Annotated in this window: 96 protein-coding genes, 1 riboswitch and 2 other annotated features; of the genes, 85 read left to right on the top strand and 11 right to left on the bottom strand. The window is 38.7% G+C overall.

Annotation, left to right across the window (positions count from 1 at the left end):
- The 8 genes from HMPREF9703_RS06955 to HMPREF9703_RS06920 all read left to right on the top strand — a co-directional run.
- A partial coding sequence (locus tag HMPREF9703_RS06955) for a GA module-containing protein (RefSeq protein ID WP_004636650.1) occupies nucleotides 1-1,136 on the top strand: 1,136 nt, incomplete at its 5' end.
- A gap of 223 nt (nucleotides 1,137-1,359) precedes the next feature.
- Nucleotides 1,360-1,797 (top strand): PTS sugar transporter subunit IIA, encoded by a 438-nt coding sequence (locus tag HMPREF9703_RS06950; RefSeq protein ID WP_004636649.1) that lies wholly within the window; start codon nucleotides 1,360-1,362, stop codon nucleotides 1,795-1,797.
- Complete coding sequence (gene yajC / locus HMPREF9703_RS06945; protein ID WP_004636648.1) at nucleotides 1,797-2,078, top strand: preprotein translocase subunit YajC; 282 nt, start codon at nucleotides 1,797-1,799, stop codon at nucleotides 2,076-2,078. Before HMPREF9703_RS06950 ends, yajC (HMPREF9703_RS06945) begins: the two co-directional genes overlap by 1 nt.
- A 17-nt stretch (nucleotides 2,079-2,095) precedes the next feature.
- Entirely contained in the window at nucleotides 2,096-2,575 is a 480-nt protein-coding gene (gene agaB / locus HMPREF9703_RS06940) for a PTS galactosamine transporter subunit IIB (RefSeq protein WP_004636647.1), read from the top strand.
- A gap of 22 nt (nucleotides 2,576-2,597) precedes the next feature.
- Complete coding sequence (locus HMPREF9703_RS06935; RefSeq protein ID WP_004636646.1) at nucleotides 2,598-3,416, top strand: PTS mannose/fructose/sorbose/N-acetylgalactosamine transporter subunit IIC; 819 nt, start codon at nucleotides 2,598-2,600, stop codon at nucleotides 3,414-3,416.
- The gene (locus HMPREF9703_RS06930; protein ID WP_004636645.1) at nucleotides 3,406-4,419 is read left to right on the top strand and encodes a PTS system mannose/fructose/sorbose family transporter subunit IID; all 1,014 of its coding nucleotides are present in this window, start codon (nucleotides 3,406-3,408) and stop codon (nucleotides 4,417-4,419) included. Before HMPREF9703_RS06935 ends, HMPREF9703_RS06930 begins: the two co-directional genes overlap by 11 nt.
- A gap of 268 nt (nucleotides 4,420-4,687) precedes the next feature.
- The gene (gene nagE / locus HMPREF9703_RS06925) at nucleotides 4,688-6,151 is read left to right on the top strand and encodes an N-acetylglucosamine-specific PTS transporter subunit IIBC (RefSeq protein WP_004636644.1); all 1,464 of its coding nucleotides are present in this window, start codon (nucleotides 4,688-4,690) and stop codon (nucleotides 6,149-6,151) included.
- A 164-nt stretch (nucleotides 6,152-6,315) separates the two neighbouring features.
- A complete protein-coding gene (locus HMPREF9703_RS06920; RefSeq protein WP_256998283.1) occupies nucleotides 6,316-6,870 on the top strand; it encodes a folate family ECF transporter S component in 555 nt (184 codons plus the stop codon).
- Between the two features lie 47 nt (nucleotides 6,871-6,917).
- Here the strand turns inward: HMPREF9703_RS06920 and HMPREF9703_RS06915 are convergent, their stop codons facing one another.
- Together HMPREF9703_RS06915 and HMPREF9703_RS06910 are read right to left on the bottom strand one after the other, a co-directional pair.
- Nucleotides 6,918-7,424, bottom strand: coding sequence for a hypothetical protein (locus HMPREF9703_RS06915; protein ID WP_004636642.1), 507 nt, complete (start codon nucleotides 7,422-7,424; stop codon nucleotides 6,918-6,920).
- A 77-nt stretch (nucleotides 7,425-7,501) separates the two neighbouring features.
- Nucleotides 7,502-8,218 (bottom strand): hypothetical protein, encoded by a 717-nt coding sequence (locus HMPREF9703_RS06910; RefSeq protein WP_004636641.1) that lies wholly within the window; start codon nucleotides 8,216-8,218, stop codon nucleotides 7,502-7,504.
- 129 nt (nucleotides 8,219-8,347) lie between these two features.
- Nucleotides 8,348-8,432: riboswitch (SMK box riboswitch) on the top strand.
- On the opposite strand from HMPREF9703_RS06910, the gene metK reads away from it, so the two are divergent.
- From metK to rny, 8 genes are all read left to right on the top strand, one after another.
- Nucleotides 8,430-9,626, top strand: a complete 1,197-nt coding sequence (gene metK / locus HMPREF9703_RS06905; protein ID WP_004636640.1) for a methionine adenosyltransferase — start codon at nucleotides 8,430-8,432, stop codon at nucleotides 9,624-9,626. It overlaps the preceding riboswitch by 3 nt.
- Before the next feature lie 103 nt (nucleotides 9,627-9,729).
- Nucleotides 9,730-10,974, top strand: a complete 1,245-nt coding sequence (yfmF, locus tag HMPREF9703_RS06900; RefSeq protein ID WP_004636639.1) for an EF-P 5-aminopentanol modification-associated protein YfmF — start codon at nucleotides 9,730-9,732, stop codon at nucleotides 10,972-10,974.
- A gap of 3 nt (nucleotides 10,975-10,977) precedes the next feature.
- Complete coding sequence (gene yfmH / locus HMPREF9703_RS06895) at nucleotides 10,978-12,270, top strand: EF-P 5-aminopentanol modification-associated protein YfmH (protein ID WP_004636638.1); 1,293 nt, start codon at nucleotides 10,978-10,980, stop codon at nucleotides 12,268-12,270.
- A gap of 37 nt (nucleotides 12,271-12,307) precedes the next feature.
- The gene (locus HMPREF9703_RS08630; RefSeq protein WP_004636637.1) at nucleotides 12,308-13,150 is read left to right on the top strand and encodes a helix-turn-helix domain-containing protein; all 843 of its coding nucleotides are present in this window, start codon (nucleotides 12,308-12,310) and stop codon (nucleotides 13,148-13,150) included.
- Between the two features lie 9 nt (nucleotides 13,151-13,159).
- The gene (gene pgsA, locus HMPREF9703_RS06885) at nucleotides 13,160-13,738 is read left to right on the top strand and encodes a CDP-diacylglycerol--glycerol-3-phosphate 3-phosphatidyltransferase (protein WP_040377011.1); all 579 of its coding nucleotides are present in this window, start codon (nucleotides 13,160-13,162) and stop codon (nucleotides 13,736-13,738) included.
- 93 nt (nucleotides 13,739-13,831) lie between these two features.
- Nucleotides 13,832-15,013 (top strand): CinA family nicotinamide mononucleotide deamidase-related protein, encoded by a 1,182-nt coding sequence (locus tag HMPREF9703_RS06880; protein WP_004636635.1) that lies wholly within the window; start codon nucleotides 13,832-13,834, stop codon nucleotides 15,011-15,013.
- A gap of 80 nt (nucleotides 15,014-15,093) precedes the next feature.
- Complete coding sequence (gene recA / locus HMPREF9703_RS06875; protein ID WP_004636634.1) at nucleotides 15,094-16,203, top strand: recombinase RecA; 1,110 nt, start codon at nucleotides 15,094-15,096, stop codon at nucleotides 16,201-16,203.
- Nucleotides 16,204-16,517: 314 nt separating this feature from the next.
- A complete protein-coding gene (gene rny / locus HMPREF9703_RS06870; RefSeq protein WP_004636633.1) occupies nucleotides 16,518-18,080 on the top strand; it encodes a ribonuclease Y in 1,563 nt (520 codons plus the stop codon).
- Between the two features lie 66 nt (nucleotides 18,081-18,146).
- Here rny and HMPREF9703_RS06865 read toward each other — a convergent pair whose 3' ends face one another.
- Entirely contained in the window at nucleotides 18,147-18,695 is a 549-nt protein-coding gene (locus tag HMPREF9703_RS06865) for a hypothetical protein (protein ID WP_004636632.1), read from the bottom strand.
- Between the two features lie 111 nt (nucleotides 18,696-18,806).
- Nucleotides 18,807-19,334, bottom strand: coding sequence for a transcription repressor NadR (locus HMPREF9703_RS06860; RefSeq protein ID WP_004636631.1), 528 nt, complete (start codon nucleotides 19,332-19,334; stop codon nucleotides 18,807-18,809).
- A 145-nt stretch (nucleotides 19,335-19,479) separates the two neighbouring features.
- On the opposite strand from HMPREF9703_RS06860, the gene HMPREF9703_RS06855 reads away from it, so the two are divergent.
- The 6 genes from HMPREF9703_RS06855 to smpB all read left to right on the top strand — a co-directional run bounded on the left by HMPREF9703_RS06855 (nucleotide 19,480) and on the right by smpB (nucleotide 24,878).
- Nucleotides 19,480-20,130, top strand: coding sequence for a hypothetical protein (locus HMPREF9703_RS06855; RefSeq protein ID WP_004636630.1), 651 nt, complete (start codon nucleotides 19,480-19,482; stop codon nucleotides 20,128-20,130).
- 66 nt (nucleotides 20,131-20,196) lie between these two features.
- A complete protein-coding gene (gene secG, locus HMPREF9703_RS06850; protein ID WP_004636629.1) occupies nucleotides 20,197-20,427 on the top strand; it encodes a preprotein translocase subunit SecG in 231 nt (76 codons plus the stop codon).
- Nucleotides 20,428-20,531: 104 nt separating this feature from the next.
- Nucleotides 20,532-21,263, top strand: coding sequence for an alpha/beta hydrolase (locus tag HMPREF9703_RS06845; protein ID WP_004636628.1), 732 nt, complete (start codon nucleotides 20,532-20,534; stop codon nucleotides 21,261-21,263).
- 14 nt (nucleotides 21,264-21,277) lie between these two features.
- Nucleotides 21,278-23,647, top strand: coding sequence for a ribonuclease R (gene rnr / locus HMPREF9703_RS06840; RefSeq protein WP_004636627.1), 2,370 nt, complete (start codon nucleotides 21,278-21,280; stop codon nucleotides 23,645-23,647).
- A gap of 18 nt (nucleotides 23,648-23,665) precedes the next feature.
- Nucleotides 23,666-24,376, top strand: a complete 711-nt coding sequence (locus HMPREF9703_RS06835) for a CPBP family intramembrane glutamic endopeptidase (RefSeq protein ID WP_004636626.1) — start codon at nucleotides 23,666-23,668, stop codon at nucleotides 24,374-24,376.
- Nucleotides 24,377-24,416: 40 nt separating this feature from the next.
- Nucleotides 24,417-24,878: an SsrA-binding protein SmpB gene (gene smpB, locus HMPREF9703_RS06830; protein WP_004636624.1), complete on the top strand. Its 462-nt coding sequence runs from the start codon at nucleotides 24,417-24,419 to the stop codon at nucleotides 24,876-24,878.
- Between the two features lie 82 nt (nucleotides 24,879-24,960).
- Here the strand turns inward: smpB and HMPREF9703_RS06825 are convergent, their stop codons facing one another.
- Entirely contained in the window at nucleotides 24,961-25,167 is a 207-nt protein-coding gene (locus HMPREF9703_RS06825; RefSeq protein WP_004636622.1) for a hypothetical protein, read from the bottom strand.
- A 628-nt stretch (nucleotides 25,168-25,795) separates the two neighbouring features.
- Here HMPREF9703_RS06825 and HMPREF9703_RS06820 point away from each other — a divergent pair.
- The 13 genes from HMPREF9703_RS06820 (at nucleotide 25,796) to HMPREF9703_RS06760 (ending at nucleotide 40,403) form a co-directional block, all read left to right on the top strand.
- The gene (locus HMPREF9703_RS06820; protein ID WP_004636620.1) at nucleotides 25,796-26,824 is read left to right on the top strand and encodes a PTS sugar transporter subunit IIC; all 1,029 of its coding nucleotides are present in this window, start codon (nucleotides 25,796-25,798) and stop codon (nucleotides 26,822-26,824) included.
- A 45-nt stretch (nucleotides 26,825-26,869) separates the two neighbouring features.
- On the top strand, nucleotides 26,870-28,207 hold the full coding sequence (gene dsdA, locus HMPREF9703_RS06815) for a D-serine ammonia-lyase (RefSeq protein ID WP_004636619.1): 1,338 nt from the start codon (nucleotides 26,870-26,872) through the stop codon (nucleotides 28,205-28,207).
- A gap of 367 nt (nucleotides 28,208-28,574) precedes the next feature.
- The gene (locus tag HMPREF9703_RS06810) at nucleotides 28,575-29,375 is read left to right on the top strand and encodes a TIGR00282 family metallophosphoesterase (protein WP_040376842.1); all 801 of its coding nucleotides are present in this window, start codon (nucleotides 28,575-28,577) and stop codon (nucleotides 29,373-29,375) included.
- Between the two features lie 34 nt (nucleotides 29,376-29,409).
- Nucleotides 29,410-32,016, top strand: a complete 2,607-nt coding sequence (gene mutS, locus HMPREF9703_RS06805; RefSeq protein ID WP_004636614.1) for a DNA mismatch repair protein MutS — start codon at nucleotides 29,410-29,412, stop codon at nucleotides 32,014-32,016.
- Entirely contained in the window at nucleotides 32,017-33,954 is a 1,938-nt protein-coding gene (gene mutL, locus HMPREF9703_RS06800; protein WP_004636612.1) for a DNA mismatch repair endonuclease MutL, read from the top strand.
- A 14-nt stretch (nucleotides 33,955-33,968) separates the two neighbouring features.
- On the top strand, nucleotides 33,969-34,409 hold the full coding sequence (gene msrB / locus HMPREF9703_RS06795) for a peptide-methionine (R)-S-oxide reductase MsrB (RefSeq protein WP_004636610.1): 441 nt from the start codon (nucleotides 33,969-33,971) through the stop codon (nucleotides 34,407-34,409).
- A gap of 106 nt (nucleotides 34,410-34,515) precedes the next feature.
- A complete protein-coding gene (gene ruvA / locus HMPREF9703_RS06790; protein WP_004636608.1) occupies nucleotides 34,516-35,124 on the top strand; it encodes a Holliday junction branch migration protein RuvA in 609 nt (202 codons plus the stop codon).
- Nucleotides 35,125-35,159: 35 nt separating this feature from the next.
- Nucleotides 35,160-36,173 carry a Holliday junction branch migration DNA helicase RuvB gene (gene ruvB / locus HMPREF9703_RS06785; RefSeq protein ID WP_004636607.1) on the top strand — a complete coding sequence of 338 codons (1,014 nt, stop codon included), beginning with the start codon at nucleotides 35,160-35,162 and terminating at the stop codon, nucleotides 36,171-36,173.
- A gap of 107 nt (nucleotides 36,174-36,280) precedes the next feature.
- Nucleotides 36,281-36,616, top strand: coding sequence for a preprotein translocase subunit YajC (yajC, locus tag HMPREF9703_RS06780; protein WP_004636605.1), 336 nt, complete (start codon nucleotides 36,281-36,283; stop codon nucleotides 36,614-36,616).
- A gap of 271 nt (nucleotides 36,617-36,887) precedes the next feature.
- Nucleotides 36,888-38,069, top strand: a complete 1,182-nt coding sequence (locus HMPREF9703_RS06775; protein ID WP_004636602.1) for an ABC transporter ATP-binding protein — start codon at nucleotides 36,888-36,890, stop codon at nucleotides 38,067-38,069.
- Nucleotides 38,070-38,083: 14 nt separating this feature from the next.
- Entirely contained in the window at nucleotides 38,084-38,734 is a 651-nt protein-coding gene (locus HMPREF9703_RS06770; RefSeq protein ID WP_004636601.1) for an ABC transporter permease, read from the top strand.
- A gap of 14 nt (nucleotides 38,735-38,748) precedes the next feature.
- Complete coding sequence (locus HMPREF9703_RS06765) at nucleotides 38,749-39,705, top strand: osmoprotectant ABC transporter substrate-binding protein (RefSeq protein WP_004636599.1); 957 nt, start codon at nucleotides 38,749-38,751, stop codon at nucleotides 39,703-39,705.
- The gene (locus HMPREF9703_RS06760; protein WP_004636596.1) at nucleotides 39,705-40,403 is read left to right on the top strand and encodes an ABC transporter permease; all 699 of its coding nucleotides are present in this window, start codon (nucleotides 39,705-39,707) and stop codon (nucleotides 40,401-40,403) included. Before HMPREF9703_RS06765 ends, HMPREF9703_RS06760 begins: the two co-directional genes overlap by 1 nt.
- 58 nt (nucleotides 40,404-40,461) lie before the next feature.
- On the opposite strand, the gene HMPREF9703_RS06755 is transcribed toward HMPREF9703_RS06760, so the two are convergent.
- On the bottom strand, nucleotides 40,462-40,848 hold the full coding sequence (locus HMPREF9703_RS06755) for a hypothetical protein (protein WP_004636594.1): 387 nt from the start codon (nucleotides 40,846-40,848) through the stop codon (nucleotides 40,462-40,464).
- A 176-nt stretch (nucleotides 40,849-41,024) separates the two neighbouring features.
- Nucleotides 41,025-41,071: a sequence feature (sodium ion sensor (DUF1646 type); this cis-regulatory element may regulate processes involved in with the transportation of sodium ions), on the top strand.
- Between the two features lie 42 nt (nucleotides 41,072-41,113).
- On the opposite strand from HMPREF9703_RS06755, the gene HMPREF9703_RS06750 reads away from it, so the two are divergent.
- The 20 genes from HMPREF9703_RS06750 (at nucleotide 41,114) to HMPREF9703_RS06655 (ending at nucleotide 61,636) form a co-directional block, all read left to right on the top strand.
- Nucleotides 41,114-41,440, top strand: a complete 327-nt coding sequence (locus HMPREF9703_RS06750) for a hypothetical protein (protein ID WP_040376841.1) — start codon at nucleotides 41,114-41,116, stop codon at nucleotides 41,438-41,440.
- Nucleotides 41,427-43,373, top strand: coding sequence for a V-type ATP synthase subunit I (locus tag HMPREF9703_RS06745; RefSeq protein WP_004636591.1), 1,947 nt, complete (start codon nucleotides 41,427-41,429; stop codon nucleotides 43,371-43,373). The genes HMPREF9703_RS06750 and HMPREF9703_RS06745 overlap by 14 nt, the downstream gene beginning before the upstream one ends.
- A 28-nt stretch (nucleotides 43,374-43,401) precedes the next feature.
- A complete protein-coding gene (locus HMPREF9703_RS06740; protein ID WP_004636589.1) occupies nucleotides 43,402-43,881 on the top strand; it encodes a V-type ATP synthase subunit K in 480 nt (159 codons plus the stop codon).
- A gap of 36 nt (nucleotides 43,882-43,917) precedes the next feature.
- Nucleotides 43,918-44,496 (top strand): V-type ATP synthase subunit E family protein, encoded by a 579-nt coding sequence (locus HMPREF9703_RS06735; protein ID WP_004636587.1) that lies wholly within the window; start codon nucleotides 43,918-43,920, stop codon nucleotides 44,494-44,496.
- 18 nt (nucleotides 44,497-44,514) lie between these two features.
- Nucleotides 44,515-45,513, top strand: coding sequence for a V-type ATPase subunit (locus HMPREF9703_RS06730; RefSeq protein WP_004636585.1), 999 nt, complete (start codon nucleotides 44,515-44,517; stop codon nucleotides 45,511-45,513).
- Nucleotides 45,503-45,814 (top strand): V-type ATP synthase subunit F, encoded by a 312-nt coding sequence (locus HMPREF9703_RS06725; RefSeq protein ID WP_004636584.1) that lies wholly within the window; start codon nucleotides 45,503-45,505, stop codon nucleotides 45,812-45,814. Before HMPREF9703_RS06730 ends, HMPREF9703_RS06725 begins: the two co-directional genes overlap by 11 nt.
- 20 nt (nucleotides 45,815-45,834) lie before the next feature.
- Complete coding sequence (locus HMPREF9703_RS06720; RefSeq protein ID WP_111974523.1) at nucleotides 45,835-47,619, top strand: V-type ATP synthase subunit A; 1,785 nt, start codon at nucleotides 45,835-45,837, stop codon at nucleotides 47,617-47,619.
- Nucleotides 47,612-48,988, top strand: a complete 1,377-nt coding sequence (locus HMPREF9703_RS06715) for a V-type ATP synthase subunit B (RefSeq protein ID WP_004636580.1) — start codon at nucleotides 47,612-47,614, stop codon at nucleotides 48,986-48,988. Before HMPREF9703_RS06720 ends, HMPREF9703_RS06715 begins: the two co-directional genes overlap by 8 nt.
- Nucleotides 48,989-48,993: 5 nt before the next feature.
- Complete coding sequence (locus HMPREF9703_RS06710; protein ID WP_004636579.1) at nucleotides 48,994-49,638, top strand: V-type ATP synthase subunit D; 645 nt, start codon at nucleotides 48,994-48,996, stop codon at nucleotides 49,636-49,638.
- Nucleotides 49,639-49,815: 177 nt separating this feature from the next.
- The gene (gene gmk / locus HMPREF9703_RS06705) at nucleotides 49,816-50,433 is read left to right on the top strand and encodes a guanylate kinase (protein WP_040376840.1); all 618 of its coding nucleotides are present in this window, start codon (nucleotides 49,816-49,818) and stop codon (nucleotides 50,431-50,433) included.
- Nucleotides 50,434-50,658 (top strand): DNA-directed RNA polymerase subunit omega, encoded by a 225-nt coding sequence (rpoZ, locus tag HMPREF9703_RS06700; RefSeq protein ID WP_004636574.1) that lies wholly within the window; start codon nucleotides 50,434-50,436, stop codon nucleotides 50,656-50,658. It begins immediately after the preceding gene.
- A gap of 104 nt (nucleotides 50,659-50,762) precedes the next feature.
- Nucleotides 50,763-51,965, top strand: coding sequence for a bifunctional phosphopantothenoylcysteine decarboxylase/phosphopantothenate--cysteine ligase CoaBC (gene coaBC / locus HMPREF9703_RS06695; protein ID WP_004636572.1), 1,203 nt, complete (start codon nucleotides 50,763-50,765; stop codon nucleotides 51,963-51,965).
- A complete protein-coding gene (gene priA, locus HMPREF9703_RS06690) occupies nucleotides 51,965-54,379 on the top strand; it encodes a primosomal protein N' (protein ID WP_004636571.1) in 2,415 nt (804 codons plus the stop codon). The genes coaBC and priA overlap by 1 nt, the downstream gene beginning before the upstream one ends.
- Nucleotides 54,380-54,393: 14 nt before the next feature.
- The gene (gene fmt / locus HMPREF9703_RS06685) at nucleotides 54,394-55,344 is read left to right on the top strand and encodes a methionyl-tRNA formyltransferase (RefSeq protein WP_004636570.1); all 951 of its coding nucleotides are present in this window, start codon (nucleotides 54,394-54,396) and stop codon (nucleotides 55,342-55,344) included.
- Complete coding sequence (gene rsmB / locus HMPREF9703_RS06680; protein WP_004636569.1) at nucleotides 55,325-56,665, top strand: 16S rRNA (cytosine(967)-C(5))-methyltransferase RsmB; 1,341 nt, start codon at nucleotides 55,325-55,327, stop codon at nucleotides 56,663-56,665. Before fmt ends, rsmB begins: the two co-directional genes overlap by 20 nt.
- 21 nt (nucleotides 56,666-56,686) lie before the next feature.
- Entirely contained in the window at nucleotides 56,687-57,439 is a 753-nt protein-coding gene (locus tag HMPREF9703_RS06675) for a Stp1/IreP family PP2C-type Ser/Thr phosphatase (RefSeq protein ID WP_004636568.1), read from the top strand.
- Entirely contained in the window at nucleotides 57,440-59,419 is a 1,980-nt protein-coding gene (pknB, locus tag HMPREF9703_RS06670; protein ID WP_004636567.1) for a Stk1 family PASTA domain-containing Ser/Thr kinase, read from the top strand.
- 13 nt (nucleotides 59,420-59,432) lie between these two features.
- Nucleotides 59,433-60,320, top strand: coding sequence for a ribosome small subunit-dependent GTPase A (rsgA, locus tag HMPREF9703_RS06665; RefSeq protein WP_004636566.1), 888 nt, complete (start codon nucleotides 59,433-59,435; stop codon nucleotides 60,318-60,320).
- Between the two features lie 15 nt (nucleotides 60,321-60,335).
- The gene (gene rpe / locus HMPREF9703_RS06660) at nucleotides 60,336-60,995 is read left to right on the top strand and encodes a ribulose-phosphate 3-epimerase (RefSeq protein WP_004636565.1); all 660 of its coding nucleotides are present in this window, start codon (nucleotides 60,336-60,338) and stop codon (nucleotides 60,993-60,995) included.
- Nucleotides 60,992-61,636, top strand: coding sequence for a thiamine diphosphokinase (locus HMPREF9703_RS06655; RefSeq protein WP_004636564.1), 645 nt, complete (start codon nucleotides 60,992-60,994; stop codon nucleotides 61,634-61,636). Before rpe ends, HMPREF9703_RS06655 begins: the two co-directional genes overlap by 4 nt.
- Before the next feature lie 67 nt (nucleotides 61,637-61,703).
- Here HMPREF9703_RS06655 and rpmB read toward each other — a convergent pair whose 3' ends face one another.
- Nucleotides 61,704-61,892, bottom strand: coding sequence for a 50S ribosomal protein L28 (gene rpmB, locus HMPREF9703_RS06650; protein WP_004636563.1), 189 nt, complete (start codon nucleotides 61,890-61,892; stop codon nucleotides 61,704-61,706).
- A gap of 293 nt (nucleotides 61,893-62,185) precedes the next feature.
- Between rpmB and HMPREF9703_RS06645 the strand changes: the two genes are divergently transcribed.
- From HMPREF9703_RS06645 to HMPREF9703_RS06605, 9 genes are all read left to right on the top strand, one after another.
- Nucleotides 62,186-62,539: an Asp23/Gls24 family envelope stress response protein gene (locus tag HMPREF9703_RS06645; protein WP_004636562.1), complete on the top strand. Its 354-nt coding sequence runs from the start codon at nucleotides 62,186-62,188 to the stop codon at nucleotides 62,537-62,539.
- 36 nt (nucleotides 62,540-62,575) lie between these two features.
- Nucleotides 62,576-64,264 (top strand): DAK2 domain-containing protein, encoded by a 1,689-nt coding sequence (locus HMPREF9703_RS06640; protein ID WP_004636561.1) that lies wholly within the window; start codon nucleotides 62,576-62,578, stop codon nucleotides 64,262-64,264.
- Nucleotides 64,265-64,335: 71 nt separating this feature from the next.
- Entirely contained in the window at nucleotides 64,336-66,363 is a 2,028-nt protein-coding gene (recG, locus tag HMPREF9703_RS06635) for an ATP-dependent DNA helicase RecG (RefSeq protein ID WP_004636560.1), read from the top strand.
- Nucleotides 66,364-66,380: 17 nt separating this feature from the next.
- Entirely contained in the window at nucleotides 66,381-67,388 is a 1,008-nt protein-coding gene (gene plsX / locus HMPREF9703_RS06630; RefSeq protein ID WP_004636559.1) for a phosphate acyltransferase PlsX, read from the top strand.
- A 146-nt stretch (nucleotides 67,389-67,534) separates the two neighbouring features.
- Nucleotides 67,535-67,774, top strand: coding sequence for an acyl carrier protein (acpP, locus tag HMPREF9703_RS06625; RefSeq protein ID WP_004636558.1), 240 nt, complete (start codon nucleotides 67,535-67,537; stop codon nucleotides 67,772-67,774).
- Between the two features lie 147 nt (nucleotides 67,775-67,921).
- Nucleotides 67,922-68,929, top strand: a complete 1,008-nt coding sequence (locus tag HMPREF9703_RS06620; RefSeq protein WP_004636557.1) for an ABC transporter ATP-binding protein — start codon at nucleotides 67,922-67,924, stop codon at nucleotides 68,927-68,929.
- Nucleotides 68,926-69,912 (top strand): ATP-binding cassette domain-containing protein, encoded by a 987-nt coding sequence (locus HMPREF9703_RS06615; RefSeq protein WP_004636556.1) that lies wholly within the window; start codon nucleotides 68,926-68,928, stop codon nucleotides 69,910-69,912. Before HMPREF9703_RS06620 ends, HMPREF9703_RS06615 begins: the two co-directional genes overlap by 4 nt.
- A 2-nt stretch (nucleotides 69,913-69,914) precedes the next feature.
- The gene (gene opp4B, locus HMPREF9703_RS06610) at nucleotides 69,915-70,877 is read left to right on the top strand and encodes an oligopeptide ABC transporter permease (protein ID WP_004636555.1); all 963 of its coding nucleotides are present in this window, start codon (nucleotides 69,915-69,917) and stop codon (nucleotides 70,875-70,877) included.
- A gap of 26 nt (nucleotides 70,878-70,903) precedes the next feature.
- The gene (locus HMPREF9703_RS06605; protein WP_004636554.1) at nucleotides 70,904-71,863 is read left to right on the top strand and encodes an ABC transporter permease; all 960 of its coding nucleotides are present in this window, start codon (nucleotides 70,904-70,906) and stop codon (nucleotides 71,861-71,863) included.
- Nucleotides 71,864-71,976: 113 nt separating this feature from the next.
- On the opposite strand, the gene glmS is transcribed toward HMPREF9703_RS06605, so the two are convergent.
- Entirely contained in the window at nucleotides 71,977-73,791 is a 1,815-nt protein-coding gene (gene glmS, locus HMPREF9703_RS06600; protein ID WP_004636553.1) for a glutamine--fructose-6-phosphate transaminase (isomerizing), read from the bottom strand.
- Between the two features lie 152 nt (nucleotides 73,792-73,943).
- Nucleotides 73,944-74,777 carry a DUF72 domain-containing protein gene (locus tag HMPREF9703_RS06595; protein WP_004636552.1) on the bottom strand — a complete coding sequence of 278 codons (834 nt, stop codon included), beginning with the start codon at nucleotides 74,775-74,777 and terminating at the stop codon, nucleotides 73,944-73,946.
- A 228-nt stretch (nucleotides 74,778-75,005) separates the two neighbouring features.
- Between HMPREF9703_RS06595 and HMPREF9703_RS06590 the strand changes: the two genes are divergently transcribed.
- The 13 genes from HMPREF9703_RS06590 (at nucleotide 75,006) to HMPREF9703_RS06530 (ending at nucleotide 89,238) form a co-directional block, all read left to right on the top strand.
- Nucleotides 75,006-76,595, top strand: a complete 1,590-nt coding sequence (locus tag HMPREF9703_RS06590; protein WP_004636551.1) for an AbgT family transporter — start codon at nucleotides 75,006-75,008, stop codon at nucleotides 76,593-76,595.
- A 228-nt stretch (nucleotides 76,596-76,823) separates the two neighbouring features.
- Nucleotides 76,824-77,558 (top strand): glucosamine-6-phosphate deaminase, encoded by a 735-nt coding sequence (locus HMPREF9703_RS06585; RefSeq protein WP_004636550.1) that lies wholly within the window; start codon nucleotides 76,824-76,826, stop codon nucleotides 77,556-77,558.
- A 174-nt stretch (nucleotides 77,559-77,732) separates the two neighbouring features.
- Nucleotides 77,733-79,178, top strand: a complete 1,446-nt coding sequence (locus HMPREF9703_RS06580; protein WP_004636549.1) for a PTS mannitol transporter subunit IIBC — start codon at nucleotides 77,733-77,735, stop codon at nucleotides 79,176-79,178.
- A 59-nt stretch (nucleotides 79,179-79,237) separates the two neighbouring features.
- Nucleotides 79,238-81,322, top strand: a complete 2,085-nt coding sequence (locus tag HMPREF9703_RS06575) for a BglG family transcription antiterminator (RefSeq protein ID WP_004636548.1) — start codon at nucleotides 79,238-79,240, stop codon at nucleotides 81,320-81,322.
- Between the two features lie 14 nt (nucleotides 81,323-81,336).
- Nucleotides 81,337-81,768 carry a PTS mannitol transporter subunit IIA gene (locus HMPREF9703_RS06570; protein ID WP_004636547.1) on the top strand — a complete coding sequence of 144 codons (432 nt, stop codon included), beginning with the start codon at nucleotides 81,337-81,339 and terminating at the stop codon, nucleotides 81,766-81,768.
- Complete coding sequence (locus HMPREF9703_RS06565) at nucleotides 81,768-82,922, top strand: mannitol-1-phosphate 5-dehydrogenase (protein ID WP_004636546.1); 1,155 nt, start codon at nucleotides 81,768-81,770, stop codon at nucleotides 82,920-82,922. Before HMPREF9703_RS06570 ends, HMPREF9703_RS06565 begins: the two co-directional genes overlap by 1 nt.
- Nucleotides 82,923-83,499: 577 nt before the next feature.
- Nucleotides 83,500-84,297, top strand: a complete 798-nt coding sequence (locus tag HMPREF9703_RS06560) for a sorbitol-6-phosphate dehydrogenase subunit (protein ID WP_004636545.1) — start codon at nucleotides 83,500-83,502, stop codon at nucleotides 84,295-84,297.
- A 15-nt stretch (nucleotides 84,298-84,312) separates the two neighbouring features.
- Nucleotides 84,313-86,127 carry a BglG family transcription antiterminator gene (locus HMPREF9703_RS06555; RefSeq protein ID WP_004636544.1) on the top strand — a complete coding sequence of 605 codons (1,815 nt, stop codon included), beginning with the start codon at nucleotides 84,313-84,315 and terminating at the stop codon, nucleotides 86,125-86,127.
- Nucleotides 86,127-86,561 (top strand): transcriptional regulator GutM, encoded by a 435-nt coding sequence (locus tag HMPREF9703_RS06550; protein WP_004636543.1) that lies wholly within the window; start codon nucleotides 86,127-86,129, stop codon nucleotides 86,559-86,561. The genes HMPREF9703_RS06555 and HMPREF9703_RS06550 overlap by 1 nt, the downstream gene beginning before the upstream one ends.
- Before the next feature lie 37 nt (nucleotides 86,562-86,598).
- Complete coding sequence (gene srlA / locus HMPREF9703_RS06545) at nucleotides 86,599-87,147, top strand: PTS glucitol/sorbitol transporter subunit IIC (protein ID WP_004636542.1); 549 nt, start codon at nucleotides 86,599-86,601, stop codon at nucleotides 87,145-87,147.
- Between the two features lie 14 nt (nucleotides 87,148-87,161).
- The gene (srlE, locus tag HMPREF9703_RS06540) at nucleotides 87,162-88,178 is read left to right on the top strand and encodes a PTS glucitol/sorbitol transporter subunit IIB (RefSeq protein ID WP_004636541.1); all 1,017 of its coding nucleotides are present in this window, start codon (nucleotides 87,162-87,164) and stop codon (nucleotides 88,176-88,178) included.
- Nucleotides 88,179-88,193: 15 nt separating this feature from the next.
- Entirely contained in the window at nucleotides 88,194-88,553 is a 360-nt protein-coding gene (locus HMPREF9703_RS06535; protein ID WP_004636540.1) for a PTS glucitol/sorbitol transporter subunit IIA, read from the top strand.
- 19 nt (nucleotides 88,554-88,572) lie between these two features.
- Nucleotides 88,573-89,238 carry a fructose-6-phosphate aldolase gene (locus HMPREF9703_RS06530; protein WP_004636539.1) on the top strand — a complete coding sequence of 222 codons (666 nt, stop codon included), beginning with the start codon at nucleotides 88,573-88,575 and terminating at the stop codon, nucleotides 89,236-89,238.
- A 105-nt stretch (nucleotides 89,239-89,343) separates the two neighbouring features.
- Here the strand turns inward: HMPREF9703_RS06530 and HMPREF9703_RS06525 are convergent, their stop codons facing one another.
- A complete protein-coding gene (locus HMPREF9703_RS06525) occupies nucleotides 89,344-90,501 on the bottom strand; it encodes a uroporphyrinogen decarboxylase/cobalamine-independent methonine synthase family protein (protein ID WP_004636538.1) in 1,158 nt (385 codons plus the stop codon).
- Nucleotides 90,502-90,544: 43 nt separating this feature from the next.
- Nucleotides 90,545-91,285 carry a cyclase family protein gene (locus tag HMPREF9703_RS06520; protein WP_004636537.1) on the bottom strand — a complete coding sequence of 247 codons (741 nt, stop codon included), beginning with the start codon at nucleotides 91,283-91,285 and terminating at the stop codon, nucleotides 90,545-90,547.
- A gap of 68 nt (nucleotides 91,286-91,353) precedes the next feature.
- Nucleotides 91,354-91,601 (bottom strand) — a binding site (T-box leader).
- A 146-nt stretch (nucleotides 91,602-91,747) separates the two neighbouring features.
- Here HMPREF9703_RS06520 and HMPREF9703_RS06515 point away from each other — a divergent pair.
- The 8 genes from HMPREF9703_RS06515 (at nucleotide 91,748) to csn2 (ending at nucleotide 102,571) form a co-directional block, all read left to right on the top strand.
- A complete protein-coding gene (locus HMPREF9703_RS06515) occupies nucleotides 91,748-92,431 on the top strand; it encodes a response regulator transcription factor (RefSeq protein ID WP_004636536.1) in 684 nt (227 codons plus the stop codon).
- A 34-nt stretch (nucleotides 92,432-92,465) separates the two neighbouring features.
- A complete protein-coding gene (locus tag HMPREF9703_RS06510) occupies nucleotides 92,466-93,449 on the top strand; it encodes a sensor histidine kinase (protein ID WP_004636535.1) in 984 nt (327 codons plus the stop codon).
- A gap of 83 nt (nucleotides 93,450-93,532) precedes the next feature.
- Nucleotides 93,533-94,276: an ABC transporter ATP-binding protein gene (locus HMPREF9703_RS06505; RefSeq protein WP_256998282.1), complete on the top strand. Its 744-nt coding sequence runs from the start codon at nucleotides 93,533-93,535 to the stop codon at nucleotides 94,274-94,276.
- A gap of 1 nt (nucleotide 94,277) precedes the next feature.
- Nucleotides 94,278-96,173 (top strand): ABC transporter permease, encoded by a 1,896-nt coding sequence (locus HMPREF9703_RS06500; RefSeq protein WP_004636533.1) that lies wholly within the window; start codon nucleotides 94,278-94,280, stop codon nucleotides 96,171-96,173.
- Between the two features lie 528 nt (nucleotides 96,174-96,701).
- Nucleotides 96,702-100,700, top strand: a complete 3,999-nt coding sequence (cas9, locus tag HMPREF9703_RS06495; RefSeq protein ID WP_004636532.1) for a type II CRISPR RNA-guided endonuclease Cas9 — start codon at nucleotides 96,702-96,704, stop codon at nucleotides 100,698-100,700.
- Nucleotides 100,700-101,569 carry a type II CRISPR-associated endonuclease Cas1 gene (gene cas1 / locus HMPREF9703_RS06490; protein ID WP_004636531.1) on the top strand — a complete coding sequence of 290 codons (870 nt, stop codon included), beginning with the start codon at nucleotides 100,700-100,702 and terminating at the stop codon, nucleotides 101,567-101,569. Before cas9 ends, cas1 begins: the two co-directional genes overlap by 1 nt.
- Entirely contained in the window at nucleotides 101,566-101,913 is a 348-nt protein-coding gene (gene cas2 / locus HMPREF9703_RS06485; RefSeq protein ID WP_040376839.1) for a CRISPR-associated endonuclease Cas2, read from the top strand. The genes cas1 and cas2 overlap by 4 nt, the downstream gene beginning before the upstream one ends.
- Complete coding sequence (csn2, locus tag HMPREF9703_RS06480; protein WP_004636529.1) at nucleotides 101,894-102,571, top strand: type II-A CRISPR-associated protein Csn2; 678 nt, start codon at nucleotides 101,894-101,896, stop codon at nucleotides 102,569-102,571. The genes cas2 and csn2 overlap by 20 nt, the downstream gene beginning before the upstream one ends.
- The last annotated feature ends 230 nt before the right edge of the window (nucleotides 102,572-102,801 follow it).

Here is a 102,801-nt window from a genome sequence, read left to right as displayed (position 1 = left end):
CAAGTGAAGTCGCAGAATTGAACGCCTTGAATGACGCAGTAACTAAGGCGAAAAATGAAGCGAACACAGCGGTCAACGCATTGCCAGACGGTGCAGCAAATGGTGAAGATACAAAAGCAAGCTTACAAGATGAGCTTGGAGGTATCAACCTAGTTGACGTACCAGCAGTAACCGATGAAAACAGCAATGGTATTGCGGATGACGCCGAGTGGGAAAATGGACAAGGACTGATCAACGAGAAACCAGAATTCCCAGCTGAAGAGTTAGAACGATTACTTCAAGTAGAACGGGATAAAGCGGCTGATTACATCGCAGGCTTGCAGAACTTAGACGCTTCAAAAGTGAAAGAGTTCCAAGTAGCGATCCAGAAAGCTCAAACCGTTCCAGCAATTGAAGAGATTGTTCAAGCAGCTGAAAAATTAAATGCGAAATCAGCTCAATCTACACCTGACTCAGGTAATGGTGCAGGTACAACTCAGCCAGAAAAACCAGAATTCGAAGGTGGCGTGAATGGGCAAGGACTAATTAATGAAAAATCTACATTCCCAGCTGAAGAGTTAGAACGATTACTTCAAGTAGAACGCGATAAAGCGACTGATTACATCGCAAGCTTACCGAACTTAGACATTTCGAAAGTGAATGAGTTCAAAGCAGCGATTCAAAACGCTCAAACAGTTCCAGTGATTGAAGCGATTATTCAAGCAGCTGAAGCATTGAATACTGAGTTAGGACGAGGAAAAGTTGGTGGTGAGCAAGAACAACCAGCTGAATCAGAAGCTCCAACTCAGTCAGGTCAGGCCGAATCAGAACGTCCGGCAGATACTGATCACTTGCAAAATGCAAAAACACAAGCTGAAGCTACAATAAATAGCTTGTTGCACTTAACACGAGGTCAGAAAGATCAATTCATTACTAGCGTTTATGCTGCAACGACGGTGGGTCAAATTCACCAAATTGTAGAAGAAGCTCGCTATATGAACGGTCAACAAGCCATTCAAGAATCAATCAAACAAGCAAAATCTGGTGAACGTCTGCCAGAAACAGCAACGGGTTCTTGGTTACTTGGTTTATCAGGTATTTCAAGTTTACTTGTAGGCCTTGGATTAAAGAAAAAATGCGAAGATGATGACAAATAAATTAGTTCATCTCTTTGAACCCAGATGACAACATCTGGCGGCACGCTTTGGCGTGCCGGTACATATAAACTGATAAAGAACACTCTCTTGGTAGCAGTTACCGAGAGAGTATTTTTTTTATCGGAAAATAAATGATTAATCTTGACATCATTTAGAAAACGTTTTATAATTAAAGTGGTTATAACATCTTAAAATACTATTAGTATTATGAAGGAGGGATAATATGTTAGGAATTTTAGTAACTGGTCATGGAAAATTTTCTGAAGGATTACTTCATTCACTTGAAATGATTGCAGGAAAGAAAGACAATGTAAAAAATGTTGTATTTGAGGAAAATATGAACTTGGAAGTCTATACAAAAACGATCAATCAATCCATAAAATATTTTCAAGAGACTTATGATGGGGTAGTTGTGTTAACTGATTTAAAGGGTGGAACACCATTTAATGTTAGTCTTATGGAGAGTCAATCTTTAAGTCATGTTGAAGTTTTAGCGGGAGCAAATTTACCTATGCTTATTGAAGGGACGATGAAATCTGAATTTTATGATTCAGCAGAAAAATTAGCAAAAGAGTTAGTCATTACAGGAAAAACAGGTGTAGAAAGAGGAGTAATTGACTCTAAAGATGATGAAACTGTAATAGAAGAGGATGGAATTTAGTGAATATATTGTCACAAATATTTATAACATCAATAGTTGTAATTGTTTTTGTTATTGTAAGTTTATTTATCTATTACCTTTTTACACGAAAGCAATACAAGAACCAAAAGGAACATTTCCAACAGTTACACCAAAACTTGGCTACAGGGCAGAAAGTAGAATTTTCAAATGGGTTAGTTGGAGTAATTGATAAAGTGGATACAGAATATTGTGATATTAAGATAAAATCTGGAGCAGTTATAACAGTATCACGATATGCCATATCTAAAATTGTTAAATAGAAATCGGAGGAAGTATTATGCCAAATATTGTATTAACTAGAATTGATAATCGTTTAATTCACGGTCAAGTTGCTACTCAATGGACAAGTTCAATTAATGCTAACTTACTATTAGTAGCTAATGATGAGGTTGCTCAAAATAAAACCCGTCAACGTTTAATGGACATGGCTGCACCTACATCAGCTGAAACACGTTATTTTTCATTGCAAAAAACAATTGACATTATTCATAAAGCAGCTGATCGTCAAAAAATATTTATTATTTGTGAAACCCCCCAAGATGTTCTAACTTTGATAGAAGGAGGAGTGCCTATTGATAAAGTAAATATTGGTAATATGCATATGTCGGATGGAAAACGTCAAGCAGTTGGTTCAGTTGCAGTTGATGATAATGATGTCGAAACATTTAGAAAAATACAAGAACATGATGTGCTATTAGAAATTCAGCGAGTGCCGTCAGAGAAAAAAGAATCATTAGATAAATTATTTAACTCATAATCCTTAGAAGGGAGAAAATAAAATGGCTGATATTAGTTTTATTCAAATATTATTAGTGTTCATAGTGACATTTATTGCTGCAATTGATCAATTCAACTTTTTAGAATCACTTTACCAACCTATTGTGACAGGTCCTGTTATTGGATGGATTTTGGGAGATGTACAGACGGGGCTTATTGTTGGAGGAACTTATCAATTAATTACAATCGGAAATATGCCAGTTGGAGGGGCTCAACCACCAAATGCTGTTATGGGTGGTATTATGGCTACTGTGCTTGCTATTTCTCTTGGACTGGGGCCTAATGAGGCAGTAGGAGCGGCTATTCCATTTGCTTTATTAGGACAATATGGAATTACGTTACTATTTACAGGAATGTCTCCAATGATGACTAAAGCAGATAGTTATGCACAAGAGGCAAATACAAAAGGTATTGATCGTTTGAACTATACAGCAATGGGTATTTTAGGCTTAATTTTTGGTCTGATTGTAACTGTATTCTTTGTTGGAGGAGCATCATTTGGTCAACAATTACTTGATCTTATTCCTGCGTGGATAATGACTGGTCTGGAAGCATCCGGTGGAATGATGCGATTTGTCGGTTTTGCCATCCTACTTAAGGTAATGATTTCTCGTCCACTATGGGGATTCTACTTTATGGGATTTGCCTTAGCAATTATCGTTAATACGGTCGGTGATCTAGGAAGTTCAGCACTATTAATTCTATCATTTATCGGATTTGCTTTAGCATTCTGGGATTACCAATTACAGACTAAAATTAGAACTAGTGCAACATCAGTTAGTGATCTAGGCGACGGAGAGGATGAGCAAGATGGTATTTAATATTCCGAATAATTATAAAGATCAACAACCAGCTGATACTTTAGATAAGAAAACACTTAATAAAATGGTATGGCGTTCATTAAACTTACAAGGTTCATTTAACTATGAGCGTATGCAAGCTGCTGGATGGTTATACGGTATTATTCCTGGGTTGAAGAAGATCCACAAAAATGATGATGACTTAGCGGCATCAATGTCGCATAATATGGAATTCTTTAATACGCACCCATTCTTAGTTACATTTGTAATGGGGATTATTTTATCACTTGAACAAAATAAAGTGGATATTCCAACAATTCGTGCTGTACGAGTAGCAGCGATGGGACCATTAGGTGGTATTGGAGATGCCCTATTCTGGTTTACGCTAGTTCCAATTACTGCTGGGATAACTTCTCAAATGGCTTTAGAAGGTAATATATTTGCTCCAATACTCTTCCTGTTAATTTTTAATATTTTCCAATTTGGAATAAGATTTTGGTTGATGCATTGGTCTTATAACTTGGGAACATCGGCAATTGATATGTTAACAGAAAATGCAAAAGAGTTTACACGAGCTGCATCAATATTAGGGGTTTTTATTGTCGGGGCACTCACTGTTATTTACGGTTCAACCAACGTAAGTAACTTCGAAATTCATAATGGACATACACAAGAACCTGTTGAAATAGTTGAAATGGTTTCAGAAAGTGACTTAGAAATGTATGAAAATATCATATATGAAAATGGGGAGCCAGCAACTGGTCAGGAAGATGCAACTGTTGAAGAGCTACCAAGTGGAGAATATCGTGTAACTTACTTCGATTATGTTGAACAAGAAGTAACTATTAATATCCAAGAAATATTAGATGGTATTTTGCCAGCAATGATTCCTTTGGCAATAACACTCCTCTTGTATTATCTCATGGCCTTCAAGGGTTGGACACCACTTAAGTGTATCTTATTAATTCTGGTTATTGGTTTAATTGGATCTGGGTTTGGCCTATTCCCACCAATTTGGGGATAATTAGTATAAATTTAGAATAAAAAAGCGCTGAATTCAGCGCTTTTTTGTATTGAAATGTTTAACTAGATTAGAATAGAAAGATATTCAAACATATTTTTTCAAATATGAAATAATATCGAACAAAACACTTGATATTTCTTCGTCAAACGATTACAATGGGCATAATGAATATTTTATGTAAGTGGGTTCTGGGTTGCCAGAATAGGAGAGGAGCGTTAGCCACTGGAGTTGTTAATTGGATATAATATTAAAAGGAGGATATCAGAATATGATGAAATATTTACAAAGATTGGGACGTTCGTTGATGCTTCCAATCGCCGTATTGCCAGCAGCAGCTTTGCTGATTGGATTAGGACGTATTTTAGAAAACATATGGGAAAACTCTGCATCAATTGCATCGATTTCTGGATTTTTAGTCTCGTCTGGTGATGCCATTCTGGGAAGTATGGGACTGCTGTTTGCTGTTGGTGTTGCTATTGGCTTGTCTATTGATAAAAGTGGAGCGGCTGGATTGGCTGGTTTAGTTGGTTGGTTAGTTCCAACAACTATTTTGAAGCCTGATGGAGTTGCTAATTTGCTACAAATTGAGGTTGATTCTGTTAATGTAGCTTTTAATAATGTAGGGACACAATTTTTAGGAATTATAGTTGGTATTTTAGCAGCAACTATTTATAATAGATTTAATAATAAAAAACTACCGGAAGCATTATCGTTTTTTAGTGGACGACGCTTGCCACCTATTTTAACTTCATTTGCAGCATCACTACTGTCTGTTGTGTGGTTATATGTCTGGCCACCACTATATGATATCTTAACCAGTTTTGGTGAATGGATGGTTGGTCTCGGAGCACTCGGGGCTGGATTATACGGGTTTTTTAACCGCTTACTTATACCTACCGGATTACATCATGCATTAAACTCAGTTTTCTGGTTTGATTTAGCAGGAATTGATGACATTAACAAGTTCTGGAGTGGAACAGGTGAATTGGGTGTCACTGGTATGTACCAAGCTGGATTCTTTCCAATTATGATGGTTGGATTACCAGCAGCAGCGCTTGCAATCTACACCATGGCTGATAAAAACAAAAAAGCTAAAGTTGGTTCATTAATGTTAGCTGCCGGGGTAGCTTCATTTGTTACTGGGGTAACTGAACCACTTGAATTTGCCTTCATGTTTATTGCACCAGCACTTTATGTTATTCATGCGTTACTTACGGGACTTTCATTATTTATTGCAGCAACATTTAGCTGGACGGCTGGATTTACATTTAGTGCAGGATTAATTGATTACGTTCTATCGTACACACTAGAGTTAGCTAATAAACCTTATATGTTACTGGTTCAAGGAATAGTCTTTGGTGTATTATACTACGTGTTATTCGTTGGTGCTATTAAAACTTTCAATTTAAAGACACCTGGACGTGGAGTTGAGGTAGATATGGATGCTGGAGATATTCAAAGTGCCATTAATAAAGATTCAACAGATGATGATAAATATCCAGAAATGGCAAAAATCATCTTAGACGGTCTTGGTGGAGCTGAAAACGTCGATACATTAAACTACTGTACATCTCGTTTGCGTATGGAATTGAAAGATACGGACAAAGTTGATGAAAATCGTATCCTTCAAGCAAATGTACCTGCTGTTCGTAAACAAGGTGGACCAAACGTTCACGTTATTGTAGGAACAGATGTTGAATTCGTTGCGAGAGAAATGGAAAAATTAATTTAAAAATAGTACGAACAAAAAAGCGTTGGACCTCCAACGCTTTTTGTGATTAACTGGAGCAATCCTTTTGTTAAGAAGATGTCTATAGTATAATGATTGAGAAGGATTGCGGTCGGGTGGGAGTTTTACCGTTAGTAACAATAAAAAATATTGAAGGAAGTGAGACTGTGTTAAATAATGGAGCAAATAGATTTGGGCAATTAGATCGGTTTTCGGCCAGGCACTTGTCAATAATGGCCATGCTGATGGCGATGCGGATTGCGATGTCTTTTATTCCCGCAGTGAAGATTGGCAATATCATTCAAATGGGTTTTGGCTTTATCGGAACTGGCATTGTGGCATCGATATTAGGTCCTTTTTATATGATAATATTTGCAATAGCATATGATTTGATTGATGTTTTTATTGTTAATCCTGGCTTTCCTTTTTTTCCAGGGTTCTTATTAAGTGCAATATTGGCTGGATTTATTTATGCACGTTTCTTTTGGCGTAAGGAACCAACATGGAAACGAGTGATTCTGGCAACGCTGATTGTGACCGTCTTTATCAATATTGGACTGAATACGATTTGGTTAAAGATTATGTATAAAGAAGCGTGGCGAGCACTTATTATTCCACGTCTAATTAAGAATGTGATTAGCTTCCCACTGAACTCAGTCGTTTTATATTTCGTCTTAAATACAGGGTCAATTAAGCGTGTCATTAACCAATATCAGTTCTAATGCAAATAAAAAGTGCTGGTGATCCAGCACTTTTTATTTGTTTAGTTTTAGATAGTTTCTTCCCACCGATAAATAATTACGCCATTTTCATCAATAACTTTGATGTGATAAGAGTCTGCGTATTGTTCAATCTTCTCTTCAGCTGACTTGCCCTTAAATAAATTAAAGAAGCTCATCCACAATCCAGCACTTGCTCTGAACGTATATTCGAGGTAGGTTCGTTCGCCTTCTGTAGTGAAGTGTTTTAAGAAGTCTTCTTTTTGGCGAGCATAGTCGACAGTTAAGTGAATATAGTTGGCTTTTTGCTTGAAGGAAGCTAGTAATTCATCATCATTTTGGACACTGATAGTGGCATGATCAGTCTGTTCTAGTTCAAGCAAGTCCAAGAAAAGCTGAGATTTTGGCGCATGTGTTTCACTAGCAAGCAGTGCCAAGACCTGATTGGGAATCTCAGCTGGTGGGAGCTGGTTAAGGTCAGCAGGATCATAATCCGTCCATTCAGCGATAAACGATGGGTTGATATCATACTTGTGACATAGTGCAGTTAATTGCATGATAATTCTTCCTTTTCTATTCTAACCTTATTATACCTTGAATCTGCTTTCAGTGCATCGGTCGAAAGTTGTAACTATTAATAAAACTGAATCATCAAGACTAACTGAATCATTGAAAAGAAGACGGTATATATACGAGCAGATTGGACTGTTTGCTTATTCAAGAGCCAGAGAGCAGTTGGCAAGCTGAGGAGCTGGATTAAACTTGTCCACCCTGCAAAGGACCAGCTTAGACTGATTGATAAAATATAAGAAGCAATAATGGATAAAAATAAAGGGGTTAAGTAGTCATCTTTCCAATGAATTAAGTGGGCAACAAGATGAGGCAAGAGATATGGGATCATGAGCCAGATTAAGTTGGTTGAGATGAAGTTTGTGGATAGATAAAACACAATAATATTCATCACAACAATTTTAAACCAGATAAGTAGTGTAATGCCAATAAATTTTAGTTGTAAGTTAGCAAATAACCGTTGACTCATACTGAGCAGCATAAATAAAATAAGGTTAAATACAATAGGCAGTGAGAAGTGGCGAGCGAAATATACTAACTCAGCAATTACGATAAGAAGTAAAAGAATGAGCGACAGGGGGATTTTTTTGGCGGTAAGATGTCGCAGGCGGTTTTCTAATAAGGCATTTGTCATGATAAATAAGAATAGTATGCTAGCAGGTTGCCAAGCGATAGGTGAAAAAGAATGGCTGTATATGATGCCTGGTAAAATATAGAATAATAAGGTCAGCAAAAAGAGGCCAATTCCTTTAGTTAATTTTAATGCGAGTTGTTTATTCAATCGAGTCACCTTCTTAAGTCAATTATTCGTGTTTATTCCATCATATCATATATGAGTGATGGGATATATTTCAATTATATGTCAGTTGCTTTAGGGATTGATTCAGCGGGGTTATTCACGGTATAATAAGGATGTTACATTGAATTCCCGATAGGACGATCTTGGTAGGTCGGATTCCTTGTAACCGAAAAAAACGTAGGGGGAATATAGGATGAAAGAGAGACGATTATTTACATCAGAATCGGTGTCAGAGGGGCACCCAGATAAGTTGGCGGATCAGATTAGTGATAGTATCTTAGATGCGATCTTAATGGATGATCCTGATGCGCGAGTAGCTTGTGAAGTTATGGTCAACACGGGGCTAGTCTTAGTTGGTGGTGAAATTCGAACGAGTACATATGTTGATGTCCAGCAAATTGTACGTGAGACGATTCGAGAAGTCGGTTATACACGAGCTAAATATGGTTTCGATGCGGATAATGTGGCCGTGCTAGTGACGATTGATGAACAGTCGCCGGATATTGCCGGTGGGGTGGATGCTTCGCTGGAATATAAGCATGCTGATATTGATCCATTCGATAAGATTGGGGCAGGAGATCAAGGCTTGATGTTTGGTTATGCAACCAATGATACGCCAGAATATATGCCACTTCCGATTGCACTCAGCCATAAGTTGACGCGTAAATTAGCTGAAGTGCGTAAGTCAGGTCAATTAGACTATTTACGTCCAGATGCGAAGGCGCAGGTGACAGTTGAATATGATGAGCAAGGGAAGGCGTCACGAATCGATACCGTTGTAGTGAGCACACAACATGCTCCGAATATTACAATGCAACAACTGGCTGCAGATGTTCAGGCGCAGGTGATTGATCAGGTACTTCCGAAAGAGTTGTTAGATGATCAGACCCGCTATTTAATTAATCCAACTGGTCGTTTCGTTATTGGTGGACCTAAAGGGGACGCAGGGTTAACTGGCCGGAAGATTATTGTCGACACATATGGTGGTTGGGCGCGTCATGGTGGCGGTGCTTTCAGTGGAAAAGATGCGACTAAAGTGGATCGTTCAGCAAGTTATGCTGCTCGCTATATTGCTAAGAATATTGTTGCGGCTGGTTTTGCTGATGAGGTAGAAGTACAATTGGCGTATGCCATTGGAGTAGCACAGCCTGTCTCTGTTAGCTTAGACACTTTTGGCACTGGGAAGGTAAGTACGCAAAAATTAGTTGAAGCTGTGCGTGAGATATTCGACTTACGCCCAGCTGGTATTATTGACATGCTAGGATTGAAGCAACCGATTTACAAACAAACCGCTGCATACGGGCACTTTGGTCGTGATGATTTGGATTTACCGTGGGAGCGATTAGATAAAGTTCAAGAACTGAAAGACTGGTTGCATGATGTGGAGTAATACAGTTGGGGCTACAAGCTATCGAGTAATTGGGAGTGAATGGCTTTATTTATCTCGCTATATATCATAAAATGGGACTAACAGCTTTTTAAGGAGTGAAAGAATGGTTGAATTAGCAAAAGGCGTCAACTTACATGTGTTTCCATCAACAAAGTTTAAAACAATTTCGATAAAAATGTATTTTAAAACAAAATTAACAGCTGATAATATAACAAAGCGTTCAATGATTGCTCGTTTATTGGAGACCAACAGTGAAGAGTTTCCCACACAGACGGCTTTCCAGAAGGCATTGTCAGCATTATACGGAGCGAGTTTTTCAGCGGATGTATCACGCGCTGGCCAATTGCATCAAGTGGTGTTAACGTTGAATATTGTTAATGATAAGTATCTATCTGTGGATAATGTGACGACGAATGCAATGATGTTCTTGAAGTCAATCTTGCGCCGGCCCAATGCACAACATGGACAGTTCCACCCTGAAACATTCCAACGTGAAGTGACCAATTTGCGGGAAGATTTGGAGTCGCTGTCGGATGATAAGCAGTCTTATGCGTATCAGCAATTGAAGGAGTTATATTTCGACGATTCAGCTCAAGGGATGTCCATTGAAGGGTCACTTGAGGCTTTGGATAATTTAAGCAATGAAGACGTGTTGCGTAGTTTTGCATCGATGTTAAGCTCAGATGAGATTGATATTTTTGTACTAGGTGATATTACGGAGCGCAAGGTGATTAACTTGTGTAATGACTTTGATTTCCAGGATCGTGAGCCGATTGTTGGAGAGGTCTTCTACCATAATGAAAATGATGAGTTGCGACGCGAAGAGGAAGTACAAGCGATTAGTCAGGCGAAGTTGAACATGGCCTATGATACGGGTGTGTATTACCAGACAGATGATTATATTGCTGGGCAAGTCTTCAATGGTTTATTTGGAGGATTTCCGCACTCGAAGTTGTTCATGAATGTACGTGAAAAGGAAAGTTTAGCTTATTATGCGTCGAGTCAGATGGATAACTTCCGTGGCGTGATGTATGTGCGAGCGGGGATTGATCAGGCACAGACGGATCATGTGATTGATCTTATTAATGAGCAGCTTGAAGCAATTGCAGCTGGGAATTTCAATGAAGAAGCCGTTGTTCAGACTAAAGAGATGATTAAAAATGGACTGCGCCAATCAGATGATAATCCAAGTACGATTATTAAGCGTGAGCATGCATTGAACTTAGTGGGCCAAGATTTAACCTTGGCAGATTGGCTAGCAAAGGTGGATGCAGTTGAAGCAAAAGATATCCAGCGTATTGCTCGTCAAGTGCAATTGCGTAGTATTTACGTCTTGAAGGGAGAATAAGCGATGCAGACGAAAGAATATCCACAGTTGAATGAGACACTTTATACAGAAACATTAGAAAATGGCTTGCAAGTTGTATTACTGCCGAAACCGGACTTCAACAAGACGTATGCATTGTTCGGCACCGACTTCGGGTCAATTGATCAGCACTTTACACCGATTGGAAAGAGTGAGCCGGTTAATTTTCCAGATGGGATTGCGCACTTCTTAGAACATAAAATGTTTGAGAAAGAAGACGGTGATGTTTTTCATGAATTTTCAAAATATGGGGCGGCCGCCAATGCATTTACGTCTTTTACGCGTACGGCTTATCTCTTCTCAACTACTCATTTTGTTGAAGAAAATCTAAAGACGTTACTGGATTTCGTGCAGGCACCTTACTTCACGGAGGAGACGGTGGAGAAGGAAAAAGGGATTATTGCCCAAGAGATTGGGATGTATGAAGATGAGGCGAGTTTCCAATTGATGATGGGAATCTTGAAGAATCTTTATCCAGATCATCCGGTGCATATCGATATATTAGGGACGGTTGAGAGTATTAATCAAATTACGGCAGATATGCTGTATGACAATTATAATACCTTCTATCATCCAAGCAATATGACCTTATTAGTGGTTGGGCAGATTGAACCAGAAGAGACAATGGCGTTAATCCGAGCCAACCAAGAAGCGAAGGATTTCCCAGAGGCACCGACACCGAACCGAATTTTTCCGGAAGAGAATCTAGATGAAATAACGGCAGAAGAGACCATTCATATGCCAATTCAAAAACCTAAAGTATCATTAGGTATTCGTGGGTTGCGAACTAACTTGACTGGTGAGGATGCCTTGCGTTATGAGATCGCTATGAGTCTTTATATGGAGATGTTGCTAGGTCCAACATCAGAAGCGTATTTATCATTGTATGATGAGGGAATTATTGATGATAGTTATTCGACTGAATTTTTATTCGAGCGGACTTTCAATACGGTAAATGTTGCAACAGATACGAAGCAACCGGAAGAGTTTAAGAAACGAATGAAAGCTATTCTGCTAGAGCACCAAGCGTCGGCTGATATTAACCCAGAACATTTTGAGTTAATTAAGCGCAAGACCATTGGAAAGGTCTTACAAGCATTAAACTCGCTAGAATACATTGCCTATCAGTTTATGAGTAAATCTTATGGTGAAGCAACGGTATTTGATTTTGTACCGTTCTTAGAAGAGATGACGTTAGAAGAAACAATTGAAGTGGCGAATGATTATATTCGAGAAGAGTTATTGTCTGTCTTTACTATTCTACCGGAAGAGTCGTAAATGAGAGTGAAATATATAAGAGTAGAGGAGGAGTCAGATGTTTGATATTGGTCAGAAATTGAAGGATGCCCGCATTCGTAAAGGGTACTCTATTACCGATATTTCCAAACAGACAAAAATTCAAGAGCGCTATTTGATTGCAATTGAAGAAGGAAATTTGGATATATTACCGGATGCGTTCTATGCGCGAACATTTATTAAGCAATATGCGGAGATGGTCGATTTCGATAGTGCTCAAATTGTGCAGGAATTCGATGAAAAGACTGACGAGCAAGAGCCAAAACCGAAACAAAAGAGAACAATAACGCATAAAAGTATTAAGGATAGTAGCAGTGGAACATGGGCGACGATTAAGGAGAGTTTACCACTTATTTTGCTCAGTTGCTTTATTCTGGCAATTGTTGTAGTTGTCTACGTGGCGGGACGAAACTTGTCGCGTGAAGCAGAAGAGGCCTATATTCAAAATAAACAAGAAGAGACGCGTTATATTGAAGATGCAGTCATAGAGGATGTAGCCGAAGAAGAGGCAACCAATTATCCACAAACCATTGAATTAGCTGATGAAGAGGGAACTGCGATCGTTTATACTGTGGCAGGTGAGCATCCAGAACCACAAAGATTAGTTATTAATGTCGTGGGAGAAGAGGCTTACGCGGTGATTTATGTCGATGGTCAACCGCAAGAATTGGATCCTGGTGAATCATTGGAGGCAGAATTCTCAAATGATGTGTCTGAAGTGACAGTAGAGGTTGGTGGTAGTGAGAAGACTACTGTAAGATTGAATGAGCAAACAGTGACATTACCCGATGAATTGGTCGCTTATGAAGGGTTTGTTCTAACGTTACAATTCGAACACGAAGCAGATAGAGGAGTGGAGTAAATAATGGAGATGAATTTACCGAACAAATTAACACTCTTTCGTATCGGATTGATTCCTGTCTTCATGGTAGTTGCGTTAATGCCTTATCAGTTAGGTATGTGGCACGTGTTAGAGTCTGCAATTAATCTGAATTTACTCATGGCGATGGTTATTTTTGCAGTGGCTAGTGTGACGGATTTTCTGGATGGACATATTGCACGGAAATATGACTTGTCGACAAATTTCGGGAAGTTTGCGGATCCATTAGCAGACAAAATGTTAGTGATGACAGCTCTTATTGTCTTAGTAGAGTTAGGGTTAGCTCCTTCATGGGTAGTGGCTATTATTGTTTGCCGTGAGCTAGCGGTAACGGGTTTACGCCTGATTTTAATTGAACAAGGCGGGGAAGTCTTAGCGGCAGCTTGGCCAGGAAAAATCAAAACAGTTACGCAGATGTTTGCGATTATCTTTTTACTCGTAGACAATGTGCCATTTAATTTGATTGGTATTCCTGTAGCCAGTTTATTGCTCTATACGTGTTTGTTTTTTACTATTTATTCTGGCGTGAATTACTTCTGGAATGCTCGTCATATATTTACAAAACAATAAAGAAAATGAAGAGTAGTATGATGCTACTCTTTTCATATGGGAAAAAACGAATTTAGAAAAGTATGGCGTATTTATATAATAGGAGGTTAGCTAGTGAAGGCAGAAATTATTGCAATTGGAACCGAATTACTACTAGGTCAAGTGACGAATTCGAATGCAGCCTATATCGCCAGAGAATTAGCTGCGAGTGGGATAGATTGTTATTTTCATACGGTAGTAGGTGATAATCCTGAACGATTACGCCAAGCGATAGCTATTGCGACATCACGAGCGGATTTATTAATTTTTTCGGGTGGATTAGGACCGACCAAGGATGATATTACAAAAGAAATTATTGCGGATTACCTCGATGTCCCATTAGTGGATGATGCCGAGAGCCAAGCACATATTCGGACTTATTATGAGCGAAAAGGCCAACCGATGCCAGAGAGTAATAAAAGACAATCTCAAATACTGCAGGGGGCGACGCTTCTGCCGAATGAGAATGGTATGGCACCGGGAAGTTTGTTAGAACACGACGGAACGTATTATGCCATGGTTCCAGGAGTTCCGCGCGAGATGGAAGCAATGGTTACTAATCAACTCATACCATCATTGCTTCAAGTAACGACAGATCACGAGTGCTTAGAATCAAAAATTTTGCGTTTCTTTCATATCACGGAATCACAGATGGCTAAAGAAATTGACGATATTATCGAAAAACAAACCAATCCAACTGTAGCGATTTATGTCGATGGTTATGAAGTGACTGTTCGCTTGTCAGCAAAAGCATCATCAACAGATAAAGCCCGTGACTTAATTCATGAGACGGAAGTAGCCATTATGGAGCAAGTAGGCGACTATTTTTATGCCAGTGGTTCGCAAGGAATGGTGGCAACTGCGGTAAGATTATTGGAAAAAGTAGATCAATCCATAAGTATTGCTGAATATGGCTTAGGTGGGGTGGTGACGTCTAGTTTCTTCAATCATCTCATTGATAAATCGCAATTGACCACTGCTATTATCGAACCGGTTATTGATAGTGAAGTTGACAAAGCAAGAGCCTGTTCGATTGCGCAACAACTCAAAATAAATAGTCAATCTGATATGAGTCTGGCGTGTGTAGCGACTTCACCAGACGCATCAAAAGGTGGCTTTCCTCCGAAAATATATGTAGGCCTGGTTGATGAGAATCAGCATTTTTCTTGGGAAATTGATCTTAGTTATCGGCGTGAGGTTACGGCTGAAATTATTCAACTGCATGTTGCTAACTGTTTAAGAGAAGCATTAATTTGAACAAATGTTCGGTTTAGGGTTGTAAAAAGAAGCCAAACATATTATAATGATAGAGAAGAGGATTACGAGGAGGAATAGGAATGGTATCAGAGGAACGTCAGAAAGCGCTAGATAAAGCATTGAAAAATATTGAGAAGAATTTCGGTAAAGGATCCATTATGAAAATGGGTGAGAAAGTCGATACGGAGGTGCGTTCAGTTCCAAGTGGGTCATTGGCACTAGATGTTGCACTGGGTATTGGTGGCTATCCACGGGGGCGTATTATTGAAGTATATGGACCAGAAAGTTCTGGTAAGACCACTGTAGCGCTACATGCAATTGCAGCTGTACAAGAAGAAGGTGGGGTAGCGGCCTTTATCGATGCTGAGCACGCCTTGGATCCGAAATATGCTCGAGCACTTGGTGTCGATGTGGATGAATTATTACTTTCACAGCCAGATACTGGAGAGCAAGCATTAGAAATTACAGATGCATTAGTAGCTAGTGGGGCGATTGATATTATTGTTGTTGACTCAGTTGCGGCACTTGTTCCACGTGCTGAGATTGATGGTGAGATGGGGGATGCCCATGTAGGATTGCAAGCGCGTCTGATGTCACAAGCATTGCGTAAGCTATCTGGTTCAATTAATAAAACAAAGACAATTTGTATGTTCATCAACCAGATTCGCGAAAAAATTGGTGTTATGTTCGGAAATCCTGAGACAACACCAGGTGGGCGCGCTTTGAAATTTTACTCATCAGTTCGTTTAGAAGTTCGTCGAGCTGAAAAAATTAAATCAGGTTCTGATCTAACCGGTAACCGAACTAAAATTAAAATTGTCAAAAATAAGGTAGCCCCACCATTTAAAACAGCAATGGTTGATATTATGTATGGACAAGGTATCTCGCAAGTTGGTGAGCTCGTCGATATGGGAGCTGATGCTGATGTGATTACTAAAGCAGGTGCATGGTATTCTTATGGGGAAGAACGTCTTGGTCAAGGACGTGAGAATGCAAAAGAGTTCTTAGAAGAAAACCTTGAAATCAGAAAAGAGATTGATCGTAAGGTACGGTTAGCTTATGGCGTAATTGATGAAGAAGAGTTTGAGCGACTGCAACAATTGGCAGCAGAGAGAGCAGAACAAGCTTCAGAACTCGAAGTAGATGAAGAAATTGAAGAGACGGAAGACAATACGTCAGCTGATGAATAACTTTATTTAAATAGACCGCTTTAAGATGGCTGAGATTGACGAGTTAAGTTAATTATTACAACAGTGGCAAGTAGCTCCTATTTGTTAAGGAGTTATTTGTCACTTATTCTGTTTAGAAAAAAGATTACTTTATATTTTATCAGTGGGTGAACAGCTTATGTTTGACATTTAGTACGTAGAGCTTTAAAATTAGAATGTCTGTTGACTCTGTGATATGTAAGATTTGACAGATAATATGATAATTCCCTGCAAATGATTTGCAGCCGAATACAGACAAAGTTACAAAAAATAAATAATGATACGGAGGTGATTAAGTGGGTTTACTAACTGCAATCTTCTTCGCTATCGTTACTTTAATCATTGGGCTAGTTGCCGGGATATATTTTGGTAATTCGTCCCAAGTGAAAAAACAAGAAGACGCTAGACAAACAGCAACTTTGATTGTGGAAGATGCTAATAAAGAAGCAGAAACCTTGAAGAAAGAAGCGTTGTTGGAGGCAAAAGAAGAGATTCATGCCTACCGATCTGAAGTTGAAGAAGATATAAAAGAAAGACGCTCGGAACTGTCAAGACAAGAGAACCGATTAGATCAAAAAGAAGACAACTTAGATACTAAATCACTCAATCTTGATAAGAAAGAAAATGCCCTTCATGAGCGTGAAAACAAATTAACTGAAGAAAAAGCAGAAATTGATTCACTTAAGGAAGAAGTTGAAGAATTAGTATCGAAACAGGAAGAAACTCTGCATGAAATTGCAGCGTTATCTCCCGAACAAGCAAGAAAAGAAGTTCTCGATCAGACAGAACAAGAGTTGACTCGAGAATTGGCTATAATGGTCAAGCAATACGAGGATAAGATGAAGAATGAAGCGGACCGCCGTGCGAAATCTATTCTAACAGAAGCCATTCAGCGGTGTGCAGCCGATCAAGTATCAGAGACAACTGTTAGTGTGATTGACTTACCGAACGATGATATGAAAGGTCGTATTATCGGACGGGATGGACGTAATATTCGCACAATCGAAAGTCTTACGGGGATGGATCTTATTATTGATGATACCCCAGAAGCAGTTGTTTTAAGTGGTTATGATCCAATTCGTCGCGAAATTGCAAAAATGGCCTTGGAGAAATTAATCTCAGATGGTCGTATTCATCCAGGACGTATTGAAGAAGCGGTTGAAAAATCGCGCAAAGAAATGGATGAACGTATTCGTGAAATTGGAGAAGAAGCGATGTTCGAGTTAGGTATTCATTCCATCCACCCAGATTTAATTAAGATTATTGGCCGATTGAATTTCCGTACAAGTTATGGACAGAATGTTTTAAATCATTCAATTGAAGTCGCTAAATTAGCTGGGTTGATGGCAGCTGAGTTAGGTGAAGATGTGACCTTAGCGAAGCGTGCGGGCTTACTTCACGATCTAGGGAAAGCGCTAGATGCTGATGTAGAAGGCTCTCATGTTGAAATTGGAGCGCAAGTCGCGATGAAATACCAAGAGCCAGATGTTGTGGTAAACACAATAGCTTCACACCATGGGGATATAGAAGCTAGTTCCGTGATTGCGGGTCTAGTAGAAGCAGCTGACTCAATCTCAGCGGCTCGACCAGGTGCTAGAAGTGAGTCGCTCGATAGTTACTTGAAGCGCCTTGAAAACTTAGAGAGTATTTCGAATCAGTTCGATGGAGTTAAAGAAAGTTATGCGATTCAAGCAGGTCGTGAGTTACGAATCTTAGTGAAGCCTGATGAAGTTGGCGACAGCGAAGCAGCTAGCTTAGCTCGCAATGTACGTAAGAGAATAGAAAGTACAATGGATTATCCAGGACATATTAAAGTAACGGTTATACGCGAAACAAGATCAATTGATTACGCAAAATAAATAATAGACAAATAAAACCCGACAAGCTCTTGTAATAGAGGACTTGTCGGGTTTTACTATGCCGCACTACGGGAGTAATTGATGGCGCGTTCGTTGTGAGATGGTATGGGCAAAGAAATAAGCGAGTTCCAGGTCTACCATCCCATGAATTAAGGTGCCGACGCCGATCAAGATCCCCAGCATATAGAAGTAATTGACTTCGACACCGGCTTGGTTTGTCATTAGAGCGACGACAACGACTTCAGCTAAAGCATGAATGATATTGAGCCAAAAGCTGAAAAAGTACCGCTTTTTGGGGATGTTTAAAGTGGTTGGATGAGCTTGCAAGTAATAAGCGCCAATTGCAGCAAAAATTAAGTGTGAAGCTGCACGAAGGACAATCACAATGGGTAAGCCAGCAATTAAAAATCCTATTGTAGCCCCAATTGCGGCAATGATACCAACACGTGGTTTAATAAACATGGCTAAGAAAATAGGCAAGTGGCTAGCTAGTGTGTAAGAGGCCGGGCCAATAATCAGGCGAATAGGCATCACCATAGGAATAAAGATGGCCAATGCAGTTAACATAGCCGCCAAGGTGAGTTCTCTAGTGGATGGGGCAGTTCGAGTAGTCATAGCATCTTCCTCATTTCATCTGAATAATATTTATCGATTAAAATGAGTATAGCACATAGTCGACTTTAGTGTCAAATTGTGTGTAAAGTTCAGAGTTATTAATCAGCTATTTTATTGTTCATCCACTAAGATGCCGAGTTTATCCAAAGCAGCTTTAATAGTTGCGAAGTGATCAGGTGATTTAGCGCCGATCGTATGAATGTGAACGCCATTGGTCAATGAGCTAAGGAGTTCGCCCTTCTGATGGGACATTTCTTCCATAAAGTGGTTAATATCAGAGGGGTGTTCGATGTGTAAAGGAGCGGTAATAAGTCCATAGACGGGATGATCAATCTGAATGTCATACAAGATACCGCCCGCATTAATGATAGCATGCAATTCAGAAAATGTTTGTTCAGCTGTATGTTGGACGGCTACTTTTCCTTTATAAAGATTAGTGGCTTGCTCTATATTTTTTGTGAGGCGGTACCCGCGATTGGTGGATGTGATGTCGTAATTCTTTGCGCGAAGGACGGCAATATCAGAGACGATAATTTGACGGCTAACGCCAAATTCATCTGCTAATTGCGAGGCGGTGATTGTGCTGACAGCATGAGTGAGGAGGGCTATGATTTTTTCGCGACGTTGCTTAGCATTCATAAAATATATCCTTTCTATTTTTGTTTGCAATTAGAGTATACCATGATTTGTTTTTAAGACCAACTGTGGCTAGATAATGTAGAATTTTTGAGTTTACAGGGGTATTTATGGTATAGTTGAGCAAAATGGACGAAGGATGATAGATGTGAAACTGAAGCTATTAGTGTTGAGTTCTCTGTTGGTGCTAGGGGCATGTGCAAAAGAAGCAGAAGCACCAACCGAAGTAGATAACGCAGAGACTGAACAAGTGCAAGAAGACGAAACTCGTGTGGTAGAATTGAATGAAGAAGCGTCTGAACCTGAGAAGAAAGTGCACTATGATCTAGAGACTGATCAAGATTTGAACGAAGCTAATCTGACATTAACCGGTGCTGAGATTCGCGAGACTTACCGAAATAGTGTGGAGAATGTCATTGTTAATATGGATCGTCTAGCGATTGAGCAAGTTGACGGTAAGTTTATTCTGAAGCTCTATATTTGGGATGGGGCTGAGCATTATTATATGGACATGGATGCTGAGACCGGTGAAATACTTAACATTGCGCGCGAAGATTCACCTGAAATTCTCGATATTGTTGAGCTGTGGGAAGTGATTTCGCCTTTTGATATGGTTCGTCAAGCGGCTGAAGATGCTGGTGATGATAAGATTGTCAGCTTTAATTTGTATCATGATGATGAGTTGAATGTTGATGTGTACGAGATTATTAAAGGAGGCGATTTCTTATACTATAATGCAGCGACGGGTGAGAATATTACAGATCAAGTAACACCGCCTGAATTTGAAGCCGAGTTTTAGTTGCTAATAATGCATGAGATGTGATAGAATAGGAAAAGAGTCTAGATAAAGGAGGCCACTCTTCAGATGTATGAAATATTGTTAACGGCTATGTTAGTCTTATCTATTATAACGATTATTGCGATTGCTCTACAGCCAACAAAAACTCAGAATGCATCCAATGCATTTATGGGAGGCAGTGATGAGCTTTTTGGACAACAAAAGGCTAGAGGATTTGAAGCATTCCTAATTAAAGTAACAATTGTATGCTTAATTTTGTTTTTCGGGATTGCCTTTGTTCTATCGAAATTATCTTAATGTGAACATATATTTGTGAAGAGTAGACCGTTACAGAGTTGTTAGTGGATTGACAATTCTTACGGGATGCTCTTTTTTAAAGTAATGCGAAGGAGAATTAGAACGTGACAAAAACAGTGTATCAACAACACGGTCAACATGCAGTTATTTTATTACATGCGTATACGAGTACGCCAGATGATTTTACGGGCTTAGCACGTGAGTTAACGAAGCAAGGCTATACCATCTATGCACCAACTTTATCAGGGCATGGGACAGATGATCCGGCTGATATCTTTAAATATGATATAGAAGATTGGTTGGAAGATGGGCGTGAGGCGTTGAACTTTATACGAAGTGAAGGCTATGAGCATATTTCTATTTTTGGCCTATCACTTGGCGGTATTGTTACAACAGCTTTAGCAATGGAAAATGATGATCTTGCTTCATTCGGTATTTTTAGTTCACCGGTGATGATTAATGACCATGATGATATTAGTGGGCAGTTTAAGCAGTGGTTTAAAGCGGGGAAAGTTGAATTAGGTTATTCTCAACAAGAAGTTGAACAGGAAGCTGCTCAGGCAATGGACAAACTGAAGCAAGTAATGCAGCATCTCAATGAGTTTAAGGCGGACTTAATCCCGGCCTATAAAAATTATGTCGGTAATGTTTTTGTAGGGCAAGGGGCACAAGATCAGTTAATTGATCCTAAGCATGCACGGCAATTTGTAGATGAACTACAGCAAGCTACTGTGACTTTCAAGTGGTATGAAGATGGCGGTCACGTTATTACGATTGGATCAGTGGGTCGTAAGTTGAGAGATGATGTGAAGGAATTCCTAAATAATTTAGGATAAAAAGGACGGATAATATGTCAAAAGATTTTGAACGATTTAAACAAGCGATTATTGATTATATTGAACAAGATAATCGTGAGAGTATAGAAGTAAATGATGTGACGAATAAATTCAATAATCATGATTCTGCGCAGTTTAAGCGACAAGTGAAGGCGCTGGCTACTTTAGAGCGGGAAGAGAAGATTGAGATGCTCGGAGATGGGCGCCTGCGCTTGAAGCGATTGCCTGATTCAATAGTCGGCACCTTCAGTGGCACGGATCGCGGTTTTGGTTTTGTTATGGTTGAAGATGAGGGGATTGACGATATCTTCGTACCCGCGAAAGCAACTAAGCTGGCGTTCGACGGGGATACGGTGGAAGTTGAAATTACTGAAGCACCGGATCCGAGTGGTAAACGCTCGGCAGAAGGTAAAATTACGAGAATTATTGAACGCAAGACAGAACAAGTGATTGGGGAATTTATTCCCTATACGGATGACGAAATAGCTGATTATAATTTATATGGTTATGTGAAAGCTAAGCTGAAAAAAGGGCCAGAGCATATTATCCAAATTGAGATGAATGGATTGAACCCGACGCGTGGGGAAATTGTTAGTGTTGATATTACGCATTATCCAGCATATAAAGGTGAGGATATGCGAGGTGTCGTCACCGAAACGATTGGTCATAAAGATGAGCCGGGTATTGAAATCTTATCCATTGTGCACAAACACAATATTCGCTCGAAGTTCCCAGATGAAGTACTTGCAGAAGCGGAGCAAGTGCCGGATCAGATTTCAGCAGCGGATCTTAAGGGACGGCGTGATCTTCGTGGCCAACAAATTATTACGATCGATGGTGCTGATGCCAAAGACTTGGATGATGCAGTGACAGTTGAGCGCTTGGATAATGGACATTTCCAGCTGGGCGTTCATATTGCTGATGTGTCACATTATGTGAGAGAAGATTCAGCCCTTGATAAGGAAGCTTTCGAACGAGGAACAAGTTCGTACTTAACGGACCGTGTGATTCCTATGTTACCACAGCGCTTATCGAATGGAATCTGTTCGCTTCATCCTAAGGTAGATCGGCTGACACTGAGTTGTGAGATGGAAATTAATCAACAAGGGAATGTTGTGGCGTATGATATCTTCCCAAGTGTGATTCGTTCAGTAGAACGAATGACATATGAAGCTGTTAACCATATTTTGGAAGAAAAACATCCACAAACAAGAAAACAGTATCAATCATTGGTGCCCATGTTAGAAGAGATGGCAGAATTACACCATATTTTAGAACAAAAACGTCGCCATCGTGGAGCAATTGATTTTGATTCGGATGAGGCAAAAATTATTGTCGATAAAGACGGAAAAGCGATTGATATTGAGTTGCGCGAACGTCGAGTAGGTGAGCGTCTAATTGAGTCCTTCATGCTAGCAGCCAATGAAACCGTGTCTGAGCACTATAGTAAGGCTGACTTACCCATCTTATACCGTGTCCATGAACAACCGGATGAGAGCAAGATGAAGCGGTTCTTGGAATTTATTACCACCTTTGGCTTAACGGTGCAAGCTTCTAAAGACTCGATTACGCCAAAAGATTTACAAGGAGTAATGGACCGCATTAAAGATGAACCGTATGAAGCGGTTATTAGTATGCTGTTGCTTCGATCAATGCAACAAGCGCGCTATGATGTCGATCCAATCGGCCACTATGGTCTGGGGGCAGATTATTATTCTCACTTCACCTCACCTATTCGTCGTTATCCTGACTTGATTCTACACCGCTTGATTCATTATTATGATGAAGTCGGTCGTAGTCAGCAAGATAAGAAACGCTGGGCGTCACGTCTATCTGATATGGCTAAACATAGCTCTGAGGCGGAACGTCGCGCGATTGATGCAGAACGTGAAACCGATGAATTGAAGAAGACGGAATTTATGGCGGATAAAGTAGGCCAAGAATTCATGGGGACAATTATTTCGATTACGGGCTTTGGTATGTTTATTCAATTGCCCAATACCGTTGAAGGGCTGGTCCACGTCTCGATGATGGACGATGATTATTATAAGTTCAATGAAGATCATTTAGTAATGATCGGTGAACGAACTGGAAAAGTCTTCCGCATTGGTCAACCGATTAAAGTGAAACTGATGCGCGCAGATGTGGAAGAGGTTCAAATTGACTTCTCCATCGTAGAAGACTTCGCAAAGGGTGATAAGCCGACAGACAAACACCATAAAAAAATTCATCGACAAAAACAACACCATAAATCAAAATCAAGTCAGTCAAAACATCACCAGAATAAACCAGCAAGTAAGCAACATAAAAAATCTAAAAAGAAGAAAAAGAAATCACAAAAGAACCGACGACATGATTTCAAAATTGTTCAAAAAGATAAATAATAGGGAGGGGAAATGTCAATGAATGAATCATATAAACACCATAATCTGTCAGTGATAAAAGGATTTAAACCGTGGCAATTTATTGTATCGGCCTATTTCTGGCTAGCCGTTTTGTTGGTTATCTTACAACAACTGTTGACTGTGTTGCCCATGATAACCCCGTTGTTGCGAAGGGATTTTGGAGAAGAGTTAACTGTTTTTCCTTATATTGTGACAGTAATGACGGTTGCGGGAGCCTTTGGGTTATCCTATTTTGCTTACTTCATTGCTAATCGCTATTCACCTTATAATTTGTGGGAACGGATTGAGGAGCTTGATTATTTACCATTGGGATTAGGTTACTTAGTTGTTATTGGTCTTAATGTTAGTGTGCAATATTTGTTCGAAGGACAAGAGCAGATGAATCAGCTTTTGATTGAAGAGTCAGTTGCTCAGCAGCCGGTTGCCATGTTTTTCTTAGTTGTATTAGTTGCACCAGTCGTAGAAGAAGTAATTTTTCGTGAACTGGTGCCGAGATCGCTGGGGCGTTCGTGGATAGCTTATATTATTGGAAGTATTTTGTTTGCTTTAATTCACGTACCGACTGGCATCGAAGGCTGGCTTATGTATGGCGGTATGAGTGCAGTGATGTTGTACATGCGTTTACGCCGAGACAACTTGAATGAATCTATCGCTTTCCATATGTTGAATAATATTGTTTCATTTATCGCCATGATGAATTTAATGTAGTTATAGCTTGAATCAAGAGAATAGTAGAGGAGGAGATTTTATGCCAAAAGGGAATGGTAATTTAATTACAGAAAATCGCAAGGCGCGTCATGAGTATACGGTATTGGATACGGTAGAAGCAGGTATTGTGCTACAAGGAACCGAGATTAAGTCCATTCGCAATCACCAAATTAACTTAAAAGATGGTTATGCCAGTGTGAGCCGGAACGAAATGTGGTTGTACAATGTGCATATTGCCCCGTTTAAAGAAGGGAATCAGTTCAACCATGATCCACTCCGGAAGCGTAAGTTACTCTTACATCGTCGTGAAATCGATAGCTTATTGGGTCAAGTGCAACAAGACGGTATTACGCTCGTGCCACTAAAAGTCTATATCAAAAATGGTGTGGCGAAAGTCTTGATTGGACTGGCTAAAGGGAAAAAACAATATGACAAACGTGAGACGATTAAGCGCCGTGAACAAGAACGCCGTATTCGTCGTGAATATAAAGACCGCTATTAATAAAATCACTCAATCCAGCCAACTTGATTGCAATAATGCAGCTATGTTGGGGGGATTGAGTGCTTTTTAGTTTTATTAAGTTTTATAGTTTACGGGCAGGGGGACGGTCTTCATCTTCTAAGGTTTGTAATGTGTCATAAATATGACGGATAATATTGCTCGCACTTGAAATATCGAGAGACGGCAAGGCGATTTCTTTGCCATCATCATTGATAATCTTATCGCGAGGATTGGCTTTGATTAAAGCAATCGCTACTTCTACGGCAAGTTCTTTATCTGTCTTGGTCATGTGAATGTCGCTCCTTTGGTGTTACAGTTTTCCTTTAATTGGCTATGATATTATTGTATCATACATCCTAACTAGATGAGAAGGCAAGTGGTCAAGCAGCAGACAAGTACGGGAATTGCGACATTTGATTGTTAAATATTTGAGTGTGTTATCAATCCAACTAAATAAGCATAAAGAAAGAGATATCTATTCAAAAAATTTAAAATTTTTGGTTGATCAGATTATCAAATCTTAAAATAAAAGAGAAGAGTTGCTAGTTAACTTAACGAAATATGCGCTCCATTAATCCAATAGGGGTTATATACAACATTTATGTAAAGATCTGTACTAACTTTAAAATTTGACATTATAAAATAATGTGATATAATAAATTTGTGATGAAATGAAAGGGATTTCTTTTCATAATGAAAATTCTATGTAGAACTTACGTATGTTTATATAACAGGATTTAAAAGGAATAATTGAATAAACATTAGATTATGTGTTTTGTTTTACATAAAGGATATTATCTGGATAGGAATTTTTTGATTATCACAATGTTTATGATAAAAATCTTTTATTAAGTTATATGTATACAATAGCGATAGATTTTATAAATAATTAACAAACAAAAATGGAGGGTTTCACGATGGATATACTTATTGGGACTGCATTGCTTCTAGCGGTGTTGGCATTTTTTACCTTTTTTAATTACAAAGCGCCTTATGGTTCAAAAGCAATGGGTGCATTAGCTTCTGCTGCATGTGCAAGTTTTTTGGTTGAAGCATTTCATGGCTCTTTTCTTGGTCAAGTCCTTGGTTTAGGATTTTTAGAAGAGGTCGGTATGATAAATGGTGAGTTGAGTGGAGTTGCTGCTGCTATTCTTGTTGCAATGGCTGTTGGTGTTTCGCCGGCTTATTCCGTATTAATTGGATTAGCCGCATATGGTACAGGGATTATTCCAGGATTTATTGCGGGATATTTAGTGGCGTTTATTGTTAAGTGGATGGGAAAGAAAATACCTGGTGGGCTAGATTTAATCATCATTATACTGGTTGGTCCTGTATTAGTTAGATTAATTGCCCAAGGTATGGAGCCAGTAGTTGATAATACATTATTAACAATAGGAGATATTTTGATTTCTACAGCAGACAAAAATCCTATTATTATGGGAGTGATCCTTGGAGGTGTATTAACTGTTGTCGCAACAGCGCCACTTAGTTCTATGGCACTGACAGCAATGTTGGGACTAACAGGTATTCCAATGGCTATTGGGGCATTAGCTGTTTTTGGGTCATCTTTTATGAACTTTTTACTATTCAGTAAACTAAACTTGGGAGAAAAAAAGGATGCTATTGCATTTGCCATTGAACCACTTACTCAGGCTGATGTAACGAGTGCCAATCCAATTCCAATATATGTAACAAACTTTTTTGGAGGAGCTGGTTGTGGAATTTTGATAGCGCTTGTAGGATTGGTGAATAATACGCCAGGAACAGCTACTCCTATTGCAGGTTTTGCCGTTATGTTTGCTTATAACCCTATTGTTCAAGTTCTATTAACTTCAATAGGATGTATCATTATTAGTGCAATAATGGGATTTGTAGGAGCGGAGGTGTTTAAGAATTTCCAGGTTATATCAAAACAAGAATTACAAGCATCAGATATGAATAACTAAGTATATTCTTAACTTTAATAATATTACTTTAGGAGGAGATTAATTATGAATATCACTACACTAACAAAAGAAAATCCAAAACTAGAAACCGTATTAAACTATCAGCCAATTTTTTGGGTCAATGACAAGTATGAGGGAATCGATAAAGCTAATGAATGTTCCAAATATTCAGCTGCAGATGTGAAAGATGCAGAAGATAGATTGAAAAGATTTGCGCCATATTTTAACGAATATTTCCCTGAAACGAGAGATAGAAATGGTATTATAGAATCTGATCTTTCTGAAATTCCTGAGTTTAAGCATTTTTTAGAAGCGCATTATGATACCTCCATTAAGGGAGATCTTCTTTTAAAACGGGATGATACGTTGCCGATTGCGGGAACCATTAAAGCACGTGGAGCTATTTATGAAGTGCTAAAACATGCTGAGGATGTTGCTTTGGAAGCTGGTATTTTAGACGGCTATGATGATGATTACACAAAATTTGGCTCTCAAGCATTCAAGGATGTATTTAGTCAGTATAAGATCATGGTTGGAACAACTGGTAACTTAGGAATTAGTGTTGGTGTAATGTCCGCTGCATTTGGTTTTGATGTAACTGTCCATATGTCTTATGATGCTAAAGATTGGAAGAAAGAACATCTAAGAAGCAAAGGTGTTAATGTAGTTGAACATAAAACTAACTTTACAGAAGCCGTTAAGCGTGGGCGTGCTGAATCGAATGCGGATCCAAAATCTTATTTTGTAGATGATGAACATTCTGTTGATCTATTCTTGGGATACACAGTTGCTGGGAGTCGATTGAAAAAACAGCTTGAAGAACGTAATATTACCGTCGATGAAGATCATCCATTATTTACTTATTCGCCATGTGGAATCGGCGGAAGTCCAGGTGGAACAGCATTTGGACTAAAACAAATCTATGGCAATAATGTACACTGCTTCTTCGCACAACCAACTCACATGCCATCTATGTTAGTTGGTCTAATGACGAAGAAATATGATGGTATTTCTGTATTAGATGTGGGAATTGATGCAGTGACTAATATGGATGGTTTAGCTGTTCCACGTACATCAGGTTTTGTCGCAGAATTGATGCATAATTACTTTAATGGTGGTCTGACTGTTAGCGAAGAGGATCAAAAGATATTACTAACAAAAATGATCGATTTAGAAAATATTTGCTTAGAACCTGCTGCTCTAGCGGGATTACCTGGCCCAGCCATGTTATTCCAGACTGAAGCTGGCCAACGCTATTTGGAAGAGAATGGTCTAGTTGATAAGATGGATAATGCGACTCATATTGCTTGGGCAACTGGGGGAAGTATGGTGCCTGAAGATAATATGGAAAGATTTTATCAACAAGGAAAAGATCTTATCTAATAAGTGAATTTCCAATATAATAAAATGAAGCGCGTTGACGAAATTATTTTCGTTACCGCGCTTCATTTATTTAAAAAGATGTACTTACATAGTCAATTCCAGTAAAAGATTGATAAATTTTAATATAATACATCAAAACAAATGCATTGGTTGGCCTAAAAACTTGCTTAAATAAGCACTTGATCCTTAAAACTATCATTTTTATAAATCAATCTATAATTATTAAGTTATTCTCTGTTAAGTCGTGATTGTGCGACAGTTGCTAGATGGATCGTTTTTAGCCATAAAAGCAAAGTAAGGATACTTTTTTTGTGAAATGGGGCAATCATTGGTAAAATAAAAGGACAGAATGAAAAAGGTGAATGCGATGAAAATTTTATTTATTGGAGATATTGTTGGAGCGCCCGGGCGTCAAGCATTGAGTGACTATTTACCAAGATTAAAGCAACAGTATAAACCGCAAGTGACGATTGCTAATGGCGAGAATGCGTCTGGAGGGCGTGGTTTGTCGGAGAAAAACTATAAAGAACTTAAAACGTGTGGTGTTGATATTGTGACGATGGGAAATCATACGTGGGACCATCGTGAGATTTATGATTACATTGACCGAACACCTTCATTGATTCGTCCGGCTAATTATCCTGATCCGGAGGCAACACCCGGTCGTGGCATGACGTTTATTCGGGTGAATGATCAAGAATTGGCGGTTATTAATTTACATGGTCGGTCGTTTATGGGGGACTTCGATAGTCCATTCAAAGTTGGCCAGCAGCTAGTTGCAGAAGCAAAGAAGCGAACGGATTATATTTTTGTGGACTTCCATGCCGAAACCACAAGTGAGAAGGAAGCAATGGGCTGGTTCTTAGATGGCACAGCTTCTGCCGTGGTCGGGACGCATACACATGTGCAAACTGGGGACGAACGAATTTTACCCCAAGGAACAGCGTATGTCACAGATGTCGGGATGACCGGCTTTTATGACGGCATTCTTGGTATGGAGAAAGAACCGATTCTGGAGAAGTTTTTAACACAGATGCCGACACGTTTTTCTGTGCCCAAAGGTGGACGTAAACGTCTCAATGCTTGTCTGATTGATCTGAAGACAGATGGACGAGCGCGTTCGATTAAAATGATTCGAATTGATGACGATAATCCAATGCTACGTTAAAAATGACGTCAGCTAATAGAAAGGTAGCGATAGTATGGCAAGAGATAAATCAAAACATACTCCGATGATGCAACAGTACTTGACAATGAAAGAGAATCATCCGGATGCATTTTTATTCTTTCGGCTAGGGGATTTTTATGAATTATTTTTTGAAGATGCGAAGGAAGTTGCTCAATTGTTAGAATTGACCTTGACTAGTCGCAATAAAAAGGCTGAAGTAGAAGTACCGATGTGTGGTGTGCCACATCATTCAGCGCAAGGGTATATCAATCAGTTAGTTGAGATGGGTTATAAGGTTGCGGTCTGTGAACAAGTTGAAGATCCAAAAGAAGCAAAAGGGATGGTCAAGCGAGAAGTGGTTCAAGTGATTACACCGGGAACCGTGATGGAAGGCAGTGCTATTGAAGCAAAGGAGAATACATTTGTTGCGGCTATGGTGGAACAAGCTCATCGCTATGGCTTGGCTTATGCTGATCTATCAACTGGAGAACTTCGCGTGACATTAACTGACAAAGAAAGTGATCTTATTACTGAAATTGAAACACTTGCGGTGAAAGAAGTGGTGAAGCAAGAAGAGACTTTAACTGAGCTTACCGATATGTTGGCGAAGCGGTTTGATCTGACTATATCGGAGATAGCTGAGTTGAGTGCTCATGCTGAGTTTGACGAATTGAAGGTAGATGTGCCTGAGGGACCGCTGACAAAAGCACTGGACGTCCTGTTGCATTATTTAGCCCAAACCCAAATGCGTCAGTTAGACCACTTGCAACAAGCCGAAGTGTATGAGATGGATCACTTCTTAGTATATGGGAAGGAAGCTCGACGGAACTTGGAGTTGACAACTTCTCTCCGTGATGGGACGAAGGAAGGGACCTTGTTGTGGTTGTTAGATGAGACAAAAACGGCAATGGGCGGCCGGATGTTGAAGAGCTGGTTGGATAAGCCGCTGATTCATGTAGACGGTATTCAAGAACGGCATCTTCTCATTGATTCGCTGATGCATTACTTCTTGGAGCGATCGGATTTAATCGCAGTACTGAAAGAAGTGTATGATCTTGAGCGATTGGCCGGACGCGTAGCCTATGGGAGTGTCAATGCGCGGGACTTGATTCAGTTAAAGCAGTCGCTTCAGATGATTCCGCACTTGCGCGAGATGTTGCAGCTGATGAATGATGAGGGAGTGTGGGATCAAGTCTTAGCACAGCTCGATCCTGTCGTAGAAGTTGCTGATCTGATTGAGCGAGCCATTCAAGAAGAGCCGCCATTATCAGTGACAGAAGGTGAGATTATTAACTTTGGCTTTGATGAGCAATTAGATAAATACTTAAGTGCTATGTCGAACGGGAAGCAATGGATTGCTGATCTACAAGCACAAGAACGTGAACAAACAGGCATTAAAAACTTGAAGGTAGGCTTTAATAAAGTTTTTGGATACTATATCGAAGTGACTAAATCACATATTGAGAAAGTTGATTTGGATCGATATGAGCGTAAGCAAACATTAGCAAACTCAGAACGTTATATCACGCCAGAATTAAAGGAAAAAGAAAGTCTAATTTTAGGAGCAGAAGAAAAATCACAAGCCTTAGAATATGAATTATTTATACAAGTGCGCGAAGAGGTAAAAGGTTATATTAAACGAATTCAATCGTTGGCTAAAGCAGTAGCGAAGGTGGATGTATTGCAATCTTTTGCTGAAGTCAGTGAAACATATAATTACGTGAAGCCTACGTATCACACCGATAGTCAAGATATTGTGATTGAGTCTGGACGCCATCCAGTGGTGGAGAAAGTGATGAATGATCAGTCATATGTACCGAATGATATTGAGATGACGAACGAAACAGATATTTTACTTATTACGGGGCCGAATATGTCTGGGAAGAGTACGTATATGCGTCAGTTAGCTCTCATCGTTATTATGGGACAGATGGGTTGCTTCGTTCCGGCCAGTCACGCTTCGTTGCCGTTATTTGATCAGATATTTACCCGAATTGGGGCGATGGATGACTTATTTGGGGGGCAGAGTACCTTTATGGTGGAGATGAATGAGACCAATCATGCGATCCAAAATGCCACCAGCCGCAGTTTATTGCTATTTGATGAGATTGGTCGAGGAACAGCAACGTACGATGGTATGGCCCTTGCAGAGGCGATTATTGAGTATGTGCATAATCGTATTGGGGCGAAGACGCTCTTCTCTACCCATTATCACGAGTTAACGGAGCTATCGAAACGACTAGACAAGTTAGAAAATATCCATGTTGGTGCAGTGGAAGAACGGGGATCGCTTGTTTTCTTGCATAAGATTAAGCCAGGTCCAGGTGATAAAAGTTACGGTGTACAAGTCGCACAACTGGCAGGGTTGCCTGAAGACTTGTTAGATCGGGCATCAATGATCTTGAGAGACTTAGAACAGACTAAGGGGGCAACGATTAGTCAGGCAAGTGATGAAGCGGTGACCACAGTGGAAGAAACAACTGAGCAGTTGGCTTTATTTAAGGCGGAGAATACGAAATCACCGGCTGAACAAGCGGTGATTGAACAACTGCAAGCAATAAATTTAACTGAGACAACACCACTGGATGCTTTTGATACGATTCGTGAGTTAGTGAAGCAGTTAGAGAAAGGAGCAGACTAGATGCCGATTCAAATTATGCCCGATGCTTTAGCGAACCAAATCGCTGCGGGAGAAGTTATTGAACGTCCCGCATCGGTAGTGAAGGAATTGATTGAGAATGCGATTGATGCTGGAGCAGATAAGGTTGATGTGCATATTGAAGAATCAGGGATGCGCCTTATTCGAGTGACCGATAACGGGGCGGGTATTCCGTATGAAGAAGTCCCTGCTGCTTTCAAGCGCCATGCGACAAGCAAATTGCTTTCAAGCGAAGATCTCTTCCGAATCCGGACGCTTGGGTTTCGCGGTGAGGCACTTCCTAGTATTGCCAGTGTGTCGAAAGTGATGATTGAAACAGCTCAAGCTGGCGAAAAAGGACGCCACCTTGTCTTAGAAGGAGGCAAAGTTACTGAAGACAGAAGTGCCTCAGCACGGGAAGGGACGATGATTCAGGTAGAAGATATTTTCTTCAATACACCGGCTCGATTAAAGCATGTGCGCACCTTGCAGACAGAGCTCTCTCATATTACGGATAGTATTAACCGATTTGCACTAGCGAATCCAGCTATTAGCTTCAAGCTCGTTCATGAAGAGTCCACCTTAACGCGAACTCCAGGAAATGACAACTTAAAACAAGCAATTGCTGGGGTGTACGGAGTTAGTTCAGCTAAAAAAATGCGGAAGATCACCGGTGAGAACTTTGATTTCAAGGTATCAGGATATATCTCACTGCCGGAATTGAATCGATCGAATCGGTCGTATATCACGATTGTCGTGAATGGTCGCTATATTAAAAACTATGCGATCAATAAAGCCATTACAGAGGGTTATGGTTCGAAATTGATGATCAATCGGTATCCCTTAGCAGTACTTCATATCGAAATGGACCCACTCCTCCTAGATGTAAATGTGCACCCAACAAAACATGAAGTCCGTATTAGTAACGAAGCTGACTTATGCAATCTTATTAAGCAATCCGTTCAGCAAGTAATGAACGAAGAAGTGCGTATTCCAAGTGGCTTAGAGAACATTGACCAAAATAAACAGACGAAAAAAGATACCCCAACGTATAATCAAACACAAATTGATTTTCATAGGGACAAATCTCATGTGCGATCGTTCAAATCACAAGTTAACTCTTATTCTCAGTCAGATATATCAGATGAGCAGCATCTCATACAAGAACAAACAGATCAGACAACGAAGGCTCAGAAAACGCAACATGAGACTGCATTCTCTTCTGAGGGCGCGTTAGAGCAGAGTCGTCATGTTACAGACTCTCCACTAGAGGTAGCGGAGGACCGTCTAGATTACATGGGGGAAACTTCTGAATTAACTACGGATCAGGCCACCCAGCTGACAAATAGAGACGGATTTCCCGCAGTGGATTATATTGGACAAATGCACGGCACGTATTTATTTGCCCAAAATGAACGTGGACTGTATATTATTGATCAGCATGCCGCTCAAGAACGGGTGAAGTACGAGTATTATCGCCGAGTGATTGATCAAGACGGCACCGCCCAACAAAATTTACTCGTACCGATTGTCTTGGAATATCCAACGAATGAGACCATTGAAATAAGACAACAAATGGAACAATTAGAAGCAGCGGGCATTTTTTTAGAAGCCTTTGGGAAGAATACGTTTGTTCTCAATAGCCACCCATCTTGGTTCATTCATGGACAAGAAGAAGCAACAGTGAAGGAAATGATTGATTTCTTGCTGGATAAAAAAGAGCTTACAGTGAAAAAATTCCGTGAAGCAACAGCCATTATGATGAGTTGTAAACGATCAATCAAGGCCAATCATCATCTGAGTGATGACGAAGCGAGAGCCTTAATCGAAGATCTAAGCAATTGCGAGAATCCTTATAATTGTCCACACGGGCGCCCAACCTTAGTACAACTGACAAACTTAGAAATTGAAAAGATGTTTAAACGCATTCAAGATAGATAAAGGAGCTTATTCATATGACAAACAAAAAAGACAAAAACGAGTTGCGAGCACAATTAACTGAAATTCAGTACCGTGTCACGCAAGAAAATGCAACAGAACGCCCACACTCTGGTGAATATAATGACTTCGATGAGGAAGGAATTTATGTCGATGTGGTGAGTGGCGAACCATTATTTTCATCAAAAGATAAATATGATGCTGGTTGTGGCTGGCCATCGTTTACGCAACCGATTAAAAAGCGCGGAGTGAAAGAGAAGCGCGATACCTCTCATGGATTGGAGCGGACTGAGGTGAGAAGTCCCGAAGCAGATTCACACTTAGGACATGTCTTTACAGATGGGCCGACTGATAAAGGGGGATTACGTTACTGTATTAACTCAGCAGCGCTTAAATTTATTCCGAAGTCTGAGTTGGCCGAGCAAGGCTATGACGAATATGTGTCGGAGTTCGAGTAAGGGGATAACTTAGAGCGGTCACATGGTCACGTCTCTTACTTTGTTGATAAAGGCTGAGCTCACGTGATATAATAAGTAAGGACTACATGAAGAAGAGTGGTGTGTTATGTTTGAATATATTATTGGAACGATTACAGCAATTTATCCAAGTTATTTAGTCATCGAGGTAGGAGGCATTGGTTATCGTTTGTTGATGGCCAACCCCTTTCGACTGACGGATAAGTTGGATACAACGGAACAACTTTATGTTTATCAGAATACAACCCAAGATGATATGACATTGTTTGGCTTCCGAACCAAAAGTGAAAAGGATGTGTTCTTAAAGTTGATTAATGTGTCTGGAATTGGTCCGAAGAGTGCATTAGCAATCTTGGCCAATGAAGATCACAGTGGCTTGATTCGAGCAATTGAAGCAGAAGATCGCACTTATTTACAAAAATTCCCTGGTGTGGGGAAGAAAACAGCGGCTCAAATTATTTTAGATTTGCAAGGGAAGTTGGATGATTTATCACCCACAGCACTTGCGAATGAAGCGCAGCCTGATAAGCCAAAATTAGCAGAAAATCTTCAGTTAACGGAAGCGATCGAGGCATTGAAGGCGCTCGGTTATGGTAAGCGTGAAGTGAAAAAAGTAAAATCGCACTTAACCGAACTCGAACCGATGTCAACGGATGAATATATTAAAGAAGCCTTAAGAACATTACTGTATAGCTAAGTTAAAATGAATAGAGAGGAAGTGAACAAGCTAAGATGGTGTCAGATGAGCGGATTGTATCAGAAGACTTAGGAGATCAGGCAGAAGCAGCATTGGAACAAACTTTACGCCCAAAATGGTTGAGTCAATATATTGGTCAAGAAAAGATAAAAAAAGAATTATCGATTTATATTCAAGCGGCAAAAGCACGCAATGAAGCACTTGATCATGTTTTATTTTATGGACCACCGGGATTGGGGAAGACGACACTTGCGATGGTCATTGCCAGTGAAATGCAAACGGTTATCCGGACGACTTCGGGACCAGCCATTGATCGACCGGGGGATTTAGTTGCTTTACTGAATGACTTAGAACCGGGCGGGATTTTATTCATCGATGAGATTCATCGCTTACCACGAGTGATTGAGGAGATGTTGTATTCAGCCATGGAAGACTTCTTTATCGATATCATTATCGGTGAAGGTGAATCGGCACATCCTGTTCACTTCCCGCTACCGCCCTTTACACTGGTGGGAGCAACAACACGAGCAGGTGCTTTGTCGGCTCCTTTGCGTGATCGCTTTGGTATATTGGCGCACATGGAATATTACACGACAGAGGAATTGGATCGTATTGTTAAGCGATCAGCTGAGGTGTTAGATGTGGAAGCCACTGATGAGGGATCAGTTGAGATTGCACGACGCTCTCGCGGCACCCCGCGAATTGCTAACCGTTTATTGAAGCGTGTGCGTGACTTTGCCGAAGTGAAGGGTGAAGGTATTATTACTGATACAATTGCCCAGGAAGCATTAGAGATGTTACGGGTTGACGACAGAGGCTTAGACATGGTTGATCAGAAATTGCTCTCAACATTAATTGAGCTGTATGGTGGCGGACCAGTTGGCTTAAATACGCTGGCAGCTAATATTAGCGAAGAAGCAGAGACGATTGAAGATATGATTGAACCGTACTTATTGCAACAAGGGTTCTTGCAGCGCACCCCTCGCGGACGAATCGCAACGCACCGCGCTTATGAACACTTAGGTATCTCAGTGCCTACCGAGCAGTAAGTATCTATTGCAGTAATAATCAGCGAATGATTGGAAAAAATGGTTTATTTTTGTTAAAGTAAAAGAGCATAGTTTAGTTAAAAATTTATAATTGGAGGAATTGACAAATGGAAGGTATTGTAGGTTTATTAGTTCCCTTTATTTTAGTTGGGGGAGTCATGTGGTTCTTCATGATTCGACCACAGAAAAAACGTCAAGAGGAACAACAAAAAATGTTAGATTCATTGCAACCAGGTGATGCGATTCAAACAATTGGTGGTTTGCATGGTATCGTCGATGAAGTTGATCGTGTGAACGGTCGTGTTGTCCTTGATTGCGAAGGGATTTACCTAACGTTTGAACGTCGCGCTGTTGCAACGATTACGAAAAAAGTTGGCGAAGTCCCAACTGTTCCGGAAGAAGAACTCGGAACAAATGAACCAGATGTAACCGACGAAAACTAATAGTTAGATGAAAACAGCGGATAACCGCTGTTTTTTGTTTTGGGTTAGTTTAGAATATATGAACTGAAACCCCGATCAACTACTTAAAATAAAGCAATTTATGTACTGGTTTTCACAAAAAGTTGCTTTATGATATTATGTTTGTCATAATGGATAGTGGACTTGTTGATGAATAACATAAGAATAACGACTGATGACGAAGTATGCTGCACAGTTTAGCCCACTGCTAGCAGTTTTTTTATGTCTGAATAAGGTGAAGGAGTAGAAATATATGATTGAATATAAGTATGTATCGAAAGTATATGGGGATGGAACGGAAGCAGTCAGTGATGTATCACTAACTATTAATAAAGGTGAATTAGTGGTCTTCATCGGGACCTCTGGCAGTGGAAAAACAACCAGTATGCGGATGATTAATCGAATGGTGGAACCATCAAGCGGTGAAATTCTCATTGATGGTGAAAATATTATGGAAAAAAATCCAGTTGATTTACGACGAAGTATTGGTTACGTTATTCAACAGACAGGCTTGATGCCACATATGACAGTATACGAGAATATTATTATGGTACCTAAATTGTTGAATTGGGATGAGGATAAGATGGAAGCAACAGCACGCAAGTTGTTAGAGCAGGTTGATATGGATCCTGATCAATATATGGACCGTTATCCTTCAGAGCTATCAGGTGGACAACAACAACGAATAGGAGTCATTCGTGCGCTCGCAGCGGGTCAAGAGATTATTTTAATGGATGAACCATTTGGCGCTTTGGATCCTATTACGCGAGAAGCATTACAAGAAATGGTAATCGAGTTACAAAAAGAAATGGGGCGTACCGTTGTCTTCGTTACCCATGACATGGATGAAGCATTGGATTTAGCGGACCGTATTGCTATTATGACGGATGGTAAACTTGTTCAATACGATACACCGGAAAATATTATTGCTAGTCCAGCCAATGATTTTGTACGCGAATTTATTGGGGAAGATCGCTTAAAAGAAACAACAGATCAGACGCAAGTAAAAGATGTAATGGATCTGAACCCAATTACAGTACAGTTGGGAACACCACTTCAAGAAGCTGTCCGTGTTATGAAGCACCATAAGCTTGATTCGCTATTGATTGTTAATGAGGACAATATCTTACACGGTGTAGTTGACTTGATGAAAATTAAATCAACCGATAAAGAAAAACTTGTTGACGATGTGATGCGTCGACCTAGCTTTTACATGAAGCCTGAAACACATTTACATACCATTACGGAGATGTTCTTTAAGCGTAATATGAAGTTCGTCGCTATTTTGGGTGATTCATATGAATTGCAAGGCATATTGACTCGTTCTTCGATGGTCAACTTATTCTATAGTAGTGTCTGGGACATGGATGATGTTGCAACAGATGATACGGCAGTGGAAGATTATGACGTTCAAGCGATTCAAGCAGATAACTAGAAAGGACTGAGTATATGTCAACCTTTACACACTTTTTTGCTGAAAATGGCGAAAATTTAGTTCGATTAATTTGGGAACATTTATATATTTCAGCGATTTCAGTATCATTAGGCGTTCTATTTGCTGTACCGATTGGGATTTGGTTAACACGAATTAATGATAGGGTAGCGGATTTAGTGATTAGTTTCGTATCCATCTTACAGTCATTACCATCGCTTGCGTTGTTAACCTTGATGATTCCTTTGATTGGAGTAGGGCAGGTCCCTGCAATCATGGCCCTTTTTATTTACTCATTGATGCCTATTATGCGCAATACGTATGCAGGTATTCAATCAGTTGATGAAGGGATGGTCGATGCAGCTAAGGGGATGGGGATGACGACGATACAATTATTACAAAAAGTTGAATTACCTCAGGCGGCACCGATTATTATGGCGGGTTTTCGCCTTTCGACCACCTATGTCATTGCCTGGACCACATTAGCTTCTTTCATTGGTGCTGGCGGGTTAGGTGATTTTATTTTTAATGGGTTGAACCTTTATATTCCGGAACTAATTATTGGCGGAACGATTCCGGTAACGGTTATTGCATTATTAGCCGATTTTTTATTAAGTCGCTTAGAACAAAAATTGACGCCAATAAACTTACGAGAATCAGGGAAATAGAAGGGAGATTGCTAATGAGAAAAATAAAGTATATGGCGCTAATAAGTATAATCTTTATTCTAAGTGCTTGTTCATTGCCCGGCTTGGGAAGTTCTGAATCCGATGATGAACAAATTGTGTTAGTTAGTCAAGTAACCACTGAATCACAAATTATGGCTCATGTGGTCGCCCAAATGATTGAACATTATATCGATACTGAGGTGGATCAGATTACCAATATGGGCTCAGCACCGATGATGCATCAGGCAATCATGTCGGATGATGCCAATATTGCAGGAGCGTTCTATACAGGGACAGCTTTGACTGGTGAGCTGGGACGAGAACCAGAGAGCGATCCAGATAAGGCATTGGAGTTAGTTAGAGAAGGATTTCGTGAAGAATTCGATATGAAGTGGTTGCCGAGTTATGGTTTTGCGAATACGTATGCCTTCATGGTGACTCAAGAGATTGCGGATGAATATGGATTCGAGAAAATATCTGATGTAGCAGATTATGCTGATGAACTGGTCGCGGGTGTTGATACAACATGGTTATCACGCAAAGGGGATGGCTATGAGGGCTTTGTTAGTGAATATGGCTTTGAATTTGGCACGGTCTATCCCATGCAGATTGGCTTAGTTTATGATGCGGTAGAATCAGGAGAGATGGATATTGTCTTAGGTTATTCAACGGATGGGCGAATTTCTAGTTATGATTTAGTAGTGTTAGAAGATGACTTGAACTTCTTCCCGCCGTATGATGCAAGTCCGGTGCCGACTTATGATATTTTGGCAACCTATCCTGAATTAGAAAATATTTTATTAAAACTCCAGGGTACGATTAATGTCGAGGTAATGCAGCGAATGAATTATATTGCGGATGACTTAATGGTCGAACCAACACGAGTGGCCGAAGAGTTTTTAAAGGAGAATAATTATTTTGAAGAGAAAGAACCATATGTAGAACCAGTAGGCAAGGGGGGACAAGTATAATGCAGTTAGAAGAATTTCTGAATTCATTAGAACAAGCAGAAGCTATGAATGGACTTGAGCGGTTTATACAATATTTATCACTCAATAGGAGCTATGTCTGGGAGCAATTTTCAACTCATTTTTTAATTTCAATTTATGGGGTGTTCTTCGCGGCTATTATTGCGATTCCAGTCGGGTTCTATATTGCAAAACATAAAAAACTGGCTAACTGGGTGATTGGGCTGGCTAATATTATGCAGACGATCCCATCGCTAGCAACTATTTCCATGCTGATGTTAGCTTTTGGATTAGGCGCAAGAACCGTTATTTTAACCGTATTTTTATATTCATTATTGCCGATTATAAAAAATACATATGCTGGTGTGCGCAATGTTGATCGTACGTTGATCGATGCGGCACGTGGTATGGGAATGACAAATATGCAATTGATTTTCAAAATTGAATTACCCTTGGCCTCTAGCGTTATTATGGCAGGCATTCGTAATGCACTGGTGTTAGCCATTGGGGTTACTGCTATCGGAACCTTTATTGGAGCAGGAGGATTGGGTGATTTAATCCAACGAGGGGTTAATGCGACGGATGGTGGTCCCATTATTTTAGCAGGAGCCATTCCGACCGCACTGATGGCGATTATCTTAGATGCTACTCTAGGTATCTTAGAAAAAAGACTTGATCCTTCTGCAAAGGGGTCTAAATAGTTAAAACCGCACTTACTTGATTTGGTTGAATCAAGCGAGTGCGGTTCTTTTATTACAGTTACATGATATCTTGGTAAAGTTGTTGAATATGTCGAATAGAAGATCCTTTAATCACGTATGATGTCTGTTGGTTAAAGCTTTTTAATATGAGATGCGATGAATCAGGTGAAATATAGGGATAACCAATAATTTCGCTAACGACATCATCTAATTCGTTAACTTGAATAATAATTGGTTGTTTCAGTCTAATGGCTTTTTTGACACAATGAGAAATTTGTTGTCGTGGCATTTGGGGTTGAATACGAAATCGTTCAAAGTCATTAGCTGTATTGCTAATAGCTTGTATTTTTCGCCAGAATATCCAGATATACGCTAAGCATGTTTGACTGAATTTTTTAAGAGGGCTCATAGCTGTTGGATGAATCATTTCAATAGGTAATTGCATAGTTTTCACTCCCGAACATTTGTTTGTATAATTATCATACCGAACAAATATTCGCTTGTCAACTAAAAAATCATAATTGTAAAAAAATATTGGCTGACTCGTTCGTATATAATTGATTTTTGAATTCATTGTGTTATAATTATAGACGTGCACGACAATTGAATACTACATTAATCGGTTGGGCGTATTGCTTTCAAGATGTGGCCTTTTTGGGTGAGGGGGCGTCTTGTTTGCAGTGTGCCCTTTTTTGAAAGGGGGAATAGTTTTGAGTCAAGATGTGATTAAACATATTAAAGATGTGGAAGAGCGTGCTAATCAGTTGGTGCAAGAAACGAAAGAAAAGAAAGAGCAACTTCAATCAGATAAAAAAGATCAGATTGAAGCGATTAAGGAAGACTACCACCAGCAACTTGAAGCGTTCAAAAATGAACGCCGCGAGGAGATGGAGGCTTTTCTGAGGGAGAAAAAACAAGCATCAAAGGAACACATCGAAGCTGAACGTGAACGTTTTGATCAAAACTTCGAGAAACAGCGAGAAGAATTATCAGAGTGGTTAGCTAAGGAGGTGTTAGAGACACATGGCAATAGCTAAGCTAAAAAAGTTAACACTTATAGCGCGTCAGCGTGATAAAGATCTAGCACTAAAATCAGTTCAAAAAATGCAAAATATTGAAGTAGCACCACTACCAGAAATGCTGGAAGATGAGCTTTTAGAAGGCTTGTCGGTTGAATCCAGTAAAGATTCTGTTGCTGAAGTGGATAACTACTTAAATGATTTGCGTTATGCGCTGAAGTTTACTGATCAGTATACACCTTCACTGGGATTGATCGAAGGCTTGCGACGAAAGCGTCAGACATATACGATGGCTGAGTTAGATGAAGCTGTCAGCGAAGAGCATATATCAGAAATTTTGCAAGAGATTAGTGATAAGGAAGAATCACTGAACAAAATTGATGAGAAAAAACGTCATTTGCGTGAAGAGGAGAACTTTTTTCGTCGCTGGAAGAATTTAGATTACTTACCAAGTGAGTTAAATGACTTCCAGTTAATGGATGTAAAGATTGGCTCGATCAATGTCGAGTATATCGATCAATTTAAAGAAGTACTGGCTGATTATGAGCAGGTATTTTATGAAGAGATTTATCGCAATTCGGATACAACGGGATTCTACGTTGTCTATCCTCAGCGTAATTCGCAAGAAGTAACGTCCATTTTAGCGCAAAATGGTTTTCAAGCATTAAGTTATGAGTATGAAGACTTACCAGCTCAAGAGCTTGAGAAGAACTTAGCTAAACGCAAAGAATTAATCGCGCAAAAGAAAGAAGTTATCGATCAACTCAAAGGATTCAAGGAGCAACAAACCCAACTTGAGTTAGCTGAAGAGTACTACTATAACTTATCTGAGCGCGAAAAAGCAAAAGAACTTCTTGTGAATAGCAAGCAACTTGTGATGATTAGTGGCTGGGCTGATATTGAGGATATTGATGACATCACCTCAACTTTAACAACTGGTTTAGATGGCGACATCGCGATCTTAACGGAAGAAATTAAAGAAGAAGATTACGAGAAAACTCCGACAAAACTTAACCACAATGCATTATTAAAACCATTCGCATTGTTGGTAGAGATGTTTAGTTTTCCTAAGTATGGTGAGCTTGATCCGACAGCTTGGATTGCGCCTTTCTTCTTTATCTTCTTCGGGATGATGAGTGCCGATGCCGGATATGGGATTGTCTTGTTCTTAGGAACCTTCGTTGGATTGAAGTTCTTCGAATTAGGGCGAGCTGCTGAACAGAATTTAAGATTCTTTATGTACAATTCAGTATCGACCATTATTTTCGGGTTGATATTCGGTAGTTTCTTCGGAATGGATTTACCTTTCCGATTGTTATCATTGCAAGATGATATCATTCCATTGCTTGTCATCTCTATCGTGCTCGGTGTGTTGCATGTTATATTAGGGTTCCAACTTGGAGCTTATTTGAAGCATAAGAATGGCAACCACTTAGAAGCATACATCAATGATCATGCATGGTCGCTGATCATCATTGGAGCGATGGTATATGCAGCGGGCATCACACTAGATGTTCCACCAGTTGTTGAAACAATTGGTATTGGTTTAATTGCAGTTAATGCAGTTGGGATTATCATTGCATCTATGATCAATCAATCAAGTATCTTTGGTGGTTTAGGTATGGGATTATTCTCATTAACAGATGTCTCAAGTATTACCGGAGATATTGTCAGTTATTCACGAATTATGGCTTTAGGTGTGGCCAGTGCAAATATCGGTATGGCATTTAACTTACTTATTAGTTACCTGCCGCCAGTCTTCCGCTTTACGTTAGGGATCTTATTATTTGTTGCTTTACACTTCTTGAACATCTTTATTGCATTCTTGGGGGCGTATGTACACTCTCTGAGATTGCACTACGTAGAGATGTTCGGTAAGTTCTACGAAGGTGGAGGTCGACCGTTTAAGCCGCTTAAAACACTTGAGAAACACATTTGGTTAAAACAATAAAAAAACAAAAAATCAGGAGGAATTTCAAATGGATTTCAGTATCTTAGAATTATTTGGTGAAAATACAGGAATGGTCATGGCTGGTTTAGGGATTGCACTAGCTGTTGTTCTTTCAGGAACAGGATCAGCTAGAGGTGTTGGGGTAGCTGGTGAAGCAGCTTCAGCATTATTGAAAGACAAGCCAGAATTATTCGCGAAAGCATTGATTTTACAGGCGTTACCTTCAACACAGGGGATTTACGGATTCGTTGTTGGGTTCTTCATTCTACTAAACATTGAATCAGGAATGGATCCAAGCATGGGTTGGTACTACTTAATGTCTGGTTTAACTGTTGGTATTGCCGGTCTTACTTCTGGATCAGCTCAAGGGAAAGTATCGGTTAGTGGTATCCAAACCATTGCCCAACGCGAAGAAGTGAATACACAAACCGTTATTTTCTCAGCTATGGTTGAAACTTACGCGATCTTAGGTTTCCTTATTGCCTTATTCATGATTATATTTGCTTAAATATTAGACAATATATAATCATAAAGGAGGGTTATAGTGACTGATTTGAATAACTTAACATCAAAAGTATTAGAAGAGAAAAAAGCGAGCTTGCAGGAAGAAATTGATCAAGCTGAACAAGAAGTTGCTGATGAAGTGGCAACTTTTGAAGAAGAGGCGGCTGAGCAATTCGAAGCCGACAAAAAAGCAGCGCTAGAAAAGATTGAACGAGAAAAAGATATTCAACAAAATTCAATTAAAATTGAAGAGCGTAATGAGATTCTTAGTCTCAAACAAGACTACATTAAACGCATCTTAGATGAGGCACAAACGAAAATGAATGAGACGAGTGATGATGTTGTTAAGCAGTTTGCTGAACAGACATTGCCACAGTTTGAAGGAGCAGGCCAGATGACGTTGACGCTAGGTGAACATAGTCAGAATGCGTTGACCAGTGATTGGGTTGATCAACAAGCAGTCTCTGGTTTGGAATTGACTGTGTCCGATGAAACAATTGCTAATGAGGCTGGATTTGTCTTAGAGCAAAAAGGAATTGAGTACAATTTCTTATTCAGTGAACTATTGGAAGCTCATCGTAGTCAGTATATTGCTGAAATTAACCAGAAGTTATTTTAATTAAAGGAGGAGATAGGTTTGAACGATACAATTTATGGACCACTGAATACAACTATTCGGTCAAAAGAAAATAATCTCCTTTCTAAGAATCATTTAGAGCGGATGATCGGTGCTGATTCATACACCGATGCTATGAGTGTCTTGCGCGAGACGACTTATCGTAATGATGTGGATGAGATTCAAGCATCCAAAAATTACGATGAGATGTTTATGAAGGAATTAGAAGAAGCTTTCAAAACAGCCTTTGAAGCTGCTCCAGATGCTGATGTGATTGAAGTTATGGCATTGCGCTATGCATACCATAACTTGAAAGTGTTGTTCAAGGAAGACTATTTGGATGATGATCTCAGTCATCTTTATATTCCAATTGGTCGCTACGACATTAGTGAGTTGCGCAAAGCAGTTAAAACGGGGAAATCTACCGTTTTACCTCAGATGTATTTGGACAGCATTATTGAGATGCGTCGAGAGTTAGATGAATATGACAATCCGCAGTCCATTGATATTTTGCTAGATCGTTGTTATTTCAATCACTTGAAGCAGTTAGCCGAACAGACAGGTGAACAAGAGATTGTAGAACTTGTGACGAAAAAAATCGATTTCTACAATATCTCTACACTTATCAGAGCTAAGAGACAAAATAGAGGACGGAATTTCCTCTCAACCATTTTGTCAGATGCGGGATCTTTCAACAAAGAAGACTTAATCCGCCAAGCTGATAGTGGTATTGATGGCTTAATTGATTTTATTAAAAGAAGTCGATATAAAGCCATCGTTGAAGCATTAGATCTGGAAGATGAGCATATATCCGTTGTGCTTGATCGTGCTTTCGATAATGCTTATATGACCGAAATGAAAAAAGCACGGTTAATGACATTTGGACCACTTCCGGTATTAGCATTCTTATATGCGAAGGAGACGGAAGTAATGAACTTGCGATTGATTTTATCTGGAAAAGAAAACAATATTGATACAGAATTAATTAGAGAAAGGATGCGATTGAGTTATGGCCAGTAAAATTGGAGTTGTTGGCGATAAAGATTCCATCCTAGGTTTTAAAATGTTGGGGTTTGATACGAGAATTGTACAAACTGGTAGCGAAGCCCGACAGGTGATTGATGCGATGGCAGAGGATAACTTTGGTATTATTTATTTAACAGAAAAATTTGCTGAAGAAATTCCTGAGACGATCGAGCGCTATGATGCGAAGATGACGCCAGCTGTTATTTTGATTCCTAATTATGATGGATCACGCGGCATAGGTAAAAAACGCGTTCAAGATAACGTAGAAAAAGCTGTCGGTCAAAATATCTTATAGGAGGGTGATGTAACTTGAGTTTGAATAAAGGAGAAATTGTAAGTGTATCAGGTCCTTTGGTTACGGCTAAAGGTATGAGTGATGCCAATATTCAAGATATTTGCCGTGTCGGTAAATTGGGATTAATTGGCGAAGTAATTGAAATGCGTAATGATGTCGCTTCTATCCAGGTCTACGAAGAAACATCTATGGTTGGACCCGGGGAAGAAGTTGAAATTACCGGAGAACCATTATCAGTTGAGTTAGCACCGGGTATGATTTCACGCATGTTCGATGGGATTCAACGTCCGCTACAAGACTTTATGGACAAAACAGATAGTAACTTCTTGGAACGTGGTGTAGAGGTTGATCCACTTGACCGAAATGATAAATGGACTTTCGAACCAAAAGTTAGTGTTGGAGATGAAGTTACGACTGGTGATATTGTCGGTGTGGTTCAAGAATCAAAAGTTATTGAACACCGTATTATGGTACCAGTGGGTGTCAGTGGAAAAGTGACCGATATTAAATCAGGTGACTTCACGATTGAAGAGACTATTTATACCTTAGAGACAGAATCTGGCGAAAAAGATTTCAATATGATTCAAAAATGGCCAGTACGTCAAGGTCGACCAGTTCAAGAAAAGATTAGCCCGGAAGAACCTTTAGTCACGGGACAGCGTGTTATTGATACACTGTTCCCAGTTGCTAAAGGAGGAGCAGCAACGGTACCTGGCCCATTCGGAGCTGGAAAAACCGTCGTCCAACACCAAATTGCAAAATGGGCTGACGTAGACTTAGTTGTCTATATTGGTTGTGGTGAACGTGGTAATGAGATGACAGAGGTAATTAACGAGTTTCCAAAATTGATTGACCCGAATACTGGTGAGTCAATCATGGAACGTACGATTTTGATTGCTAACACATCTAACATGCCAGTTGCCGCGCGTGAAGCGTCTATTTATACAGGAATTACAATCGCAGAATACTACCGTGATATGGGTTATTCTGTTGCGGTTATGGCGGACTCAACTTCACGTTGGGCAGAAGCATTGCGTGAGATGTCAGGTCGTCTAGAAGAGATGCCTGGGGATGAAGGATATCCTGCTTATCTAGGTTCGCGTATTGCGGAATACTATGAACGTGCAGGGATGGTTCACCCGCTTGGTAATAATGGTGAGCGTGTCGGAAGTATTACGGCGATTGGAGCCGTTTCGCCTCCAGGTGGGGATACCTCTGAGCCAGTCACACAGAATACCTTGCGTGTGGCAAAAGTATTCTGGGCACTAGATAGTGGATTGTCTCAACGTCGACACTTCCCAGCAATTAACTGGTTGGATTCTTACTCACTCTATTCTGGTCGTGTTAATAAGTATATCGGCAAAGATCACGATGTGAAGTGGCCAGAGTTGGTCTCTCGAGCGCGTGTTACCCTACAGAAAGAGTCTGAGTTAAAAGAAATTGTTCAATTAGTTGGTGTAGAATCGCTCTCTGAAGCGGACCGTGTGACAATGACTGTTGCTGCTATGTTACGTGAAGACTTCTTACAACAGAATGCTTACGATGATGTGGATACGTACACACCACTGAAAAAACAAATTAAAATGATGGAAATTATTTTAACGTTCGAAGATGAAGCTCGAAAAGCGTTAGAATTAGGTTCTTACTACGATGAAATATCTAAAGGAACGGTTCAGTTGCGTGAGCGAATCGGACGAATGAAATACATTTCTGAAGATGAATTTGATAGATTCCTTGAGATTGAGAACTCTATCGAAGACGTTATGAAAGAAATTGTCCAAAAAGGTGGTGGATCGGATGCTTAAAGAGTATAAAACAGTATCAGAGGTTGTCGGACCGCTAATGACCGTTGAAGGTGTTGAAGGTGTTAAGTTCGATGAGCTAGTTGAGATTGAATTACAAAACGGTGAACGTCGCCAAGGTCAGGTCTTAGAAATCGAAGGCGATAAAGCGATTGTTCAAATTTTTGAAGGATCAGAAGGAATTAACTTGCCTGACACTAAAGTTCGTTTCTTAGGTCGCCCATTATCACTAGATGTATCTGAAGATATGATCGGACGTACATTCGATGGAATGGGTCGCGTGAATGATGGAGGACCAGACTTAATTCCAGAAAAAACATTGGATATTAACGGGAAAGCTATTAACCCCGTTGCTCGTATGTATCCAGATGAGTTTATCCAAACAGGGGTATCTACAATTGACCACTTAAACACATTAGTTCGTGGCCAAAAGTTACCCGTGTTCTCTGCAAGTGGTCTACCTCACGAAGAATTGGCAGCTCAAATTGCGCGTCAAGCACAAGTTGTCGGAACCGATGAAGAATTTGCCGTTGTCTTCGCAGCGGTTGGTATTACGCATGAAGAGGCAGAATTCTTCATGAATGACTTCAAAGAAACAGGTGCGATCGATCGTTCAGTTGTCTTCATTAACTTGGCAGATGACCCAGCGATTGAGCGTATTGCCACTCCTCGTATGGCTCTAACCGCAGCTGAATACTTGGCATTCGAAAAAGATATGCACGTCTTAATTATTACAACAGACATGACGAACTATGCGAATGCGCTTCGTGAAATTTCGGCTGCTCGTCGTGAGGTACCAGGTCGTCGTGGTTATCCAGGTTACTTATACACGAACTTGGCAACCTTGTATGAACGTGCGGGACGTTTAGAAGGAATTAATGGATCAGTTACTCAAATTCCAATCTTAACGATGCCGGAAGAAGATATTACGCACCCAATTCCGGACTTGACCGGATATATTACAGAGGGGCAAATTATCCTCTCCCGTGAGTTGGAAAACAAAGGAATTGAACCGCCTATCGACATTTTACCATCACTATCTCGTCTAAAAGATGAAGGAATTGGTGAAGGTAAAACACGTGAAGACCACGCACCAACCATGAACCAAATCTTTGCTGCTTATGCCCAAGGAAAAGAAGCTAAAGAATTAGCGAACGTTCTTGGTGAAGCCGCGTTATCTGAATCAGATAAAAAATATGTGGCGTTTACGGATCGCTTTGAAGAAGAGTATGTTAACCAAGGAAGTTACACGAACCGTTCAATTGATGAATCGATTGAACTTGGTTGGGATCTTCTGAAAATCTTGCCACGCGAAGAATTGAAACGAATTAAAGATGAAATGCTAGATAAATACTTGCCTAAGGAAGGGTGAGGTAGATGGCGAAGAAACTAAATGTCAACCCTACCCGAATGGAGCTGTCTAACTTAAAGGACCGGCTCGAACTCGCTTCTCGTGGTCACAAGTTGTTGAAAGACAAACGTGATGAGTTAATGCGACAATTTATTGGACTCATTAAGAAAAACAACGAATTACGAGAAGAAGTAGAAGAAAAGTTGAAGCAAGGAATGCAATCTTTCTCGATTGCTAAATCCTTACTTCATGAGAATTATCTCGAAGAATTAATGGCTATTCCATCTCGAAGTGTTCAGTTAAATCTAGATCAGAAGAACATTATGAGTGTGCGCGTGCCACAGATGACGTTTGATTACAGTAGTGATGCGAGCGATATTTCAAGCATCGAATACGGTTATTTAAACTCAAACGGAGAACTGGACCGCACCTTTAAACAGTTCATCGATGTGATGCCTGATATGTTGGAGTTGGCTGAAATTGAAAAATCTTGTCAGTTGATGGCTGATGAGATTGAGAAGACGCGTCGACGCGTTAATGCCCTCGAACATATGACCATTCCACGTCTAGAGGAGACCATTTACTTTATTGAGATGAAGCTAGAAGAAAAAGAGCGGGCAAGTATTACTCGCTTGATGAAAGTTAAAGATATGGGAGAAGAGAAAGAATAATTCTGCCATTAAAAATAATGAGACAAAGAGTAAGGCTGTTGCCTTGCTCTTTTGTTATAGGCAAAATGATTTTCATGTTATATTTTTTAGAAAACAGAAAAAATTGACCAATCTGGTAACAATGGAGAGCTTTTTGTGTTAAACTATTATACATAACGGAATTGGAAAGGATTTTGTGTGGTGGGACGTGGATTATTACTTGTTCTCTCCGGCCCGTCAGGTGTGGGGAAGGGAACAGTTCGTAAACATATATTTGATCATTATAATAATGATTTTGATTATTCAATATCGATGACAACACGAGATAAGCGAGAGGGAGAAGTTGAAGGACAAGATTATTACTTCCGCTCACGTGAAGCGTTCGAACAATTAATCGAGAGTGGTGGCTTGTTGGAATATGCTGAATATGTTGGCAACTATTATGGGACACCCCTTGAGTATGTGAACGAAACATTGGAAGCAGGTCGCGATGTGTTTTTGGAGATTGAAGTGCAAGGCGCGTTGAAAGTACGCAATAAGATGCCAGAAGCGATTTTTATCTTTTTATCACCGCCTAATTTAGGTGAATTAGAGAATCGGATAACTGGTCGTGGCACAGATAGCAGTGATATGATCAAAAAACGCATGAAAAAAGCAGTCGACGAATTGAAACTCATTCAGTATTACGATTACGTTGTTGAGAATGATGATGTCGATAAAGCGGCACAAAAAATTAGACATATTATTGAAAGCGAACATTTGAAAGTGTCTCGTAATTTAGGAGCGTATACAAAAATTATTGAGGAGATGAATTAAATGTTATTACACCCTTCATTGGATAAGTTGCTTAATCGGATCGATTCAAAATATTCATTAGTAATGTTAAGTGCTAAACGAGCACACCAACTTGCTGAAGACGAATCATCAGATGGTGAGGAAATGTTAGAAGAATACCAATCTATCCGCAATGTTGGTAAAGCATTAGAAGAGATTGAAGCCGGCGATTTAGTCATTGATTCTAGCCAGCTAAATAAAGAATAAGACAAATTGATACCTTTGTTATTAACGTAGCAAGGGGTTCTTTTGTATGTAGAGAAATAAACAGACAGGTTCACTTAAGATAGAGAAATGATGGAGGGATACAAGTGTTAGAAGGGAAAAAAATTGCGTTATACGTGACGGGTGGTATTTCTGCTTATAAAGCTGTTGTATTGTTGCGCGAATTAATTAAACAAGGAGCATCGGTAAGAGTCGCGATGACTGACCATGCGACTGAATTTGTTGCTCCTTTAACATTTAGTGTGTTAAGCAAACATCCTGTTTATACAGACACCTTTGATACTTCGCAGCCAGATTCGATTGATCATATTGCGTTAGCAGATTGGGCGGATCACTCGATTATTGCTCCAGCAACTGCTAATATATTAAGCAAAGTGGCTAATGGATTGGCCGATGATTTTGTCTCGACTAGTTTAATTGCAACAGACCATCCGCTCTTTTTTGTGCCAGCAATGAATAATAAGATGTATCAAAATGCAGCCACGCAGCGCAATATAAAGCAGTTAGAAGCTGATGATCATGTGGTAATGACGCCAGATACAGGGTTTTTGGCAGAAGGATATGAGGGGAAAGGACGCTTCCCAGAATATGGGCGCATTATCGATGAATTCACGCAATTAGTTGTCAGTGACCGTACATTATTAGCAGGGAAGCGATTTGTTATTACAGCGGGGGGAACGAAGGAATACATTGACCCCGTACGGACCTTGACGAATAAATCATCTGGCAAAATGGGTCATGCTCTAGCAGATGCAGCCACGTTAGCCGGGGCAGAGGTGACTTTAATTACAACAAGTCAGTTACCTGTCTCTAGCCTTGTTGATGTTATTCAAGTCGAAACAGCTGAACAGATGTTAGATCATACGACAGAAGCCTTCCAACAAGCAGATACGGTAATTATGGCAGCTGCTGTCTCAGATTATCGTCCGGAGAATATATCCGAACAAAAAATAAAAAAACAAGACCATTTAACATTAGAATTGTCCTTGAATCCCGATATCCTTCAACTATTAGGTCAACGCAAAAAAGAAGGCCAGTTTACAATCGGTTTTGCAGCTGAAACAGACCACTTAGAACAATATGCTCAAGATAAGTTAACGAAAAAAGCAGCCGATATGATTATTGCCAATGATGTCTCGTGTCAAGATCAAGGCTTTAATGTCGATCAAAATGAAGTCACTATTTTTACGAAAGAAGGCGACCGTAAGCACTTGCCACTTAACTCAAAGACTGCTTTAGCGCGAGACATTATAGCATTTGTTGCTGAGTACATGAAAGAAGGGAAATAATGCCACAAATTGCGGAAGTTATCGTTGATGTGCCGGTGATGCAGACGAATAGTCCATACAGTTACCGTATTCCTCCGCATTTAGAACACAAATTATTACCCGGCATGCGTGTGATTGTCCCGTTCGGTCAAGGGGATCGAAAAATTCAAGGCTTTGTGGTTAAAACTGCTGATGTGACTGAGTTTGATGGTCAGTTAAAAGAAATTAGCCAAATTATGGATTTAACGCCGGTCTTGAGTGATGAATTGATTCAATTGGGTGAGAAAATGGCTAACGAGACATTTAGTTTTCGCATTAGTTGCTATCAGACAATGCTTCCGGCCGTTCTGCGCGCACAATATGATAAACATATTATTCCAACTGATGCACTGTCAAACGCTGAGCGGGCGAAGTTGTTTGGAGATGAGACTTATTTATCGTGGGCTCAAGCGGAAGAGCAAGGTATTTTGGACACTTTACTGGATTTAAAACAACAAGAACAAGTGGATGTGGTTTATAAAGTATCCGATCGTGCCAATAAAAAGATGCGAAAGTATGTTATTCCGCTGTTGAGCAATGATGAGATTGAAGAAGCATTGGAACAAGTCCGCACGAATGCCACTCGTCAAATTGAATTGTTAGAAGTATTTAAGCAATTGGATGGAGCCGAAATTTTATGGTCACAATTACGCGATGAGTATGGTATCACGCCGGCGCTCCTTAATCGAGCAGAAGAAGAGCATTGGTGTGAGGTACGTGAAGTTGAAGTATATCGCGATCCTTTTGCGCATAAAGATATCGCCATCTCAGAGAAGTTAGAACTAACACCAGATCAGCAAGCAGCGTATGATCAGATTGCGCAGTCTATTCAAGCGCGTCAACAAGATGTTTTTTTACTACAAGGAGTAACTGGTAGCGGGAAGACGGAAGTGTACTTACAGACGATTGCACAAGTGCTTGAGCGGGGCGAAGGAGCGATTATGCTGGTGCCCGAAATTGCGCTCACACCGCAGATGGCCTACCGCTTTAAGAGTCGCTTTCAAGAAGCAGTTGCGGTCTTACATAGTGGCTTATCAGACGGTGAGAAGTACGATGAATGGCGAAAAATTAAACGAGGTGAAGCAAAGATTGTCGTTGGGGCACGATCCAGTATTTTTGCGCCGATTGATCATCTTGGACTAATTATTATCGATGAAGAGCATGAGACTACTTATAAGCAAGAAGATACCCCCCGTTATCATGCGCGTGATGTCGCGATGTGGCGGGCTGCTTACCACAGTTGTCCGGTTATTTTAGGGAGTGCGACCCCCTCATTGGAGTCAAAAGCGCGTGCTTACAAAGGGGTTTATCAACTGTTAGAATTACCAGACCGAGTGAATGATAAACCGTTGCCTCCGATTGAAGTAGTCGATATGAGAGAGGAATATAAGCGTGGTAATCGGTCGTCTTTTTCGCACGTCTTAATGGAGCAAATGCAAGAACGGATTAATCGTGGGGAACAAGTGGTCTTGCTTCTTAATCGGCGTGGTTATTCATCGTTTATGATGTGCCGTGATTGTGGATATGTTTTGGAGTGTCCGAATTGTGACATATCCCAAACGCTTCATATGGATACGAAGACAATGAAATGTCACTATTGTGGGCATGAAGAAGCTATTCCTCAAAAGTGCCCAACGTGTCAGAGTCCCAACATTCGTTATTACGGGACAGGTACGCAGAAGATTGAAGAAGAATTACAAGATGTGTTGCCGGGAGCCCGGATTATTCGGATGGATGTCGATACCACTCGGCGTAAGGGAGCTCACGAACGTTTACTCGGGCAATTTGAAGATAAAGAGGCAGATATTCTACTTGGGACACAAATGATTGCTAAAGGATTGGATTTTCCTAATGTGACGTTAGTGGGGGTGTTGAATGCAGATACAGCACTCGGTCTGCCTGATTTTCGCTCAGCCGAAAGTACATTCCAATTGCTGACACAAGTGAGTGGACGAGCAGGACGTGGCCAAAAAGATGGTCGGGTTATTATACAGACATTTAATCCAGGACATTATGCCATCCAATTAGCGCAAGCTTATGATTATGAGACATTTTTTAAAAAAGAAATGCATCTAAGGCGACTCAGTCAGTATAGTCCGTATTATTTTTTAGTGCGGGTGATGGTGAGTCATGAGGATGAATTAATAGCAAGTAAGAAAATGGCTGAAATCGTTGCAGAACTAAGGCCAACGTTGAGTGATGAGGCGATTATTTTAGGGCCAACGCCAAAGAGTATTGCTCGAACACATAATCGCTATCATTTCCAGACCATTATTAAATATAAACAAGAAGATGCTTTAAAAACAAAGTTACATGAACTACTTATAGCGAGTCAACAAGACATCGCTCGTGGATTATATATTTCAATTGATCCTAAACCGATGAATTTTATTTAAGGAGCGGATATGTAATGAAGAAAATTATTTTTATGGGAACCCCGCAATTCTCAGTACCGATTTTAGAAGCTTTATGTGAACAAACAGGGATTGAAGTACAATGTGTGGTCACTCAACCCGATCGAAAAGTCGGGCGCAAGCGCGTGTTGACCGCACCACCAGTGAAACAATGTGCCGAACGGTTCGGAATTAATGTCTTGCAGCCAGAAACCATTCGTGGATCAGAGGAACTGGATATTATGAAAGAGTTAGCTCCAGATTTAATTATAACGGCTGCATTTGGTCAATTTTTGCCAAAAGAATTGCTTGATTTGCCGACTTATGGAGCAATTAATATTCATGCATCACTATTGCCGAAATATCGCGGAGCCGCTCCGATTCATTATGCGATTAAGAATGGTGATGAGAAGACGGGCGTGACCATTATGTATATGACACCGAAGATGGATGCCGGGGATATGTTAGCGAAGCGAGAAATGACCATCCAAGATCAGCACGATACGGGTGATTTATTTGAAGCATTGAGTTTATTGGGACGCGATTTATTAATCGATACCTTGCCGAAACTATTCAATAATGAGCTAACTCCGGTACCGCAAGATGAGAGTCAAGTGACTTATGCTCCAATGATTTCATCAGAAGAGGAAGAAATTGACTGGACAGAGAGTGCACGAGCGATTTATAATAAAGTACGAGCTTTTAGACCGTTTCCAAGTACGCATACGTTTTTCCAAGGTGAGCGATTTAAGCTGTGGGAAGTAGCGGAAGTAGCGGGCAATACAGCAGCGTCGCCGGGGGAGATTATTCATGTGTCACCGGATGAATTACATGTTGCTGCGGGTGATGGGAATGGGATAGCGTTAATCCGAGTCCAACCAGCGGGCAAGTCTAAAATGTCGATTACAAGTTATCTACAAGGAGCAACGATAGAAGAAGGGATGCAATTTGAGCAAGTCAACTGCTAGAGAATTAGCTGTTCAATTATTAGAGCGTACGGAACAAGATGGGGCCTATACTAATTTGATCTTAAATCAGGTGATTACAGAAGAGGATCTGTCACCGCAAGAACGCGCCTTGTTAACTGAATTAGTCTATGGTGTGATGCAAAATAAACGATTAATTGATTATTATTTATCGAAGTTTTTAAAACCGTCACAAAAATTAGATGGCTGGGTGCGACAGTTATTGCGTGTCGCGGTCTATCAATTAGTTTTTTTAGATCAGATCCCGACGTATGCAGCAATCAATGAAGCTGTCCAATATGCGAAGCGTCGCGGTCATCGCGGCATATCAGGTCTAGTGAATGGCGTTTTACGCAATATTGATCGTCATCCATTAAAATCTTTGGATGAGATAACATCAAAAATTGAGCGAATCGGAACGCAATATAGCTTGCCGGATTGGTTAGTTAAGCAATTAGTTGCCGATTATGGTGAAGAGACTACTGAAGCTATTGCTCAAAGTTTCAACAAGCGGGCGCATGTCTCCGTGCGAGTAAATACGAACCAGCTGTCACGAGATGAAGTATTAGAACAATTGCAAGTAGCAGGATTTGAAGTGACGCGGAGTGAGCTATCTCCGGTGGGGCTTATCATTCAAGGGGGCTTACCGACAGATACCGAATTATTCCAGCAAGGGGCCATCACCATTCAAGATGAAGCCGCGATGTTAGTGGCACCAGCACTTGAAGTTACGCCATCAGATTATGTATGGGATGCGTGTGCTGCCCCAGGAGGGAAATCAGCTCATATAGCCACCTACCTAGATAATGCCTCTGGTGGGCAATTGCTCAGTACTGATATTCACCCTCACAAATTATCACTGATCCAAGCCTCACTTGACCGCCAAAAACAGGATGATAAGAGTCGAGTTGAACAGTTGGATGCACGTGAAGTTGTTGCGCAGTATGGCTCAGAACAGTTCGACAAAATCTTGGTGGATGCGCCCTGCTCAGGAGTCGGGTTACTGCGACGTAAGCCAGATATTCGCTTTCAAAAATCAGCTTATACGAGCCAGGCATTAGCTCAGAGCCAATCGGAGATTTTGGCAGCAGCTGCAGAAGCTTTAAAGGTTGGCGGTCGATTAGTGTATGCGACCTGTACCATTCTAAAAGAAGAGAATGAAGCAGTTATAGAAGCCTTCTTAAAGCAGCATTCGAATTTTCAGTTGTGCCGTATTCCACTAGAGCAAGAAGCACTAGCGAATGATGGAATGGTAACGATTTTGCCACATCAGTTTGAGAGCGATGGATTCTTTATTGCAGCACTAAAAAAGATCGGATCATAGAAAGAAACAGAGGTGATTATAATGGGGATACAAATTGATTCTTTCATCGGTAACCGCTTATCGAATGAGGATTATGCAGATGTATTTATAAATCAACAACAGCAGCTGATGGCTGTTTTATGTGATGGAATGGGGGGCCATAATGGGGGTGAAGTGGCTAGTCGACAGGCTGTTGAACAACTGGGTGACTTATGGAAAACAACTGAAATTACGAATCAAGATGAGCTGACCAGCTGGATTACTACAAGTATTAACCGAGTAAACGCCGCAATTTATCAAGCGGGCTTGGAACAATCTGATTTAGCTGGGATGGGAACAACATTAGTAGCGATGTTTTGCCTAGAGAAGACCATTATAATTGCCAATGTGGGGGATAGTCGCGCTTATATAGTTAATCGCCAGCACCAAGTGGAACAAATTACAGAAGATCATTCCTATGCGCATGAGCTGTTTTTACGCGGGGAGATTACGAAACAAGAAGAATTGAATCATCAACAACGCCATATGCTGACGCGTTCTCTAGGTGTAGGGCGAACGATTGAGGTTGATTTATTTCAGAAGGATTTAACCGATATCCGTTACGTATTCTTATGTTCGGATGGCTTGTCGAATAATTTGTCCGAGAGTGAGATTGTGTCAATCTTGAATCAAGACACGTATTCAAAAGCCGAAAAATCACAAGCATTAATTGACCAGTCGTATAAAAATGGCTCGAATGATAATATCTCAATTGTCTTAATGGATATGGATCAGATGCAGGAAGGAGGGAGTTAATTGGAAACAGGACAGCGAATTAATGGACGCTATGAAGTGAAGCGACTGCTTGGTTCGGGAGGGATGGCAGAAGTCTTTTTAGCATATGATTTGATTTTGGACCGACAAGTTGCCGTTAAGATGTTGGCATATAATTTTAAGAATGATCGTGAGAGTTTGCGCCGATTTACCCGGGAAGCAACTTCGACGACTGAGTTGATGCATCCGAATATTGTCAATATTTATGATGTGGGTGAAGCTCATGTTCCGTATATTGTGATGGAATATATCGGCGGGACGGATTTGAAGGAATATATTAATCGACATCATCCAATTGCGCATCAGACCGTCGTATCAATTATGGATAAGATTTTGAGCGCGATTAGTTATGCCCACAGTCAAGGCGTGATTCACCGCGATATTAAGCCGTATAATATTTTAATCGATGAAAAAGGAACTGTTAAAATTACTGACTTCGGGATCGCATTAGCTCTATCTCAAAATTCATTAACCCAGACGAATTCATTGTTGGGCTCTGTCCATTACATCTCGCCGGAACAAGCACGAGGAGCCATAGCAACGAAGGCATCTGATATTTATTCATTAGGAATTTTACTCTATGAATTATTGACAGGAACCGTGCCCTTTAAGGGAGAATCAGCGGTCTCTATTGCACTAAAGCATTTCCAGAATGATTTCCCTTCTGTTCGGGATCAGCAACCTAGCATTCCTCAAGCGCTAGAAAATGTTATCTTAAAAGCTACCGCAAAAGATCCCAATCATCGTTATAGTAGTGTCGAGGCGATGCGCGAAGATTTACAGACTGTCCTTGATCCATCGCGTCGTTATGAAGAAAAGTTCCTGCCCCCTAATATTAATGCAGACCAGACAAAACGATTGACGCCGATTGCTCCTGTTGTTGCCGATGATAATTCCGCTGAAGAGGCGGTTAAAACGTACAATCCAACAAGCTCAGCAACCACTGATATGCCAGAAGCTCCTGCTACATCGAAGAAAAAAAGTAAATGGTGGGTGTGGTTACTGTTTCTACTCATTATACCAGTTGCATTTGTATACTTTGTGATGATGTCAGCACCGGGTGAGGTAGATGTACCTAATTTGATGGGCTATACTGTGGCGCAAGTGCAAGCGGAATTAGATACATTGAATCTTGAGGTGGGTGAGGTGATCAACCAACCAAATGATGAAATAGCAGAAGGTCAAGTGATAAAATCAGACCCTGCATCAGGTGCAAGTGTGAAAGAAGGTCAAGCGATTAATTTATTTGTCAGCTCGGGACAAGAGCCCATTACACTAGAAGATTATACGAACAAAGATTTTAATCAGATGAAGGCCCAACTGACCGAACTAGGATTTCGGGTTGAGCGCGAAGATGTCTATCATGATACGATTGAGCATGAAAAAATTGTAAGTCAAGATATTGAGGCCGGGCGTGAAGTGGTTCCCGGTGAAACAACTATTACATTCGAAGTCAGCCTTGGTCCAGAAGGCTTTCCGTTTAAAAATTTAGCCGGGTATTCCCGTACAGGAGTAGAAGATTACATCGGTGAGCATCAGTTGAATGCGACGATTGAAGAAGCTTATTCTAGTCAAGTTCCAGAAGGTCAAGTGATTTCACAACGCCCAGAACCGGGCACCTTGCTTTACAAACAGTCAGATGTGGCAGTGGTGTTCTCTATAGGGCCAGAACCAGTAAAAACAGAAACATTTGAGCGAACAATTAAGATAGATTATGTACCGACAGCTGATGAATCTCAGGAAGATGACGACGATGATGAACGTTCACAACGTCGCCCTAATAAAGTCCGGGTATATATCTCGGATGCGGATCATAATATGGAAGAACCCGTTCATTCATTCGACAGTATGGAAGATACGGAACTGACCTTGAAGTTCACCGTTGAGAAAGGGAAGCGAGCTAAATATAGAGTAGTTGTTGATGGAAATATTGTAGCAGAACAGAGCGTATCAAATCATTAGGAGGTTATTATTGGTGCAAACAGGACGAATTACGAAAGCATTAAGTGGATTCTATTATGTCACAACAGATGATAATCAGACTTACCAGACAAGGGCGCGAGGTGTCTTCCGGAATCAAGATATATCACCTTATGTGGGAGATTATGTTGAGTTTTCACTTGATGAGAATGAAGAAGGAACTATTCAAGCGATTTTAGAGCGAAAAAATCAACTCTCCCGACCACAAGTAGTAAATGTTGAGGTGGGCTGTGTGGTGACTTCAGCGGTTGAACCGGCCTTTAACACGCAGCTTTTAGACCGCTTCTTAGTACAGTTAGAAGCACACCATATTCAGCCTGCTATTTTAGTGACAAAATTGGACTTGATTGATCAAGATGCCATACACCGATTAAAGGACTATCAAGCATACTATCAATCATTGGGCTATCCATTTATCTTGGTGGATCAGGACAACCTGGATGCTACCAAAAAAGCATTAAGCCAAGTGATTCAAGGCCAACTAGCCGTCTTTATGGGGCAATCAGGGGTTGGGAAATCAACGTTACTGAATGCTATCGATCCATCTTTAAACTTTAAAACAGCTGAAACGTCTAAAGCACTTGGGCGTGGTCGCCATACGACGCGACATGTTGAACTAGTTGCCGCTCTCGGTGGATTAATTGCGGATACACCGGGTTTTAGTGCTCTAGAATTTGCTGATATTGAGAAAGAATCCTTGCGTGAATGTTTCCCAGAATGTTGGGAGCGCCGTGCTGCATGTAAGTTTCGCGGATGTCTCCATTATAAAGAACCCAAATGTGCTGTTAAGCAAGCAGTGGCTGCGGGTGATATATTAGAAGAGCGATATGCGCATTATATTTTATTTTTAGAAGAAATTATAAACCGAAAACCTGTGTATTAAAAAAGGAGCGATAATGTGAAAGTAGCACCATCAATTTTAAGTGCCGATTTTTCCCAGTTGAGACAAGATATTGAATTGATTGAACGTGAAGGAGCTGATTGGGTTCATGTAGATGTGATGGACGGTCAGTTCGTGCCCAATATCACTTTTGGTCCTAATGTGGTTGAAGCAATTCGTCCGCATACGTCATTGCCATTGGATGTGCATTTAATGATAGTAGATCCTGACCGTTATATTAATGCGTTTGCTGAAGCAGGAGCGGATATTATTACTATTCATGCAGAAAGCACCGATCACCTTCATCGTAGTCTTCAACTGATTAATCAGTTGAATGTTAAATCAGGAGTAGCAATTAATCCAGGAACACCGGTTTCTGCGATTGAGCCGGTCTTGGATCTGGTTGATCTGGTTCTAGTTATGACGGTGAATCCTGGTTTTGGTGGACAATCGTTTATAGACTCAACTGTTCAGAAGATGGCTCAGTTGAACGATTTGCGCCAGCAACATGACTATCACTATGCAATTGAAGTAGATGGTGGGATTAAAGCAGGGCCAGAAACAGTGCGTTGTTTAGAAGCAGGGGTGGATGTATTCGTGGCGGGTTCTTATATTTATGGCGCGGAAGATCCTGCCGAGCGGATTGCTAAGCTGAAAGCAGTTGGTGAGCCAGCATGATCATTCATCTCGTCTTAGGGGCCCCGAGAGAAGAGCCGTTGACCCTTGATTATCAGTCGGGTGATTTATGTGTAGGGGTTGATTATGGAGCGATTTATTTATTAAATGCCGGTTATCCGGTCGATTTAGCGATTGGCGATTTTGATTCGGTGACTGAACATGAATGGCAACAAATTAAAAAAGAAAGCCAGCGTGTAGAAAAATTTCAAGCGGATAAAGATGATACTGATACGGAGTTAGCGTTATTACATGCGCTAAATTTATCTGACGAGGCCCCCATTCATATTCATAACTGGATCGGTGGACGTTTGGATCATTTTTTAAGTATTTTGTATTTAGTTTATCAAGAAAGGTTCCAAGCGGTTTTGTCAAGATTAGTCTTCTGTAGTCCTAAAAATAGCTTACGGGTCTATCAGCCCGGTCACTATCAAGTTGAGCAAGCTCATTCTGATAATTATCTCTCTTATATCGGATTGACCCCAATTAAAGGATTGACACTGCGCCAAGTGAAATATACTTTGGAGAGTGCCGATTATGATGTGCCGAGAGCCCTTATTAGCAATGAATTCTTGGCAGAAGGACAGCCGGCTGAATTTTCTTTCGAGAGTGGCTTGTTGGCTGTTATTCAGAGTCGTGATTAATATGTATAGCACACATAAAAAAGCATGCAATTATCTGAGTTGATAACTGCATGCTTTCTAATTATAATTATACACGTTCAACTTTACCTGATTTTAAGGCACGAGCTGAAACCCATACTTTTTTAATTTTACCGTCTTCTTTGATTCTAACTTTTTGTAAGTTAGCACCAAATGTACGTTTTGTTTTGTTGTTTGCGTTTGAACGCTGGTTTCCTCGTTTAGCTTTACGTCCTGTTACGTAACATTCTTTAGCCATTTTAATATCCCCCTTTTGATAAATATGTCAGTGCTCACTTGATGAACAAATGAAACACTCACTAACACTTGCATATGATACCATATTTGGCCATCTATAACAAGTTTTAGATGAATTTTTCTAAAAATAAAGGGGCGGAATTTTGAACTATATGTTTGAATATGGTAGAATAGGGGATGATTAAGTCTATTGAATAGAAATTGAATAGAACTAATTTAATTTACATTCAATTTAACTTATATATATAATTACAATACTATCTTAGAAGCATCACTTGTGAAAGGGGTAAGTGTATGTCAGTTAATATGAGAACAAAAAATGGGATGATTGAGATTTCAACGAACGTGATTGCAACCGTTGTCGGTGGTGTAGCAACCGAGGTATTTGGTATCGTAGGTATGGCTAGCCGTCAACAAGTTAGAGATGGGTTTTATGAAATTTTGAAGCGCGATAATTATGCACGCGGAATTGAAATTCGTCAAGATGATCAAGATATTCATGTGGATGTCTATATAATTGTCAGCTACGGTATTAAGATTTCAGAAGTATCCAGAAATGTTCAGGAACAAGTTCGCTATCAATTAGAAGCTCAGCTTGGGATTAAAGCAACGTCCGTTAATATTTATGTACAAGGCGTTCGGGTATAGCGATTAGTAGCGGATAATTAGGAGGCATAGAAAACAGTGGAATTTAAAGAGATTAAAGCAAAAGATTTTAAAGATATGGTATTAGCTGGTCGACAGCGACTAGAAGAACAATCTGAATATGTTAACTCATTGAACGTTTTTCCGGTACCGGATGGCGATACCGGAACGAATATGAACTTAACCTTTACAAGTGGTGCCAAGTCTGTCCGTGAAAGTACAGCTGATCATGTGGGACAATTGACTAAAGCATTGTCAAAAGGTTTGTTAATGGGGGCACGCGGGAACTCTGGCGTAATTTTATCACAATTATTCCGAGGTTTTTCCAAAAGTGTAGAAGAACTTAACACATTAAATGCCAAACAACTGGCTCAAGCTTTCCAAAGTGGAGTAGATTCGGCGTATAATGCAGTCATGAAGCCCGTTGAAGGAACAGTCTTAACCGTAGCACGTGAATCAGCTAGTGCTGGGATTGAGCGTTCTGAACAAACTGACGATATTATTGAAGTGATGCGTGCGGTACTAGACGAAGCCAAAGCATCATTAAAACGAACACCAGAATTACTGGAAGTGTTGAAGGAAGTCGGTGTTGTCGATAGTGGTGGGCAAGGACTTGTTTATGTTTATGAAGGGTTCTTATCATCACTAACGGGAGAAGCACCTGTAGTAACGGAAGATGATGAAATTTCATTGGAAGAACTTGTTCAAGCTGAACATCACCGTAATGGCGTTCACGATTCTGTTAATAGTGAAGATATTGAGTTTGGTTATTGTACTGAAATCATGGTCCGAGTTGGTGAAGGTGAGACAGTCGAAGAAACATTCGATTACGAAACGTTCCGTAATTATTTAAACGACTTAGGGGATTCATTGCTTGTTGTCGCTGATGATGAAATTATTAAAGTCCACGTTCACACAGAGCGTCCGGGAGAAGTAATGAATTACGGCCAACGATTCGGTTCATTAATCAAAATAAAAGTTGATAATATGCGCGAACAGCACTCTGAACTTTCAGGAGCAGAGAAGAAAACAGCTCCTGATTTATCAAAATCACAGCACACGAAAAAACCTAAAGAAACAGCTATCATTGCGATTGCAGCGGGTGAAGGACTCAAGGGATTGTTTGAAAGCTTAGGCGTTGATTACGTCCTTACAGGTGGCCAGACGATGAATCCAAGTACTGAAGATATTGTAGAAGCGATGAACCAAGCGCCAGCGAAGTCATACATTATTCTGCCCAATAACAAGAATATCTTCATGGCAGCTGAACAGGCCTGTGAAGTGATCGATGTACCGGCTAAGGTTGTCGAGACTAAAACAATTCAGCAAGGTTTCTCCGCATTATTAGGCTACATCGAAACCCAAAGTTTAGATGAGAATGTAGCAGCAATGACTGAAGAAATCAGCTTTATTACGTCGGGTCAAATTACGAATGCTGTACGTGATACAGAAATTAATGGTGTGTCCATCAAAAAAGATGATTTCTTAGGGATTATCGATGGTGAGATTAAAGTAAGTCATGCTGACCGTCTAGAATCACTAATTCGTACGATTCAACAAATGGTAGATGATGACAGTGAAATTATTACGCTCTTCTTTGGTGAAGCTGTCTCTGAAAAAGAAGCAGTGGATGTTCTTGAGCGCTTAGAAGATATTTTCGATGCTTACGAAATTGAAACCCACCGCGGGGATCAACCTGTTTATCCATACCTCATTTCAGTTGAATAAATCATCGAAGCAGGACAATAGTATAACGTGTACTATTGTTCTGTTTCTTTCATTTAAAAGGAGCGAAGTGTATGAGCCGATCGATACAAGATAATATGAAGGAACTCAGTGGTGTGGGCCCAAAACGAGCAGAAGCCTTAAAACAACTTGGCGTAGAGACCGTTTATGATTTACTAACCTTTTATCCATTTCGTTATGAGGACTTGACGGTTAAGTCGATCGAATCGATAGAAGATAAGGAAAAAGTTGTTTTAGAAGGAGAAGCTGTCTCGGAGGGAACGGTGAGTTACTTTGGCCATAAGAAGAGTCGCTTTTCTTTTCGGCTCAATGTGGAGAAAGTGATTGTACCAGTGACGTTCTTCAATCAGCCATATTTGAAGCAATACGTTCATGCTGGCGAAAGTACTCGAGTATTTGGCGTGTGGGATGCGCGTCGGATGTCCTTGACGGGGATTAAGATGATTGGACAGCAGAAGTCCGATCATGAAGCGGTCTACTCTTCGAATAAACAGATTAATCAACAGATAATCTTCAAGCTTATTAAGCAAGCTTGGGATCAATATCAATCGCTTATACCTGATTACTTGCCCACTGATATTATTGATAAATATGGATTAATGCCTTTTTCAGAGGCAATTCGAACCATTCACTTTCCCACAGAAGCAGATGATATAGCTACTGCTCGAAAAACGTTAATTTTCTTTGAGTTTTTGCTTTATCAACTAAAACTTAATCAGTTACGAAAAAAACAACATGAATCAGTGCAAGGACAAATCAATTCATACGATATTCAGCAATTAAAGGGATTTTTTGCTAATTTATCATTTGAGTTAACCGATGCTCAGAAACGTGTTGTGAATGAGATTAGTAAAGACTTACTGCGACCCATTCAAATGTTTCGGCTACTTCAAGGAGATGTTGGAAGTGGGAAAACCATTGTAGCTGCAGCGAGTTTGTTTTCTGTATGGACAGCGGGAAAGCAGACTGCACTTATGGCACCGACTGAAATATTGGCAGAACAACATTTTCATAGTTTAAGCGAGTTATTCAATCATTATGAGCTGAAGGTAGCCTTACTGACGGGCTCATTGACGAATAAGGAAAAACAAGCTATTTATGATCAGTTGCGATTAGGTGAACTCGATTGTGTCATTGGAACACATGCTCTTATTCAAGAACAGGTTCAGTTTCAAAATCTGGGACTAATTATTATTGATGAGCAGCACCGTTTCGGGGTGAATCAACGAAAAATGTTGCGTGAAAAAGGAGATCATCCGGACGTTTTATTTATGACAGCTACACCAATTCCGCGAACTCTTTCGATTACAGCGTTTGGGGAAATGGACATTTCTGTGATTGATGAAATGCCACCGGGACGTCAACCAGTTAAGACAATTTGGATTAGACCGCAACAGACAGATCAATTGAAGCAATTTATTGCGAAGCAGTTAGCCCAGAACTCACAAGTCTATGTAATTAGTCCGTTAATTGAAGAGTCTGAACATCTGGATGTGCAGAATGTGACGGATTTGCACCGAATTTATAGCAGTTTTTTCCCGAATCACCAAGTTGGGTTACTCCATGGACAAATGTCAGCGGAAGATAAGCAACATATTATTGAGCAATTTGCTGATAATAAGATGCAGATACTGGTGTCAACAACGGTTATTGAAGTAGGGGTTAATGTGCCCAATGCGACACTTATGATTATTCATGATGCGGATCGTTTTGGACTGGCTCAGTTACACCAATTGCGTGGACGTGTTGGACGTGGCAGTAAGAAGGCGCACTGTGTTTTAATTGCTGATCCAAAGACAGAGTCAGGGATTGAGCGGATGCAGACCATTACAGAAGTGACGGATGGTTTCCAATTAAGTGAACGTGATTTGCAAATGCGGGGGCCAGGGGAATTATTTGGACATAAGCAATCTGGAGTGCCTGAGTTCAAGATCGGTGACATTGTTGAGCATGCCCCGATTTTAGAAGAAGCACGAATAGAAAGTATATTGTTATTAAATGATGATGAACGCTTGAATAGTCCGGCATATAAGCCGTTGTATCAAGCATTCAATCAAGATACTCAAGCGACACTAGATTAGACTATAGGAGGAAAATTATGAAAATAGCTGTAGATGCGATGGGTGGAGATCATGCCCCTCAAGCCATTGTAAGAGGAGCCGAACAAGCAGCCCAGCAGTTTCGCGATATTCGTGTGGTCTTATATGGAGATAAGGAGGCGATTCTGCCTCACTTAGAACAACCAGAATTAGTTGATATTGTCCACACAACAGAAAAAGTAGCTAGTGATGATGATCCAGTGCGAGCTGTTCGCCGTAAAAAAAATGCATCCATGGTTCTAGCGGCCCGTGAAGTTAAAGAAGGTAAAGTAGATGCCGTTATCTCAGCGGGAAATACGGGTGCACTACTGGCAGCAGGCACCTTAATTGTGGGACGGATTAAAGGAATTGATCGCCCAGCATTAATGTCTACCATGCCATCCTTAGAAGGAGAGCGAGAAGCATTTACGTTTATGGATTTAGGTGCGAATGCTGATTGTAAGCCAGAGCAACTTCATCAGTTTGGGATTCTGGGTTCGTATTATGCGGCGAGTATTCGTCAGATTGATCAGCCGACAGTAGCACTCTTGAATAATGGAACTGAAGATAATAAAGGGAATATGTTGTCTAAGGAAGCCTTCAAGTTATTGCAAGAAGATCAGTCACTCAATTTTGTCGGAAATGTTGAAGCGCGTGATATATTGCAAGCACCCGCTGATGTGATTGTAACTGACGGATTTACTGGAAATGCCGTCTTGAAGTCGATTGAAGGCACTGCTAAATCATTAATGAATATCATTAAATCGACCATTCAATCAGGCAGTTTTACAACGAAATTAGGTGGATTGCTTGTCAAGAAGGATTTAAGTTCTATTAAAGATACATTGGATTATTCTAAATATGGTGGGGCAGTACTATTTGGACTCAAGGCCCCCGTCATTAAGACACATGGATCAGCTAATGAAGAAGCGGTCTACCATACGATTAAACAAGCGCGCGATATATTGCGAGCAGGAGTAATTGATCAGCTGCGCGAAGCCTTTGATCCGCAAAATGAAAATAAATAGATTTTGTGAAAATTAAAAAAATAGGCTAGTAAAACAGAAACGTATGCGTTAAAATGTTAAAGTAAGAATAAATAAGTGTAAAGTTGCAAAAAGATTAATAAATTAATGTAACTTACTCATAAATAAACCTTATAGGAGGGGTAACGATGAACGAACAACAAGTATTTGATAAAATCAGAACCATTATTGTTGATCAGCTCGGTGTTGATGAGGATAAAATTACACGGGATACCACTTTTCAAGATGATCTAGGAGCAGATTCTTTAGAAATTGTTGAATTGGTGATGGAAATGGAAGATCAATTTGGTCGCGAAATCCCTGATGAAGATGCAGAAAATCTCACTACAGTGGGGAAAGCTGTTGATTATGTCATGAGCCAACAATAACATCTCCTAATTAATCCATATCATGAGATGAAATTAAATTAAGTTTAAAAAAAGACTTGAAATTTTAGACTATTACTTTAAAATAGAACTAACGTACTTTTTATTTAAGGGACGTTTAATCAGAAAGATTATATTAGGAGGTTTAGTATGGCTGTTGAAAAAAGCTTATTAGAAATTAATAATTTGTCGGTTGGCTTCCGATACGGCGATAAATTTTACAATGCAGTTGATGATGTTTCATTAACGCTTGAAAAAGATGAAATTCTAGCTATCGTAGGTGAATCTGGAAGTGGGAAATCAACCTTAGCTACGGCGATCATTGGTTTACATGACCCATTGAATACTCGCGTTGAAGGCGAGATTATTTACCAAGACTACGATCTGAATAAATTAAATGAAAAATTATACAATAAAATTAGAGGTAATGATATTGGGATGATTTTCCAAGATCCACTCGGAACTCTAAACCCAGTTATGACGGTTTACAAGCAGATTGCGGAATCATTACTTTACCATACAGATATGAATGAAGAACAGCGTAAAGCGCGCGTATTAGAACTCTTGAATCAGGTAGGTATTCCGCGACCGGAACAAGTAATGAAAGCTTATCCACATGAACTATCAGGTGGGATGCGTCAACGTGTTGTTATTGCGATTGCTTTGGCGAATAAGCCACCTATTTTAATTGCAGATGAGCCAACAACTGCTCTTGATGTAACGATTCAAGCGCAAATTTTGGACCTGATGAATGATATCCAAGAAGAAACACATAACGGAATTATTTTAATTACACACGATTTAGGTGTTGTGGCTGAAACAGCCGATCGCGTTGCGGTTATGTATGCTGGTCAAATCGTTGAAGAAGCACCGGTTGAGGAATTATTTGCTAATCCAAAACACCCATACACAAGATCACTCTTGAAATCTGTACCACATGAGTTGGCAGATGGAGAAGAATTGCACGTTATTCACGGAACAGTGCCGTCACTTCAGAACTTACCGCGTACGGGAGATCGCTTCAAGGATCGTATTCCATGGATGAATGATGATGCTTTCGATGATGATCCACAATTGACTGAAATTGCACCAGGGCACAAAGTACGAGGTAATTCTTGGAAACATTTCTATTTCCCAGGAGAGGAGAATAAGGCATGAGTTTAATTGAATTAAGAGATTTGAAAGTGCATTACCCAATCCGTGGGGGAATCTTTAATACAATTCAAGATTATGTGAAAGCCGTCGATGGTGTTTCACTTGAGATTGATAGTGGAAAAACTTATGGATTAGTTGGAGAATCGGGTTCAGGGAAATCAACTATCGGAAAAGCGTTGATTGGATTAGAGCCGATTACATCAGGAAAAATCTTCTATAATGGAAAAGATGTTACAGGTAAAGCAAGAAGTCTGAAAAAAGAATATGCGGATTATAATAAAGATGTTCAAATGATTTTCCAAGATTCAACATCTTCATTAAACCCGAAAAAACGGATTAAAGATGTAATTGCTGAGCCAATGCGTAACTACTTTAACTACACACACGACGAAGAGAAGCGCAAGGTAATCGAATTACTTGAGATTGTTGGGATGCGTGAAGAAGTATTATACCGCTACCCACATGAATTCTCAGGTGGACAGCGCCAACGTATCGGAGTAGCGCGAGCAGTGGCTAGTAACCCACAATTAATTATTGCCGATGAGCCTACTTCGGCCCTTGACTTATCTGTTCAAGCGCAAGTACTTAACTTTATGAAACGAATTCAAGAAGAGTTCGAATTAAGTTATTTATTTATTTCACACGACTTAGGTGTGGTAAAACATATGTCAGATAATTTAGCGATTATGCACAAAGGACGCTTCGTTGAACAAGGAGTTAAAGAAAAAGTTTATACTAATCCGCAGCATATTTATACTAAGCGTCTATTATCAGCTATTCCAGATATGGATCCAAGTGTCAGAGAAGCACATAAAGCTGAGAGACGTCGCGTAGAAGAAGTCTACCAAAAAGAACAAACAGGCTACTACGATGAAAACGGTCGTGTTTATGATTTGCAAGACTTTGAGGAAGGACATCAAGTTGCTTTCAACCCAGATGGCCACCGAGATAATCCTTCGACTCGATTTGAAAAAGGAGGACATTAATTATGTGGAAAACAGTTGTACGACGATTGTTAATTATGATTCCTCAAATTTTACTTTTGAGTATATTAGTATTCGTTGTTGCCGAATTTATGCCGGGAGATGCATTGACTGGGTTGATTGATCCGAATATTGACCCTGCACGATTAGAAGAATTACGTGAACAGATGGGCTTAAATGACCCGCTACCTGTTCGTTACTTCGATTGGATTACGAATGCTTTAAAAGGGGACTTCGGGCGAAGCTTCACGTATAAAGTACCCGTTAGCCGAATTATTGGAGCGCGAGCAATTAACTCTATTCGTCTAGGTTTTGTATCATTATTCTTTGCTTACGCTATTGCCTTGCCATTTGGTTTGTTATCTGGACGCTATGATGATTCATGGTTCGATCGTTTCGTTTTACTCTACAACTACATCAGTTACGCTATTCCAACCTTTGTATTAGCTTTACTTATGTTATTTATTTTTGGTTACCAATTAGGTTGGTTCCCAACAGGTGGAACAGTTGATATTCGTCTAGAACCAGGCACATGGGCGTATTATAAAGATATGATTTATCGCCTAATTCTACCAGGCTTTACTGGAGGAGTTCTTGGAACAGTTGGTGTTACGCAAATCTTGCGTAGTGAAGTTATCGATGCGAAGAGTCGCGATTACGTGCGTACTGCTCGATCAAAAGGTGTCCCAATTGGTAAAGTATATTCTAAACATATTTTCAGAAATGCATTCTTACCAATTGCTTCATCAATCGGATTTGTTATCGTCGGATTATTAAGTGGATCAATCTTTATCGAACAAATTTTCACGTACAGTGGAATGGGAACATTATTCTTAGGCTCAATTAACGGTCGAGATTACCCAGTTGTTATTACACTTGTCTTATTGTACGGTGTGATCTCAATTATTTCATCATTGATATCTGATATTATTATGAGTCTTGTCGATCCACGAATTCGAATTGACTAGATGACGCGATAGAAAGGAAGGGACTTATGAGTGAACAATTAGATCAAATGGAAGCTGTCTCAGAAGATATTGAGAAAAAACCTGATCGTGCGATGGGATTCCAAATTATTGTGCGAGAATTTCTACGCGATAAAGTAGCATTGGGAGCCTTGATTATCTTCATGCTTGTTGTTTTAATCATTGTGTTATGGAATTTACGTGTAGATGCGGCTGAAATTATGCAAGTTAACATTTTAAATCGATTCAAAAAACCAGAACCATTCTCTTGGAGCTTATTAGCAGAAGCTTGGAGTGGCGAGAGCACTTATTTACTTGGAGCTGACCAAGGGGGACGTGACGTACTTCACCAATTAATTATTGGAACAGGGAACTCACTCTTAATTGGAGTAATGGTTACCACAATTATGGCTGTTATTGGGATTATTCTAGGTGTTATTGCCGGATACTACGGTGGATTGGTCGATAACATTATTATGCGGATTACCGATTTCGTCATGATTTTACCACGATTGATGATTATTATTGTGTTCGTTGTTGTGGTCCGTGATGTCACCATTGGAGCATTCGTGTTTATTATGAGTATTTTTGCTTGGACCGGCTTCGTTCGTACAACACGTTCGCGTGCCTTGTCAGAAGGGGAACTAGACTACATCAGTGCTTCTAAAACAATGGGAACACCAACATGGCGCATTATGGTAAAAGAATTGTTACCAAACTTAGCATCATTAATTATGATTCAATTAATCTTATCCTATGCAGCTAATATCGGGGTGGAAACAGGTCTGACTTACCTCGGATTTGGACTTCCACCTCACGTACCAACATTAGGACGATTAGTCAGTGCAGCGACATCACCAGAAAACATTGAATTACGTCCATGGGTTTGGTTACCAGCAACCTTGACAATTCTTGTCTTAATGTTATGTATTAACTACATGGGACAAGTCCTCAAGCGTTCAGTTGATGCGAAACAACGACGCGGTTAACCCATTTTTAATAACAAAACTGAAAGCATCTCGAGCAATCTAAGTTCGGGATGTTTTTTTGTGTACAAAAAAAGGTCGCTCGCATCAATGTGGAGAGACCTTTTTGGACTGGATTATTCAACAGTGACCGATTTAGCCAGGTTACGTGGTTTATCGATATCGTTACCTAACTCAAGAGCTGTGTAGTAAGCAAGCAACTGGCTAGCAATAACAGAGACAAGTGGTGTGAGAGTTTCGTGAACGTGAGGTAATACATAAGCATCCTCTGTTTCATCTAATCCATCCATAGCAATAATAAGTGACGTTGCTCCGCGCGATAACACTTCATGGGCATTACTGCGCGCTAGCAAGGCTGTTCGCTGATCGGTAATAATTGAGATAACGGGCACATCATCTTCAATTAAAGCAATCGTTCCATGTTTTAATTCACCGGAAGCCCAGCCTTCTGTTTGGATATAAGAGATTTCTTTCAGTTTAAGGGCTGCTTCTAGGACAACGTGATAATCTAGCCCTCGTCCAATGAAGAAAGCACGTGGATGTGGAGCAAGAGAAGCTTGCGCGATTGCTTTAAAGACATCGTGATCATTAATAACGGTCTCCATCGCTGTGGCAACTAAGCTAAGTTCTCCCTGGATGTCAATAATCTGTTCTTGACCAATATAATTGCGATAAGCTGCGGCTAGGATACTCAGTAGGCCAATTTGTGCAGTGTAGGCTTTAGTTGAGGCTACGGCGATCTCAGGACCCGCTTGGAGCAATAAGGTATTGTCTGCTTCTCGTGAAAGTGTAGACCCCTTCACATTTGTAATAGTTAGTGAGGGGTAGCCTTGTTCAGTGGTCTGGACTAAGACTTGGCGACTATCAGCTGTTTCACCTGATTGGGAAATATAGATAAAGAATGGCTTGTTGGCTAAGAGAGGAGGATTATAGGCAAATTCACTCGCTACATGAACTTCAGTTGGAATCCCCGCAATTTTTTCGAACAAATGCTTACCCACTAATCCAGCATGATAACTTGTTCCAGCAGCGATAATATAAATCCGATCACTCGCCTGAAGTTGCATAAGGAGTTGCTCATCGATTTTAAAGGAAGCATCTTCAGCAATATAATGACTGAGTAAGTTACGAATAACAGCAGGCTGTTCATTAATTTCCTTCAGCATATAATGAGCGTAAGTTCCTTTACCCAAGTCAGAGAAATCAATATCCGCTGTAAATGAATCACGCTGAATCGCTTCACCGTCGAGCGTTTCGATTCGAATGGCTTCCCGCGTCAATTCAGCCAGTTCACCATCTTTTAATTCAATAAATTCAGACGTCTCTTTAATCATAGCAATCGCGTCAGAAGAGATCACATTAAAATCAGCCCCCACACCGAGTAACAGCGGGGATTTATTTTTGGCAGCAAATAAGGTATCGGGTTGTTCACGATCGATTAAGGCAACAGCATACGAGCCCTCTAAACATTTAAGTGTTTCTTTGAACGCTTCTGCAGTTGCTAATCCTTTTTCTTCGACAAAGTAAGCAATTAGTTGAACGATCACTTCTGTATCTGTTTCAGATTGGAATGTTACTTGGTCTAAGTAAGTTGTTTTTAATTGATTGAAATTATCAATTACACCATTATGCACTAAGGTAAAGCGTTCACTAGTTGATTGATGAGGATGAGCATTCTCAGCAGTCGGTGAGCCGTGTGTAGCCCATCGCGTGTGTCCGATTCCCATCGTCTTATCCGTCATCGCCTCAGCATCAACATGGCTTCTTAAATCAGCAATACGTCCTTTAACTTTTGCTAATTCACCATCTCCAGCCTGGTTCATGGCAAAGATACCAGCTGAGTCATAACCACGATATTCTAACGTTTCTAATCCATTCAGTAAGATATCTTGAGCCGTTCTTGGGCCAATATACCCAACAATTCCACACATACATATTCCAACTTTCTGTTTTAATGACTTTCACTCAAATATTGAAAGTACTTTCTGTTATTTTACTACATATTAAAGATTATAGAAAGTTCTTCCGGATGTCAAGACTAATCATGAATTTATCATAAAAGCATCATAAATATCCTACATCGTTAGAAAAGCTGTGTCTGTTGTGGCCCTAAGTGGGTGTATTCAATGCCTAATAAGCGTTTTAGTTCTTTCGCATTTGGTGCAGCATGCCCGCCTGAATTATTATTAAAGATAATGAACATATCACGTGTTTCGGCATCTAATTGTTTCACCGTCTGTGCTAAATCAGTGAGTTCATCAGTAGAATAATGATACAGCGTCCGTTCTTTCCGCCAATCATCGACCTCTTCTCCCAACCATCCTCGATAATTCCGGCCATGTAATCTCATCATGGTTGAAGTAGAATGGGTGACTTCTGGGATGAACGGCACACTATTGGCAGGAGTTTGTGGTTGATCAACTATCACATGAATGAAATGATTTGCTTCTAAGAACTCTAATGTTTTATCTTTGAATGCTTCACTAAACCAACTTGGATGGCGGAACTCAACCGCGACCTTTAATTCACCCATCCATTCTCGTACTTGTCTTAAATAATGAACTGATGCTTTTGTACACTCAAATGTCGGTGGGAATTGGAAGAGGAAACAAGCAATCCTTCCTTGAGCAATCAGTGGATTGAAGGCATATTTGAACTGATCGAACATTTCTTGAATAGAAGAAAATTCATTCATCCCTTGGCGATGGCCTGTCATCCCACTATAAGCTTTCGGAATGAATTGGAAAATATCAGGCGTGGTCTCCATCCAACTTAAAATATTTTTCTCAGGTGGAATGGCGTAAAAACTCGTATCCATTTCGACAATAGGGAAATGCATCGCATAATCTTCTAATTTGTGTGTGCTTCGTTGAATAGTAGGATGATCGGACCATCCCGTTAAACCAATCTTGATCATAACAATCTCCTTTCATAATGTATTCTTATTGTAGCACATTTCACGAATAGAGAGAGTCAACAGCTCTTAAAATAACAGTGAAAAACGTATAAAACGAGACAATATCTATTTTTCCACCGCTAGAAAGCACTTTATTCAAAATAAAATCGTTTACTTTTTAGAATAGGCTTGAAATAAGTAATCTATCGTAGTAAAATTAGAAAGATATTATAAAAGGAGGACGTAAGTATGACAAAAGATGAAAGAAAAAAATCAAACTCTGAGATGGATACTCAGGAAACCAGTCAAGAGAACTCATCTGGTTTTTTTGGATGGATTGAACGTGTAGGGAATAAACTCCCACATCCGGTTGTTATCTTTATTGTGTTAGCTGCGATTGTTATTGCCGTATCAGCTATTTTAAGTGCTATGAATTTTGAATTATCTTATTTTGATAGTGTCGCACAAGAAGATAGTATTGTGGTCGCAGAATCCTTACTATCGCGTGAAGGAATTAATTATATATTTAATAATTTAGTATCTAACTTTACGGGATTTGCGCCACTTGGTACAGTTTTGGTAGCTATGCTGGGGGTTGGAATTGCTGAATGGACCGGTCTGATCAGTACTTCAATGAAGAAACTATTGGAAAATGTACCACCGATGTTACTATCAGCTGCGATTGTATTTGCTGGAATTAACTCGAATATCGCATCCGATGTGGGATATGTTGTGGTAGTACCTTTAGGAGCGATTATTTTTGCGGGAGCAGGGCGTCATCCAATTGCTGGATTAGCGGCCGCATTTGCTGGTGTGTCTGGTGGATTTTCTGCGAACTTACTAGTGGGTCCTACCGATGCTCTCTTGCAAGGACTAACTAACGAAGCACTTGCTTCAGCGAATCTTAATTATGATGTGGCAGTGACAGCCAACTGGTACTTCTTAATTGCCTCGACCTTTATTCTAACTATTGTCGGTGCTTGGGTAACAGATAAAATCATCGAACCAAGATTGGGTGAATACAACGGCAATTATAAACCAGACCAAGAAGATATTACTTCCGAAGAAGCTCGAGCATTAAAATTAGCTGGTATTTCTCTATTAATCTATGCAGTTATTATGGCGTACTTAATGTTTGATCTCGGTTTGCCTGGGAGTGGGTTCTTCCAAGCAATTGAGGAATCGACGGGTGAGATGAGTATTAATCCGTTCTTAAGCACAGGTTTAATGACAGCTATTTTCTTACTATTCACAATTCCCGGTATTACGTACGGTGTTTCAGTCGGTAAGATCAAGGATTCCAATGATTTTGTTGAAGGAATGAAAGAGGCTATGGGTTCAATGAGTGGTTACATTGTCTTAGCTTTCTTCGCTGCACAATTAATCAACTACTTCAATTACTCAAACTTAGGAAAAATCATCTCCATTTCTGGAGCGAATTTCTTACAAAATGCAGGCTTCGGTGGTCCATTATTAATTTTTGTATTTATTTTACTAGTAGCATTTATTAACCTTTTCATGGGATCAGCTTCAGCGAAATGGGCCATTCTAGCTCCAATCTTCGTCCCAATGTTCTACAACTTAGGAATTACACCTGAGATGACGCAGATTGCATATCGTGTAGCTGACTCAACGACGAACATCATCTCGCCACTCATGACGTACTTCCCGATGATTCTTATCTTTATGAAGCGTTATGACAAAGATTCAGGAATTGGGACTTTAATCTCAACCATGTTAACATACTCGCTTGCTTTCCTAGCAGTGTGGAGTGTTGTGCTACTCATCTGGTACGCACTCGGTATCCCACTCGGACCAGGCGCACACATGACTATCTAATAATCAATCAGATAAAAAAGTCTTGGCTTACTATAAGCCAAGACTTTTTTGATTTAAAACAAAGTTGTTCAAATTGAAAGTATTTTTTATTATTATTGTCAGACAGTTTTTATCTTGCGTATGTATAAAAATGGTGTTAACATAAATATAAAGGTTGCAAGTTCATAAATTAACAAATGACATTTTTTTATATTTAAAAGTACCATAATAATTTTGAGAGGTGATTTTATGTTAAGAGATATAAGAGAAATTAATGGCTTTAAGGTTGTTATAGTAGAGAATGAGCGCTTAGGTGGGAAAGTGGCTTTTGATTTATTTCAAGAGGCTTATGATAAAGGTGCGACTGTATTTGGTCTAGCAACTGGAAGTACACCAGAAACACTATATGAGCAAATTAGGTCTAGTGATTTAGATTTTACTGATCGCGTATCAGTAAATTTGGATGAATACGTTGGTCTACCTGGTAATCACGAGCAAAGTTATCGTTATTTTATGGAAGAAAAGCTTTTTAATGAAAAACCATTTAATAAAAGTTTTGTCCCAGATGGATTAGCAGATGAAGAAGAGGAAATTAAGCGATACAATAAAATATTAGAACAGTATCCTGTTGATTTACAGGTATTAGGAATTGGTTCGAATGCACACATTGCTTTCAATGAGCCAGGTACATCATTTGCTGCATTAACTCATAAAGTAAAATTAACTGATGAAACAATTGAAGCCAATAAACGATTTTTTGAGAAAGAAGAAGATGTACCAAAATATGCTTATTCAATGGGAATAGCCTCTATACTTAGAGCTAAACAAATATTATTACTTGCTTATGGAAAAGAAAAAGCACAGGCTATTCATGATATGCTCTATTCTGATAAAACTGAAGAAATACCTGCAACTGCATTAAAAGACCATTCAGATGTAACAGTTATTCTTGATAAAGAAGCAGCCTCATTATTGAAAGATTAATTAAACAGTCTCCTAAGTGTTAAATATAATACATTTAGGAGACTATTTTTATTAAAGATGATATCTTGGCACAGATAACTTATTTATTTGTGCCAAATACCTATATAGTAGGTGTTGTATACGCCGTCAATTATCGATATAGTATAGATACAATAAATCAAAGGAGGAAATATTGTGTCAAATCAGAAATCAGTTAATAGTAAGTCGGCTATTCAACGTTTAGGTTCTAATTTAAGCAGTATGATTATGCCTAATATTGGAGCCCTTATTGCATGGGGACTAATTACAATGTTGTTTATTCCAGATGGATTCTTACCAAATGAGGAACTTGCTGGACTAGTTGATCCAATGATTGTATATCTTATCCCAATTTTAATTGCTTTTTCAGGGGGGAATTTGGTATACGATCACCGTGGAGGAGTTGTCGGTGTAATCGGAACGATGGGTGTTATTTTAGGTGCTGATGCTCCGATGTTACTTGGTGCAATGGTATTAGGTCCATTAGGTGGATGGTTAATTAAAAAGTTTGATGAACTTGTTCAAGATAGTATCCCTACAGGTTTTGAAATGTTAGTTAATAACTTCTCTAGTGGAATTTTAGGATTCTTGATTGCAATTACTGCTTATTATGGGATTGGTCCATTATTTGTAGGATTAAATACATTTATGGCAAACGGAACAGAGTGGATAATTCAAAAAGGATTATTACCACTTGCCAATGTCTTTATTGAACCTGCTAAAGTGTTGTTCTTGAATAATGCGATTAATCATGGAATATTCACACCACTTGGAGCTCAACAAACAGCAGAGGCTGGCAAATCAATTATTTACTTACTGGAAACTAATCCGGGACCAGGTGTCGGAATTTTACTAGCATATATGGTCTTTGGGAAAGGATCTGCAAAATCAAGTGCGTACGGTGCATCAATTATTCATTTCTTTGGTGGAATTCATGAAATTTACTTCCCGTATGTTATGATGAAACCATTATTATTTATCGCAGCAATTGCTGGTGGTGTTACTGGAACCTTTATTAATGTATTATTTGATTCTGGATTGACTTCTGCTGCATCTCCAGGCTCAATCTTCGCCATTATGGGATTAGCTTCTTCAGATAGTTACTTCGGTGTTGCAATGGGAGTATTATCTGCTGCAGTTGTTTCATTCCTAATAGCTGCTATTATTCTTAAATTTGATAATAAAGAAGGAGACTTGCAGGCTGCTCAAGTTAAAACTGCTGAAGCAAAAGCTGTAGCGAAAGGGACTAATTCAGATATTTCAGATGATAGAGCTGATAAAGAAGACGTTAAAGTTGGCGTAGATGAATTAGAAAATGAAGAAATTTTAAAAATCATATTTGCATGTGATGCTGGTATGGGATCAAGTGCGATGGGCGCCTCTCTATTGAAGAAAAAAGCGAAGGAAGCCAATATCACAGATATAGAAATAACTAATTCACCGGTAAGTAAATTGAAAGATGAAGAAGGTCTATTGATTATTACGCAAGAAGAATTGACACTACGTGCAAAAGAACATGCACCAAATGCAGTTCATGTATCGGTGGATAATTTCTTAGGTAGTCCTAAGTATGATGAAGTTATCGATCGAGTTAAAAAATAATTGTTTTAGAAAAGCAGGGAATCTCTCTGCTTTTCTAGTTAAAAAGGATAGGAGATATCATGTATCTATCTAAACGTGAGAAACTTCTGTTGACGTTATTAATGAATCAACCTTCAGGCGTGACTGTTAGTTTTTTAATAGAAAAACTTGACGTAAGTCGACGAACAGTTTATCGAGAGTTATCTAATGCAGAAGAAACATTAGATAACTTTGGGTTAAAATTAGTTAAAGATGCAAAAGGCTATATCATTTCGGGAGATAAAGAAAATCTTGACAAATTACGAAATAGTATTAGTGAGAAAAAATTATTAGATGACTTTTCGAAGAAACAACGTCAACGAATCTTGATTATAAAGTTGTTACTTGCTGAGGATGAACTGAAAATAGATGGATTAGCAATTGATCTTGGGGTTAGTGCTAGTACAATTCAGAGTGATCTGCAGTCAATTGAACAAATGTTTCAAGAATATAAGATTGAAGTCGAGCGTCGAAAAAGTTTAGGGATTATAGCTCATGCTGATGAGATAAGTTTACGACTAATTATTAGTGGACTAATTTCAATCGAATTTAATGAGTTTAATTTTTTTCGACTATTTGATGAAGCAAATAATATTATCGAAGAACGATATCACAGTTTATCGAATGTATTTTTGGAAGTAATTGATCAGAAAGCACTGGAGATATCATTTAAGTCAATACGACAATATGAAAAATTTAGATTTGACGAAGTGACTGATACGCAACTTCAAAATTTAATTATTCTTTTAGCATTAACTGCAATGAGAATTAAAGATGGACATACAATTAAGTATCAGGATAATAAAATTAAACAAAAAAGAGAAAAAAATAAAGTGTTGGCAGAGTATTTGTTGGATGAGTTGACTTTGCAATATAGCAATTTTATTGTTACAGAGGAGGAAATAAACTTTCTTACTAGTCAAATTGAAGGATTAAACGTTCCATTAAAACATGAATTCTCGGAATCTTATGATATTAATTTAATCTATAAAACAAGAGAGTTGATACGATCAGTTTCTGATGAGATGAACCGAGACTTGCGAGAGGACAAGGCACTATACAATGATTTGCTAGCACATATTAATGCATCACTATCACGCGATCAATCGCCAATTTACAAGAAATCAAATCCTCTACTAGATAAAATTTATTATGAATTTACTGAGTTAAGTCATGTTGTTGAAAAACACTTGAAGCGTTTATTTTTAGATATTGATTTCCATGCAAATGATGTACTTTATATTGTAATTCATTTTGCTTCAGCATTTGAGCGAACAGCTGAAATAAATGATTTGAGTATCCTTATTGTTTGTTCTAGCGGTGTGGGGACGGCTAAGATTTTAGAAAGTCGTCTGGTAAAAAACATTCCTGAAATCAATGCCGTCGATATTTCGACAGTATCCAATTTATACAAACATAATTTTGAAGAATACGATTTAATTCTGTCGACAATTTTTTTGAATGGATTTGAACAAGAATATAAAGTAGTGACTCCTTTAATCATGGATGACGAAATGGAAAATATTAAAACAATTATTGCACAGAAGATTTCGCATAAACAATCACACAGAAAAGTAGTCAGTAGAAATACTAATACAATACAGTCCTTAGATCAATTTGATGAGTTCAATAATTTTTATCGTCGCACATCAATAATCAATGCAATTCTTCACTCATTTAATGTTAAGACTATAAAAAATAAACCATCTATTCGAGACATGTTAGAATACATTTGCTCGAATCTTGAAGAAGAGGTAATTCTTGAACAAGAACCGGTAGTACAAAAGTTAGAACGACGATTAAACCAAGCTCCAATTGGTATACCGGATACACAGATGGCGCTGTTTCATTGTATTGACTCGGGTATTAAACAACCTTTCTTTAGCATTTATGACTTGGAAGAACCGATAAATATTCAAGATATGTCGCATAGTAATATGAAGCTGACTCGAGTCTTGTTAATGTTAGGACCAGAACCTATCGATGAGATGGCACAAGAAATACTAGGCACAATAAGTGGATCTATCGTTGAAAATCAATCTAATTTGCAATTATTTAATGAAGGATCTAGAGAAGTGCTAGAACAATTTATTAGCCAATTATTTTTATCAATATTAAAAAACTGAAAGGGAGATAATATATGGAAATCTTAAGAAAAGAGAATATATCACTAAATCAATCATATAACACAAAAGAGGAAGCTATTCGAGCGGTAGGACAATTACTTATAGATGGTGGATATGTTGAAGTAGATTATGTTGAGGCCATGATTGAACGTGACGAATCAGCATCAACATACATGGGAAATAATCTGGCAATACCTCATGGGACAGAAGAAGCTAAAAAACATGTAATTGAGACGGGTATTTCTTTTGTACAAGTGCCTGATGGAGTTGATTTTGGTAAAGGAGAGGCGAAAATTTTAGTTGGAATTGCTGGAAAAGGTGATGATCACTTGGAAATTCTATCTCAAATAGCAATATTCTGTAATGAACAAGAAAATATTGATAAGCTAATCCAAGCTAATTCAGAAGATGAAATTCTCGATTTACTGGGAGGTATTGAATCATAATGTTAGCAGTACACTTTGGAGCAGGAAATATTGGACGTGGATTTATCGGAGAAGTTCTTTATAAGAATGGCTTTGAAATATCTTTTATTGATGTGAATGACACAATTATTGATGCCTTAAATGACCAAGGATCGTACACAATTGAGCTAGCTGAAGATGGGGCAACTTCAATTGATATTTCTAATGTAAAAGGTATTAATAGTAAAACTCACCTTCAAGCAGTTGTTGATGAGATTAAACAAGCTGATATTATAACTACAGCTATCGGTGCAAATATTTTACCATTGATTGCTCCAACTATTGCAGAGGGGTTAAGTGCACGTTACGGTAGCGGAAATATTACTCCTTTAGATATCATTGCTTGCGAAAATATGATTGGTGGAAGTACTCTTTTGAAAGAAGAAGTTCTCCAACATATTGATAGTGAAGAAATTAAGGAATACATTAATAGTTATATTGGATTTCCAGATGCAGCAGTTGATCGTATCGTACCTATTCAATCACATGAAGATGTGCTTATGGTAATGGTAGAACCTTATAAAGAGTGGGTAATTGATAGATCTGGTATTAAGAACACTAATATTCAATTGGATAGTGTGAGTTATGTGGATGATCTAGCACCGTATATAGAAAGAAAGCTATTTACAGTTAATACTGGACATGCAACCACTGCTTATCATGGGAAATACGCTGGATATGATTATATTCATGAAGCACTTAAAGATGATGAAGTCTATAAAAGTGTTCGTGGTGCTCTTGAAGAAACCGGCCAACTAATGATTGATAAATGGAATTTTGATAAAAAAGAACATCAAGTTTACATTGATAAAATTTTAGAACGATTTAAAAATAGTAAATTGGCTGACAAAATTGATCGAGTCGGACGTGGACCTATTCGAAAGGCTGGATATTCAGATCGATTTGTTCAACCTATTCGTGAAGCAACAGAACGAAACTTATCGGTTGATTATTTAACTATAACACTAGCTAAATTATTGTTGTTCGATGTGTCAGAGGACAGTGAAAGTATCAAATTGCAAGAGCGATTAGCTAATGAGGATGTTAAAGATGTTGTAATAGATATTACTGGTTTGACAAACGATAAATTAGTAAACTCTATTGCTAAAAAGTATAATGAGCTAAATAAAAATTAAAGGATCTTCAACATTTAGTGTTGGTAATCATAAAGTCAACACATCAGTAACGGAATACATCGTTTGATTTTATCCACTCCATGAGATGGATAAAATCAAACGGTTTTTTCTATTTTATTATAACTATATCATTGATGATTTTATTTATAAAAAAATATTCTTATTCATTGAATACATCTTATCTAAAGAATACTTTGAGATACTTCATAAATAAGCCCTTAGAGATTAAACAAAATATAATTAATTTATTTGTGTCGGTGTGTCTGGTATGAGTGATAATTTGGTGGTGAAGGTGAAAGTCGACTGCAGTTTTAGACTTGGTCTTAGGAACTGCTAGCTAAAGGTAAGAGAGTGTATGTTCCTAAGTGTTAGGTATTCCGATCGTTAGTCACCGTATTTTTTAATACATGTTACTCAATATATTAGCTTTAGAGGTGGAGATAAGTTATATCAGTTTAGTTTCATTATACTGTGTAAATTAATGCAAGATTTTAAGAGAGACTATTGAAAAAGCTTGTATTAATTTTTTTATTGATTGAATGTAAAATGGTATTAGAAATGAAAGGGGTTAATAACAATGGATAATTTTTTAGAATTAGATGAGAAAGTCATTATTGTTACAGGAGGTTCTTCAGGAATAGGTAATGCTATTGTTAAGGTGTTAAATAAAAATAAGGCAAAGGTCGTAGTTGCTGATATTGATACAGAAGATAAAATTGAAGAAGGGATATTATATGTAAAAACTGATGTAACTAACTTAGATAGTATTAACATACTTATTGAGAAAGTAGAAAAGAAATATGGAAGAATTGATGTATTAATTAATAATGCAGGGATCAATAAACCTAATTTATTAGTTGATTTCTATTCTGATAAGGAACAATTTGAAATTGATAATCAATCTTTTGAGTTGATGTTTAATATTAATGTAAAAGGCTATGTTTTTATGGCACAAGCAGTTGTAAAAAGTATGCTTAGACATAATATAGAAGGACGTATTATCAATATTACATCAGAAGCTGGTGTAGAAGGTTCTGTAGGTCAAAGTATTTATTCAGCAACAAAAGGAGCAACTAATGGGCTTACACGTTCTTGGGGGAAAGAACTCGGAGATAAAGGAATTAAAGTTGTTGGTATTGCCCCAGGTATAAATGAAGAAACAGGGTTAACTACTCCAGAGTATAATGAAGCTTTAGCATATACTAGAAATATCCCAGTAGAGTCAATTGGAATTGGATATGAGAAGAGCATTCCATTACGGAGAAAAGGTAAGTTAGAAGAAATAGGTTACCTGGCAGCATTTCTTTCTTCCAATAAATCAGAGTATATTACTGGAACTACTATAAATATAACAGGTGGAAAATCAAGAGGTTAGAAAAGGAGAAATAAAATGGATATCTATGAAGCAATAATTCTATCATATATTTATGATCAAAAGGAGATAAGCTTAGATATCCTTTCGTTAGAGCAGTCAGTTAACAAAGAAGAGTTACAAAAAGTAGCTTCTAAATTGTGTGAGGGATATGATGAAATAATCAATCTGGAACAAGATCAGATTAAAAGATTGAAAAAATTAGAGAATAGAATTTATTTGTCTAATAAAAATGATTATAATAAAATAAAAAATAGAATTGCTTATATCTTCTTTCAATTAATTATTGCTACAGATTATATCTCAATAGATAATCTAGCTGAACAACTAAATGTGAGTAGATCAACAATTAATAATGATTTGAAGAGAATTAGAAAGAGAGTTATGCACTATAATTCAGAAGTGTTAGGACGCCCTAATAAAGGTCTTTATCTTAAAACAACTGAGTTCCAAAGACATCTAATATTTTTGCATGAAGTTAACAGCTATTTGGAATGGATAATGCCACTTCATAGAGATATTGTAGATAATTTAACACATATTATAGATGACACTTCATTACCGGAGTTTGTAAAAAGAAATATGATCACTACAGTATCATTTATGATTTATAGAAAGGAGAAAAATAATTCAATAAATCAAGATTTTCCAATTTATGACAATATAGATCTAGCAATGAGTAGTCACTTAGCACAAATAATTAATGGAGTATACAATATTAACCTAAATCAAATTGAAGTTAATGTTATATTTTTCCCAATGATATCTTTGAATACATCATTTGCTAAAATGAGAATAAATAAAGAAAATAAATGGTTATTGGAGAAAATAATAGATGAAACAACTGAACAGATAAAAAAGAAGTATGCAATTTATTTGAATAAATATAAATTATTCGAAAGAATAAAAGATCATTTAGCGTATCTAATTAATCGTTTATTATTTAAGATTCCGCATCAAAATAATATTAATATAAAGCTTGAGAATGAATATCCATTAGCATATGAATTTGCTAAGGAGACTGCATATATAATTGAAAAAGAATTAAATGTTATTTCAACTGAACAGGATATCTCGTATTTACATCTATATTTTATCTTTGCATTGAAAGAAAAAGATCAAAAAATACAGGAAATAAGTACAACTGTTAATAAAATAGCGGTTGTAACAAATCAGGGCAAGGGAGTTTTTAAGTTTATTAAACAGCATATTCTGAATAATACTAGTTTAGATGGAATTGAAATTATTCATTTGAAAAAACATGAAATAGAAAAACTAAATACAAATAATTTTGAAATAATATTCACAACTGAAGATTTAGATAATAAGCTAACGAATGTAATTCATATTGAAGAGATGACTGATTTTATTGAACAGGTAAGTTATCACATGAGATTACTCTCAAATCAAGAAAAAAATATTATCGGTCAAGATTTAGATATCTCATTTTGTAGTGTTTCTTTTAGTGAAGAATTTACTTATGAGGAAAAAGTACTTGTAGCATTAAGAGAGATAGAAGATGATCCGACATTGATAAATAAATTATTTAATATATTCAAGGAAAAAGAATCCGAGAATTCGATGGTGTATGAAAATAATATCTATTTTCCTCATATAACTAATCCTTCAGGAGATAATATTAAAATAGTGGTATCTAATGAGGTTGATCAATTATTTGTTTTCCTTTCTATACCAGCGAAAATGACAGACTCGCAAGAATATTTATTAACTAAGATTTATGATAAAATTTTCAATTTGATTGCAACACAAGAACTCAAAAGTATTGATACCACTTCTTTTGAAAAATTTATGAATTATGGAGATGATAGATAATGGAAGTGATTATATTGTTAGGAGTATTGATGGTCCCTGCATATTTACTACAAACATTTTTTGGATTTAAACAAATGCAATCTTTTTCCAGAGAATTCAAAAGGATGAGAGGAAAAGGACGTGTAGCTATTGGGAGAAAATCTGGTTATATAGGGTCAGGAGTAATAATTCTTTTATTGTTAGATGATCAAGGATTTATACAAGAAGGAAAGAAATTACAAGGAACATCTGTAATAGCAAGATTTAAAAACTTTTCAAATTTTGTAGGAGATCATATTACAGACATCCCTAATAAGCTAAGTAAAATTGAAAAAGAGATTGGAAATGTTAAAAAAGCAAGTTTAGATGCATATACTAATTATCAATTAGTTTCAGAAGGAAAGGAGATACCAGTGAAAAAGTCTATGTTCGGAAAAATAAAATCAATTTTTTAGTTCATATTAATTTTTTATAAATTTAGGAGGAATACACATGGGAATTTTAGTAGATTTAGCAGAAGGATTCATTAATTTATTTCAGATAGGTGCAGATGTATTTGTTGACTGGGTATCATCTATAATACCACTAGTACTAATATTACTAGTATTTATGAATGCAGCAATTAATTTGATTGGAGAAGATAAAGTAAATAAATTTGCTCAATGGGCGTCCAAATATGCTGTAATGAGATATATGGTATTACCGTTTGTTGCAGCTTTTGTACTAGGTAATCCTGCATCATTTACATTAGGGAAGTTTATGCCTGAATTTTATAAACCTAGTTTTTATGCGTCACTAGCCCAATTTAATCATACTAGTAACGGATTATTTCCGCATATTAATCCAGGGGAACTATTTGTTTGGTTAGGAATAGCTAATGGTATATCAGAATTAGGACTAAGTACAACTCCTTTAGCTATTAGATACTTATTAGTTGGTTTAGTAATGAATGGTGTTGGAGGATATGTTACTGATTTTACAACTTCATATGTATGTAAAAAAACAGGTACTGAATTAAGTAAGACAACAAAATCTGCATAGAAAGAGTGAAAATAATGACAAAATATAATACAATCAAAATTTCAAAAGGGAAAGGTGGTTTTGGTGGACCACTAATCATTACACCTACGGAAGACAAACATAAATTTATTTATGTAGTAGGTGGAGGAGAAAAGCCAGAAATTGTAGATCTTATTTCTGAAAAATCCGGTATGGAACCTGTAAATGGATTTAAAACATCAATACCAGACGAAGAGATTGCGTTGGCAATTATTGACTGTGGAGGGACACTTCGTTGTGGGATTTATCCTCAAAAAAAAATACCTACTATTAACATTATGGCTACAGGAAAAGCAGGTCCACTAGCTAAATACATCACTGAAGATATTTATGTTTCAAGTGTAGGAATAAATCAAATTGAAGTGGTGGATAATGCTGTAAGCAATGAAAGCACACCGTCTACTAATGTAGTTAATACAGCATCTAAGGAAGAAAAATCTACTAATTATAGTACAGAGAAAAAATTGACAGAACAAAATGCTGAAAAAGGGAGTATGATAGCTAAATTTGGTATGGGAGCTGGAAAAGTAATTTCGATTATGAATCAAGCAGCTCGGAACTCTGTACAAACTGTAATAAATACTATCCTTCCATTTATGGCATTTGTTGCTATGTTAATAGGAGTGATTCAAGGGAGTGGCATTGGAGATGTTATTGCAAATGTAATGGCCCCACTTGCTGGGAATATATGGGGACTAATTTTAATTGGGTTTATATCCTCATTACCATTCTTATCTCCACTACTTGGCCCTGGAGCAGTTATTGCTCAAGTAATTGGAACTCTGATTGGTGTAGAAATTGGTGCTGGTAATATCCCACCGAATTTAGCTTTACCCGCTTTGTTTGCAATAAATACCCAAAATGCTGCTGATTTTATCCCAGTTGGCCTGGGATTGCAAGAAGCTGACCCAGAAACTGTTGAAGTTGGAGTTCCATCAGTTTTGTATTCAAGATTCTTAAATGGAGCGCCACGAGTAATAGTTGCATGGTTGGCAAGCTTCGGAATGTACTAGAAAGGAATTTAAAGCATGAAATATAAAACAAAAGTAATGGATATTGGAGAGTCAAGTAAAGATATGACTGAACAGAATATGATTATTTTATTTGGTGAAAATGCTCCAGATGAGTTGAAGCCATTTTGTCATTTAATTAAGATAAATGATATTGAAGGGGAAATTGAAGACGGTGATAGATTGTTTATTTCGGGAGATGAATATCATATTGAAACTGTTGGTGATTTAGTTAATCAAAATTTGGCTAATTTGGGACATGTGACACTTAATTTTGGAGAAGCAAATACACAAGATAATATACTACCAGGTACTATCTATATTAAGGAAACTTTATCAACTGTTCTTAGTATTACTGATAGTATATATATTAAATAAATATACGAGGGAAGATAAAATGAAATTATTACTTGATTCTATCTCTAAAAATGAAATAGAAGTACTAAATTCTGTAATAGATTGTTACGGAGTAACATCTAATCCAACAATTGTAAAAAAACATGGGAAAGTAAATTTATTTGAACATTTAAAAGAAATTAAAAAAATTAATGTTGATCTTGAATTACATGTACAGGTTGTTGGTCAAACAAAAGAAAAAATTTTGAAAGATGCTAAAAATATAGTAGATGCTCTAGGAAGTGATATATTTATAAAAGTACCTGTTGATAAAGAAGGTTTGTGTACGATAAAAGAACTAAAGAAAAAAGGATATCGAGTAACAGCTACTGCTATTTATTCAGAATTTCAAGCAATATTAGCAGTGATGAATGGAGCTGATTATATTGCTCCGTATATCAATCGGATGTCAAATATGGAAAAGAACACAGTAGAAATAATTAAGAATTTAAGAAGATTTATAGATCATGAAAAATATTCTACTCAGATATTGGCAGCTAGTTTTAAAAATATTGGCCAAGTTACTGAAATTATTAATGCGGGTGCACATGCTGTTACTGTTAACCCATATTTAATAAATGAAGTACTTCTAAGTCCTACTGTGAATAAAGCTATTGATCAATTTGTAGATGATTGGGAAATAACATTTAATCGAAAAGAAATTTAAAAATATTTTTTGATTAAGTTAATAAAAGATGTAGAATCAAATTAAGCACAAAGATTCCTCCGTTTAATATGAATGGAGGAATCTTTGTGCTTATATTAGAAAATCTTATTCTCCCCAGAAGTCGAGAGCAATTTTTTGACCTTGTTTGATTTTGGCCCATTGCTGGTCGTGGGAGAGCTGGTTGCCATTGTCACAAGAAGCAAAACCGCATTGGTGTGATAGATAGAGTTTATCTTTGGCTACATATTGTGTGGCTTCTTTAAGGGCAGATTGGACGCGCTCTTCGTCATCTAAGTGGTCAGTCTTACTAGAGAGGAGACCAAGAACGACTTCTGTATCCGGACGATCGCTAAATGCTTCAAGAGCATTCAAGCTACCAGCGCGTTCATCATCCCACTCTAAGTAGAAGCGGTCGTAGTTCAGTTGCTTCAAGAATAAGTGAGAAATTGATTCGTACGTCCCATCAGACATATTTCGCGAATCATAGTTTCCACGACAGTTATGGGTATATACTTTAAGTCCTAAATCATGAGCAAAGGCAATTACTTCATTATTCAGATCGATGAACTCTTGAGCTAATGCTTCAAATTTTTCTTTATCATCAATAAATGGATGGTCATCATCAGAGAATAATTCCCATAAGCAGTCATCGAACTGGACAATTTTACCACCGACCTGTTTGAATTCGCCTAAGAAATCTTTGTAAGCTTGAGCTAAGTCTTGGCGGAACTGTTCTTCTTTCCCGTCATAATAAGTGTCCGATAATTTCCCGAAGACAAGATTTTCACCGTAAATATGAGAAGGTGATGGAATACATTGTTTCAAAGTCGCATCATCTGGTGATAGTTCAGCTAAGCGACGGAAGTGGTCTAGGAATGGGTGATTTTTCCCATCAATAGCGTCTACAAAATCAACGCCAATGTCTCGACGAGTTTCGTAGGTTGATTCCTTGCTATCTTTGTCACGGAAGAAGTAGCCTTGTTCTGCAATGTAACGGCGCGCTCCGTTCAAGCCCCAGACAAAATCAGTATGCCAGAGTGCTTTAGAATATTCACCATCTGTCAATTCTGGCAAGTCAACTTCGACTTGTTTTTCGATAACGGACTTAACAGCGGCCGTTTCTGTTTCTTTGTAGCCATCGAAGTCATTATAGAAAGGATAAGTGATGTCTTCAGCCTGACGAATTTGTTCTTTATAATTGAGTAAATCTTCTGGTCTGAGTAGTGAACCAACAGTTAAAAAGCGGTTTGATGTGTATGTCATGAGTGATTCCTCCTAAAGAATATGTTTGATTTTTAATTAATAATTAATTGGGTAAGATAGCAAAGACTTCGGTGTTAAAGCCACCTAATCCTTCAATTCGCGGAGCGGCAATATGAATAAGTGCTCCTGTAGCCGGCAGATCAGCCAGTCCTTTAATGACTTCAACTTGATATTTATCTTGCTCTAGCCAATACAGTTCGGCTGGCAGAGCTTGATGCTTCGCGATAGCAGTGCCTGAATCTGTATTGAGTGTCTCGTGACCAATTGCTATCACATTGCGTTCTTCGTGCAAAAACTGCAACGCTTCAACTGACCATCCCGGTGTATGCTCCACCCCATCTTCATCCCGATTGTAGAAAGCTTCCGGCGAGTCAAAGCGATCTGACCATCCTGTAGCGAAGGCAACAAAACTGTCTGGTTGAATTTGTCCGTGCTCCGCTTCGAATGCCTTAATATCTTGGATCGTGAGTTCATAATCGGGATTCTCCTCAGCAGCCGCTACTTTATGAATCACATAAAGTGGCAATGTCCGTTCTTTCAGGGTCAATTCTGTCAGTTCACGCCGACCTTTTGCGAAGTGATTCGGTGCATCGATATGAGTGCCGTATTGTGTCCCGATTGTTACCTGTTGTCCTAAGAAACCATCTGTGTCAATGGTCGCAATCGTCTCGACTACGATTGGATTGAAAGCCGAAAAACGGGGAATATCGGTATGAACTGGATGAGTTAAATCTATCCAATTGTGTGACTTTAATTGTTCTAGTAACTTGTATAAAGTTGTCATTATGATCTCTCCTTTGAATTTAAATATAAAAAAATACCCGTTCCTTTGCCGACTAAATGTGTAGTCAACAAAGGGACGAGTATTGATCGTGGTACCACCCTTATTCGCCTAAGTTTTTCAACTTAGCGCCTCATCAGCACATACTCCTTCGCGGAAATATAAGCCTGGCAATATAACGGTCGCACCCGTCGAGCCAGCGTGAACCAACTCGAATCCTCAGAGCTCATCTTCATTCGCTTAACCATTTTCCCTTCGCACCAAAACGGGAATCTCTGTAAATAGCGCCACAAACTACTCTTCTCTTGAAAAGAATTATTAATATTTAACAACAGTTTACAGATAACAAGGATAGATGTCAAGAGATTTTTTCATTTTTATTTAAAAATTGTAGAAAAGTTCAGTATTGAGGGGGGAGATGTATGATAGAATGTAGTAGAATTAGCAATATAAAGAGGTGATTGGATGGCGAAATTAGTAGCTATTGTGGAAGATGATGTGACGTTGGCAAGCAGTATGAGACAAGGACTTCAGAAGTATGGTTATGATGTATGGGTGGCGGAAGAATTCCAGCAGATTGCCCAAGATATTGTTGCGGTAGATCCAGATTTAGTCTTGTTAGATATTAATTTGCCGAACTTTGATGGGTATCATTGGTGTCGAGAGATTCGGAAACAATCGCGTGTGCCCATTATAATCGTATCGTCCAGAGATTCGAAGATGGATCAAATTTTAGGCATTGAGTTTGGGGCAGATGATTATATTTTGAAGCCGTTTGATATGGAGATTTTGTTAAGTAAAATTCAAGGACTCATGCGACGTGTCTATGGTGAGTTGGCGATGAAGGATTTGGAGTTGGAAGTCAATCAGGTTATGTTGAACAAAGAGGCACTGCAATTACATTATGGTGAACTGATAGCTGACTTGACGGTGGTAGAGTGTCGGGTATTTCAGACATTGATGGAACGTTTTCCGGAGGCAGCCAGACGAGAAGAATTGATGATAGCTGTCTGGGACGATGACACGCTGATTGAAGAAAATACGCTCAATGTCAATATGAAACGATGCCGTGACGTACTGAAAACTTGTCAGCTCCCGCTACAAATAAAAACAATCCGTTCTTATGGTTACCGCTTGGAATGTTTGTAGAGGCGTCCGACTGAACTTAGTGAAGGAGTTCGTTATGTTAAGGATATTTTTGAAGCAACATCGGAGTTATATTATCGTTTATGTTCTAAATTTTATACTTATCTCTTATTTAGTGTTTGTGACAGGAGCTGCTATTGATGATCGTTTAATTAGTTATGCGGGCTTATTGTCATTTGTTTTATTAGTATTATTTTTAGTTTGGCGATTTTGGCAGATGCGTCCACTATATGAGGAGTTATCAAAATCGGTCATGCAATTGGAAGATATGAAGGTAAATTTACCGAAGAAGGATGCTGTTACGGCTCAATTTGTTCAGTATATGGATCAACAATATAAAGTAGGACGGGAAGCGTTGCTGGAGGCGGAAGCAAACAATGAGCAATGGCGATTATTAATTATTAATTGGGTGCATCATATGCGCTCGCCAATTAATGGGTTGCGGTTGGCACTGGAAAATAAAAGAGAAGGAGCGTATTATGAGTTGCTATTGGAGTGCGACCAGTTGGATCAACAGTTAGATACAATATTGAACTTAGCTCGGGTATCATCGATTGCGTCCGATCTGGTGATTGAGGAATTAGACTTGAATGATGTACTCAAGACAGCCATCAATAACCATAAGCGGCAATTTATTTATAAACAAATTACGCCTGCCTTCAAGTCGATTACTGATGCGTATGTTTATAGTGACCGGAAGTGGCTAACCTTCATCATTGAACAACTTTTGCGCAATGCCTTGAAATTTTCTCGTATGAATTCAGTGATGACGTGTACAGTTACGCGGACGGATGGAGCTATTTCACTTATTATTACGGATCAAGGAGTTGGAATTCCAGCCAGTGATTTGCCTCGTGTATTTGAACTATATTTTACTGGATATAATGGCCGTCACAATAAGTCGTCAACCGGTATTGGGCTTTATTTAGTTAAGCAAGTGGCGACAGAGTTGAATATAAAAGTGTGCATTGAGTCAGAGGAGCAAGTTGGGACACAGATTACGTTAACCTTTCCTCAGTAAAGTGACAAAAATGTCACATTCAGTCACAGATATCGATAGTTAGCCGCCGAATAATCGGATAAACTAAAGGAAAGGAGTGGATAATGATGAGTATTCTTCAATTAGAAAATGTATCTGTGATTTATGGTGATAATCTTCAAACAAAAGGGTTGAACAATTTATCGTTGGAGACCAAAGTAGGAGAGTTTGTGGCGATTATGGGACCGTCCGGCAGCGGAAAATCAACGCTTCTCAATACGGTGGCTGGTATTTTACCTGCTACTTCCGGACGAATCCAGGTAGCCGGTCGAGCGATCGATGGGTTAAGCGATGAAGAAGCAGCTCAATTCAGACGAGAAGAGCTTGGATTTGTTTTTCAAGAATTTAACTTGGTGGAGACGCTCAATGTGAAGGAAAATATTGTGTTACCGTTAATGTTTCAGCATCAGTCAGTGGATGTGATGGAAGAGCGTGTGACGAAATTGGCGGAAGGGTTAGGGATTTCGACTATTTTGGATAAACGGGTCACAGAGATTTCAGGCGGTCAACGGCAACGAGTAGCGATTGCGCGAGCAGTTATTCATCAGCCAGCGCTATTGCTTGCCGATGAGCCAACAGGGAATTTGGATTCGAAAAATAGTAAAGAAGTAATGAGCGTATTTAAGGAATTGAATGAGCAGTTGAACTTGTCGATTTTTTTAGTTACTCATGATGCAATGACGGCAACGTATAGTGACCGCATCATTTTTATTAAGGATGGCCGTCTGTATAATGAAATCTATCGTGGGGATGATGAGCTGGGCTACAAACAAAGTATTATTAATGTGTTAGAAATGATGGGTGAGTAAGATGACACTAGGAAAATTTGCCTTCAAAAATATTAAAGAGCGCCTCGAACAATATATGGGTTATTGGCTTAGTTGTGTGACAACGGTATTTATTTTTTTTATTTTCTCGATGAATCAGTATCATCCTGAATTAAATCAAGGACCGGGCGCGATTGCAACTATTATGCAAGGAGCGCAACTGATCGTTCTAATTTTTGCTATTTTCTTCTTGAGTCTATCGATTAATGCATTTTTGACGGATCGTAAGAAGGATTTTGGGGTCTTATTAATGATGGGGATGAGCAAGCGATCATTGCGCCAACTCATTCTTTTCGAAAATATGCTGCTGGGTTTGACGGCTTTAGGCGTTGGAATAGGATTAGGCTTAATTTTTGGCCATTTGTTAATTTTGATGATGGGCTATATTATTCGAGTGTCAGAGATCACATACCATTTCCCAGCCATGTCGATTATCATAACTGTTAGCCTATTTAGTCTGATCTTTTTGCTCCTGGCAGTGGTGCAAGGCAGACGGATAACGAAACAGTCGATTTATGACTTAATGCGAGTGGATACGAACGAATATGAGCAAGTCATTTATTCAAAACTACTCGCGTATTTAGGGGTTATCTCATTAGTGAGCGGTTATTTGATTGCTAATATATCATTGATTAACCGATTATTTGGTGGGCAGATAGCATGGATTCAGCGGATGGTGCATTTTACCGAATTGCATTTAGTTATTGGTGGCTTAGTGACGATTGGGATGTTTTTATTGTTTAGCCAATTTTTTAAATACTTTATGGATGTTTTGCGTCGGAACAAGCCGTTTTACTTTAGTGGACTGAATGCGCTATGGATAGCTGAGTTGAAATATCGTCTGTCCAGTAATGCGGTGACCATGTTTGTAGCGGCTTTATTACTGTCGAGTGCTTTTGTGACGACGATTGGGACGATTTCACTAATTGCAACGACTGAAGATGAAGTATCGGAAGAAATGCCATATGACCTAATGTATTATAGCGATTATCCGAATAATAAGCTGGAGGCAGAATTGACTACCGTGCGACAAGAACATGACCGACAAAATCTTCCGTATACAGAACGGCTTATTCGACTGTATTATGATGAAGCCAGTGAGGTTCGCTTTATCAGCCAAACTGATTATAATGATGCGGTATCGACTAACGAACAGATTCAGTTATCGATTGGGGAAGTAGCCTTAATTGAAGGGGGTGAGGAGGAGCTGAATGAACAGCTAAGAATTGCTGGAGAGACATTGACGGTAACCGACACAGCTCATCAATTATTTGATTCCTATCGTTATAACAAGTTATTTGTGCTAAATGATGCTTCACCGCTGCTAACAGAGCAGTTCTTAGAAGGTCAAGCCTATTTATTTCATTATGAGGCGGGGTATGATCAGACTGCAGCCCGACAAATATCTGCCTCCTTACGTGATAAATTAGGACCGACCTTACCAGATGGGGGCACTTATTTACTTGCTAGCAAGATTGAACGCATCGATATCGAGATATACTCCTATCAACTACTCACTTATGTCGGCAGCTTGCTCAGCTTTATATTTATGGTTGCATCCGGTAGCCTCATTTACTTCCGCTTGCTGAAAAATATTAGCCGCTCAAAACAAATTTATACGAACTTATTCAAATTAGGTTTGGATAAAAAAGCGCTATGGACCATCCAGTTGAAGCAATTTAGACGCTTATTTTTTGCCCCAGTTGTGATGGCATTTATTAACTGTTTCTTCGCCATCAACATGTTACAAGAATTACTCCATACATCAATTTGGACGCTAGTACTCATAATTGGAGTTGCCTTATTAATCTTCCAGTTTACCTTTTACTACTTTGCGAAAGAAAAACTAAAAGAGAAAATCATGCTCCAAATAGGTTGAAATAGCATAATGGAAAAGAGAGCTTATGAATGGTGTGAGCTCTAAAAGTTGGAGTTTTGAATAGTAACGATTAAGCACGTGATTGAGTGACTTGTTTTCGGTAATTGACCGGGGATAAGTCGCTCAATTTTACTTTTATCTGATCGTTATTGTAGCAATGTGGGACAATATGTAATTTAAACGAATATGAATATGTTTTGGACCTAAATGACCCCCAAAAATTAGAATAATTTACTCTAACTTTTGGGGGTCAGCAAAATATTTATTTTGGAAAATGCATAATATGTAAATGTTGGAAAAAACATTAGAATGAAACCGGTAACTGTGGTAAAATAAAAAAAGAAGTATTGGAGTTTCAACATTTAGACAATAAAAAAAAGCGCCGAGACAGCGCCACTCGCTAAGCGAGATGATAAAGGACAAAGCCTTATTTTAACTTGCATGTGTTGTTTTGAATGACTCCACATACATATAATACCATACTACTTAAGATAAATACAAGTAAAAATTGAAAAAAGGGGTAAAATTATGCAGAAAAATTACACAATTGGCTTGGATATCGGAACAAACTCTGTCGGTTGGGCCGTTATGAAAGATGATTATACTTTGATTCGTAAGCGAATGAAAGTTCTAGGCAACACGGATATAAAGAAGATAAAGAAAAATTTCTGGGGTGTTAGATTATTTGACGAAGGAGAGACTGCCAAAGAAACACGACTTAAACGTGGAACAAGACGTCGCTATCAACGTCGACGTAATCGCTTAATTTACCTACAGGATATTTTTCAACAACCTATGCTAGCTATAGACGAAAACTTCTTTCACCGGTTAGATGATAGCTTTTTTGTACCGGATGATAAGTCGTACGATCGCCACCCTATTTTTGGATCATTAGAGGAAGAAGTGGCCTACCATAATACGTACCCAACAATTTATCATTTGCGAAAGCATTTAGCAGATAATCCAGAAAAAGCTGATCTTCGGCTAGTCTATACTGCGCTTGCGCATATTGTAAAATATCGAGGCCACTTCTTAATTGAAGGTGAGTTAAATACTGAAAACACATCAATTAGTGAAACTTTTGAGCAATTTTTAGACACATATAGTGATATATTTAAGGAGCAACTCGTAGGGGATATAAGTAAAGTTGAAGAAATTTTAAGCTCTAAACAATCACGTAGTCGGAAGCATGAACAGATAATGGCATTATTCCCGAATGAAAATAAACTGGGCAATTTTGGGAGATTTATGATGTTAATTGTCGGTAACACCTCTAACTTTAAGCCTGTGTTTGATCTAGATGATGAATATAAATTGAAACTGTCTGATGAAACTTATGAAGAAGACTTAGATACGCTGCTCGGGATGACTGACGATGTATTCTTAGATGTATTCATGGCTGCTAAGAATGTATATGATGCTGTAGAAATGTCGGCTATTATCTCAACTGATACAGGCAACTCAAAAGCTGTACTGTCTAACCAAATGATTAACTTCTATGATGAGCATAAAGTAGATCTAGCCCAATTAAAACAATTCTTTAAAACCCACTTGCCGGATAAATATTATGAATGCTTCAGCGATCCATCGAAAAATGGCTATGCTGGTTATATCGATGGAAAGACGAATCAAGAGGATTTTTATAAATATATCGAAAAAGTGATGAAAACCATTAAATCTGACAAAAAGGATTACTTTCTAGATAAAATAGATCGTGAAGTTTTCTTACGTAAGCAACGCTCTTTCTATAATAGTGTTATTCCACATCAAATTCACTTACAAGAAATGCAAGCTATATTGGATCGTCAATCTCAATATTATCCTTTCTTAGCTGAAAATCGTGATAAAATTGAATCATTAGTCACATTCCGTATTCCTTATTATGTGGGGCCACTGACCGTCTCTGATCAGAGTGAGTTCGCATGGATGGAACGGCAATCTGACGAGCCTATTCGACCGTGGAACTTCGATGAAATTGTTAATAAAGAGCGTTCAGCTGAAAAATTTATTGAACGTATGACCAATATGGATACGTATTTATTAGAAGAGAAAGTATTGCCAAAACGAAGTCTCTTATACCAAACATTCGAAGTTTATAATGAATTAACTAAAGTTCGGTACACGAATGAACAAGGTAAGACTGAGAAATTAAACAGACAACAAAAAGCTGAAATCATTGAGACCTTATTTAAGCAAAAAAATCGCGTGCGAGAAAAAGATATTGCTAATTACTTAGAACAATATGGTTATGTGGATGGTACAGACATTAAAGGTGTAGAAGATAAATTTAATGCGAGTCTATCAACCTATAATGATTTAGCTAAAATTGATGGGGCGAAAGCTTATCTTGATGATCCAGAATATGCAGATGTGTGGGAAGATATCATTAAAATATTAACAATTTTTGAAGATAAAGCTATGCGTAAAAAGCAACTTCAAACTTATAGTGATACGCTATCGCCTGAGATTTTAAAGAAATTAGAACGCAAACATTATACTGGTTGGGGTCGTTTCTCTAAGAAATTGATTAACGGCTTGCGTGATGAAGGAAGCAATAAGACGATTCTTGATTATTTAAAATCTGATGAAGGATCGTCAGGACCTACTAATCGTAATTTTATGCAATTGATTAGAGATAATACGCTATCCTTCAAGAAAAAAATTGAAGATGCACAAACTATTGAAGACACAACTCATATCTATGATACTGTTGCAGAATTGCCGGGGAGCCCGGCAATTAAAAAAGGAATTCGCCAGGCCTTGAAGATTGTGGAAGAAATTATTGATATTATTGGCTATGAACCTGAAAATATAGTTGTCGAAATGGCACGTGAAAGTCAGACAACCAAAAAAGGAAAAGACTTGTCTAAAGAACGATTGGAAAAATTGACAGAAGCGATAAAAGAGTTCGATGGCCCATCAGATGTCAAAGTGAAAGATTTAAAAAATGAAAACTTACGTAATGACCGTTTATATCTCTATTACTTACAAAATGGTCGCGATATGTATACGAATGAGCCATTAGATATAAATAACCTTTCAAAATACGATATTGATCATATTATCCCACAAAGTTTTACGACAGATAATTCAATAGATAATAAAGTACTCGTCTCAAGAACTAAAAATCAAGGGAACAAATCAGATGATGTACCAAGTATTAATATAGTTCATAAAATGAAGCCTTTTTGGCGCCAGTTGCATAAAGCAGGACTTATCTCGGATCGAAAATTTAAAAACTTAACTAAAGCAGAACACGGTGGCTTGACTGAAGCAGATAGAGCACATTTCTTGAATAGACAATTAGTTGAAACACGGCAAATCACAAAACATGTCGCTAACTTGTTAGATAGTCAATATAACACGGCAGAGGAACAACGAATTAATATCGTGTTACTCAAGTCAAGTATGACATCGCGCTTCAGAAAAGAATTTAAATTATACAAAGTTCGTGAGATTAATGATTATCACCACGGCCATGATGCATACTTGAACGCAGTGGTTGCGACAACTATTATGAAAGTTTATCCAAACTTGAAGCCACAATTCGTCTACGGACAATACAAGAAGACGTCTATGTTTAAGGAAGAGAAAGCAACGGCGCGTAAACATTTCTACAGTAATATTACGAAATTCTTCAAGAAAGAAAAAGTAGTGAATGAGGAAACTGGGGAAATCTTGTGGGATACAGAAAGACATCTATCTACAATTAAACGCGTGTTGTCTTGGAAACAAATGAATATTGTTAAAAAAGTTGAAAAACAAAAAGGGCAATTGTGGAAAGAAACGATCTATCCAAAAGGAGATTCTAGTAAATTAATTCCAGTTAAAGAAGGAATGGATCCTCAAAAATATGGTGGCTTATCACAAGTATCCGAAGCTTTTGCGGTAGTAATAACACATGAAAAAGGGAAAAAGAAACAATTAAAGAGTGACCTAATCAGTATCCCTATCGTTGACCAAAAAGCGTATGAACAACATCCAACAGCTTATTTAGAAGAAGCGGGGTATAATAATCCAACTGTCTTACATGAACTCTTTAAGTATCAATTATTTGAATTGGAAGACGGTTCTAGACGAATGATTGCTAGTGCTAAGGAATTCCAAAAAGGGAATCAGATGGTTCTTCCATTAGAATTAGTGGAATTACTGTATCATGCCAATCGATATGATAAGGTGAAATTTCCAGATTCAATAGAATATGTTCATGACAACTTAGCAAAATTTGATGATCTACTAGAATATGTCATTGATTTCTCTAATAAATATATCAATGCAGATAAAAATGTTCAAAAAATCCAAAAGATATATAAAGAACATGGAACAGAAGATGTTGAACTCACAGTGGAATCATTTGTAAACTTAATGACATTTACCGCTATGGGTGCACCAGCAACCTTTAAATTTTATGGGGAATCGATCACACGTTCACGCTACACATCAATCACAGAATTCCGTGGGTCTACTCTAATCTTCCAATCTATAACCGGTCTGTACGAGACGAGATACAAACTGGAGGATAACTAATGGGATGGCGTACGATTGTTGTTAATCAACATTCAAAACTGAATTATAAAAATAATCATCTGGTGTATAAAACTTCAACGCAAACGGAGATGATTCACTTATCAGAAGTGGATATTTTAATTGCAGAGACAACCGATATCAACATTACCACCATGCTACTCAAGCGGCTGGTGGATTATCGGGTCTTAGTTATATTTTGTGATGACCACCGTTTACCTGCTAGTATGCTTCAACCTTTTTATGGTAGCCATGATAGTAGCTTACAGTTAAAACAGCAAATAGACTGGTCCATCGACAAAAAAGAGTATACATGGACCAAAATTATTGAGCAAAAAATAATGAATCAAGCTGAATTCTTAGCTTCAATTGACTACAAAAAACAAAGCGAGAAAATATTGAAGTTAGTGGATAGTCTTGAGGTGCTGGACCCAACTAATCGCGAAGGTCATGCAGCTCGCATGTATTTTAACACCTTATACGGCAATGATTTTTCGCGGAAACATACTGATAATGATATTAACGCAGCCCTGAATTATGGCTATACATTGATTCTAAGTATTTTTGCTCGAGAGATTGTCAAGACCGGTTGCTTAACACAATTTGGCTTGAAGCATGCAAATCAGTTCAATCAATTTAATTTAGCAAGTGACATCATGGAACCATTTCGCGTACTGATTGATCGAATTGTCTATCAGAATCGGAATCGGTCTTTTGATGGCATGAAGCGACAATTGTTTAATCTATTTCATGATACGTATCCATATGGCAGTCAAAATATGTATCTGACTAATATTGCTAGTGATTATACGAAAAAAATTATAAAGGTACTAAACGGGGAAATAACCGATGTTCCTGAGTTTAGACTATGAGTTATCGTTTTATGAGGATGTTAGTGATGTTCGATATGCCAACAGAGACTGCCAATGATCGAAAGGCTTATCGACAATTCCGAAAGTTCTTAATCAATGAAGGATTTATTATGCATCAATTTTCAGTGTATACAAAAATTTTGTTAAATAACACAGCTAAAAATGCAATGGTAAAGCGCTTAGAAGCTAACACACCTAAAAATGGTCATATTACCGCACTTACCGTAACTGAAAAACAATTTTCCCGAATGATATATTTGAGTGGAACTCAAGATAAACGGGTTGCACAATCAGATCAACGCTTGATATTTCTAGGAGATGATTATGCCGATGAAATTAAATAGTCATTTATTAGAAGCACCCATTGAAATTAACGGATGTACCCAATTTGTTGTTGAAGATGTAGCTGCATATGCCGCAACTGTTTTGGCTTGCCATCGTTATGGGGAAGAAAGTGATTTAAAACTTTTTAATAATGATTGTAAGGCATTAAAATCATCCGAAGTTGTTACAATTACTGATATTTTTAATTACAACATTAATACAAGTGCGATTCTTAAGCAAATTCATAGTGAGATTGAGGATCAACTAAATGAAAAACCAGCTGTAAAAACTGAAATTGAACAATTGACTAATCAAATTACTGAACTGATTAATGCAGAGGTACTGAATCATGAATTGGATTTAGAACTTGATGAAATTACAATCCAGGAAGTACTTATCGCTTTAGGAGTGAAGATAGAAGTTGATACAGATACACTATTTGAAAAGGTGTTGGAAATTTTTCAAGTCTTTAAATATTTGCGAAATAAAAAGTTACTAATACTTGTAAATGCAGCTTCATATTTTACAACCGAGGAGCTTAATGAAATGGCACAGTTTGTCTCATTGTTACAGATGAATGTGCTGATGATCGAACCAAAACCGACTGATGCCAATATTACACAATATATCCTGGATTCGGACTTCTTTTTAACCGTCAAACATGGTAAAATGAAGTAGATGATAAACTAGAAAAATAGGAGTCGTTCAAAGCTGAAGTTTTGCATGGACGAATGGCGCGATTACGAAATTTTGTGCAAATTTCTTTTAAAAACCATGATTTTTTAGAAAAGAAATACTGTGCGAGGTTTTAGAGCTGTGTTGTTTTGAATGACTCCAAAACTCGCTATTTACAAAAGGCGAGTCAGCATGTGTTTTAGAGCTGTGTTGTTTTGAATGACTCCAAAACA

It is taken from the genome of Dolosigranulum pigrum ATCC 51524 (genome assembly GCF_000245815.1).
GTDB classification, from domain to species: domain Bacteria; phylum Bacillota; class Bacilli; order Lactobacillales; family Carnobacteriaceae_A; genus Dolosigranulum; species Dolosigranulum pigrum.
This window is presented reverse-complemented; position numbering and strand designations above follow the sequence as displayed.

Excerpts from the sequence above, each read along its gene's own strand:
- HMPREF9703_RS06950 (WP_004636649.1), top strand. The coding sequence starts at position 1,360 with ATGTTAGGAATTTTAGTAACTGGTCATGGAAAATTTTCTGAAGGATTA.
- agaB (WP_004636647.1), top strand. The coding sequence starts at position 2,096 with ATGCCAAATATTGTATTAACTAGAATTGATAATCGTTTAATTCACGGT.
- HMPREF9703_RS06935 (WP_004636646.1), top strand. The coding sequence starts at position 2,598 with ATGGCTGATATTAGTTTTATTCAAATATTATTAGTGTTCATAGTGACA.
- HMPREF9703_RS06930 (WP_004636645.1), top strand. The coding sequence starts at position 3,406 with ATGGTATTTAATATTCCGAATAATTATAAAGATCAACAACCAGCTGAT.
- nagE (WP_004636644.1), top strand. The coding sequence starts at position 4,688 with ATGATGAAATATTTACAAAGATTGGGACGTTCGTTGATGCTTCCAATC.
- HMPREF9703_RS06915 (WP_004636642.1), bottom strand. The coding sequence starts at position 7,424 with ATGCAATTAACTGCACTATGTCACAAGTATGATATCAACCCATCGTTT.
- metK (WP_004636640.1), top strand. The coding sequence starts at position 8,430 with ATGAAAGAGAGACGATTATTTACATCAGAATCGGTGTCAGAGGGGCAC.
- yfmF (WP_004636639.1), top strand. The coding sequence starts at position 9,730 with ATGGTTGAATTAGCAAAAGGCGTCAACTTACATGTGTTTCCATCAACA.
- yfmH (WP_004636638.1), top strand. The coding sequence starts at position 10,978 with ATGCAGACGAAAGAATATCCACAGTTGAATGAGACACTTTATACAGAA.
- HMPREF9703_RS08630 (WP_004636637.1), top strand. The coding sequence starts at position 12,308 with ATGTTTGATATTGGTCAGAAATTGAAGGATGCCCGCATTCGTAAAGGG.
- pgsA (WP_040377011.1), top strand. The coding sequence starts at position 13,160 with ATGAATTTACCGAACAAATTAACACTCTTTCGTATCGGATTGATTCCT.
- recA (WP_004636634.1), top strand. The coding sequence starts at position 15,094 with ATGGTATCAGAGGAACGTCAGAAAGCGCTAGATAAAGCATTGAAAAAT.
- HMPREF9703_RS06865 (WP_004636632.1), bottom strand. The coding sequence starts at position 18,695 with ATGACTACTCGAACTGCCCCATCCACTAGAGAACTCACCTTGGCGGCT.
- HMPREF9703_RS06860 (WP_004636631.1), bottom strand. The coding sequence starts at position 19,334 with ATGAATGCTAAGCAACGTCGCGAAAAAATCATAGCCCTCCTCACTCAT.
- secG (WP_004636629.1), top strand. The coding sequence starts at position 20,197 with ATGTATGAAATATTGTTAACGGCTATGTTAGTCTTATCTATTATAACG.
- rnr (WP_004636627.1), top strand. The coding sequence starts at position 21,278 with ATGTCAAAAGATTTTGAACGATTTAAACAAGCGATTATTGATTATATT.
- HMPREF9703_RS06835 (WP_004636626.1), top strand. The coding sequence starts at position 23,666 with ATGAATGAATCATATAAACACCATAATCTGTCAGTGATAAAAGGATTT.
- smpB (WP_004636624.1), top strand. The coding sequence starts at position 24,417 with ATGCCAAAAGGGAATGGTAATTTAATTACAGAAAATCGCAAGGCGCGT.
- HMPREF9703_RS06825 (WP_004636622.1), bottom strand. The coding sequence starts at position 25,167 with ATGACCAAGACAGATAAAGAACTTGCCGTAGAAGTAGCGATTGCTTTA.
- HMPREF9703_RS06820 (WP_004636620.1), top strand. The coding sequence starts at position 25,796 with ATGGATATACTTATTGGGACTGCATTGCTTCTAGCGGTGTTGGCATTT.
- dsdA (WP_004636619.1), top strand. The coding sequence starts at position 26,870 with ATGAATATCACTACACTAACAAAAGAAAATCCAAAACTAGAAACCGTA.
- HMPREF9703_RS06810 (WP_040376842.1), top strand. The coding sequence starts at position 28,575 with ATGAAAATTTTATTTATTGGAGATATTGTTGGAGCGCCCGGGCGTCAA.
- mutS (WP_004636614.1), top strand. The coding sequence starts at position 29,410 with ATGGCAAGAGATAAATCAAAACATACTCCGATGATGCAACAGTACTTG.
- mutL (WP_004636612.1), top strand. The coding sequence starts at position 32,017 with ATGCCGATTCAAATTATGCCCGATGCTTTAGCGAACCAAATCGCTGCG.
- msrB (WP_004636610.1), top strand. The coding sequence starts at position 33,969 with ATGACAAACAAAAAAGACAAAAACGAGTTGCGAGCACAATTAACTGAA.
- ruvA (WP_004636608.1), top strand. The coding sequence starts at position 34,516 with ATGTTTGAATATATTATTGGAACGATTACAGCAATTTATCCAAGTTAT.
- ruvB (WP_004636607.1), top strand. The coding sequence starts at position 35,160 with ATGGTGTCAGATGAGCGGATTGTATCAGAAGACTTAGGAGATCAGGCA.
- yajC (WP_004636605.1), top strand. The coding sequence starts at position 36,281 with ATGGAAGGTATTGTAGGTTTATTAGTTCCCTTTATTTTAGTTGGGGGA.
- HMPREF9703_RS06775 (WP_004636602.1), top strand. The coding sequence starts at position 36,888 with ATGATTGAATATAAGTATGTATCGAAAGTATATGGGGATGGAACGGAA.
- HMPREF9703_RS06770 (WP_004636601.1), top strand. The coding sequence starts at position 38,084 with ATGTCAACCTTTACACACTTTTTTGCTGAAAATGGCGAAAATTTAGTT.
- HMPREF9703_RS06765 (WP_004636599.1), top strand. The coding sequence starts at position 38,749 with ATGAGAAAAATAAAGTATATGGCGCTAATAAGTATAATCTTTATTCTA.
- HMPREF9703_RS06760 (WP_004636596.1), top strand. The coding sequence starts at position 39,705 with ATGCAGTTAGAAGAATTTCTGAATTCATTAGAACAAGCAGAAGCTATG.
- HMPREF9703_RS06755 (WP_004636594.1), bottom strand. The coding sequence starts at position 40,848 with ATGCAATTACCTATTGAAATGATTCATCCAACAGCTATGAGCCCTCTT.
- HMPREF9703_RS06745 (WP_004636591.1), top strand. The coding sequence starts at position 41,427 with ATGGCAATAGCTAAGCTAAAAAAGTTAACACTTATAGCGCGTCAGCGT.
- HMPREF9703_RS06740 (WP_004636589.1), top strand. The coding sequence starts at position 43,402 with ATGGATTTCAGTATCTTAGAATTATTTGGTGAAAATACAGGAATGGTC.
- HMPREF9703_RS06725 (WP_004636584.1), top strand. The coding sequence starts at position 45,503 with ATGGCCAGTAAAATTGGAGTTGTTGGCGATAAAGATTCCATCCTAGGT.
- HMPREF9703_RS06715 (WP_004636580.1), top strand. The coding sequence starts at position 47,612 with ATGCTTAAAGAGTATAAAACAGTATCAGAGGTTGTCGGACCGCTAATG.
- HMPREF9703_RS06710 (WP_004636579.1), top strand. The coding sequence starts at position 48,994 with ATGGCGAAGAAACTAAATGTCAACCCTACCCGAATGGAGCTGTCTAAC.
- rpoZ (WP_004636574.1), top strand. The coding sequence starts at position 50,434 with ATGTTATTACACCCTTCATTGGATAAGTTGCTTAATCGGATCGATTCA.
- priA (WP_004636571.1), top strand. The coding sequence starts at position 51,965 with ATGCCACAAATTGCGGAAGTTATCGTTGATGTGCCGGTGATGCAGACG.
- fmt (WP_004636570.1), top strand. The coding sequence starts at position 54,394 with ATGAAGAAAATTATTTTTATGGGAACCCCGCAATTCTCAGTACCGATT.
- HMPREF9703_RS06675 (WP_004636568.1), top strand. The coding sequence starts at position 56,687 with ATGGGGATACAAATTGATTCTTTCATCGGTAACCGCTTATCGAATGAG.
- HMPREF9703_RS06655 (WP_004636564.1), top strand. The coding sequence starts at position 60,992 with ATGATCATTCATCTCGTCTTAGGGGCCCCGAGAGAAGAGCCGTTGACC.
- rpmB (WP_004636563.1), bottom strand. The coding sequence starts at position 61,892 with ATGGCTAAAGAATGTTACGTAACAGGACGTAAAGCTAAACGAGGAAAC.
- HMPREF9703_RS06645 (WP_004636562.1), top strand. The coding sequence starts at position 62,186 with ATGTCAGTTAATATGAGAACAAAAAATGGGATGATTGAGATTTCAACG.
- recG (WP_004636560.1), top strand. The coding sequence starts at position 64,336 with ATGAGCCGATCGATACAAGATAATATGAAGGAACTCAGTGGTGTGGGC.
- plsX (WP_004636559.1), top strand. The coding sequence starts at position 66,381 with ATGAAAATAGCTGTAGATGCGATGGGTGGAGATCATGCCCCTCAAGCC.
- acpP (WP_004636558.1), top strand. The coding sequence starts at position 67,535 with ATGAACGAACAACAAGTATTTGATAAAATCAGAACCATTATTGTTGAT.
- HMPREF9703_RS06620 (WP_004636557.1), top strand. The coding sequence starts at position 67,922 with ATGGCTGTTGAAAAAAGCTTATTAGAAATTAATAATTTGTCGGTTGGC.
- HMPREF9703_RS06615 (WP_004636556.1), top strand. The coding sequence starts at position 68,926 with ATGAGTTTAATTGAATTAAGAGATTTGAAAGTGCATTACCCAATCCGT.
- opp4B (WP_004636555.1), top strand. The coding sequence starts at position 69,915 with ATGTGGAAAACAGTTGTACGACGATTGTTAATTATGATTCCTCAAATT.
- HMPREF9703_RS06605 (WP_004636554.1), top strand. The coding sequence starts at position 70,904 with ATGAGTGAACAATTAGATCAAATGGAAGCTGTCTCAGAAGATATTGAG.
- glmS (WP_004636553.1), bottom strand. The coding sequence starts at position 73,791 with ATGTGTGGAATTGTTGGGTATATTGGCCCAAGAACGGCTCAAGATATC.
- HMPREF9703_RS06595 (WP_004636552.1), bottom strand. The coding sequence starts at position 74,777 with ATGATCAAGATTGGTTTAACGGGATGGTCCGATCATCCTACTATTCAA.
- HMPREF9703_RS06590 (WP_004636551.1), top strand. The coding sequence starts at position 75,006 with ATGACAAAAGATGAAAGAAAAAAATCAAACTCTGAGATGGATACTCAG.
- HMPREF9703_RS06585 (WP_004636550.1), top strand. The coding sequence starts at position 76,824 with ATGTTAAGAGATATAAGAGAAATTAATGGCTTTAAGGTTGTTATAGTA.
- HMPREF9703_RS06575 (WP_004636548.1), top strand. The coding sequence starts at position 79,238 with ATGTATCTATCTAAACGTGAGAAACTTCTGTTGACGTTATTAATGAAT.
- HMPREF9703_RS06570 (WP_004636547.1), top strand. The coding sequence starts at position 81,337 with ATGGAAATCTTAAGAAAAGAGAATATATCACTAAATCAATCATATAAC.
- HMPREF9703_RS06565 (WP_004636546.1), top strand. The coding sequence starts at position 81,768 with ATGTTAGCAGTACACTTTGGAGCAGGAAATATTGGACGTGGATTTATC.
- HMPREF9703_RS06560 (WP_004636545.1), top strand. The coding sequence starts at position 83,500 with ATGGATAATTTTTTAGAATTAGATGAGAAAGTCATTATTGTTACAGGA.
- HMPREF9703_RS06555 (WP_004636544.1), top strand. The coding sequence starts at position 84,313 with ATGGATATCTATGAAGCAATAATTCTATCATATATTTATGATCAAAAG.
- HMPREF9703_RS06550 (WP_004636543.1), top strand. The coding sequence starts at position 86,127 with ATGGAAGTGATTATATTGTTAGGAGTATTGATGGTCCCTGCATATTTA.
- srlA (WP_004636542.1), top strand. The coding sequence starts at position 86,599 with ATGGGAATTTTAGTAGATTTAGCAGAAGGATTCATTAATTTATTTCAG.
- srlE (WP_004636541.1), top strand. The coding sequence starts at position 87,162 with ATGACAAAATATAATACAATCAAAATTTCAAAAGGGAAAGGTGGTTTT.
- HMPREF9703_RS06535 (WP_004636540.1), top strand. The coding sequence starts at position 88,194 with ATGAAATATAAAACAAAAGTAATGGATATTGGAGAGTCAAGTAAAGAT.
- HMPREF9703_RS06530 (WP_004636539.1), top strand. The coding sequence starts at position 88,573 with ATGAAATTATTACTTGATTCTATCTCTAAAAATGAAATAGAAGTACTA.
- HMPREF9703_RS06525 (WP_004636538.1), bottom strand. The coding sequence starts at position 90,501 with ATGACATACACATCAAACCGCTTTTTAACTGTTGGTTCACTACTCAGA.
- HMPREF9703_RS06520 (WP_004636537.1), bottom strand. The coding sequence starts at position 91,285 with ATGACAACTTTATACAAGTTACTAGAACAATTAAAGTCACACAATTGG.
- HMPREF9703_RS06515 (WP_004636536.1), top strand. The coding sequence starts at position 91,748 with ATGGCGAAATTAGTAGCTATTGTGGAAGATGATGTGACGTTGGCAAGC.
- HMPREF9703_RS06510 (WP_004636535.1), top strand. The coding sequence starts at position 92,466 with ATGTTAAGGATATTTTTGAAGCAACATCGGAGTTATATTATCGTTTAT.
- HMPREF9703_RS06505 (WP_256998282.1), top strand. The coding sequence starts at position 93,533 with ATGATGAGTATTCTTCAATTAGAAAATGTATCTGTGATTTATGGTGAT.
- HMPREF9703_RS06500 (WP_004636533.1), top strand. The coding sequence starts at position 94,278 with ATGACACTAGGAAAATTTGCCTTCAAAAATATTAAAGAGCGCCTCGAA.
- cas9 (WP_004636532.1), top strand. The coding sequence starts at position 96,702 with ATGCAGAAAAATTACACAATTGGCTTGGATATCGGAACAAACTCTGTC.
- cas1 (WP_004636531.1), top strand. The coding sequence starts at position 100,700 with ATGGGATGGCGTACGATTGTTGTTAATCAACATTCAAAACTGAATTAT.
- cas2 (WP_040376839.1), top strand. The coding sequence starts at position 101,566 with ATGAGTTATCGTTTTATGAGGATGTTAGTGATGTTCGATATGCCAACA.
- csn2 (WP_004636529.1), top strand. The coding sequence starts at position 101,894 with ATGCCGATGAAATTAAATAGTCATTTATTAGAAGCACCCATTGAAATT.